Source organism: Frigidibacter sp. MR17.14 (assembly GCF_037095735.1).
Lineage (GTDB): Bacteria > Pseudomonadota > Alphaproteobacteria > Rhodobacterales > Rhodobacteraceae > Frigidibacter.
Genome location: NZ_JBAWKD010000006.1, coordinates 112,875 through 213,555 on the forward strand (window position 1 = coordinate 112,875; position 100,681 = coordinate 213,555).

The 100,681-nt window shown below is 69.6% G+C and carries 96 protein-coding genes, 1 tRNA gene and 1 pseudogene; 52 read left to right on the forward strand and 46 right to left on the reverse strand.

Features of this window, described 5'->3' with window-relative positions; translation table 11 throughout:
* Positions 1 to 39 precede the first annotated feature (39 nt).
* Genes V8J36_RS15880 through coxB form a run of 5 tightly spaced genes read right to left on the reverse strand, consistent with a single transcriptional unit; the run spans position 40 to position 3,584 of the window.
* Positions 40 to 840, reverse strand: coding sequence for a cytochrome c oxidase subunit 3 (locus tag V8J36_RS15880; RefSeq protein WP_336468293.1), 801 nt, complete (start codon positions 838 to 840; stop codon positions 40 to 42).
* A gap of 29 nt (positions 841 to 869) precedes the next feature.
* On the reverse strand, positions 870 to 1,454 hold the full coding sequence (locus tag V8J36_RS15885) for a cytochrome c oxidase assembly protein (RefSeq protein WP_336468294.1): 585 nt from the start codon (positions 1,452 to 1,454) through the stop codon (positions 870 to 872).
* On the reverse strand, positions 1,451 to 1,636 hold the full coding sequence (locus tag V8J36_RS15890; protein ID WP_336468295.1) for a hypothetical protein: 186 nt from the start codon (positions 1,634 to 1,636) through the stop codon (positions 1,451 to 1,453). The genes V8J36_RS15885 and V8J36_RS15890 overlap by 4 nt, the downstream gene beginning before the upstream one ends.
* A 4-nt stretch (positions 1,637 to 1,640) precedes the next feature.
* Positions 1,641 to 2,573 carry a heme o synthase gene (cyoE, locus tag V8J36_RS15895; protein WP_336468296.1) on the reverse strand — a complete coding sequence of 311 codons (933 nt, stop codon included), beginning with the start codon at positions 2,571 to 2,573 and terminating at the stop codon, positions 1,641 to 1,643.
* A gap of 60 nt (positions 2,574 to 2,633) precedes the next feature.
* Complete coding sequence (coxB, locus tag V8J36_RS15900; protein WP_336468297.1) at positions 2,634 to 3,584, reverse strand: cytochrome c oxidase subunit II; 951 nt, start codon at positions 3,582 to 3,584, stop codon at positions 2,634 to 2,636.
* A gap of 171 nt (positions 3,585 to 3,755) precedes the next feature.
* Between coxB and tldD the strand changes: the two genes are divergently transcribed.
* From tldD to V8J36_RS15940, 8 genes are all read left to right on the forward strand, one after another.
* Complete coding sequence (gene tldD / locus V8J36_RS15905; protein ID WP_336468298.1) at positions 3,756 to 5,177, forward strand: metalloprotease TldD; 1,422 nt, start codon at positions 3,756 to 3,758, stop codon at positions 5,175 to 5,177.
* A 121-nt stretch (positions 5,178 to 5,298) separates the two neighbouring features.
* The gene (gene dprA / locus V8J36_RS15910) at positions 5,299 to 6,525 is read left to right on the forward strand and encodes a DNA-processing protein DprA (protein ID WP_336468299.1); all 1,227 of its coding nucleotides are present in this window, start codon (positions 5,299 to 5,301) and stop codon (positions 6,523 to 6,525) included.
* A gap of 191 nt (positions 6,526 to 6,716) precedes the next feature.
* Positions 6,717 to 9,359 carry a type I DNA topoisomerase gene (gene topA, locus V8J36_RS15915; RefSeq protein WP_336468300.1) on the forward strand — a complete coding sequence of 881 codons (2,643 nt, stop codon included), beginning with the start codon at positions 6,717 to 6,719 and terminating at the stop codon, positions 9,357 to 9,359.
* 131 nt (positions 9,360 to 9,490) lie between these two features.
* The gene (locus tag V8J36_RS15920) at positions 9,491 to 10,186 is read left to right on the forward strand and encodes a CoA transferase subunit A (RefSeq protein ID WP_336468301.1); all 696 of its coding nucleotides are present in this window, start codon (positions 9,491 to 9,493) and stop codon (positions 10,184 to 10,186) included.
* A gap of 47 nt (positions 10,187 to 10,233) precedes the next feature.
* Positions 10,234 to 11,253, forward strand: a complete 1,020-nt coding sequence (locus tag V8J36_RS15925; protein ID WP_336468302.1) for a GSCFA domain-containing protein — start codon at positions 10,234 to 10,236, stop codon at positions 11,251 to 11,253.
* Positions 11,250 to 12,062: a hypothetical protein gene (locus tag V8J36_RS15930; protein ID WP_336468303.1), complete on the forward strand. Its 813-nt coding sequence runs from the start codon at positions 11,250 to 11,252 to the stop codon at positions 12,060 to 12,062. Before V8J36_RS15925 ends, V8J36_RS15930 begins: the two co-directional genes overlap by 4 nt.
* Before the next feature lie 44 nt (positions 12,063 to 12,106).
* A complete protein-coding gene (locus V8J36_RS15935) occupies positions 12,107 to 12,736 on the forward strand; it encodes a 3-oxoacid CoA-transferase subunit B (RefSeq protein WP_336468304.1) in 630 nt (209 codons plus the stop codon).
* On the forward strand, positions 12,729 to 13,022 hold the full coding sequence (locus V8J36_RS15940) for a GNAT family N-acetyltransferase (protein WP_336468305.1): 294 nt from the start codon (positions 12,729 to 12,731) through the stop codon (positions 13,020 to 13,022). The genes V8J36_RS15935 and V8J36_RS15940 overlap by 8 nt, the downstream gene beginning before the upstream one ends.
* A 92-nt stretch (positions 13,023 to 13,114) precedes the next feature.
* Here the strand turns inward: V8J36_RS15940 and V8J36_RS15945 are convergent, their stop codons facing one another.
* Positions 13,115 to 13,951: a lytic transglycosylase domain-containing protein gene (locus V8J36_RS15945; RefSeq protein WP_442902505.1), complete on the reverse strand. Its 837-nt coding sequence runs from the start codon at positions 13,949 to 13,951 to the stop codon at positions 13,115 to 13,117.
* A gap of 442 nt (positions 13,952 to 14,393) precedes the next feature.
* On the opposite strand from V8J36_RS15945, the gene V8J36_RS15950 reads away from it, so the two are divergent.
* The 15 genes from V8J36_RS15950 (at position 14,394) to pdeM (ending at position 30,013) form a co-directional block, all read left to right on the forward strand.
* Positions 14,394 to 14,591: a Flp family type IVb pilin gene (locus V8J36_RS15950; RefSeq protein WP_336468307.1), complete on the forward strand. Its 198-nt coding sequence runs from the start codon at positions 14,394 to 14,396 to the stop codon at positions 14,589 to 14,591.
* 214 nt (positions 14,592 to 14,805) lie between these two features.
* Positions 14,806 to 14,991 carry a Flp family type IVb pilin gene (locus V8J36_RS15955; RefSeq protein WP_336468308.1) on the forward strand — a complete coding sequence of 62 codons (186 nt, stop codon included), beginning with the start codon at positions 14,806 to 14,808 and terminating at the stop codon, positions 14,989 to 14,991.
* A gap of 190 nt (positions 14,992 to 15,181) precedes the next feature.
* The gene (cpaB, locus tag V8J36_RS15960) at positions 15,182 to 16,021 is read left to right on the forward strand and encodes a Flp pilus assembly protein CpaB (RefSeq protein WP_336468309.1); all 840 of its coding nucleotides are present in this window, start codon (positions 15,182 to 15,184) and stop codon (positions 16,019 to 16,021) included.
* 197 nt (positions 16,022 to 16,218) lie between these two features.
* Positions 16,219 to 17,598: a type II and III secretion system protein family protein gene (locus V8J36_RS15965; RefSeq protein WP_442902499.1), complete on the forward strand. Its 1,380-nt coding sequence runs from the start codon at positions 16,219 to 16,221 to the stop codon at positions 17,596 to 17,598.
* Between the two features lie 5 nt (positions 17,599 to 17,603).
* On the forward strand, positions 17,604 to 18,284 hold the full coding sequence (locus tag V8J36_RS15970; RefSeq protein WP_442902500.1) for an OmpA family protein: 681 nt from the start codon (positions 17,604 to 17,606) through the stop codon (positions 18,282 to 18,284).
* Between the two features lie 350 nt (positions 18,285 to 18,634).
* Entirely contained in the window at positions 18,635 to 19,909 is a 1,275-nt protein-coding gene (locus tag V8J36_RS15975; protein ID WP_336468310.1) for an AAA family ATPase, read from the forward strand.
* A 38-nt stretch (positions 19,910 to 19,947) separates the two neighbouring features.
* Positions 19,948 to 21,411, forward strand: coding sequence for a CpaF family protein (locus tag V8J36_RS15980; protein ID WP_336468311.1), 1,464 nt, complete (start codon positions 19,948 to 19,950; stop codon positions 21,409 to 21,411).
* Between the two features lie 24 nt (positions 21,412 to 21,435).
* Complete coding sequence (locus V8J36_RS15985) at positions 21,436 to 22,404, forward strand: type II secretion system F family protein (protein ID WP_336468312.1); 969 nt, start codon at positions 21,436 to 21,438, stop codon at positions 22,402 to 22,404.
* 7 nt (positions 22,405 to 22,411) lie between these two features.
* Entirely contained in the window at positions 22,412 to 23,383 is a 972-nt protein-coding gene (locus V8J36_RS15990) for a type II secretion system F family protein (RefSeq protein ID WP_336468313.1), read from the forward strand.
* Between the two features lie 56 nt (positions 23,384 to 23,439).
* Positions 23,440 to 23,985, forward strand: a complete 546-nt coding sequence (locus V8J36_RS15995) for a tetratricopeptide repeat protein (RefSeq protein ID WP_336468314.1) — start codon at positions 23,440 to 23,442, stop codon at positions 23,983 to 23,985.
* 8 nt (positions 23,986 to 23,993) lie between these two features.
* The gene (locus tag V8J36_RS16000; protein WP_336468315.1) at positions 23,994 to 24,860 is read left to right on the forward strand and encodes a tetratricopeptide repeat protein; all 867 of its coding nucleotides are present in this window, start codon (positions 23,994 to 23,996) and stop codon (positions 24,858 to 24,860) included.
* Positions 24,861 to 24,864: 4 nt separating this feature from the next.
* Positions 24,865 to 25,386 (forward strand): A24 family peptidase, encoded by a 522-nt coding sequence (locus V8J36_RS16005; protein WP_336468316.1) that lies wholly within the window; start codon positions 24,865 to 24,867, stop codon positions 25,384 to 25,386.
* 189 nt (positions 25,387 to 25,575) lie between these two features.
* Positions 25,576 to 26,838, forward strand: a complete 1,263-nt coding sequence (locus tag V8J36_RS16010) for an ATPase (RefSeq protein WP_442902506.1) — start codon at positions 25,576 to 25,578, stop codon at positions 26,836 to 26,838.
* Between the two features lie 42 nt (positions 26,839 to 26,880).
* A complete protein-coding gene (locus tag V8J36_RS16015; protein ID WP_336468318.1) occupies positions 26,881 to 29,301 on the forward strand; it encodes a ligase-associated DNA damage response DEXH box helicase in 2,421 nt (806 codons plus the stop codon).
* Positions 29,302 to 29,311: 10 nt separating this feature from the next.
* A complete protein-coding gene (gene pdeM / locus V8J36_RS16020; RefSeq protein WP_336468319.1) occupies positions 29,312 to 30,013 on the forward strand; it encodes a ligase-associated DNA damage response endonuclease PdeM in 702 nt (233 codons plus the stop codon).
* Here the strand turns inward: pdeM and V8J36_RS16025 are convergent.
* The gene (locus V8J36_RS16025) at positions 29,967 to 30,797 is read right to left on the reverse strand and encodes a LytTR family DNA-binding domain-containing protein (RefSeq protein ID WP_336468320.1); all 831 of its coding nucleotides are present in this window, start codon (positions 30,795 to 30,797) and stop codon (positions 29,967 to 29,969) included. The two genes, pdeM and V8J36_RS16025, sit on opposite strands and share 47 nt — an antisense overlap.
* 116 nt (positions 30,798 to 30,913) lie before the next feature.
* On the opposite strand from V8J36_RS16025, the gene V8J36_RS16030 reads away from it, so the two are divergent.
* Positions 30,914 to 31,366 carry a PaaI family thioesterase gene (locus V8J36_RS16030; RefSeq protein WP_336468321.1) on the forward strand — a complete coding sequence of 151 codons (453 nt, stop codon included), beginning with the start codon at positions 30,914 to 30,916 and terminating at the stop codon, positions 31,364 to 31,366.
* Here V8J36_RS16030 and folD read toward each other — a convergent pair.
* The 13 genes from folD to V8J36_RS16095 form a co-directional block, all read right to left on the reverse strand.
* The gene (gene folD / locus V8J36_RS16035; protein WP_336468322.1) at positions 31,363 to 32,274 is read right to left on the reverse strand and encodes a bifunctional methylenetetrahydrofolate dehydrogenase/methenyltetrahydrofolate cyclohydrolase FolD; all 912 of its coding nucleotides are present in this window, start codon (positions 32,272 to 32,274) and stop codon (positions 31,363 to 31,365) included. The genes V8J36_RS16030 and folD overlap by 4 nt on opposite strands.
* 32 nt (positions 32,275 to 32,306) lie before the next feature.
* Complete coding sequence (locus tag V8J36_RS16040) at positions 32,307 to 32,603, reverse strand: chorismate mutase (RefSeq protein WP_336468323.1); 297 nt, start codon at positions 32,601 to 32,603, stop codon at positions 32,307 to 32,309.
* Between the two features lie 367 nt (positions 32,604 to 32,970).
* Positions 32,971 to 33,771 carry a methyltransferase domain-containing protein gene (locus V8J36_RS16045; protein WP_336468324.1) on the reverse strand — a complete coding sequence of 267 codons (801 nt, stop codon included), beginning with the start codon at positions 33,769 to 33,771 and terminating at the stop codon, positions 32,971 to 32,973.
* Between the two features lie 8 nt (positions 33,772 to 33,779).
* Positions 33,780 to 35,690 carry an ATP-dependent zinc metalloprotease FtsH gene (ftsH, locus tag V8J36_RS16050; protein ID WP_336468325.1) on the reverse strand — a complete coding sequence of 637 codons (1,911 nt, stop codon included), beginning with the start codon at positions 35,688 to 35,690 and terminating at the stop codon, positions 33,780 to 33,782.
* 149 nt (positions 35,691 to 35,839) lie between these two features.
* A complete protein-coding gene (tilS, locus tag V8J36_RS16055; protein WP_336468326.1) occupies positions 35,840 to 37,066 on the reverse strand; it encodes a tRNA lysidine(34) synthetase TilS in 1,227 nt (408 codons plus the stop codon).
* A gap of 8 nt (positions 37,067 to 37,074) precedes the next feature.
* A complete protein-coding gene (ybgF, locus tag V8J36_RS16060; RefSeq protein WP_336468327.1) occupies positions 37,075 to 37,935 on the reverse strand; it encodes a tol-pal system protein YbgF in 861 nt (286 codons plus the stop codon).
* An 11-nt stretch (positions 37,936 to 37,946) separates the two neighbouring features.
* Positions 37,947 to 38,483, reverse strand: coding sequence for a peptidoglycan-associated lipoprotein Pal (pal, locus tag V8J36_RS16065; RefSeq protein ID WP_336468328.1), 537 nt, complete (start codon positions 38,481 to 38,483; stop codon positions 37,947 to 37,949).
* A 135-nt stretch (positions 38,484 to 38,618) separates the two neighbouring features.
* Positions 38,619 to 39,959: a Tol-Pal system beta propeller repeat protein TolB gene (tolB, locus tag V8J36_RS16070; RefSeq protein ID WP_336468329.1), complete on the reverse strand. Its 1,341-nt coding sequence runs from the start codon at positions 39,957 to 39,959 to the stop codon at positions 38,619 to 38,621.
* A 68-nt stretch (positions 39,960 to 40,027) separates the two neighbouring features.
* Positions 40,028 to 41,449, reverse strand: a complete 1,422-nt coding sequence (tolA, locus tag V8J36_RS16075; RefSeq protein WP_336468330.1) for a cell envelope integrity protein TolA — start codon at positions 41,447 to 41,449, stop codon at positions 40,028 to 40,030.
* 47 nt (positions 41,450 to 41,496) lie between these two features.
* The gene (gene tolR / locus V8J36_RS16080; RefSeq protein ID WP_336468331.1) at positions 41,497 to 41,991 is read right to left on the reverse strand and encodes a protein TolR; all 495 of its coding nucleotides are present in this window, start codon (positions 41,989 to 41,991) and stop codon (positions 41,497 to 41,499) included.
* Positions 41,992 to 41,994: 3 nt separating this feature from the next.
* Positions 41,995 to 42,690 (reverse strand): protein TolQ, encoded by a 696-nt coding sequence (gene tolQ, locus V8J36_RS16085; protein ID WP_336468332.1) that lies wholly within the window; start codon positions 42,688 to 42,690, stop codon positions 41,995 to 41,997.
* Between the two features lie 171 nt (positions 42,691 to 42,861).
* The gene (gene ybgC / locus V8J36_RS16090; RefSeq protein ID WP_336468333.1) at positions 42,862 to 43,266 is read right to left on the reverse strand and encodes a tol-pal system-associated acyl-CoA thioesterase; all 405 of its coding nucleotides are present in this window, start codon (positions 43,264 to 43,266) and stop codon (positions 42,862 to 42,864) included.
* Entirely contained in the window at positions 43,263 to 43,910 is a 648-nt protein-coding gene (locus tag V8J36_RS16095; protein WP_336468334.1) for a hypothetical protein, read from the reverse strand. The genes ybgC and V8J36_RS16095 overlap by 4 nt, the downstream gene beginning before the upstream one ends.
* Before the next feature lie 172 nt (positions 43,911 to 44,082).
* Between V8J36_RS16095 and V8J36_RS16100 the strand changes: the two genes are divergently transcribed.
* Entirely contained in the window at positions 44,083 to 45,432 is a 1,350-nt protein-coding gene (locus V8J36_RS16100) for an Nramp family divalent metal transporter (protein ID WP_336468335.1), read from the forward strand.
* Positions 45,433 to 45,434: 2 nt separating this feature from the next.
* Here V8J36_RS16100 and V8J36_RS16105 read toward each other — a convergent pair whose 3' ends face one another.
* Positions 45,435 to 45,731 carry an antibiotic biosynthesis monooxygenase family protein gene (locus tag V8J36_RS16105; RefSeq protein ID WP_336468336.1) on the reverse strand — a complete coding sequence of 99 codons (297 nt, stop codon included), beginning with the start codon at positions 45,729 to 45,731 and terminating at the stop codon, positions 45,435 to 45,437.
* Between the two features lie 7 nt (positions 45,732 to 45,738).
* Positions 45,739 to 46,389, reverse strand: a complete 651-nt coding sequence (locus V8J36_RS16110) for a glutathione S-transferase family protein (protein ID WP_336468337.1) — start codon at positions 46,387 to 46,389, stop codon at positions 45,739 to 45,741.
* Positions 46,390 to 46,494: 105 nt separating this feature from the next.
* On the opposite strand from V8J36_RS16110, the gene V8J36_RS16115 reads away from it, so the two are divergent.
* From V8J36_RS16115 to V8J36_RS16125, 3 genes are all read left to right on the forward strand, one after another.
* Positions 46,495 to 47,874, forward strand: coding sequence for an L-serine ammonia-lyase (locus tag V8J36_RS16115; RefSeq protein WP_336468338.1), 1,380 nt, complete (start codon positions 46,495 to 46,497; stop codon positions 47,872 to 47,874).
* On the forward strand, positions 47,874 to 48,374 hold the full coding sequence (locus tag V8J36_RS16120; RefSeq protein ID WP_336468339.1) for a GrpB family protein: 501 nt from the start codon (positions 47,874 to 47,876) through the stop codon (positions 48,372 to 48,374). The genes V8J36_RS16115 and V8J36_RS16120 overlap by 1 nt, the downstream gene beginning before the upstream one ends.
* Positions 48,375 to 48,457: 83 nt before the next feature.
* The gene (locus tag V8J36_RS16125; RefSeq protein WP_442902501.1) at positions 48,458 to 49,414 is read left to right on the forward strand and encodes a DMT family transporter; all 957 of its coding nucleotides are present in this window, start codon (positions 48,458 to 48,460) and stop codon (positions 49,412 to 49,414) included.
* Here V8J36_RS16125 and V8J36_RS16130 read toward each other — a convergent pair.
* Positions 49,389 to 50,048: a thiamine diphosphokinase gene (locus V8J36_RS16130; protein ID WP_336468340.1), complete on the reverse strand. Its 660-nt coding sequence runs from the start codon at positions 50,046 to 50,048 to the stop codon at positions 49,389 to 49,391. The genes V8J36_RS16125 and V8J36_RS16130 overlap by 26 nt on opposite strands.
* A 138-nt stretch (positions 50,049 to 50,186) precedes the next feature.
* On the opposite strand from V8J36_RS16130, the gene V8J36_RS16135 reads away from it, so the two are divergent.
* The gene (locus V8J36_RS16135) at positions 50,187 to 53,180 is read left to right on the forward strand and encodes a hypothetical protein (RefSeq protein WP_336468341.1); all 2,994 of its coding nucleotides are present in this window, start codon (positions 50,187 to 50,189) and stop codon (positions 53,178 to 53,180) included.
* A gap of 84 nt (positions 53,181 to 53,264) precedes the next feature.
* On the opposite strand, the gene V8J36_RS16140 is transcribed toward V8J36_RS16135, so the two are convergent.
* The 4 genes from V8J36_RS16140 to V8J36_RS16155 form a co-directional block, all read right to left on the reverse strand.
* Positions 53,265 to 53,504 carry a DUF2842 domain-containing protein gene (locus V8J36_RS16140; protein ID WP_336468342.1) on the reverse strand — a complete coding sequence of 80 codons (240 nt, stop codon included), beginning with the start codon at positions 53,502 to 53,504 and terminating at the stop codon, positions 53,265 to 53,267.
* Positions 53,505 to 53,508: 4 nt separating this feature from the next.
* Positions 53,509 to 54,801 (reverse strand): adenylosuccinate synthase, encoded by a 1,293-nt coding sequence (locus V8J36_RS16145; protein WP_336468343.1) that lies wholly within the window; start codon positions 54,799 to 54,801, stop codon positions 53,509 to 53,511.
* Positions 54,802 to 54,891: 90 nt separating this feature from the next.
* Complete coding sequence (locus V8J36_RS16150) at positions 54,892 to 55,314, reverse strand: YciI family protein (RefSeq protein WP_336468344.1); 423 nt, start codon at positions 55,312 to 55,314, stop codon at positions 54,892 to 54,894.
* Between the two features lie 126 nt (positions 55,315 to 55,440).
* Positions 55,441 to 55,668, reverse strand: a complete 228-nt coding sequence (locus V8J36_RS16155; protein WP_336468345.1) for a hypothetical protein — start codon at positions 55,666 to 55,668, stop codon at positions 55,441 to 55,443.
* A gap of 327 nt (positions 55,669 to 55,995) precedes the next feature.
* On the opposite strand from V8J36_RS16155, the gene V8J36_RS16160 reads away from it, so the two are divergent.
* Entirely contained in the window at positions 55,996 to 56,799 is an 804-nt protein-coding gene (locus V8J36_RS16160) for a c-type cytochrome (RefSeq protein WP_336468346.1), read from the forward strand.
* Positions 56,800 to 56,882: 83 nt separating this feature from the next.
* Here the strand turns inward: V8J36_RS16160 and V8J36_RS16165 are convergent, their stop codons facing one another.
* The 5 genes from V8J36_RS16165 to V8J36_RS16185 form a co-directional block, all read right to left on the reverse strand.
* A complete protein-coding gene (locus V8J36_RS16165; RefSeq protein ID WP_336468347.1) occupies positions 56,883 to 57,449 on the reverse strand; it encodes a YceI family protein in 567 nt (188 codons plus the stop codon).
* Positions 57,450 to 57,555: 106 nt separating this feature from the next.
* A complete protein-coding gene (locus V8J36_RS16170) occupies positions 57,556 to 59,649 on the reverse strand; it encodes a hypothetical protein (protein ID WP_336468348.1) in 2,094 nt (697 codons plus the stop codon).
* A 16-nt stretch (positions 59,650 to 59,665) separates the two neighbouring features.
* Positions 59,666 to 62,449: a DUF4159 domain-containing protein gene (locus tag V8J36_RS16175; RefSeq protein ID WP_336468349.1), complete on the reverse strand. Its 2,784-nt coding sequence runs from the start codon at positions 62,447 to 62,449 to the stop codon at positions 59,666 to 59,668.
* Positions 62,449 to 63,276 (reverse strand): DUF58 domain-containing protein, encoded by an 828-nt coding sequence (locus V8J36_RS16180; protein ID WP_336468387.1) that lies wholly within the window; start codon positions 63,274 to 63,276, stop codon positions 62,449 to 62,451. Before V8J36_RS16180 ends, V8J36_RS16175 begins: the two co-directional genes overlap by 1 nt.
* Positions 63,277 to 63,338: 62 nt before the next feature.
* The gene (locus tag V8J36_RS16185; protein ID WP_336468350.1) at positions 63,339 to 64,382 is read right to left on the reverse strand and encodes an AAA family ATPase; all 1,044 of its coding nucleotides are present in this window, start codon (positions 64,380 to 64,382) and stop codon (positions 63,339 to 63,341) included.
* A 142-nt stretch (positions 64,383 to 64,524) separates the two neighbouring features.
* Here V8J36_RS16185 and V8J36_RS16190 point away from each other — a divergent pair, with 142 nt between their 5' ends.
* On the forward strand, positions 64,525 to 65,076 hold the full coding sequence (locus V8J36_RS16190) for a DUF1285 domain-containing protein (RefSeq protein ID WP_336468388.1): 552 nt from the start codon (positions 64,525 to 64,527) through the stop codon (positions 65,074 to 65,076).
* 76 nt (positions 65,077 to 65,152) lie between these two features.
* Here the strand turns inward: V8J36_RS16190 and V8J36_RS16195 are convergent, their stop codons facing one another.
* The 3 genes from V8J36_RS16195 to V8J36_RS16205 form a co-directional block, all read right to left on the reverse strand.
* The gene (locus V8J36_RS16195) at positions 65,153 to 65,890 is read right to left on the reverse strand and encodes a metallophosphoesterase (protein ID WP_336468351.1); all 738 of its coding nucleotides are present in this window, start codon (positions 65,888 to 65,890) and stop codon (positions 65,153 to 65,155) included.
* 92 nt (positions 65,891 to 65,982) lie between these two features.
* A complete protein-coding gene (gene serA, locus V8J36_RS16200) occupies positions 65,983 to 67,578 on the reverse strand; it encodes a phosphoglycerate dehydrogenase (RefSeq protein WP_336468352.1) in 1,596 nt (531 codons plus the stop codon).
* A gap of 136 nt (positions 67,579 to 67,714) precedes the next feature.
* Positions 67,715 to 68,869, reverse strand: a complete 1,155-nt coding sequence (locus tag V8J36_RS16205) for a phosphoserine transaminase (protein ID WP_442902502.1) — start codon at positions 68,867 to 68,869, stop codon at positions 67,715 to 67,717.
* Between the two features lie 637 nt (positions 68,870 to 69,506).
* Here V8J36_RS16205 and V8J36_RS16210 point away from each other — a divergent pair.
* Together V8J36_RS16210 and V8J36_RS16215 are read left to right on the forward strand one after the other, a co-directional pair.
* Positions 69,507 to 70,106: a hypothetical protein gene (locus V8J36_RS16210; protein ID WP_336468353.1), complete on the forward strand. Its 600-nt coding sequence runs from the start codon at positions 69,507 to 69,509 to the stop codon at positions 70,104 to 70,106.
* A gap of 131 nt (positions 70,107 to 70,237) precedes the next feature.
* Complete coding sequence (locus tag V8J36_RS16215) at positions 70,238 to 70,834, forward strand: inorganic diphosphatase (protein ID WP_336468354.1); 597 nt, start codon at positions 70,238 to 70,240, stop codon at positions 70,832 to 70,834.
* Between the two features lie 85 nt (positions 70,835 to 70,919).
* On the opposite strand, the gene V8J36_RS16220 is transcribed toward V8J36_RS16215, so the two are convergent.
* Positions 70,920 to 71,492 carry a hypothetical protein gene (locus tag V8J36_RS16220; protein WP_336468355.1) on the reverse strand — a complete coding sequence of 191 codons (573 nt, stop codon included), beginning with the start codon at positions 71,490 to 71,492 and terminating at the stop codon, positions 70,920 to 70,922.
* Between the two features lie 207 nt (positions 71,493 to 71,699).
* Between V8J36_RS16220 and serB the strand changes: the two genes are divergently transcribed.
* The 3 genes from serB (at position 71,700) to V8J36_RS16235 (ending at position 73,896) form a co-directional block, all read left to right on the forward strand.
* Positions 71,700 to 72,584: a phosphoserine phosphatase SerB gene (serB, locus tag V8J36_RS16225; protein ID WP_336468356.1), complete on the forward strand. Its 885-nt coding sequence runs from the start codon at positions 71,700 to 71,702 to the stop codon at positions 72,582 to 72,584.
* A 3-nt stretch (positions 72,585 to 72,587) separates the two neighbouring features.
* Positions 72,588 to 73,094 carry an acyl-CoA thioesterase gene (locus tag V8J36_RS16230; protein WP_336468357.1) on the forward strand — a complete coding sequence of 169 codons (507 nt, stop codon included), beginning with the start codon at positions 72,588 to 72,590 and terminating at the stop codon, positions 73,092 to 73,094.
* A 79-nt stretch (positions 73,095 to 73,173) separates the two neighbouring features.
* A complete protein-coding gene (locus V8J36_RS16235) occupies positions 73,174 to 73,896 on the forward strand; it encodes an alpha/beta hydrolase (RefSeq protein ID WP_336468358.1) in 723 nt (240 codons plus the stop codon).
* Between the two features lie 22 nt (positions 73,897 to 73,918).
* Here the strand turns inward: V8J36_RS16235 and V8J36_RS16240 are convergent, their stop codons facing one another.
* Entirely contained in the window at positions 73,919 to 74,932 is a 1,014-nt protein-coding gene (locus V8J36_RS16240; RefSeq protein ID WP_442902503.1) for an asparaginase, read from the reverse strand.
* Between the two features lie 189 nt (positions 74,933 to 75,121).
* On the opposite strand from V8J36_RS16240, the gene V8J36_RS16245 reads away from it, so the two are divergent.
* From V8J36_RS16245 to V8J36_RS16270, 6 genes are all read left to right on the forward strand, one after another.
* The gene (locus V8J36_RS16245) at positions 75,122 to 75,664 is read left to right on the forward strand and encodes an invasion associated locus B family protein (RefSeq protein WP_336468360.1); all 543 of its coding nucleotides are present in this window, start codon (positions 75,122 to 75,124) and stop codon (positions 75,662 to 75,664) included.
* Between the two features lie 70 nt (positions 75,665 to 75,734).
* Entirely contained in the window at positions 75,735 to 76,358 is a 624-nt protein-coding gene (locus tag V8J36_RS16250) for a class I SAM-dependent methyltransferase (protein ID WP_336468361.1), read from the forward strand.
* An 86-nt stretch (positions 76,359 to 76,444) separates the two neighbouring features.
* Positions 76,445 to 77,662: a 23S rRNA (adenine(2503)-C(2))-methyltransferase RlmN gene (gene rlmN, locus V8J36_RS16255; protein ID WP_336468362.1), complete on the forward strand. Its 1,218-nt coding sequence runs from the start codon at positions 76,445 to 76,447 to the stop codon at positions 77,660 to 77,662.
* Positions 77,663 to 77,834: 172 nt separating this feature from the next.
* The gene (locus V8J36_RS16260; protein ID WP_336468363.1) at positions 77,835 to 78,188 is read left to right on the forward strand and encodes a hypothetical protein; all 354 of its coding nucleotides are present in this window, start codon (positions 77,835 to 77,837) and stop codon (positions 78,186 to 78,188) included.
* 575 nt (positions 78,189 to 78,763) lie between these two features.
* Positions 78,764 to 79,726 (forward strand): DUF1775 domain-containing protein, encoded by a 963-nt coding sequence (locus tag V8J36_RS16265; RefSeq protein ID WP_336468364.1) that lies wholly within the window; start codon positions 78,764 to 78,766, stop codon positions 79,724 to 79,726.
* A 3-nt stretch (positions 79,727 to 79,729) separates the two neighbouring features.
* The gene (locus V8J36_RS16270; RefSeq protein WP_336468365.1) at positions 79,730 to 80,332 is read left to right on the forward strand and encodes an SCO family protein; all 603 of its coding nucleotides are present in this window, start codon (positions 79,730 to 79,732) and stop codon (positions 80,330 to 80,332) included.
* 94 nt (positions 80,333 to 80,426) lie between these two features.
* Here the strand turns inward: V8J36_RS16270 and V8J36_RS16275 are convergent, their stop codons facing one another.
* Both V8J36_RS16275 and V8J36_RS16280 read right to left on the reverse strand, forming a co-directional pair.
* Positions 80,427 to 81,566 (reverse strand): lytic murein transglycosylase, encoded by a 1,140-nt coding sequence (locus V8J36_RS16275; protein ID WP_336468366.1) that lies wholly within the window; start codon positions 81,564 to 81,566, stop codon positions 80,427 to 80,429.
* A 266-nt stretch (positions 81,567 to 81,832) separates the two neighbouring features.
* The gene (locus V8J36_RS16280; RefSeq protein WP_336468367.1) at positions 81,833 to 83,074 is read right to left on the reverse strand and encodes an aminopeptidase P family protein; all 1,242 of its coding nucleotides are present in this window, start codon (positions 83,072 to 83,074) and stop codon (positions 81,833 to 81,835) included.
* Positions 83,075 to 83,259: 185 nt separating this feature from the next.
* Here V8J36_RS16280 and V8J36_RS16285 point away from each other — a divergent pair, with 185 nt between their 5' ends.
* The 4 genes from V8J36_RS16285 to V8J36_RS16300 all read left to right on the forward strand — a co-directional run bounded on the left by V8J36_RS16285 (position 83,260) and on the right by V8J36_RS16300 (position 87,000).
* Entirely contained in the window at positions 83,260 to 84,273 is a 1,014-nt protein-coding gene (locus V8J36_RS16285; RefSeq protein WP_336468368.1) for a P1 family peptidase, read from the forward strand.
* A gap of 73 nt (positions 84,274 to 84,346) precedes the next feature.
* Complete coding sequence (locus V8J36_RS16290) at positions 84,347 to 85,825, forward strand: NAD-dependent succinate-semialdehyde dehydrogenase (protein ID WP_336468369.1); 1,479 nt, start codon at positions 84,347 to 84,349, stop codon at positions 85,823 to 85,825.
* A gap of 101 nt (positions 85,826 to 85,926) precedes the next feature.
* Positions 85,927 to 86,238, forward strand: a complete 312-nt coding sequence (locus V8J36_RS16295) for a hypothetical protein (RefSeq protein ID WP_336468370.1) — start codon at positions 85,927 to 85,929, stop codon at positions 86,236 to 86,238.
* Positions 86,239 to 86,298: 60 nt separating this feature from the next.
* On the forward strand, positions 86,299 to 87,000 hold the full coding sequence (locus V8J36_RS16300; protein ID WP_336468371.1) for a L,D-transpeptidase: 702 nt from the start codon (positions 86,299 to 86,301) through the stop codon (positions 86,998 to 87,000).
* A 118-nt stretch (positions 87,001 to 87,118) separates the two neighbouring features.
* On the opposite strand, the gene V8J36_RS16305 is transcribed toward V8J36_RS16300, so the two are convergent.
* From V8J36_RS16305 to V8J36_RS16325, 5 genes are all read right to left on the reverse strand, one after another.
* Positions 87,119 to 87,583: an Hsp20 family protein gene (locus tag V8J36_RS16305; protein ID WP_336468372.1), complete on the reverse strand. Its 465-nt coding sequence runs from the start codon at positions 87,581 to 87,583 to the stop codon at positions 87,119 to 87,121.
* A gap of 237 nt (positions 87,584 to 87,820) precedes the next feature.
* Complete coding sequence (locus V8J36_RS16310; protein WP_336468373.1) at positions 87,821 to 88,687, reverse strand: trypsin-like serine peptidase; 867 nt, start codon at positions 88,685 to 88,687, stop codon at positions 87,821 to 87,823.
* A gap of 106 nt (positions 88,688 to 88,793) precedes the next feature.
* The gene (gene glcF, locus V8J36_RS16315) at positions 88,794 to 90,143 is read right to left on the reverse strand and encodes a glycolate oxidase subunit GlcF (protein WP_336468374.1); all 1,350 of its coding nucleotides are present in this window, start codon (positions 90,141 to 90,143) and stop codon (positions 88,794 to 88,796) included.
* A gap of 11 nt (positions 90,144 to 90,154) precedes the next feature.
* Positions 90,155 to 91,237 carry an FAD-binding protein gene (locus V8J36_RS16320; protein WP_336468375.1) on the reverse strand — a complete coding sequence of 361 codons (1,083 nt, stop codon included), beginning with the start codon at positions 91,235 to 91,237 and terminating at the stop codon, positions 90,155 to 90,157.
* Positions 91,227 to 92,675, reverse strand: a complete 1,449-nt coding sequence (locus tag V8J36_RS16325; protein ID WP_336468376.1) for an FAD-linked oxidase C-terminal domain-containing protein — start codon at positions 92,673 to 92,675, stop codon at positions 91,227 to 91,229. The genes V8J36_RS16320 and V8J36_RS16325 overlap by 11 nt, the downstream gene beginning before the upstream one ends.
* A 207-nt stretch (positions 92,676 to 92,882) precedes the next feature.
* Here V8J36_RS16325 and secG point away from each other — a divergent pair, with 207 nt between their 5' ends.
* Complete coding sequence (gene secG, locus V8J36_RS16330; protein WP_336468377.1) at positions 92,883 to 93,332, forward strand: preprotein translocase subunit SecG; 450 nt, start codon at positions 92,883 to 92,885, stop codon at positions 93,330 to 93,332.
* Positions 93,333 to 93,542: 210 nt separating this feature from the next.
* Positions 93,543 to 95,186 carry a CTP synthase gene (locus V8J36_RS16335; protein WP_336468378.1) on the forward strand — a complete coding sequence of 548 codons (1,644 nt, stop codon included), beginning with the start codon at positions 93,543 to 93,545 and terminating at the stop codon, positions 95,184 to 95,186.
* Positions 95,187 to 95,498: 312 nt separating this feature from the next.
* On the opposite strand, the gene V8J36_RS16340 is transcribed toward V8J36_RS16335, so the two are convergent.
* On the reverse strand, positions 95,499 to 96,167 hold the full coding sequence (locus V8J36_RS16340) for a TetR/AcrR family transcriptional regulator (RefSeq protein ID WP_336468379.1): 669 nt from the start codon (positions 96,165 to 96,167) through the stop codon (positions 95,499 to 95,501).
* Between the two features lie 176 nt (positions 96,168 to 96,343).
* Here V8J36_RS16340 and V8J36_RS16345 point away from each other — a divergent pair, with 176 nt between their 5' ends.
* The 4 genes from V8J36_RS16345 to V8J36_RS16360 all read left to right on the forward strand — a co-directional run bounded on the left by V8J36_RS16345 (position 96,344) and on the right by V8J36_RS16360 (position 99,899).
* A complete protein-coding gene (locus tag V8J36_RS16345) occupies positions 96,344 to 97,561 on the forward strand; it encodes an HlyD family secretion protein (protein ID WP_336468380.1) in 1,218 nt (405 codons plus the stop codon).
* A 4-nt stretch (positions 97,562 to 97,565) separates the two neighbouring features.
* Positions 97,566 to 99,191: a DHA2 family efflux MFS transporter permease subunit gene (locus tag V8J36_RS16350; RefSeq protein ID WP_336468381.1), complete on the forward strand. Its 1,626-nt coding sequence runs from the start codon at positions 97,566 to 97,568 to the stop codon at positions 99,189 to 99,191.
* Between the two features lie 155 nt (positions 99,192 to 99,346).
* Positions 99,347 to 99,676 (forward strand): TIGR02300 family protein, encoded by a 330-nt coding sequence (locus tag V8J36_RS16355; RefSeq protein WP_336468382.1) that lies wholly within the window; start codon positions 99,347 to 99,349, stop codon positions 99,674 to 99,676.
* A 147-nt stretch (positions 99,677 to 99,823) separates the two neighbouring features.
* Positions 99,824 to 99,899: transfer RNA gene (locus V8J36_RS16360), tRNA-Ala, on the forward strand.
* 556 nt (positions 99,900 to 100,455) lie between these two features.
* Here V8J36_RS16360 and V8J36_RS22880 read toward each other — a convergent pair.
* Positions 100,456 to 100,593, reverse strand: a pseudogene (locus V8J36_RS22880) (zinc ribbon domain-containing protein); the annotation flags it as partial.
* Between the last annotated feature and the right edge of the window lie 88 nt (positions 100,594 to 100,681).

Below are 100,681 nucleotides of genomic sequence, written 5' to 3' on the forward strand. Positions count from 1 at the left end.
GGGGGGGCTCGCGAGCCCCCCCCGACCTGTTTCAGAAGCTCAGCCGCCCCAGATGTAGACCGCGGCGAAGAGGAACAGCCAGACGACGTCCACGAAGTGCCAGTACCAGGCCGCCGCCTCGAAGCCGATGTGGTTGCGCTGGGTGAAATGCCCGCGGACCGCACGGGCCAGGCAGACGGCCAGGAAGATCGTGCCGATGATCACGTGGAAGCCGTGGAAGCCCGTCGCCATGAAGAAGTTGGCGCCGTAGATGTTCCCCGACAAGCCGAAGGCCGCGTGGCTGTATTCGTAGGCCTGGAAGAAGGTGAAGAGCAGCCCCAGCGCGATGGCCAGCGCGAGCCCGGTCTTCAGATCCTTGCGGTTGTTCTCATGCACCAGCGCATGGTGCGCCCAGGTCGCGGCCATGCCCGAGCAGAGCAGGATCAGCGTGTTGATCAGCGGCAGGTGCCAAGGATCGAAGGTCTGGATGCCCTCGGGCGGCCAGACGCCCATCTGCGCCGGGTAGCCTTCGGTCATCGGGTACATGGCGTGCTTGAAGAACGACCAGAACCAGGCGGCGAAGAACATCACCTCGGACATGATGAACAGGATGAAGCCGTAGCGCAGCCCGATCTCGACGACCGGGGTATGGTCGCCCGCCTGCCCTTCGCGAATCGTGTCGCCCCACCAGCCCCACATGACGTAGAGGACGAGGATCAGCCCGACCAGGAACATCCAGGGGCTCGAGGACTTCATGAAATGCACGCCGCCCGTCAGCATGACGAAGGCGCCGACCGCGGCCATGAACGGCCAGATCGACGGTGGCAGGATGTGGTAGTCGTGGTTCTTGCTGTGCGCCATCGGTCCTCCCTTGGCCCCCCTTGGCCGTCCTAGTTCGTGCTGCTTCCCCCGGCGGGAGCCTCGACCGAGGCCTGACGGTCCTCGGGCAGTTTCGCCGGGTAGAAGGTATAGCTCAGCGTGATATGGGTCACGGATTTCGCGTCGCGATCCGTCACGATCTCCGGGTCGACGTAGAAGCTGACCGGCATCGTGACGCGCTCTCCGGGTTCCAGCACCTGCTCGGTGAAGCAGAAGCACTGGATCTTCGAGAAATAGTAGCCTGCCGCATCCGGCGCGACGTTGTAGGCCGCGGTTCCCGCAGTGACGTGGTTCGTCGGGTTATAGGCCTCGTAGAAGGCCAGCCCGGTCTCGCCGACGCGGATCTTCATCGTACGCTGCAGCGGCTTGAACTCCCAGGGCATGCCCGGCCCGGTGTTCGCGTCGAAGCGCACCGTCACCTCGCGGTCAAGGATCGTGTCCGAGCCCTTGGTGGCCACCTGCGTGGTGCCGGCATAACCCGTCACCCGGCAGAACCAGCTGTAGAAGGGCACCGCGACGAAGGAGGCCGCGACCATCAGCGCGACCACCCCGACCAGCTTGACCGCCAGCGCACCGTTCCTCCCTCGTGCGCTCATCCGGTCACCCTTGCCGTCGTGTGCGTGACGCTGGGCGGCGCGCCCTCGGCATGATCGAGATTGGTGATCTTGACGATGGTCAGACCGAAGACCAGCGCCACGAAGGCCGCAAGCACCAGCCCGAGGCCGAGGTTGCGGCCGAAGCGGCGGCGGTGCAGTTCGTGTTCTGGTCTGAATGCCATCGCGTTACCAGCCTCCGAGGCCCCAGGGGCGCAGCGCGGCCTCGGCCAGAAGCGCCCCGAAATGCAGGAAGAGATAGAGCAGAGAGAAGCGGAAGACCTGCTTCTCGGCGCGGTAGCCATCCGCCTCGGCCGCCGACTCGGCACGCCGCCACAGCTTCCAGCCGCCTCGGATGAACAGCGCGTTCAGCACGATCGAGACCGCGAGGTAGATCGGCCCGCCGATCGAGGTGAAGGCGGTGCCCACCGCGAAGGGCGCGAGGATCAGCGTATAGGCCAGGATATGGGCGCGGGTGGTGCGGCGTCCGTGGGTCACGGTCAGCATCGGCACCTTGGCGGCGGTGTAGTCGTTGTTCATGAAGAGCGCGAGCGCCCAGAAATGCGGCGGCGTCCACAGGAAGATCAAGAGGAACATCAGCACGGATTCGACGCTGATGCCGCCGGTCGCCACCGCCCAGCCGATCATCGGGGGGAAGGCGCCGGCCGCGCCGCCGATGACGATGTTCTGCGGGGTCGAGCGCTTCAGCCACATCGTGTAGACGACGGCATAGAAGAAGATGGTGAAGGCCAGGAAAGCGGCCGCGAACCAGTTCGCCGCCAGCCCCAGCATCAGGACCGAGATCCCCGACAGCGCGAGGCCAAGGCCCAGCGCCTCGGAGGGCGCCACGCGCCCCGAGGGCACCGGGCGCGATTTCGTGCGCCGCATCACCGCGTCGATGTCGGCGTCATACCACATGTTCAGCGCGCCCGAGGCCCCGCCGCCCAGCGCGATGAACAGGATCGCGGTGAAGGCGACATAGGGGTGAACGCCCACGGGTGCGACCAAAAGCCCTACCGCCGCGGTGAAGACGACAAGGGACATGACGCGCGGCTTGAGCAGCGCGACATAGTCGCCGAATCCGGCTTCGCGGTTGTGATCGAGGGCGCTCAGATCGCTCATTCACCAGTCTCCAGGTGGGGAAGCCCTTGGAAAGCCGGGCTTTTCCCTGCCTTGGCCCAGTCAGTCGGCCGAGGCGAGTTTCAGGGTCTTCGGGGCCGGATTGGCCGCAAAGAGCTCCTTAGCGCGGGCGAGCCACTGATCATAGGCCTCCTGGCTGACCACCTTCACCACGATCGGCATGTAGGCATGGTCCTTGCCGCAAAGCTCCGAGCACTGGCCGAAGAACACGCCCTCGCGGTCGGCGTTGAACCACAGTTCGGCGATCCGGCCCGGAACGGCGTCCTGCTTCACGGCGAAGGCCGGCACGGTCCAGCTGTGGATCACGTCCGAGCCGGTGACCTGCACGACGATGGTCTTGCCGACCGGCACCACCATCGGGTTGTCGACGGCCAGCAGGAACTCGTCGGGCTGGTAGCCGGCGGCGGTCAGCTTGGCGGCCATCGCCGGGCCGTTGACGTAGGGAACCGCACCGGCGCTTTCGTCCTCGGCGGTCAGCGTGGCGGGATGGCCCAGCATGTAGCTGTCGAAAGCCACCTGCTCGTCGGGATATTCATAGCCCCAATACCACTGGTAGCCGGTCACCTTGATGGTGATGTCGGCCTCGGGGATCTCCTGCTGCTTGAACAGGATCGGCAGCGAGAACGAGCCGATGACCACCAGGATCAGCACCGGGATCAGCGTCCAGGCGATTTCCACCGGCGTGTTGTGGGTGAAACGCGCGGGCACCGGGTTGGCGCGGCGGTTGTAGCGCAGGATGCAGATCGCCAGCAGCGCCACGACGAAGATCGTGATCACGGTGATCACGTAAAGCAGCATGTGGTCGAGCCACTGCTGGTCATGCGCCAGCTCGGTCGCGGCAGGCTGGAAGCCCATGCCGCCCTGATACGCGCGGCCGACGGTTTCCAGACCGGTCAGACCGTCGCCCGCCGCCTCCTGTGCGCGGGCGATCCCGGCGGCCAGAAGCCCCGGAACCACGGTGACCAGAGCGGAAAGCTTTCCGGCAAGACGCATCGATCCTATCTCCCTCGTGTCGGGCGCGGCTCCTCAACCGCGCACGCCTCACGCACGCAAACGTGACGCGTTGTAACATGGCCCTCAAAAACCATATTGTGCCCGAACCGACAAGCGAAACCGTGCGACACGGCGCCGCGCCTGCGACAGATCTAAGACAGGGTTGACACCATGGCTGACGGGCCCTTCCGCCCCTTCGACACCCATCTCGACGAGGCTGCCGCGCTGGCGGTGCTGCGCGAGGCGACCGCGGGGGCCGAGGATGGCGAGCTGTTCCTCGAGCGCCGCCGCTCGGAATCGATAGTCTTCGACGACGGGCGCGTGCGGTCTGCAAGCTATGACGCCTCGGAAGGCTTCGGCCTGCGCGCGGTGAAGGGCGAGGTCGCGGGCTATGCGCATTCGACCGAGATCTCGGAACCCGCGCTGAAGCGCGCCGCCGCCACCGCGCGGCTCGCCGTGGGCGATGGCGGCGGGGTGATGGCCCCCCCGCCCCCCGGCACCAACCGCCGCCTCTACGCCGACAGCGATCCGATGGCCGACGCCACCTTCGGCGTGAAGCTGGAAACCCTGCGCGAGATCGACGCCTTCCTGCGCGACATCGACAGCCGCGTGGTGCAGGTCACCGCCTCGGTCTCGGCCTCGCACCAGGAGGTGGTGATCCTGCGTCCCGAGGGCGGGCTCGTGTCCGACATCCGGCCGATGGCGCGGCTCAATGTCTCGGTGATCGTCGAGAAGGGCGGCCGGCGCGAATCCGGCAGCGCGGGCGGCGGCGGGCGCTATGGGCTTTCGGGGCTGATCACCTCGGATCACTGGAAGGGCGTGGCGCGCGAGGCGCTGCGCGTGGCCTTGGTGAACCTCGAGGCAGAGGCAGCCCCCGCGGGCGTGATGGACGTGGCGCTCGGCCCGGGTTGGCCGGGGATCCTGCTGCACGAGGCGATCGGCCACGGGCTCGAGGGCGACTTCAACCGCAAGAAATCCTCGGTCTTCTCGGAGCTGATGGGCCAGCGCATTGCCGCGAAAGGCGTGACGGTGCTGGACGACGGCACGATCCCCGACCGGCGCGGCTCGATCAGCGTCGATGACGAGGGCACGCCCTCGGCGAAGAACGTGCTGATCGAGGACGGGGTGCTGGTCGGCTACATGCAGGACCGCCAGAACGCACGGCTGATGGGCGTCGCGCCCACCGGCAACGGCCGGCGCGAGAGCCACGCCCATATCCCGATGCCGCGGATGACCAACACCTACATGCTGGGCGGCGAGGCGACGCCGGAAGAGGTCCGGGCCGAGATGAAGGACGGGATCTGGGCGGTGGGCTTCGGCGGCGGGCAGGTCGACATCACCAGCGGAAAGTTCGTCTTCTCCTGCACCGAGGCCTATCGGGTGAAGAACGGCGTTGTCGGCGCACCTGTGAAGGGCGCGACGCTGATCGGCGACGGGGCGACGGCGCTGCAGCACATCCGCGCGATCGGCAACGACATGGCGCTGGACCCCGGCATGGGCAATTGCGGCAAGGCCGGGCAATGGGTGCCGGTGGGCGTCGGCCAGCCGACGCTGCTGATCGGCGGGCTGACCGTCGGCGGTTCGGCCGCTTGATGCCGCTACGGCGACGGTCCGCAACGACTGTCGCCGGACCTCGAACGAATCGCGCGGCGTCAATCACTCGTTAACCTTACGCCCGCTATACCGGTCCTCGGCGAATGAGGCGGAGGTCCGGATGAACAAGGACTTGTTCACTTTTCCCACCCCCTTCACCCCACCCACTGCGGAAGAGGATCAGATCCTCTGGCTCCGTCTCATTCGCTCCCGCAAGGTCGGCCCGGCCACGTTCTGGCGGCTGATCGGCGAACATGGCTCGGCAGAGGCGGCATTGGCCGCGCTGCCCGAGATCGCCCGGGCCGCCGGGATCACCGATTACCAACCCTGCCCGCTGCCCGTCGCCCGTGCCGAACTGTCCGAGGGGCGCCGCGCCGGCGCGCGGCTGCTCTGCCGGGGCGCACCGGGCTATCCGCCGCGGCTGGCCGAACTGGCAGAGGCCCCGCCGCTCCTCTGGGCGATCGGCGCGGAAGAGCTCGCACAGCGCCCCGCGGTCGCGCTCGTCGGCGCCCGCAATGCGTCATCCCTCGGCATGCGCATGGCGCGGCGGCTGGCCGTCGGGCTGACCGAGGCCGGCTATGCCGTGGTCTCGGGCCTCGCGCGCGGCATCGACACCGCCGCGCATGAGGCCGCCCTCGCCGGCGGCACCGTCGCGATCCATGCCGGCGGGGTCGACGTGACCTATCCGCGCGAGAATGCGGCGCTTTCCGCCGCGATTGCCGCGCAAGGCCTGCGCCTGTCCGAACAGCCGCCGGGGCTGGAGCCCATCGCACGCCATTTCCCGCAGCGAAACCGGCTGATCGCCGGCATGGCCGAGGCCGTCGTGGTGGTCGAGGCCGCCCCCCAGTCGGGCAGCCTGATCACCGCGCGCGATGCGCTCGACCTTGGCCGCGAGGTTCTGGCCGTGCCCGGCCACCCGGTCGATGCCCGGGCCGCGGGGTGCAATGCGCTGATCCGCGACGGCGCGACGCTCGTGCGCGGGATCGCCGATGTGCTCGAGGCCCTGGGCGGTTCGCACGCCACACAGCGAACCGCAGACGCGCTCGCGCCGCCGGCAGAGCCGCAGGCCGAACCACCGATGCCCCAGCAGGATGGGCAGGCTGCGGCGCCCGCGCCGAAACGGACCCGCCCGGCCCCCGGTGCGGCACCCTCCCCCCGCGGCCTGTCCGAAACCGCCGCCCTGCACCGCATCATCCTCGACCGTCTCGGCCCCGCGCCGATCGCCGAGGATGCGCTGATCCGCGACCTCGCGATGCCCGCGGCCCGCGTTGCGCCGGAACTGCTGACGCTCGAACTCGACGGACGGATCGAACGCATGCCCGGCGGCTTCGTCGCCCGCATCCAATAGACGGCACCGCGCCGCCCGGCAGGGCGGCGCCCGGCCCAACGCGGACAAGCGGCCCCCGGGCCGCGCCGGACGGCGGCGGGAGCCTTCGCTCAAAGCCGCGACATCGGCCGGGACCGCATGCATTGACAATCCCCATCCCCCCACCCCATGTTCCCCGACCGAAGTGAAGTACCCTCCCCGAAGGACCGAACATGGCCGTCGTCGTCGTCGAATCCCCTGCCAAGGCCAAGACAATCAACAAGTATCTCGGCTCCGACTACACGGTGCTCGCCTCCTTCGGCCATGTCCGCGACCTGCCCGCCAAGGACGGTTCGGTCGACACCGACAATGAATTCGGCATGACCTGGGAGGTCGCGGCCGACAGCAAGAAACACGTTCGCGCCATCGCCGAGGCGCTGAAGACCGACGACACGCTGATCCTCGCCACCGACCCTGACAGGGAGGGCGAGGCGATCTCGTGGCACCTACAGGAGGCCCTCGCCTCGTCGCTGAAGAAGGGCAAGACCGTCCGCCGGGTGACCTTCAACGCCATCACCAAATCCGCCGTCACCGAGGCGATGAGCAAACCCCGCGATGTCGACATGGAGCTGGTCGAGGCCTATCTGGCCCGCCGCGCGCTCGACTATCTCGTGGGCTTCAACCTCTCGCCGGTGCTCTGGCGCAAGCTGCCCGGCGCCAAGTCCGCCGGCCGCGTGCAATCCGTCTGCCTGCGCCTGATCGTCGAGCGCGAGATGGAGATCGAGGCCTTCCGGGCCCGTGAATACTGGTCGGTCAAGGCGATCCTGGAAACCCCGCGCGGTCAGAGCTTCGAGGCCCGGCTGACCGTGCTCGGCGGCAAGAAACTCGACCGCTTCGACATCGCCACCGAAGAGGCCGCGAGCCTCGCCGTCGAGGCGATCCGCTCGCGCGACCTGACCGTGAAATCGGTCGAGGCGAAGCCCGCCAGCCGCAACCCCTACCCGCCCTTCATGACCTCGACCCTGCAGCAGGAGGCCAGCCGCAAGTTCGGCATGGGCGCCAAGGCCTGCATGGCCGCCGCGCAGCGCCTCTACGAGGCCGGGCACATCACCTACATGCGGACCGACGGCATCGACATGGCGCCCGAGGCGGTCACCGCTGCCCGCGAGGCGATCCGGGCCCGCTTCGGCGCGTCCTACGTTCCTGACAGCCCGCGGATCTACAAGAACAAGGCCAAGAACGCGCAGGAAGCGCATGAATGCATCCGCCCGACCGAGATGTCGGCGGCCCCCGACGACCTGCGCCTGACCGAAAGCGATCAGAAGCGCCTCTACGACCTGATCTGGAAGCGCACCATCGCCAGCCAGATGGCCGCCGCGCGGCTGGAACGGACCACCGTCGACGTCGGCTCGCGCGACGGCGAGGTCGAGCTGCGCGCCACCGGCCAGGTGGTGATGTTCGACGGCTTCCTCAAGGTCTACGACGAAGGCCGCGACGACGAGGGCGAGGACGAGGGCCGCCTGCCGCAGATCATGCAGGGCGAAGCCGCGAAGAAGCAGGGGATCACGCCCGAACAGCATTTCACCCAGCCCCCCGCCCGCTATACTGAGGCGACGCTGGTCAAGCGCATGGAAGAGCTGGGCATCGGCCGCCCCTCGACCTACGCCTCGATCGTGACCACGATCCAGGACCGCGACTATGTCCGCAAGGACAAGAACCGCCTGATCCCCGAGGACAAGGGCCGGCTCGTCACCGCCTTCCTCGCGAACTTCTTCAAGCGTTACGTCGAATACGACTTCACCTCGGCGCTGGAAGCCGAGCTTGACGACATCTCGGCGGGCGAACGTGACTACAAGGAAGTGCTGGCGCGGTTCTGGCGCGACTTCTCGGCCGCGATCGCCGAGACATCCGAATTGCGCATCACCGAGGTGCTCGAAAAGCTTGACGATTTCCTTGCCCCGCATCTCTACCCGGCCCGCGCCGACGGCTCGGACCCGCGGATCTGCCCAGTCTGCGGCACTGGCAAGCTGAACCTGAAGACCGCGCGGTCGGGCGGGGCCTTCATCGGCTGCGCAAACTATCCCGAATGTCGCTACACCCGCCCGATCTCGACCGCGGGCGGCGAAGAGGGCATGGCGCTGACCGGTGACGGCAAGCTGCTGGGCAACGACCCGGCGGGCCTGCCGATCACGCTGCGCACCGGCCGCTTCGGGCCCTACGTCCAGCGCGGCGAGGCCAGCGAAGAGCAGCCGAAACCGCCGCGCTCGAGCCTGCCGAAGGGCTGGAGCCCCGAGTCGATCGACCTCGAACGCGCGCTGATGCTTCTGGATCTGCCGCGCGAGATCGGCCTGCACCCCGAGGACAAGGAAAAGGTCGAGGCCGGCATCGGCCGCTTTGGCCCCTACGTCAAGCACGGCTCGACCTATGCCAACCTTCCGGAGGTCGACGAGGTCTTCACCATCGGCATGAACCGCGCGATCGAGGTGCTGGCGCAGAAGGCCAGCCGCGGCGCCGGGCGCGGCGCGGCGGCCAAGCCGCTGAAGGAGCTGGGCGAGCATCCGGACGGCGGCGCGATCCAGGTCATGCCCGGCCGCTACGGGCCCTACGTCAAATGGGGCAAGGTCAACGCGACCCTGCCGAAAGAGATCGAGCCCGAGGCGATCACCGTCGATCAGGCGGTCGAGCTGGTGAACGCCAAGGCGTCGAAGGGCGGCAAGAAGCCCGCGAAGAAGGCCACAGCCAAGGCTGCACCGAAGGCAGCCGCGAAACCGGCGGCAAAGACCGCCGCCAAGAAGCCTGCCGCGAAGAAGGCCCCTGCCAAGAAGACGGCAAAGCCGAAGGCCGGCGAGGCCGATGCCTCGGATCTGGGCGAGTAACCCGCTGGCCGCGCGCCGTTTCCGACTGACGCTGCGGAGCGGCGATTGACTCCCGGTCCCCGGCGATGGAACGTGTCGCCGGAGGCCCCGTCCACGTGCGGGGCAAGGCGTGACGCAGCGGGAGGCGCGGAATGAAGAAGGTCTACGGCAGCGCGGGCGAGGCTCTGGACGGGCTTCTCTTCGACGGGATGCTGATCGCCGCCGGCGGCTTCGGCCTTTGCGGGATTCCCGAGCTTCTGATCCAGTCGATCAAGGAAGCGGGCACCAAGGACATCACCGTCGCCTCGAACAACTGCGGCGTCGACGATTTCGGCCTCGGCATCCTGCTGAAGACCCGCCAGATCAAGAAGATGATCTCGTCCTATGTCGGCGAGAACGCGGAATTCATGCGCCAGTACCTCTCGGGCGAGCTCGAGCTGGAGTTCAACCCACAGGGCACGCTGGCCGAGCGCATGCGCGCCGGCGGCGCCGGGATCCCGGGCTTCTACACCAAGACCGGCGTCGGCACCGTCATTGCCGAGGGCAAGCCGGTGATGAACTTCGACGGTCAGGACTACATCCTGGAGCGCGGCATCGTCGCCGACCTCGCCATCGTCAAGGCCTGGAAGGCGGATGAAAGCGGCAACCTCGTGTTCCGCAAGACCGCGCGCAACTTCAACCCGCCGGCCGCGATGTGCGGCAAGGTCTGCGTGGTCGAGGTCGAAGAGATCGTGCCGGTCGGCAGCCTCGACCCCGATCACATCCACCTGCCCGGCATCTACGTGCACCGCCTGATCCAGGGCGAGCACGAGAAGCGCATCGAGAACCGCACCACCCGCGCCGCATGACCTCTCCCTACCACGATCTTCCGCCCGAAGCGTTCTGGCGGTCGGGCGTGGCAAGGACCGTGGCGGGGTCCGGGCACGAGGCCGCCTTGGGGGGTGCCATGCCGCTGGCCGAGGCCCTCGCGCTCTCCCTGCCAATATCTGCCGGTGCGGGCATCTTCGTTCTGGGGGACGCCTTCGCCGGCGCGCTGCACCGGGGCCTCGCCGCCTGCGGGCGCTCCGTCGAGGCCGAACCGCCGCCCGACGGCTTCCCGCCCGCGGTGCTGAAGGACTTCGGCTGGGGTCAGGGCGCGGCCCGCACCGGGCCGCTGCGCTCTGCGCGCGAAGTGGCCCAGCTTCTGGCCGAACTCAGCGGCCGACGCGCGCCGCGCGCCGCGATCCGCGAGATCGCGCCCGGCCAGTTCATCGACAGCCTGCGCCCCGGGGTGGAGCCTGCGGGCTTCGACAGCCACGCGGCCGCGATCGAGGCCCGCGCGGCGCATCTGGCAGCGATCTCCAAGGCACTGACCAGCGCCGAGGTGGTGCTGCTGTGCCTGTCCTCCGCCACCTGCCACGAGGATCCGGCGCATCGCAGCGCCCATCCGCCCGAGGCGGCGGCGCGGATCGGCGGGCTGGTGCCGGCGCGTTCGACGCTTTCGCAAATCGAATCCGAGCTGTCGTCGATCTGGCGCGACCTGCGCCAACTGATGGACGAGCCGCGGCTGATCATGGCGCTCTCGCCCGCGGTCGAGGACGGCTGGCCGGACGGGGCCCGCGACCGGGCGAACCTCAGGATCGCGATGTCGCGCCTTGCAACGCGCGGCCGGCGGCTGGCCTACCTGCCGCTGCACGAGGTTCTGACCGCACCCGGCCGGCTGCAGGACTGCCTTGCGCCCGACGGGCGGCCGACGCGCGCGGGCCTTGCCGAGGCGCTGCACCTCGTCTGCGGCACCGCGCCCCTCGGCCTGCCGCAGGGGGGCACAGCTTCGGTGCCGGACAGCCGGACCGAGGGCGACGGGGCCGAGAGCGATGACCCGCTGGTCTGTGAAGAGCTGCTCTACGAGGCCTTCGCCCCCGGAGGGCGCGCATGACGCGGCTTCTGGTGCTGGGAACCTCGCAGGCAGCCACCCTGTCGCTCGCCCCCGATCTGGAAGGGGCGCTGCCGGGCGTGCAGACGCGCTTCTATGCCCTGCCCGGCGCCAGCTGGTCGCGCGCGCGCCTCGACGAAGCCGGGCGGCTTGGCCCGGCCCCCGACGACCGGATCGGCCGGGCGAAATCAGTCGAGTGGAACGGCTGCGCCGCGCTGGACATGGCCGGCACCGATCACATCGCAGTCTGCGCGCCCCGCTTCCGGCTGTTCTTCCTGGCCCGGTCCCTGCGCGAGCGCGACATCTTCGGCCTGCCACGGACCGGCGCGGATCATGCGATCTCCGCGGGTCTGCTGACCGCCGCGCTGGCGGACTGGGTGCGCGAGGAGATCGCCGCGCTCAGGCCGCGGCTGCCGGTCGGCGTGCCGGTCAGCCTGCTGGCCGTGCCCTATCCGCTGGCCTCCGACGCGCCCGGCGCGCCGCAGGAGGACGCGGCCCTCGTGCGCCTGCGCCTGCGCCCTGCCGCGGCAAGGATCGAGGCAATTTACGAAGCGGTGATCGCGGCAGAGGTCGCGGCGGCGGGCTGGCGCTGGCTCGCGCAGCCGGCCGCGACACGGGCCGGCCCCTTCGCCAGCGCAGACCGCTTCGCCCGCCCCGGCGCCTTCGACCCGGCCCGCCCGGACCTGCGCCACATGAACGCCGATTACGCGGCCCTGGCGATGGCCGAGCTTGGCCAGAGCCTGCCCCCCGCCCCGCCCGTTGCAGGGATGCCTGCCCGACACCCGCTTCCCGCCGCCGCGGGACTGGCCTAAACCATCATGGACGCCGCCAGAGCGCGCGGCGAAGGAGGACGACAATGCCCTGGGACCGCAACCAGATCGCCGCCCGCGCCGCCAAGGAGCTGAAGGACGGCATGTATGTGAACCTCGGGATCGGCATCCCGACGCTGGTGTCGAACTACATCCCCGAGGGGATGACCGTGACCCTGCAGTCGGAAAACGGCATGCTGGGCATGGGCCCCTTCCCCACGGATGACAAGGTCGATCCCGACCTGATCAACGCCGGCAAGCAGACGATCACCGAGCTGCCGCACTCGGCCTACTTCGACAGCGCCCAGAGCTTCGCGATGATCCGCGGCGGCAAGATCGCGATGGCGATCCTGGGGGCGATGGAAGTGTCCGAAAAGGGCGACCTCGCGAACTGGATGATCCCCGGCAAGCTGGTGAAGGGCATGGGCGGCGCCATGGACCTGGTGGCGGGCGTCGGCCGCGTGGTGGTGGTGATGGACCACACCAACAAGGCGGGCGAATCGAAGGTGCTGAAGGAATGCACCCTGCCGCTGACCGGTCTGTCGGTGGTCGACCGGATCATCACCAACCTGGGCGTGCTCGACGTGGTCGAGGGCGGTCTGAAGATCGTCGAGACCGCCGAGGGCGTCACCGAGGACGAACTGCGGGCCGCCACGCAGGCCACGCTCGTTGACTGAGCTTCCCGCCATCACTCGCGAGGTCGAGGGGTCGCGCGGGCGCTACGTGATCCGCCTCGACGGGGCCGAGGCCGAGCTGACCTATTCGATCAGCTCGCCCACGCTCGTCATCGCCGATCACACCGGCGTCCCCGATGCCTTCCGGGGCATGGGCGCGGGCAAGGCGCTGGTCGAGAGGCTGGTGGCAGACGCCGAGGCCGAGGGCTTCCGCATCGTCCCGCTATGCCCCTTCGTCAACGGCTGGCGCGCGAAGCATCCCGAGGCCGCCGCGTTCTTCGCCGTCTGACCGCCGGCGGACTGAGCCAGTCCTTCGACCTTGTGAGGCTCACCCGGGGAGACCTGGCCACGAGGCCCGAATGGGGCGGCGTCCCCGCCCCGTCAGCCGCGGAACACGCAGCCGTCCGAGACCAGCTCGGGCGGCGTCAGGCAAAGGCCGCGCGCCACCTGCCAAGCCGCCAGAACCTTGGGCACATAGTCCCGCGTCTCGACGTAGGGCGGCACGCCATTGGCCTTCTTCACGGCGTTCTCGCCCGCGTTGTAGGCCGCCAGCACCATCAGCGGATCGCCGTCGAACTCGCCCATCAGCCAGTCCAGATAGGCGACCCCGCCCTTGATGTTCTGCATCGGATCGGTCGAATCACTCACGTCGAACCGCGCGGCGGTGGCGGGGATCAGCTGCATCAGCCCCACCGCCCCGGCGGACGAGACCGCCGCGGGCCGGCCGCCGCTTTCAATTCCGATCACCGCGAGCACCAGCGCCGGCGACACCCGGGTCCCGATCGTGGCCTTCAGGATGTCGGCGCCATGCACCTCGGCGATCTCGCGCATGTGCTGCAGGCGCGGCGAAGCCACCATCGACCCGGCCGGACCCTGGTTCAGCGCGGCGAGCGCCAGCTGGAAGCGCCCCGCCGTGTCGCCCAGCCGCGGTGAGACCGCCTGCCAGTACCAATCATAGGCCCCGGGCTTCACCGGTGCGGGCGGTCCCTCGCCCTCGCCCTTCTGCGCCGACGGCTCGGGCCAGGGTTCGAGCGCGGCAAGGGCACGCGCCTGCTCTGCCGGGTCGATCTGGACGGTGATGCGCTTGCCGGTGAACCCCGACTTCGGCACGCCGATCCGCTTGGCGGTGAACTCGGCGAAGGGCGCGGGCACGGCGGAGGGCGCGGGCGCACTGGCCGCGGCAGGCGCCGCATCGGGCACGGGCGACGGTGCCTGCATCGGCAGGCCCTCTTCGGCGCGGGCCGCGGGCACCAGGGCGATGGCGACGAGCGTCGCAGCCATCACGTGCCGGGAGACGCGCCCCCGCTGTCCTGTCCCGTTCCTGCGCACTGTCCACCCGCCTGCCCCCCGCGGGGCGCCCTCGCCGGTTCGCCGGCTTTGCACGAGCATGGCAGAAACCGCAGCCTGCAGCCACTGTCACGCGCGGCCCAAGCGGGAATCACATGCCCGCCGTGCCCCGGGGATCACGGCCGATTCGGCGGCAAATCGCGCAGTTCGGCCGCCTGGGGCCGGCAAGACCCCGCCACAGCGCGAAAATGAACCCTTAACGCCCAAATCGCGCCACGATCCTCAATGAAAAGTAACCTCACACCGCAAGTGCATCGGGTTCTGGATGCCGGCTAGCGGCGTAGCGAGTAACGCGCAACCTGGAGAGAACGCCATGAAACTGACCAACCTGTTCAAGAAATTCCGCAAAGACGAAGACGGTGCCGTGACCGTTGACTGGGTCGTCCTGACCGCTGCCGTCGTCGGCCTTGGCGTTGCCGCCATGTCGCTGATCGACACCGGCGTGACCGACCTGTCGACCAGCATCCAGTCGTCGCTGAGCGCCGCGACCGTTTCGGCCGCCAGCAACTGAGCCTGATGGCCGGTTTCACGACCGGCTGCGACAGGGCCGCACCCCGCCCGGGTGCGGCCCGTTTCCTAGGATAGGAAGATTTTGCGAGAGTGTTCCGCGGTTCCGGCCGCGCCCTGCCCAGAACCGGCCACCTTTGGACCGGATCTAGGAAGCACGGGCCAGACGGAACAGCACGGCCCGGACGGACATCCATCCCCAAGGCCGGAGCATACAGATGAAAGTCTTCAACTACCTCAATACGTTCCGCAAGGAAGACGACGGCGCCGTGACGGTCGACTGGGTCGTCCTGACCGCCGCGATCGTCGGGCTCGGGATTGCCGCGACCTCGCTTCTGTCGGGCGGCGTCTCGGATCTTTCGGGCGACATCAAGACATCGCTCGAAGCCTCGAAGAACAACTGAGCCCCAAAGGCTCGACCCAGTTCCGGTGGCCCCGTCGTCCGGGGCCGCCACGACAGACGAAAGACCCGGCCCCGGCAGCGTAATCGGGGCAGCGACACCAGGGGATGCCACCTCGCGTCCCCGGCGGGCTCCGCCCCGCGAGGCAGAGACGCCCGCCAAGCAGACGGGCAAGACTGGTAGGAGAAGGAAGATGAGAGCTGTTTTCGGACTCGTGCTCGTGGTCGGTCTCGCGCTTGCGGGGGCAGCCGTCTACATGGCGCAGGGTTTCGTGGCCCGCACCCAGGCCGAGCGCAACGCGCTGATGGCGCAGATGGCCAAGCAGGTGCCGCTGGCCACCGTCCTCGTGGTCAAGGCCGACAAGGCCTATGGTGACACCATCACCGCCGAGGACGTGGTCGCGATCCGCTATCAGGCGGACCACCAGCCGGCCGGCGCCTTCGCCGACATCAAGGCCCTCTTCCCCGAAGGCAAGCCGCAGACCCGCACCGCGCTGCGCGCCATGGATGCCAACGAACCCGTTCTGGCCAGCAAGGTCACCGAGCCTGGCGAGGATGCCGGCCTGACCTCGCGCCTGACCAAGGGCATGCGCGCCTTCACCGTCACCGTGGACGTCAGTTCCGGCGTGTCGGGCTTCCTGCGCCCCGGTGACCGCGTCGACGTCTACTGGACCGGCGAACAGGAAGGCACCCAGGTTTCCAAGCTTATCGACACGGGCGTCAAGCTGATCGCCGTCGACCAGACCGCCGACCAGGACCGTTCAGTCCAGGCGCAGGTCGCCCGCACCGTCACTGTGGAGGCCACGTCCGAACAGGTCGCCGCCCTCGCCCTGGCGCAGTCGACCGGCCGCCTGACCCTGGCCCTGGTGGGCACCAACGACACCACCACGGTCGGCGCCGTCGAGATCGACAGGGCCCGCCTGCTGGGGATCGAGAAGCCGGTCGTGGCCGAGGTGGCCGCCCCGCGAGTGTGCACGATCCGAACCAACAAGGGCGGCGAGATCGTCCAGGTCGAGATCCCCTGCACGAATTGACCAAAAGGCAACACAGGAAAACCGCGCCACGACGGCGCGGTTTTTTTGTTGAGAACTGTCCTTAACGACACAACGCTTGGGAAACTGGGTGGTTTGGGGCTTGATTCTTGCTTGGTTTCGCATTTTCGCGCATGCTCACCTCAAATCTCGGGCGCAAAGACCCGGCTGAGGCGTGTTTCGAGAGGGCAGGACGTCGGATGATGAAGAAGTTTCTCTGGGTCAGTTCGCTGGCCCTCGCCGTTGCGTTCGTAGGCCCCGCCGGGACGCAGGCCGAAGTTCTGCGCGTGATGAGCGGATCGACCTCGACACCGCTGCAGGTTCCGATGAACCGCGCCGTCGTGGTCGAGGCGGACACGCCCTTCGCAGAACTCTCGATCGCGAACCCGGGCATCGCCGACATCTCGACCCTGTCCGACAAGTCGATCTACGTGCTGGGCAAGGCGCCGGGGCGCACCACGCTGACCCTGCTCGGGGCCGACGGCCAGCTGATGACCAACGTCGAGGTGCAGGTCACCCCCGACATCGCCGAATTCAAGGAGCGCCTGCGCCAGGTCCTGCCCGGTGAACCGATCGAGGTGCGGACCGCCAACGACGGCATCGTGATGTCGGGGACGGTGACCTCGACCGCCGCGCTCGACCGCGCGCTGGAACTGGCGAACCGCTATGCGCCCGACCGGGTGTCGAACCTGATGAACGTCGGCGGCACCCAGCAGGTCATGCTGCAGGTGCGATTCGCCGAAATGCAACGCAGCGTGTCGAAGAACCTGTCGGCGTCGCTGGGCGCGGCGGGGTCGCGCGGGACCTTCGGCGCGCGCGGCGCGTCCGGCAACATCGACGAGATCAACAACCTGACCTCCGGCAACACAGTCACCACCAGCGCGGCCGGTGCACTGGGCGCGGTGCTGACCCGCGGCAGCTTCGAGCTGGGCGTGCTGCTGGAGGCCCTCGAATCCAAGGGCATGGTCCGCACCCTGGCCGAGCCGAACCTCACCGCCCTGTCGGGGCAGGAGGCCAGCTTCCTTGCCGGCGGCGAATATCCGATCCCGGTCAGCGACGGCGACGGCGGGATCACGGTCGAGTACAAGCCCTTCGGCGTCGAGCTGGCCTTCGTCCCCCGCGTGGTCGATGGCGACATCATCAACCTTCAGATGAACGCCGCGGTCTCGGGCATCGACTCGAGCGTCGTGGTCGAGAACGGCAGCTTCTCGGTCAACGGTTTCCGCCGCCGCGAGAGCAAGACCACGGTCGAAATGCGCGACGGCGAAAGCTTCGCGATCGCAGGCCTGCTGCAGGACGACTTCCAGGATTCGAACAGCCAGGTGCCGTGGCTTGGCGACATCCCGGTGCTGGGCGCGCTGTTCCGCTCGACCAGCTACCAGCGCCAGCAGACCGAGCTCGTCATCATCGTGACCCCGCACCTCGTGACCCCGACGCGCGGCATGGCGCTGGCCCTGCCGACCGACCGGGTCAAGATCCCGACCGAGCGCGAACTGTTCCTGCGCGGCAAGATCACCGGGGCCGCGGCCGAGGTGGCCAAGCAGGACTACACCGGCTCCTATGGCTACGTGATGGAGTGACGACAGTGAAAACGCGCCTCTTCCTCGCTGCCGCCCCTCTTGCCGCCCTGCTGCTGTCGGCCTGTTCGAACGCGCCCGCGGGCGACGCCGTGGACCATACCCAGGCCGGGTTCGGCAATGCCACCATGCAGAACCGGATGATCCAGACCGGCGACATGAGCTATGTCATCGACCTGACCAAGCGTTTCGCCGCCGCGGTTCCGCCGCGCGTGCACTTCGCCTTCAACTCCTCGGCGCTGGACGGCGAGGCGCGCGCGATCCTCGACCGGCAGGCCGACTTCATCCGCCAGTTCCCCGAGTTGCGCTTCCGCGTCTATGGCCACACCGACCTCGTCGGGTCGGCCGGGTACAACCGCGCGCTCGGCCTGCGCCGGGCCCAGGCCGTGGTCGCCTATCTGTCGACCCGCGGGATCAGCCGCTCGCGGCTCGAGGCGGTCGTTTCCTATGGCGAAACGCAGCCCCTCGTGCTGACCGAGGCGCCCAACGCCCAGAACCGTCGCACCGTGACCGAGGTTTCGGGCTTCGTCGGACATCGCACGGGCACGCCGCTGAACGGTAAGTATGCGGCAGTGATTTTCCGCGACTATGTCGCGAGCGCCGTCGCGGACCATGGCATGCCGAGCTGGTCGGGCAGCGATGCCGCTGGCGTCGCAGGCTCGAACTCGGGCTCCGGCGGCACCAACTGATCGCCGCTCCGCCCCTGCCGGGCGGAGCGTTACCTGACTGGCTGATGCGGGGCGCGCCGAAGGTCGCCCCGCCGGTTGCCGTGTGAAGGGATGCCTTGCCGAAGCGATTCGCCCGGCACGGGGTCCCGCCCCGTCCGAAGGCGACGACGGCCATGCGGAGGCCCGGACAAGGCCGCGAGGCGACGGCTCCTCCGAATACAACCGGCGGGTCGCTACCGTGCACAAACTCCAAACAATTTCGGTTTTCCAGCCGCATTCTCGCCCGATTCTCAGGCCATCTTTTACCGGTGAGTAAGGACGCGGCCGCAAGAGCCGCAGGGGGCAGAACCGCTCCAGAAGGGAATGAGGCAATGTCCAAGGCAGCCCAGATGATCGAGCCCGAAACCGCGCAGATTGTTGCCTGCACGGTGTCCCGTGACGTGTCCAACTTCGATCTGCTGATCGAGGACATGGAGACCGAGCTGGGCGAAAGCTGGGGCGATCTCGGATTTGCCGAGGCCCTGCGCTTCCTGGACCAGCCCGAGGCCCAGGCCCTGCAGTTCGTGGCGGTGGCGCTGGACGAAGAGGACGAGGCCGACGTGCCCGAGGTCGCGGCGATCATCGCCCGCGCCAAGGAGAAGCGCATCCGCGTCCTGCTGATCGTCGAGACGTTGAGCCCGGCCGCCCTGCACCAGCTGATGAAGCTTGGTGCCGATGACTTCCTGCCCTACCCCCTGCCGCAGAACGCCCTGCACGAGGCGATCGAGCGGCTGAACGAGGCGCCGCAGGTGCCGGCCGGCCTGCCGGCCGACTGGGCGCAGGTGCCCGTTCCCCCTGCCCCGCGCGGCGGCGCCGGCAAGCATGACGGCGTGGTGCTGCCGGTCCACGGCCTTGCCGGCGGCGTCGGCTCGACCACCTTCGCGGTCAACCTCGCCTGGGAACTGGCGACGATGGCCAAGGAGAACGGTCCCCGCGTCTGCCTGCTGGACTTCGACTTCCAGATGGGCGCCACGGCGACCTATCTCGACCTGCCGCGCCGCGACGTGGTCTTCGACATGCTGTCGGACACCTCGAAGCTGGATGCCGAAACGCTGCAGCTGTCGATGGTGACCTTCAACGACAAGCTGCACGTGCTGACCGCCCCGGGCGAGATGCTGCCGCTGGACATCGTCAGCTCGGAAGACATCAACCGCATCATCGACACCGCGCGCAGCTGCTTCGACTTCGTGGTCGTCGACATGCCCTCGACCGTGGTGCAATGGACCGAGGCGGTGCTGACCCAGGCCCATGTCTACTTCGCCGAGATCGAGCTCGACATGCGCTCGGCCCAGAACACGCTGCGCATGATCCGGGCGCTGCGCGCCGAAGACCTGCCGCTGGAAAAGCTGCGCTACGTGCTGAACCGCGCCCCCGGGCTGACCGACCTCCCCGCCAAGGCCCGGGTCAAGCGTTTGGCCGAGAGCCTCGACATCAAGATCGAGCTGCAGATGCCCGACGGCGGTCGCCAGGTCACCCAGGCCAACGACCACGGCCTGCCGCTGGCCCTGCACGGGGCGACGAAGAAAAGCGCGCTGCGCAAGGAAATCGCCAAGCTCGCGAAATCGCTTTTCGAGCTGAACCGCGCTGCCGAGACCGCCAAGCTCTGACCCTCCCAGACTGCCAGACGTCAGGATAATCCGCCGCCATGTTCTCGCGCTACAAGAAGCCCCAGACGCCCGCGACCCCGCCGAACGCCGTGCCCACGGCCCCGGCCGCGCAGGCGCAGGCCGCGCCCGCGGGCGCCCCCGTCGCGCAGCCGCCCCGCCCCGCCGCCGTCCAGCGCCGGGTCGAACTGCCGCAGGCACCGGCGCAGGCGGTGGCCGCCGACAAGGAGCGCAAGCGCAAGGAACGGCTGTCCGAGCTGAAGGTGCAACTGCACAAGCGGCTGCTCGACGACCTCAACCTTGCGGCGCTGGAACAGGCGACCGAGGCGGAGCTGCGCAACGAGATCTCGGCCATCGCCTCGGAAGGGCTGACCGAGCTGTCAGTGGTTCTGAACAAGGAAGAGCGGCAGGTCCTGAACCAGGAGCTGTATGACGAGGTCATGGGCCTCGGGCCGCTCGAGCCGCTGCTGAAGGACGACACCGTCAACGATATCCTCGTGAACGGGCCGCAGCAGATCTTCGTGGAACGCGCCGGCAAGCTGCAGCTGACCGACATCACCTTCAAGGACGAAAAGCACCTTCTGCGGATCATCGACAAGATCGTGTCCGCCGTGGGCCGCCGCGTCGACGAATCGAATCCCTATGTCGACGCCCGCCTGTCCGATGGCTCGCGCTTCAACGCGATGGTGCCCCCGGTCGCGGTCGACGGCTCGCTGGTCTCGATCCGGAAGTTCAAGAAAGAGAAGCTGGCGATCGACGACCTCGTCCGCTTCGGCGCCTTCACCGAAGAGATGGCGGCCTATCTGCAGGCGGCGGTCGCGACGCGGCTGAACGTCATCGTCTCGGGCGGCACCGGCTCGGGCAAGACCACCACGCTGAACGCGCTGTCGTCGTTCATCGACAATGCCGAGCGGATCCTGACGATCGAGGACACGGCCGAACTCCAGCTGCAGCAGACGCATGTCGGCCGCATGGAAAGCCGCCCCGCCAACGTCGAGGGCAAGGGCGCCGTCACCCAGCGCGACTGCCTTCGCAACGCGCTGCGGATGCGCCCCGACCGGATCATCGTCGGCGAGACCCGCGGCGAGGAAGTCATCGACATGCTGCAGGCCATGAACACCGGCCACGACGGCTCGATGACCACGATCCACGCGAACTCGGCCCGCGACGGCATCAGCCGCCTTGAAAACATGGTCGCCATGGCCGGGATCGAGATGCCGATCAAGGCCGTGCGCAGCCAGATCGCCAGCGCCGTCAACCTGATCGTGCAGGCCTCGCGCCTGCAGGACGGCTCGCGCCGCATGGTTTCGATCACCGAGCTGACCGGCATGGAGGGCGAAGTGATCTCGATGCAGGAAATCTTCCGCTACGAGCGCCTGGGCCTTGCCGCCGACGGCAAGATCATCGGCCGCTTCACCGCCACCGGGATCCGGTCGCACTATGCCGACCGCTTCCGCCAGTGGGGCTACGACCTGCCGCACACGATCTACGAGCCCACCCTGTAACGTATCGTTCCGAGGATCCCGACCATGGTGCTGAGTGCCGCGCCCCTGATCTACATCGTCGTCTTCGTCGCGGTGCTGCTGCTGGTCGAAGGGATCTACCTTCTGGCCTTCGGCAAGTCGATCAGCCTCAACAGCCGCGTGAACCGCCGGCTCGAGATGCTCGACAAGGGTGCCAAGCGCGAGCAGGTGCTGGAACAGCTCCGCAAGGAGGCCAGCCAGCATCTCGCGGCGAACGGCATCCCGCTCTATTCGCTGCTGGCCGCCAAGGCGCAGAAGGCCAACATCGCCTTCAGCCCGCGGCAGCTGGTGATGATGATGGGCGTGCTCAGCGCCGTGGCCTATGTCGGTCTCGGCATCGGCACCGAGGCGAGCCCGGCGGTGCGCGCGCTTCTGTCCGTGCTGATGGGCGTCGGCGGCGTGTTCCTGTGGGTGAACGGCAAGGCCAACAAGCGCATCGCGCTGCTGGAAGAGCAGCTGCCCGACGCGATCGAGCTGATGGTGCGCAGCCTGCGCGTCGGCCACCCGTTCTCGGCCGCGATCCAAATCGTCGCCAAGGAGGTCGCCGATCCGCTGGGCAGCGAATTCGGGATGATCGCCGACGAGGCCGCCTATGGCCGCGACATCACCGAAAGCCTCAAATCGCTGGCGGAACGCACCGACATGCAGGACCTTCGCTTCCTTGCCGTCGCGGTGACGATCCAGCAGCAGTCCGGCGGCAACCTGGCAGAGATCCTCGACGGTCTGGCCAAGGTCGTGCGCGCCCGGTTCCGCCTGTTCCGCCGCGTGAAGGCGATCACCGCCGAGGCGAAATGGTCCGGCACCTTCCTGTCCGGCTTCCCGCTGGTGGCGCTGGTCGGCATCCAGGTGCTGAAGCCCGACTATTACGACGGGGTCAAGGACACCCCCGCCTTCATCCCCGCGGCGATCGCCGTCGGCGCGATGCTCGCCGTCAACGTCCTGTTCATGAAGATCATGACCACGATCAAGGTGTGAGGCCGCCATGCTGACCGAGATCAACGACCTTCTCGTCGCCCGATTCGGCCCGCTGGGCCCGCTCTATGCCGTCGGCGCGCTTGGCCTGCTGATGATTGCCGTCACCATCCCGCTGTTCCTGAACCGCGCGCCCGATCCGCTGAAGAAGCTGAAGGACGACGGCAAGGAGGGCCGCGGCAAGGATGGCGAGCGTCGGGCGCTGCGCACCGGCCGGTCAGACAAGCTCGACAAGTTCGCCACCTTCCTCGAACCGAAGACGGAAGAGGAGATGACGAGCGCGCGCCTGAAGATGATGCGCGCCGGCTATCGCGGCAAGAATTCCGTCCGGACCTTCCACGCCATCCAGTTCACCGTCGCCATCGGCGCGCTGATCCTTGGCACCGTCTATTCGCTGCTGAAATCCTCGATGGGCGATGTGCCGGCCTCGCAGATGGCCATGTACACGCTGCTGCCGGCGGCGGCGGGTTATTACCTGCCGCGCTACTGGCTCGACAAGCGGATCGAAGCCCGCCAGAAGCAGATGCAGAACGGCTTCCCCGACGCGCTCGACATGCTTCTGGTCTGCGTCGAGGCCGGTCAGTCGCTGGACCAGGCGATCATCCGCGTCGCGAAAGAGCTCGAGATGGGCTACCCCGCGCTGGCCGAGGAATTCGAGATCGTCGCCTACGAGGTCAAGGCCGGGAAAGAGAAATCCTCGGTTCTGCGCGCCTTCGCCGAGCGTTCGGGCGTCACCGACATCGCCAGCTTCGTGACGGTGATGATCCAGTCGGCGCAGTTCGGCACGTCCATCGCCGAAGCGCTGCGCGTCTACGCCGCCGACATGCGCGACAAGCGCGTGATGCGCGCGGAAGAGTTGGCGAACAAGCTGCCGACAAAGATCACGCTGGGCACGATGATGTTCACCGTGCCGCCGCTGCTGGTGATCCTTGTGGGGCCGTCCATTTACTCTATCATCCAGCTGTTCGGTAATTTTAAGTAAACGACGGCGAGACTTTCGTGAGATCCGGCGCGCAGGCCAGGTTCCTGCCCCTTCTGATGCTGTGCACGGCCTGCCTCGCGGCGGGCTGTTCGCGTGATGGCAGCAACCCCTATGCTCCCTCTGGCGTGGCCCGCGGGGCCGAGGCCATCGACGGGCTCACCGTCGGCCACCGGCTGATGGAGGCGGGCGAATTCGACCTCGCGCTCAAGGCCTATTACCGCGCCGCGGTCGAGCATGGCACCACGGTCGACGTGCTGTCGGCGATCGGTTCGGCCGATCTGCGGCTGGGTCGCCTGGGGCAGGCCGAACAGATGCTGCGCCGGGCCATCGACGCCGACGAGCGCTTCGTGCCCGCCTGGAACAATCTCGGCGTGGTGCTGATGGAAAAGAATGAGCTCTCCGAGGCCGCGCAAGTGTTCCGCACGGCCTATGCGCTAGACAGTGGCAACTCTGACGAGATCCGCGAAAATCTGCGCCTTGCCCTCGCGAAGATGGACGCCCCCCGCTATGATCCGCAGGAAGAACCGGCGGAGTACAAGCTGGTGCGGCGCGGTTACGGGGAATACCTTCTGCTCGGCGCCGCGAAAGGCAACGCGCAGTAGGAGAAGCCATGCGTCATCCTGTCATCGTCGCGCTCTGCCTGGGCGCGGCCACGCTCGCCGCCGGCTGCAACCGCACGACCTCGGATGCCGAGGTTAAGCGCGCGGTGAAAGAGGCGGGCGTCGTCGAGGAAAACAACATCAGCGACATCATGCTGACGGTCGCGGACCCGAACGAGGCGGTCTCCTACTTCACCCGCACGCTCGAGGAACGTCCAAACGACGTGACAGCCAAGCGCGGCCTCGCGGGCTCGCTGGTCAAGGCCAAGCGCCCGGCAGAGGCGATCAAGCTCTGGACCGAGATCGCCGAGGGCCCCGAGGGCACGCCCGACGACCGGGTGCAACTGGCCGACGCCCTGATCCGCGACAACCAGTGGAAACCGGCCGAGGCGCAGCTGAACCGCGTGCCCCCGACCCACGAGACCTACGAGCGCTACCGGCTCGAGGCGATGGTGGCCGACTACAACAAGAACTGGAAGAAGGCCGACAGTTTCTACGAAACCGCCGCCGGCCTGACGACGCGCCCGGCCAACGTGCTGAACAACTGGGGCTATTCCAAGCTGAACCGCCGCGACTTCGCCGGCGCGGAAAAGCTGTTCACCGACGCGCTGAAATACGACGGCACGATGTTCACCGCCAAGAACAACCTGGTCATGGCCCGCGCCGGGCAGCGCAAATACGATCTGCCGATCGTCGAGATGACCCAGACCGAACGGGCGATGCTGCTGTACACGGCGGCGCTGACCGCGATCAAGCAGGGCGACCTGCAGACCGGCAAGAGCCTGCTGCGCGACGCGGTCGAGACCCATCCCCAGCATTTCGACGAGGCCGCCCGCGCGCTGGCCGCGCTCGAGGGCAGCCCGGTGTCGCAGGGCTGATCGGATGCTGGGCACCACGCCGCAGACCGCCTCGCTGGTCTTCCTGCTGCTGCTGGCGCCGGTCGCCTTCTATGTCTGCTGGACCGACCTGCGCTGGATGAAGATCCGCAATCGCACAGGGCTTCTGGTGCTGGCAATCTTCGCCGTCGCCGGGGGTCTGGTCCTGCCGCCCGAGATCTGGGCCTGGCGCTGGCTGAACGCGGTCGTGGTGCTGGCGATCGGCTTCTTCCTAACGGTCGCGGCGGGCGTCGGCGCGGGCGATGCCAAATACGCGGCGGCGGTCGCGCCCTTCGTCGCCCCCGCGCATGCGGCACTGCTGCTGCCGATCTTCGCGGCCTTCCTGCTGGGCGCCTTCGCCGCGCATCGCGGCCTGCGCGCCCTGCCCGTCGTGCGCGCCGCCACGCCCGACTGGGTCAGCTGGACCCGCGCGGACTTCCCGATGGGCCTCGCCATCTCGGGCACGATCGTCACCTACCTGGCCCTGACCGCCTTCCCCGAACAGGCCGCCGCGCTGCTCAACCGCTGACAGGCATCGCGCCGGAAAATTTCGCGCGCCGCGCCCCTGCATCTGCCCGCTTCTGCCACGATGCTGCCCCGATGGCAGGCTTTACTCGCGCCATGTCCCCCGCGGGTGCTGCCGCCCCGCCCTTCGCGAGTGCGCTGCCCCGTGACCCTTCAGACCCTGCCCAGCTTCGCCCCACCGGCGCCCCGGACCATGGAAGAGACCGGCCTTGGCGCGGTGCTGATGCGCGACATCTTCCTGAAGACGATGTTCCGCATGAACCTGACGCTGGTCTCGGATCTCGCGCGGATCTGCTCGGTGCAGACCGCCATCGCGCAGGAGCTGATCGACCTTTGCCGCGGACAGCGACTGGTCGAGGCGATGGGCACGCTGCACGCCAATTCGGGCAACGAGATGGGCTACCAGCTGACCGATGCCGGCAAGGCGCGGGCGCTGGATGCCTTGGCCCAGTCGGAATATTTCGGCGCGATGCCGGTGCCTCTGGAGAGCTACCGCGCCCAGGTCCAGCGCCAGTCGATCCGCAACATCACGATCACCCGCGACCGTCTGATCGGTTCGATGGGCCACCTGATCCTGCCGCCGCACCTTCTGGACCAGCTGGGCCCCGCCGTCGGCTCGGGCCGATCGATCCTGATGTACGGCCCGCCCGGCAACGGCAAATCCTCGATCTCGAACGGGATCCGCGATGCGATCGGCGAGCGGATCTACGTTCCGCGCGCCATTGAATATTCCGGCCAGATCATCGCGGTCTATGACCCGATCGTGCATTCCGCGGCCGAATCGGCGGTGGACGACCCGGGCTCGCTGCGCCGCACCTCGAACCGGTTCGACAACCGCTATGTCTTCTGCGAGCGCCCGACGGTGGTGACGGGGGGCGAGCTGTCGCTGGACATGCTCGACCTCACCTTCAACCCGGTCGCCCGCACCTATACCGCGCCCCTGCAGCTGAAATCCTCGGGCGGCGTCTTCATCGTCGATGACCTCGGCCGTCAGGCCGAACCGCCGCAGAAGCTGGTTAACCGCTGGATCGTGCCGCTCGAGGAAAGCCGCGACATCCTTGCCCTGCAATCGGGCGAGAAGTTCGAGGTGCCCTTCGACACGCTGGTGATCTTCTCGACCAACTTCCATCCCAACCAGATCTTCGACAAGGCCGCGCTGCGCCGGATCTTCTACAAGATCAAGATCGACGGGCCGGATCAGGAGGGCTTCCTGAAGATCTTCGCGATGGTGGCGAAAAAGAAGGGCGTGCCGCTGGATCAGGCGGCCCTCGTGCACCTGCTGCGCAACAAGTATCCGACCATCGACAACGTCTATGCGAACTACCAGCCGGGCTTCCTGATCGACCAGATCCTGTCGATCTGCAAATACGAACGGATCGAGCCGCAGATGTCGCCCGACCTGATGGACCGCGCCTGGGCCAACATGTTCGTCGAAGACAGCGACATCGTGCACTGACCAACATGGTCGAACCGCTCCGGCGACCCTAGATTGCCGGGCATGGAAGCCCTGCCCGCCCCGATCCGAACCTGGTTCTCTGCCCGCGGCTGGGCCCTGCATCCGCATCAGCAAGAGATGGTGGCCCGTTCCCAGGACCCTGCCACGTTGTTGGTCGCGCCGACGGGCGGCGGCAAGACGCTTGCAGGATTCCTGCCAACGCTGGGTGAACTGGCCGTCGATCCGCGCCCCGGGTTGCACACGCTCTACATTTCGCCGTTGAAGGCGCTTGCCGCGGACATCCGCCGCAACCTGACCCGGCCGGTGGCCGAGATGGGTCTGCCGATCCGGGTCGAGGATCGCACCGGCGACACGTCATCCACCCGGCGCAAGGCGCAGCGGGCCGATCCGCCACAGATCCTGCTGACCACGCCGGAAAGCCTCGCCCTGCTTTTGTCCTACGAGGATGCACCGCGGGTCTTTGCCACGCTGCAGCGCGTGATCGTCGACGAGATCCATGCGCTGGCCGAATCGAAGCGTGGTGATCAGCTGATGCTGAACCTCGCGCGTCTCTCGACCCATGCGCCGGCCCTGCGCCGCGTCGGCCTGTCGGCCACGGTCGAGGATCCTCCGGCGCTGGCACGGTTTCTCAGCTGCGGCGATACGCCCTGCGAGGTGCTGATCGCCGACCTCGGCCCCAATCCGGACATCGCCATGCTAGAAACGCGCGAGCCACCGCCATGGGCAGGCGGCGGTGGGCGCTACGCGATCCCCGACATACTCGAAGAGGTGAAGGCCCATCGCATCACCTTGATCTTTCACAACACCAGGGCGCAGGCGGAACTGTTCTTCCACGCCCTCTGGCTGCAGAATTCCGACAACCTTCCGATCGGCATCCATCACGGCTCTCTCGCGCGCGAGGCCCGCGAGAAGGTCGAGGCGGCGATGGTCGAGGGGCGGCTGCGGGCCGTGGTCGCGACCGGCTCCCTCGACCTCGGGATCGACTGGGGCGACGTGGATCTGGTGATCCAGGTCGGCGCCCCGAAGAACGTGAAGCGGCTCGTGCAGCGTATCGGCCGTGCCAACCACCGCTACAACGCCCCCTCTAAGGCGCTGCTGGTGCCCGCAAACCGTTTCGAGGTCATCGAGTGTCGCGCCGCACTCGAGGCGGTGCGCGCCCATGACCTCGACGGCAGCGCGCGCGGGCCCGGGCCGCTCGACGTGCTCTGCCAGCACATCCTCGCCACGGCCTGTGCCGGGCCGTTCCGTGCCGCGGCGCTTCTGGCAGAAATCCGCACCGCCGGCCCCTACCGCACCCTCAGCCGCGCCGCCTTCGACGACTGCCTCGATTTCTGCGCCACCGGCGGCTACGCGCTGCGCGCCTACGACCGCTGGCAGCGGATCGTCGAGCGCGACGGGCTCTGGCAACTGCGCGACCCGCGCGCCGCGCGCGGCATCCGCATGAATCTTGGCACCATCGTCGACACCGAGAAGCTGAAGGTCCGCCTGCGCGGCCGCGGCGGCGCACCGCTGGGCGAGGTCGAAGAGGGCTTCGCCGCCAGCCTCACCGCCGGGGACAGCTTCCTGATCGGCGGCGAGATCGTCCGCTTCGACGGGCTGCGCGAGATGACGGTCGAGGTCAGCCGCGCCCCCGCGCGCGAACCGAAGATCGCGGTCTACGACGGCACCAAATTCGCCGCCTCGACCGAACTGATGGACCGAACGCTGGAGATCCTGAACGACCCCGACCGCCAGCGCGCCCTGCCCCTGCCGATCCGCCAATGGGTGGCCCTGCAGGCAGAGGTCAGCCAGATGCCGCAGCGCGACCGGCTTCTGGTCGAGAGCTTTCCCTTCGAGGGCCGCGAGCATCTGGCAATCTGGTCCTTCGCCGGACGCAATGCGCAGCAGACGCTGGGCCTGCTGGTCACCAAGCGGATGGAGGATGCGGGGCTCGCCCCCCTCGGCTTCGTCGCCACCGACTATGCGACGCTGGTCTGGGGGCTGGAGCGGGTCACCGATCTTGCCCCGCTGCTCGACGCCGGTGCCCTGCACGAAGGGCTCGAGACCTGGCTCGCCGCAAATGCGCTGATGAAGCGCGCCTTCCGTGACGTGGCCACCATCGGCGGCCTGATCGAGCGCAACCTGCCGGGGCAGCGACGCAGCGGCCGACAGGCAACTTTTTCAACCGACATCCTCTACGACACCCTGCGCCGGCACGATCCGGATCACCTTTTCCTGCGCATCACCCGCGACGCCGCCCTCAGCGGGCTGGTCGATTTCGGCCGCATCGACGAGATGCTGGACCGCACCCGCGGCCGGCGCGACCTGCTGCGTCTCGACCGCGTTCCGCCCCTCGCGGCGCCGATGTTCCTCGAACGCGGCCGGGTGCCGATCGCCGGGGCCGGCCGCGAGCGCCTGCTGGCCGATGCGGCAGAGCAGCTGCTGCAGGCGGCAGGGCTTGGCAGCGGCTGGACCGGGGGCTAAGGCAGGCGGGATGACGCATTTCGCCTTCACCCTCGCGGGCGCCGCGCTGCGCGCGCGTGCCAGTGGCGCGCTCTGGTGGCCCGAGCGGCGGCTTCTGGCCGTTTCCGACCTTCACCTTGGCAAATCGGGCCGCATCGCCCGTCGTGGCGGTGCCCTGCTGCCGCCCTACGAAACCCGCGACACCCTCGCGCGGCTCGACGCCGAGATCGAGGCGCTTGCCCCGGCCGAGGTCATCTGCCTGGGCGACTCCTTCGACGACCTCGCCGCCGCGGCGCTGCCCGAGCCCGAGGCCCTGTGGCTGGCACGACTGATGGCCGGGCGGCGCTGGATCTGGATCGAAGGCAACCACGACCCCGGCCCGGTCGATCTTGGCGGGCAGCACCTGGCCGACCTGCGCGCCGGCCCGCTGACCTTCCGCCACATCGCGCGGCCCGGGGCCGAGGGCGAGGTGTCGGGACATTATCACCCCAAGGCGCGCCTGCCCGGGGGCGGTGCCGCGCGCGCCTGCTTCCTGCTGGACGCGACCCGGGCGATCCTGCCGGCCTTCGGCACCTACACCGGCGGGCTCGATTGCGGGTCGCCGGTCCTGGCCGGACTGATGGCGGACACCGCGCTTGCGGTGCTGACCGGGCCGCGGGCCATCGCCCTGCCGGCCCGCCCCGGCCTCAGCCGATCCCGGCCGAAGCGACCGCCTCGCGGTAGTTTCGGCTGACCGGAACCTCGGCTCCGTCCAGCATCACCAGCACCGTCTTGCCCGACCGCGTGGCCACACCCTTCACCGAGGACAGGGCAACCCAGTGCGAGCGGTGTACCTCCAGCCCCTCGACCGGCGCGGTCTCGGCCACGGCGTCGGAAAAACGCAGCAGGATCCGCGAGGTGCCGCGTTCGGTATGGATCTCGACATGGTGGTTGCGGCCAGAGATCCGCAGCAGCGCGCCGCGTTCACGCTCTGGCAGCCGGGTGATCAGCCTCGGGGGCTGAGGCCGGTCCTCGGGCGTCGGCACGGCGTCGGGATCGCTGCCCGGCCCCACGACAGGCATCGGCGCCGCTGCCGGGACCGATGACAGGCCGGCCGTCGGGACCGCTTTGCGGGCGTCGATGCCCAGCGTCCAGCGCAGGGCCGAAATCCCGAGCGAGCCGGCAATGACAAAACCCGCGAACTCGATGGCCGAGGGCACGATGGCGCCTGTCGCCAGCGGCGAAAGCAGGACGAGCAACGGCACGAAGACCAGCACGTTCAGCACCATGACGGCCACGGCCCCGCGCCAGAACGACCGAAGGCCCAGCTTGCAGTGCACGAAGACGCGCACGCCGCTGCCCAGCAGGATCACAGCGGCAACCACCAGCGGCCAGTAGACCAGCCGGGTCGCAAGCGGCATGTGGGCGTAGCTGCCGAAGGGCCCGGTAAAGCCGGTCGCCGCGGCAAGGATCGCCCAGGTCATCACCGCCTTGCGGCTGCTGACCATCGCCTTCCATTCCTCGAGACAGCCGTGCACGCGAGCGATTCCGATTTGCGACAACATCACGAATTTATCCGTCCTGACGCAACGGAGCAATCGCACGATTGCAACACCTATGTAACGTTTTCAGAGTGTTGCAGGGAGGAATCGCAATGCAGGAACCGCAGGATTGGGCAATTCGCGCCACGCGGATCCGCGAGAGCTTCGCGCGTCAGGCGATGATGCGGACGCTGGGCGCGGAACTGGCAGAGCTTGCCCCCGGCCGCGCCGTGATCCGGCTGCCGCTGGCAGAGCATCTGGGCCAGCAGCACGGCTTCGCCCATGCGGCGGCGAGCTTCGCGATCGGGGACAGCGCCGCGGGCTACGCGGCCCTGGGACTGATGGAGCCCGGGCAAGAGGTGCTCACGGTCGAGATGAAGATCAACCTGATGGCGCCCGCAATCGGAAGCCTGCTGGTCGCCGAAGGGCGGGTGATCAGGCCGGGGCGCCGGATCACGGTCGTCGCGGCCGAGGTCTTCGCCGAGGACGGCAGTGGCAGCCGACGGCAGGTCGCGCTGCTGCAGGGGACGATGATCCCGGTCACCGACGAGCGCGTCCGGGATTAGGGCGTCAGGCCTTCGGGGTCCGGCAGGCCGTTCGCGCGGCAGCAGGCCGTCAGGGTATTGGCCAGCAGGCAGGCGATGGTCATCGGCCCGACCCCGCCCGGCACCGGCGTGATCGCGCCAGCAACCCGTGCAGCTGCGGCATAGTCGACGTCGCCCACCAGCCTGGCCTTGCCGTCGACCTCGATGCGATTGATGCCGACATCGATCACGGTGGCCCCGGGCTTCACCCAGTCGCCCTTGATCATCCCGGGGCGGCCGACCGCGGCCACGAGAATGTCGGCGCCGCGACAGACATCGGGCAGATCCCTGGTGCGGCTGTGCGCGACGGTGACCGTGCAGCTTTCGTTCAGCAGAAGCTGGGCCATCGGCTTGCCGACGATGTTCGATCGACCGACCACCACCGCGTTCAGCCCGGCCAGCGAGCCAAGGTGGTCGCGCAGCATCATCAGGCAGCCCAGCGGCGTGCAGGGCACCATCGCCTTCTGACCCGTCCCCAGCAGACCGACATTCAGGATATGGAACCCGTCGGCATCCTTGGCCGGCGCGATCGCGTTGATGACCTTGGTCGCATCCATGTGGCCCGGCAGCGGCAATTGCACGAGGATGCCATGCACCGCCGGATCGGCATTGAGCCGGTCGATCAGCGCCAGCAGATCGGCCTCGGGCGTCTCGGCCGGCAGCTTGTGCTCGAAGCTCGACATCCCGACCTCGCGGGTCTGGATGCCCTTGTTGCGCACATAGACGGCCGAAGCCGGATCCTCGCCGACCAGCACGACGGCCAGACCGGGCGTGATGCCCTGCGCGGCCTTCAGCTCTGCCACCTGCGTCGCGATCCGCGCGCGCAGGCCGGCCGCGAAGGCCTTGCCGTCGATGATCGCCGCCGTGGTCTCTGCCGTGGTCCCTGCCATCGTCCCGTCCCCTGTTGCGTCCGCCGGCCCGCTCACTCGGAGCCGAGCACCCGTTCCTCGCGGGCGATGAAGTCCTCCATCATCGTCCGCCACAGCTTTTCCGCCACATCTGCATCAAGCCCCGTTTCCGAAGCCTTGCTGCGCACCTTCGTCACCACGTCCTCGACACGGGTCTCTATCCGCGCCGGCAGGCCCTCGCCGGGCTTCAGTTCGATGGCGCGGTCGATCATCCGTTGCCGCCGCGCCAGGATCTCGACGAGGCTGCGGTCGATCGCGTCGATCTCGGCCCGAAGCTCGGCCATGCTCGCGATATCGCGCGGATCCTTCATGCGATCTCTCCCGGAAGTGCGTTTGCCGGTCTGATGCCCTGTTTGCGCCGCAGCCTCAAGTCCCGATCCCCGCGGCCCCTGCTGGCACAGCCCTAGCCGGGCCCGCCCGTGGCGGCAGGCCGCAAAACGGCATCCCGAAGCGCCGGACCGGCATCGCGGGCGGCGGCGGAACTTCGCCGGCCTCACCGCGTTGGAAAGGAAAGCCGCTTGCAACTTCGGAGAAGCCCATGCGCGCCGCAACGATCGCCATCAACCTCGGCTTCGGCCTGGGACTCGCCCTCGCCTCGACGCTGCTGGTTCTGGTCTGAGCCACGCCTTGGCGTGAGCCGGACAACAGGACGCCGCCCCACCGGGCGGCGTCTTGCTTTCAGGACTGAAGGGTCGACAGCACGAGGAACAGCCGTCGGAACGGGAAGAGGACGGCGCCGTCTGCCTCGACCGGATAGGCCGCGCGCAGCGCCTCGTCATAGCGGGAGACGAACCTTGCAGCCTCATCCTCCGACAGCTTCTCGAGAATCGGGCGCATCGCCGTCGATTCGGTGAACCGGCGCACCGGGTGCCCGGTCTCGACCGGGGCGAGGCGCTGCAGATATTCGCTCTCCCAGATATCCAGCAGCCCAAGCGGATTCAGGATCCGGTGATAGTCGATGGCCGCAGCGACCGGGGGCGTCCAGTCCGCGAAGTCGAACCGGTCGGGATAAAGGTCGGCAGCGAATTCACGCAGGAAACGGTGCGACGGGGCGGCATGCTGACGCGGCATCTGCACCGCCAGCACCCCGCCCGGCGCGAGTTGCAACGCAAGCGCGGGCAGCAGCGCCTCGTGGTCCGGCAGCCATTGCAGCGCGGCGTTGGAAAAGATCAGTGCCAGCGGTGCCGCGGCCTGCCATGTAGCGGCATCGGCCACCTCGCAGCGCGCATAGGCGCCGGTCGCCTGCGCCTCGGCCAGCATCGCCGCCGACGTGTCGAGCCCGATAAGCCGGTGCCCCGCAAACCGCTGCGCCAGGGCCGGACCGACCGCGCCGGAGCCGCAGCCAAGGTCGACGATGTCGCCGTCCGGCAAAGCATCGACCCGCGCCAGAAGATCCAGCGCGGGCCTGAGGCGCAGGTCCCGGAACCGGCCGTAGGCGGCGGGGTCCCAGTCCTGCGCGGGTCTGTCGATGACCGGCACCGGCGGCGTCAGGCCATCGGCTCGGGTTCGAGACCGCTGTCGCCCTTCGGCGCGCGCGGCTTCGTGACCTTGGGGATCGCCGGCATAACCGACGAGCCGGACGGCGGCGTCTGGTCGTCATCGCCACCCAGTGCCTCGCCACGCATGACCTTCTTGATCTCGTCGCCGGTCAGCGTCTCGTACTCCAGCAGACCCTGGGCCAGACGTTCGAAGGCCTCGGCATTGTCGACGAGCAGCTGGCGCGCATTGACATAGCCTTCCTCGATCAGGCCTTTCACCTCTTCCTCGATCAGCTCCTTGGTATGAGCCGAGACCGAGAAGCCGCCGGTGTTGCCCTGATAGCCCTCGTGGGCCTCGGCATAGTCGATGTTGCCGACCTTGTCGGACATGCCCCAGCGCATGACCATGGCACGCGCCAGCGCCGAGGCCTGCTGGATGTCGCCAGCCGGGCCGTTCGACACGCCCTCTTCGCCATATTTGATGATTTCCGCGGCCTTGCCGGCCATGGTCATCGCCAGCTTCTGGCGCGCCTCGTCCTTGTGGAAGTTCAGACGATCCATTTCGGGCAGGCTGACAACCATGCCCAGCGCGCCGCCGCGCGGGATGATCGTGGCCTTGTAGACCGGATCGCATTTCGGCAGCAGCAGGCCGACGAGGGCGTGCCCGGCCTCGTGATAGGCGGTCTTCTCCTTTTGATCGTCAGTCAACACGAGCGAGCGACGCTCGACCCCCATCATCACCTTGTCCTTGGCGTTCTCGAAATCTTCCATCGAGACGAAGCGGCGGCCGACGCGGGCGGCCATAAGGGCAGCCTCGTTCACCAGGTTCATCAGGTCGGCGCCCGAGAAGCCGGGCGTGCCGCGCGCGATCAGGCGCAGGTCGACGTTCGGGCCCAGCGGCACCTTGCGGGCGTGGACGTTGAGGATCTTTTCCCGGCCCTTGATGTCGGGGTTCGGGACATGGATCTGGCGGTCGAAGCGGCCCGGGCGCAGCAGCGCCGGGTCCAGCACGTCGCGGCGGTTGGTCGCGGCGACGATGATGATGCCCTCGTTCGCCTCGAACCCGTCCATCTCGACCAGCAGCTGGTTCAGCGTCTGCTCGCGCTCGTCGTTGCCACCGCCGAAGCCGACGCCGCGGCTGCGACCGACCGCGTCGATCTCGTCGATGAAAACGATGCAGGGGGCGTTCTTCTTGGCCTGCTCGAACATGTCGCGCACACGGCTTGCGCCGACGCCCACGAACATCTCGACGAAGTCCGACCCCGAAATGGTGAAGAACGGCACACCCGCCTCGCCCGCGATGGCGCGCGCGAGAAGGGTCTTACCGGTACCAGGCGGGCCCACGAGCAGCGCGCCCTTGGGAATCTTGCCGCCGAGGCGGCTGAATTTCTGGGGATTGCGCAGGAATTCGACGATCTCTTCCAGCTCTTCCTTCGCCTCGTCGATGCCGGCGACATCGTCGAAGGTGACCCGGCCCTGCTTTTCGGTCAGCAACTTGGCACGCGATTTGCCGAAGCCCATCGCGCCGCCGCGGCCGCCGCCCTGCATGCGGTTCATGAAGAAGATCCAGATGCCGATCAGCAGCAGGAACGGCAGCCAGAGCGAGAGCATCGACAGGAAGCCCGACTGCTCCTGCTTCTCGACCGTGACTTCGACGTTCTGCGCGATCAGCTTGTCGGCAAGCTGTTCGCCCTGCGGGCGTACCGTGGTGTAGGTCTGCCCGTCCTTGCCGCGCAGGATAACCTGTTCGCCATCCAGCCGGACGCTCGCAACCTCGCCGCTGTCGACCCGGTTGATGAACTCCGAATAGCTGAGCGTGCGCGCATTCATCGTGCTCTGCCCGCCCGAAAACAGGTTGAACAACGCCAGAATGAGCAGGAACAGCACGACCCAGAAGGCGATGTTACGCGCGTTTCCCAATGGGAATCCTCCAATGACCTTGCGCGCGCGGGGCCGCTTGCCGACGGACCGGGCGCACGTGCCACAAAATAGGGATTTGGTCGCCGGGTTCAATCCGTGAAGCTTCCGGTATCGGGTCAGTGATCCTGCTGCGACACTCAGGATACGGTTCAGGCCTTACCATAAAGCTGAGATTCCGGGGCAAGGAGCCGCGCCGCCCAGCCCTTGGCGAGCGCCGGACCCAGCGTGGGTGCGGCCAGAAGCCGCTGCCCCGACCAGACGCCGGGGTCGGCCAGCACCGCTGCCCGCGGGCGCCCGGCGCTGCGCCAGTCCTCGAGCTGGGCAAGGCCAGCCTCGCCCAGAGCCCGGATTTCGGCCTCGCCGGACCCCGAGAGCGCCCAGCGACGGTCCCAGACCGTGCCCGGCGTGGCGATTTCCCCTGCGACGGCAGCGAGTTCGCGGGCGAAGCGGATCTGCGGCCCGCCCAGCACCAGTGCCCCTGCCAGCACCCCGCGCCCGCCGCCAAGTGCCGTGGCCAGCGCCGCCTCTGCCTGCGCGCGCCGCGGGCGATAATCCGAGGGCGCGACGAACAGCAGCGCGCGCGAGAACAGGCGCAGCCGGGTCTCGGTGGGCGCGGCGGCTAGCATCGCCGCGTCGACGACGACATCGCCGGCCTCGATCCGCGCGGCATCGCGGGCCAGCCGGTCTGCCGCGGCCTCGAGCACTTCGCGCGCCTCGGCCAGCCGATCGGCGGTGGCGGCAAGGGTCCGCGCATCGAGACCCAGCGTTGCAAGATGCGGCAGGGCCTGACGCATTCGCACCCGGTCATAGGCCGGATCGTCGTTCGACGGGTCGTCGACCCAGGCCAGCCCCCGGGCTGCCAGCCAGTCACGCAGCTCGTCCCGGCCCACGGACAGAAGCGGCCGCCACCAGCGGATGCCCAGGGCCTCGCGCCGCCGCGCCATGCCCGACAGCCCGTCCGCACCCGAGCCGCGGGCAAGGCGCATCAGGAAGGTCTCGGCCTGATCGTCGCGGGTGTGGCCAAGCGCGACATCGCCCAGCCCCCTGCCCCGCGCCCAATCCGCGATCAGCTGCAGCCGCCCGCGGCGCGCGGCGTCCGGCAGGTTGCCCTTGCCGTCCCAGTGCCAGTGCAGCGTGTCATGCGGCAGGCCCAGCCCAGCCGCCTGCGCGGCGACATCGGTCGCCTCGCTCGCGGCCTCCGGGCGCAGTCCGTGATCGACGGTGACAACGGCCAGATCCGGCCCGCCCGCCCCGCGCCACTCGGCCAGCAGATGCAGAAGCGCGACGGAATCCCCGCCCCCCGAAACGGCAACGCCCAGCCCCTTCGGGGGGCCGGGCGCAAATCCATCCTGCAGGGCGCGGGCGGGGTCCACCACGCCGGCCCTCACTGGCAGCGCAGCTGCGCCATCGCGGTGCGCGCCTCGGACAGCTGCGGGCTCGACGGGAAGCGGCGGCCGACCTCGGACAGGGTCACGCAGGCTTCGTTCGACTGCCCAAGCTGGCCCAGCATCATGCCGAGCCGCGTCAGGTTCTCGGGCGCGCGCGTCCCCTCGGGGGCGTTCGAGAAGCCGTCCAGATAGGCGCGCGCGGCATTGGCGGTGTCGCCTGCCTTTTCCAGCGCCTGACCGCGCAGGAACTGCGCGTCGCCCATCAGCGGCGAGCCAGGATAGGATTGGGCAAAGGTCGCAAACTGCGCAGCGGCGCCTTGAAAGTCACCGGAATCGAGCACCCCCTTGGCCCGATCGAAGTCCGATTTCTCGTTCAGGGCCAATTCCGCACCGCCCGAAGAGGCGGGCTTCGACGACGGCGCCGCGCTGGGCGCCGGCGCGGTCATCGCCGCCCCGCCGCCCGAAGAGGACGCGCCGCCGCCAAGGCTCGCGGTGATCGGCAGGCTGCCGACATCGCAGCCGCTTTCCATCTCGCACAGCCGGAACTCGATGTCGCCGATCCGGTTCGTGCCATCGGCGACGACCCGGCTCACGCGGTTTTGCAGCTCTTCGGTGGCGGAGGTGAGCCGCGACAGCTCGGCCTCCATCGTGTTCATCCGGTCGAGCGCCGAGGCGCCGCCCGCGGCCTGCAGGTTGGCCCCGTTCGAGGTCAGCTCCTGCTTCAGGCCCTGGATCTGGGCGGCGAGCTGCGACAGCTCCTTGCGGATGTCGGCCACGGTCTCGGCCCCGGCCGGCGCGGCAAGGGCCGTGCCGGTCGCGAGGGCGAGAAGCGCCGCGCGGATCGGGAACCGGATCATGGCATTCATCCTCAGCTGCCGGCGCCGACCGAGATCACGGTGACGGCACGGCGGTTGCGGGCGTAGCAGCTTTCTTCCGAGCAGATCGCCAGCGGACGCTCCTTGCCGTAGCTGACAGTGCGCAGGCGGTTGGCGGCGACGCCGTTGGCGATCAGGAAGTCCTGCACGGCCGAAGCGCGGCGGGCGCCCAGCGCGATGTTGTACTCGCGGGTGCCCTGTTCGTCGGCATGGCCTTCGATGATGGCGGTGTAGTTCGGGTGCGAGTTCAGCCACTGCGCCTGACCGGTCAGGATCATGCGGGCCTCGTTCGACACGGTCGACTGGTCGACGGCGAAGTTCACCATGTCGCCGATGGTCTGCTGGAAGTAGGCCGGCGAGTTCGGGTTGTTCGGGTCATTGGCCCCGCCCGCGCCATAGGCGCCGTTCGCGCCGTAGCCGCCCGCACCGTTCATGCCACCGGCACCGCCGGCGCCGTAGCGGTTGGGGTTGTTGCAGGCCGCGAGCGCCAGCGCGCAAAGCAGCAGAATGGCCGAGGAATGCAGTTTCATGGGTGTTCCGCCTGTTATGAGCCGCCGGGGCATTCGCGCCCCGGCCTTGTCCGTCTTGGTCCGTCTTGGCCCCGCTTTACCAAAGCGATCACGCCTTGGAAACGATTGCCTTCATCCTTCGGGGGCCTCTGCCCGTTACTTCAGCAGCGGCGACCAGGCCGGGTCCGAAGCCGCGCCGGAGGTCGGCACCGCCTTCAGGTTCCGCCCCGAGACATCGACCGAGAACAGCCGCGGCTCGCCGCCGGCGCCGGCGGTTTCGCGCGTGAACATCACCACCCGGCCATTCGGCGCCCAGGTCGGACCCTCGTCAAGGAACGAGGCCGTGAGAAGCCGCTCTTCCGAACCGTCGGTGCGCATCACGCCGATGTGGAAGCGGCCGGCATTCTGCTTGGTGAAGGCGATCAGGTCGCCGCGCGGCGACCAGACCGGCGTGCCATAGCGACCCTCGCCGAACGAGATCCGCGTCGGTTCGCCCCCGTTCGCGCCCATGATGTAGATCTGCTGCCCGCCCGAGCGGTCGCTTTCGAAGACGATGCGCGAGCCGTCCGGCGAGAAGGACGGCGCGGTCTCGATCGCGGGGGTGTTGGTCAACCGCTGGGTCTGGCCCGAGCGCAGGTCCATCTTCCAGATGTCGGTGTTGCCGCCCTGCTCGACCGAATAGACGATCTGCGACCCGTCGGGCGAGAAGCGCGGGGCGAAGGTCATCGTGCCGGGCGTCTCGGGCAGCAGCTGCGACGAGACGTTCGACAGGTTCAGCATCTTGATGCGCGGGAAGCCGGTCTCGAAGGTGGTGTAAAGCACCCGGTCGCCCGAGGGCGAGAAGCGGGGCGACATCACGATGGTCGAGCTGTCGGTCAGATACTGCGGACCGGCGCCGTCGTAATCCATGATGCCAAGGCGCTTCTGGCGCTTGTCCTTCGGCCCGATCTCCTGGACGTAGACCACGCGGCTGTCGAAATAGCCGCCCTCGCCGGTGATGCGCGAATAGACCTGGTCGGCGACCTTGTGGGCCATCCGGCGCCACGAGGCGGCCGAGGCCACGTATTGCTGCCCCTCGCCCAGCTGCTGGCCGGCGAAGACGTCATAGAGGCGGAACTTGACGGTGATCTTGTCGCCCGAGACCGAGACCGAGCCGCCGACCAGCGCCTCGGCATTGATCGCGCGCCAGTCCTGATAGGACACCGGGGCGTCGAACGAGGTGATGCGCGCGATATGGGCCGAAGCCGGGATCTCGCGGAAGAGGCCCGTGCCGGTGAGGTCGGCGTTCAGCACCTGTGTCAGCTGCGCGGCATACTGCTGGGCGGCGGCGTTCTCGGCCACGAAGACCGGGGCGGCATAGGGCAAGGGCTCGATCACGCCCTGATCGATCTCAATCCGAAGCGGCCCGCGATCCTGCGCGAGCGCCGGCGAGACGGCGAAGGGCGCCGCGAGCGCGGCCGCCGAGAGAAGCGCCGCGAGGGCGGTCTTGCGAAGCATGGGAAGTCTCCCCCTGGTTCCGGGCCGCGCCGGGCCGCCGGGTTTCGTCGTGTCGTGCGGGCTGCGGGTCATTTCATGCGCATCCCGTTCGGGTTGAAGACCATTTCGATCTCCTGCCACTGGCCGTATTTCTCGGCCGGAAGATTGTAGCCGGTCGGGCCCGCGCAGCGCAGGATCGCGCGCCGCCCGGCCTCGTAGGCCTGCTGGGCCGCGGCTTCCGACCCGCCCGAGAACTCGGCCATCTTCATCGAGGAAGACACCGGCTTGCCATCGGGGCCCATCGAGACGCGGACCGTCACCGTCACCCGCTGCGCCTCGGACGAGAGCGAGCCGATGTTCCAGCAGGCCTGCACCGCGACGCGCAGCGCGTCCTTCTCGCCGCTGGTCATCGGCGGGCCGTCGGCGGCGAGGCCTGTGCCCTGCCGGCTTTCGCCCTGCTGGGTCGCCCCGCCCATCGCCTCTTTCAGCGCGGCATCGGTCGCGGCCTTCTCGGCAGCGGCGGCGGCGGCCTTGTCGGCGGCGGCCTTCTTGTCCGCGGCGGCCTTGGCATCCGCAGCCTTCTTCTCGGCCGCCTTCTTGTCTGCCGCAGCCTTGTCCGCCGCAGCCTTGGCGTCAGCGGCCTTCTTCTCGGCCGCCTTCTTCTCGTCGGCGGCTTTCTTCTCTGCCGCGGCCTTGGCATCGGCAGCCTTCTTGTCCGCAGCGGCCTTGGCGTCAGCGGCCTTCTTCTCGGCAGCCTTCTTGTCGGCGGCGGCCTTCTCGGCAGCCGCCTTGGCGTCGGCTTCGGCCTGCGCGGCGGCGGCGACCTTGGTCGGGTCGGGCGCGGCGGTCTCGTCTGCCTTGTTCTCTTCGGTCGCGATCTCGGTCGCGGCCTCTTCCGGCGCGGCGGGTTTCTTCTTCTCTTCGACCGGCACCGGCTCGGGCGTGGGCTCGGGGCGCTTCTCGGCCACAGTCTCGGGCGAGACCTCTGCATCGGGCGGCGGCGGGGCCGCGGGCGTGGGGGCCACGCGCGGGCTTGGGCGCTGCTTCGGACGCGGGCTCACCTTGGCGGCCAGCGCCGCGGCCTGTTCGGTCTTCGGCGCAGGCGGCGCCGAGGGCGCGGCGGCGCTGACCGTGGGCGTCGGCGGCGCAAGCTGCGAGACGTCGGGTGCAGCATCGGCCGTCGCGGCCGGCGGCGGGGCCGAGGTCGCGGGCGACGGCGCGGGTTCGGGCTCGGCCGCCTCGGCGGTGTCGGGCGCGGCTTCCGGCGGCGGCGACGAGGCCAGCGGCGTCGGCGTCGCGGCGGGCGGCGTCGGCGCGCGGCTCGCCGCGGCCTCGAGCGCCGCGAAATCGCTTTCCGACATGATCGAGACGGACGCGCTCTCGACCGGGGCCGAGGGCTTGGGCTGGAAGAGCCAGCCGCCAAGGATCGCCCAGAGGAACAGCGCCGCGTGTCCCCCTGCCGATACCGTGATGCCGATTCTGTCCGAACGTACCATGCTGCCTTCAGCCAAGCTGTGCTCCGCGCCCTACCGGGCCGGGCGCCTGTGTCGCTCTGTCGTCAGTTGCTCGGGGCCGTCCGACCGTTCATGGTCGGCCCGCCGCCGTCGGTCACCAGCGTGATCGCGCTGAAGCCCGCATTGTTCAGCGCGCCCATGACCTGCACGACCCGCTCGTAGGGGATGCTGCCATCGGCGCGCAGGAACAGCTTGTTGTCCTTGCGCTCGGCGGCCACCGCCTGCAGCCGCACCACAAGCTCGTCCTCGGGCGTCGGCGTGTTCATCACCGAAACCGTGCCATCGGCCTGCAGCGAGATCGTCAGCGGCTCTTCCTGCTCGGTCGGGACCGCCTGCGCGGCGGTCTTGGGCAGTTCCAGCGGCACGCCCACGGTCATCAGCGGTGCCGCGACCATGAAGATGATCAAAAGCACAAGCATCACGTCGACGAAGGGCGTGATGTTGATCTCGCTCATCGCGGCCGAACGGCCACCGCCGCGCCGCCGTCCGCCCCCGCGACGACCACCGCCGCCGCCCTTCTTCATGACCCCGGCCCCCATCGCTCAGGCGTCCAGCTGGCGCGAGAGGATGGTCGAGAATTCGTCCGCAAAGGCCTCGTAGCCCGAGATGATGCGGTCGCTGTCGCCCGAAAGCTTGTTGTAGAAGATCACGGCCGGGATCGCGGCGACCAGGCCGATGCCGGTGGCCAGCAGCGCCTCGGCGATGCCCGGGGCCACGACGGCCAGCGAGGTGTTCTGCGAGATCGCGATCTCCTCGAAAGCGGTCTTGATCCCCCAGACGGTGCCGAAGAGGCCGATGAACGGTGCGGTCGAGCCGGTGGTCGCCAGCACGCCCAGGCCCGAATTCAGCTTCTCGCTTTCCTTGGCGATCGCCACGTCCATCGAGCGGTCGATGCGCGCCTGCGCCCCGGCGATCAGCCCGCCGTCCTGACGGTGCGACCGGCGCCATTCCAGCATGCCGGCGGCGAAGACCTTTTCAGAGGCGCCATCGGGGGCCGAACCGATCTTTTCGAACAGCTCGTCCAGCGGCTCGCCCGACCAGAACGAGCGGTCGAAGATCGAGGCTTCGCGGCGCGCCAGCCGGTAGACGATGTATTTCTGGATGATGATCGCCCAGGACCAGATGCTGGCGCCGATCAGCGCGAGCATCACGAGCTTAACGGTCAGAGAGGCGCGCGCGAAAAGCGCAAGCAAAGAGAAATCAATCTCCTGCGCCGAGGCAAGGGCGTGGGTGTCCATACTGTCTGCTCGCCGGTGTTTTTACGGGGCCGCGTTCTTGCGGCCCTCATTGGCGCGGATTCTACAGTTTTGGAAGGGGAATGCCAACACATCTGCGTCAGTTGGGCGCAGGGCTGCCATGCATCTTGCGCCCTGCCTGGAGCAGAACACCGCAGGCTGTGCCAGCGTGGTTCAGTGCACCGCAGGCACGAGTTGCGCGCGCAAGGCTGCGGGCAACCGCGCAGGGGCCCCGGCCTCGGTCAGGCAGACCAGCGTGACCTGCGCGGTGAACAGACGCTCTTCGGCGCGCAGCACCGTCTGGTCCAGCACCAGCCGCGCCGCGGTGGCCCCCATCAGCCGGGTCTCGACCGTCAGCTCGTCGTCGAAACGCGCGGGGCGCAGGTAGTCGGCCTCGAGCCGGCGCACGGCGAAGACGAGATGGTCTTCTTCCTTCATCCGCCGCTGGTCCAGCCCCAGGTCGCGCACCCATTCGCTGCGCGCCCTTTCGATGAAGCGCAGGTAGTTCGCGTAATAGACGATGCCGGCGAGGTCCGTGTCCTCGTAATAGACGCGGCAGGTGAAGCGATGGTCGGTCATGCGGCGTCTCCCTTCAGCGCGCGGGCGAAAAGGCGCAGCCCATGCGCGGGCTCGGTCGCAGCGACGGGCAGGACAGGATCGTAGGCCGCGCGGATCACCGCGGCGACCGCGGGGCGCAGCACCGCCACGCCGCCGGCCTGGGCCAGGGGCGAGCGGTCGCGGAACGCGCCCTCGGACCAGGTCAGGATCATCTGCACCGCCTCTGCGAGCGCCAGATCCTCGGCCGGCATCTCGGCCAGCGGCCCCGCGATGCGCAGGAAGACGAAGCCCGCGCGGATCGCGCCCGAGGCCTCGAACCGGAAGCTGCGGTAGTGATGGGCGTCCGCCGCCTGCAGCCGGGATACGAGATCGGACGTCACGCCCGCGCCGCCCAGCAGCCTGTCCAGATCGGGCACGGCCTCGAGATCGGTCCAGTCGCGCAGGAAGAACAGGAAGAGGTTGGCCCCCTGCTCGGGGTCGGTTTCCGCCATCCGGTGCCCGGCCAGCATCACCACGCCTTCGATCGCGCCCTTGACCGTGGCCAGCGTCTCGTCCGTCACTCCGAAGACGACGGGCACGATCGGCCGGTCCCAGCGCGCGCACAGAAAGCTGCCGTCGTCGCGGGTGAAGAGACGGGCCAGCGTATCGGGGTCGAGATCCTGCATCGGGCACCTCCTTCCCCTCCCCTAGCCAGAGCGCGCGCGCCCCTCAACCCCCCTGCCGTGCCGTCACGCCGCGGCGACCGCGCATCGTGCCGCGATGCGGCGCTTGACATGCGCGCGCGGCGCATCATTATCCAGTTTTGAGAATGGTTCTCATTTACAGGAACAAAAGCAGATGGCGGATCAGTTCGGGATCGGGGCCTTCGCCGAGCAGGGGCGCGACTGGCGCCAGACGCGCGGCGAGGCGGCTCTGGTCGATGTGCATCGCACGGTGCGGGTGCCCAAGGCGGGTGCGCGGCGGATCCTCGCCTTCCTCGGGCCGGGCTACATGGTGGCCGTGGGCTACATGGACCCGGGCAACTGGGCGACCTCGCTCGCCGGGGGCTCGAAATTCGGCTACACGCTGCTGACCGTCGCGCTGATCTCGAACATCATGGCGATCGTGCTGCAGTCGCTCTGCGCGCGGCTGGCCATCGCCACCGGCCGTGACCTCGCGCAGGCCTGCCGCGACGCCTTCGCGCCCTGGCTGCGCATCCCGCTGTGGTTCCTGGCCGAGCTTGCGATCATCGCCACCGACATCGCCGAGGTGATCGGCACCGCGATCGGCCTGAACCTCTTGTTCGGGATCCCGCTGGAAATCGGGGTGATCCTGACCTCGCTCGATGTCTTCCTGATCCTTTGGCTGCAGAAGAAGGGGTTCCGCTGGCTCGAGGCCTTCGTGATCGCGCTGCTCGCCGTCATCACCGCCTGTTTCGCGGTGCAGGTCTTCCTGGCCGATCCCGACTGGCGCGGGGTGATCCTTGGCTTCGCGCCGACGGTCGAGATCGTGAAGAACCCCGAGATGCTCTACCTCGCGCTCGGAATCCTCGGGGCGACGGTGATGCCGCACAACCTCTACCTGCACTCGGCCATCGTGCAGACCCGCGCCTGGGGCGACAGCACGCCCGAGAAACGCCACGCGCTGAAATGGGCCACCATCGATTCGACCGTGGCGCTGATGTTCGCCCTGCTGATCAACGCCTCGATCCTGATCCTTGCCGCGGCCTCGTTCCATGCCAGCGGCCAGTTCGACGTGGCCGAGATCGACCAGGCCCATTCGCTGATCGGCCCGATGCTGGGCGCCAGCGCGGCACCGGCGCTGTTTGCAGTCGCTCTGCTGTGCTGCGGGCTGAACTCGACGGTGACGGCGACGCTGGCCGGGCAGGCGGTGATGGAGGGCTTCCTGCAGATGAAGATCGCCCCCTGGCTGCGTCGGATGGTGACGCGGGCAATCGCCATCGTTCCGGCGGCCGGCGTGACGATCCTCTACGGCAGCTCGGGCACAGGAGAGCTTCTGATCCTGACGCAGGTCGTGCTGTCGCTGCAGCTCTCCTTCGCAGTCGTGCCGCTGGTGATGTTCACCACCGACCGGCGCAAGATGGGCTCGATGGTCGCGCCGCTCTGGCTTGGGCTCTTTGCCACGCTGATCGCGGCGGTGATCGTGGTGCTGAACCTCAAGCTGATCTGGGACTTCTTCCTCGCCTGACCTCAGGCCGAGAGGCGCCGCGTATAGTGGCGCATCTCCTCGATCTGCGGCACCCAGCGGCGGATATGTGCGAAGAAGGCGCGGAACTCGGCGCTGCCGCGGAACTGCTGCAGGTGATCCTCGGCCGAAGTCCAGTCGATGCACAGCAGGAACCGCCCCGGTTCCTCGTCGCATTGGCACAGCTCGAAGGCGCGGGCATGGGGCGAGGCCATCAGCGGCACCATCGCCGCACGATAGTCGGCGATGAAGGCCTCGGCCTCGGCGGCGGGGATCGCGTAACGCAGGATCTCGACGGTCATGGCGGCCTCAGGCTCCGGGTACGGGGAAATGGATATCGAAGGGGGCTGCCGCGGCATCCACCCGCTGCACCGAGGGTCGCGCATCCAGCCGGTCACAATAGGCTGCAAACCGCGGCAGCGGCGCGAGCGGCGGCGCAACCCGGCGGGCGAAATGCAGCGCGGGCTGGGCGGCGCAATCGGCAAGGCTGAAATCGGCCCCCGCGATCCAGTCGCGCCCGTGTGCCAGCTGCCGCTCGATCAGCGCGTAGAAATCGCGCAGCTGCGTTTCGGCCTCGGCCAGACCATGCGGATCGCGCGCCTCGGCGGGGCGCAGCCAGTCGCCGACGATCTTCTGCATAGGCAACTCGCCCATCAGGTCCATCAGCCGGTCCCAGAGCCGGATCTCGACCCCGGCCGCGCCCTCGGGCAGCAGCGCCCGCATCGCCGGGCGGCCCAGCGCCAGATGCTCGGCAATGATGGTGGTCTCGGGGATCACCCGGCCCGCATCCTCCAGCACCGGGAACCGCATCGGCGGCCAGAGCGCGGCCAGCGCCGCCCTGTCGGCCGGATCGCCGAGGTCAACGGGGCGAAACTCGACCGCGATCTGCGCCTCGTCGAGCGCGATCAGGATCTTGCGGCAGAACGAAGCATAGGGGTGATACCAGAGCCTGAGTGTCATCGCCGGCGCCCTCCCCTGCGCCTTCGCCCCCGGGAATGTCGCTTTCGGCCTTCTGTCGCCCCGGCCGGGGTGCGAGAAGGGGCGAAACTGCCCGGAGGCCCGCCCATGTTCCTCTCCGTCTTCGATGTGTTCAAGATCGGTGTCGGCCCCTCGTCCTCGCACACGATGGGCCCGATGGTCGCGGGCGCCCGCTTCCTTGACCGGCTGCGCGCCTCGCCGTTCCAGCCCGCCGGGCTGAAGGCCTCGCTGCACGGCTCGCTGGCCTTCACCGGCAAGGGCCATGCCACCGACCGTGCGACGATCCTCGGCCTCGCCGGGTTCGAGCCCGCGAGCTACGACCATGAAAAGGCCGAGGCCGCGCTGGCCGCCATCGCGCAGACCAGGACCATCGCGCCCGAGGGCCTGCCGGTGATGCGCTTCGACCCGGCGGCGGACCTGCTGTTCGACTTCGGCCCCTCGCTGCCCGGCCATGCCAACGGCATGATCCTGAGCGCGACCGACGCGCAGGGCGACGTGATCCTGCAGGAAACGTACTATTCCATCGGCGGCGGCTTCGTGCTGACCGCGGACGAGCAGGCCGGGATCTCGGACGCCGACCTCAAGGCGCCCTCGCCCGTCCCCTACCCGTTCCGCACCGCGGCCGAGATGCTGGAAATGGCCGCGGCCTCGGGCAAGACCATCGCCCGGATGAAGCGCGAGAACGAACGCGTCTTCCGCTCTGACGCCGAGATCGACGAGGGTCTGAAGCGGATCTGGGCGGTGATGGAGGCCTGCATCGACCGCGGTCTCGTGACCGACGGCATCCTGCCGGGCGGGCTGAAGGTGAAGCGCCGCGCCAAGGGCATCCATGATGCGCTTCTGGCCGAGCGCGGCATGAACCTGACCGCGCCCCATGCGATCAACGACTGGATGTCGACCTATGCGATGGCGGTGAACGAAGAGAACGCCGCCGGCGGGCAGGTCGTCACCGCGCCGACGAACGGCGCGGCGGGGGTGATGCCCGCCGTGATCCGCTACTGGCTCGACCATGTGCCGGGCGCCACGCGTTCGCGCATCAGGGAATTCCTGCTGACCTCGGCGGCGATCGGCGGGCTGGTGAAGACCAACGCCTCGATCTCGGGCGCGGAATGCGGATGCCAGGCCGAGGTCGGATCGGCCGCCGCGATGGCCGCGGCCGGGCTGGCCGCGGTGCTGGGCGGCAGCCCTGAGCAGATCGAGAACGCGGCCGAGATCGCGCTCGAGCATCACCTTGGCATGACCTGCGACCCGGTGAAGGGGCTGGTGCAGGTGCCCTGCATCGAGCGCAACGGACTGGGCGCGATCAAGGCGGTCTCTGCGGCCTCGCTGGCGCTTCGGGGCGACGGCACGCATCTGGTGCCGCTTGACGCCGCGATCGAGACCATGCGCCAGACCGGCCGCGACATGCACGAGAAGTACAAGGAAACCTCACTCGGCGGGCTCGCGGTCAACGTCCCGAACTGCTGATGGCGGTCGAGGTCGTCGCCCACGATCCGCGATGGGCCGAGGCCTTCGCCGCCGAGGCCCGCGCGATCGCGCCTGCGGTCGGCGGCGTGCTGCATCACATCGGATCGACCGCGGTGCCCGGGCTGCCCGCGAAGCCGATCATCGACATGCTGGGCGAGGTCGCCAGCTTCTCGGCGATCGACACCGCCGCGCTGACCGCCCGCGGCTATCAGGCGATGGGGGCGTTCGGCATCCCCAGCCGCCGTTACTTCCGCCGCTGCGGCCCCGACGGCCGGCGCAGTCACCACCTTCACGTCTTCCTGACCGGCTCGACGCAGGTCGAGCGTCACCTCGCCTTCCGCGACTACCTGCGCGCCCATCCGGCACAGGCCGAGGCCTATGGCGCGCTGAAGCTGTCGCTGCTCGGGCCCGGCACCGCGTGGGAGGATTACATGGACGGCAAGGCCCCCTTCATCGCCGCGACCGAGGTGCTGGCCCTGGTCTGGCACCGCGCACGCTGAGTGGCGCCACGGCACTGCGCGCCCCGCGACGGAATGTCGCTTTCGGAATGGCGGCGGACCCGGCGCGGGCGTATCAGGCGGGCATGACCGCGACCCCTGTCACCCCGCTGAGCCCTGCCGCCGACCGCATCCTTGCCGGGATGGGGCTGATGGTCGCCTTCTGCCTGATCGCGCCGCTGATCGACGTGTCGTCGAAGGCCGCCGCACAGCAGGTGCCGGTCTCGACCGTCACCTTCGGGCGCTTCCTCGTGCAGGGCGCGCTGATGGCCCCGGTGGTGGCGCTGATCGGCCCGGGCTTCGGCCTGTCGCGCCGGGCCTTCTGGCTGACGCTGGCGCGCGGGGTCTGCGGCATCGTGTCGACCTTCTGCTTCGTCGCTGCGGTGCAGGTGATGCCGATCGCCGATGCGCTGGCCATCGCCTTCGTCGAGCCCTTCGTCATCCTGCTGATCGGCCGCTTCGCGATGGGCGAAGAGGTCGGGCCGCGCCGGCTCACCGCCTGCGCGGTGGGCTTCGCCGGGGCGCTGATGGTCATCCAGCCCTCGTTCGCGGCCTTCGGCGCGGTGGCGCTGTTCCCGCTGGGCACCGCCGTCACCTTCGCGCTCTACATGCTGGTCACCCGCCGCCTCTCGCGGGAATTGCACCCGATCCCGATGCAGTTCTGGACCGCGGTGCTGGCCGGCGCGGCCTGCCTGCCGCTGATGATGGCGGGCCATGCCTCGGGCATTCCCGCCTTCGACGTGGCCCTGCCGCAAAGCCCCGCGATCTGGGGCTGGTGCTTCGGCGTCGGGCTTGCCGCCACGATCAGCCACATGGCGATCACCTACGGGCTCAAGTTCGCCCCCTCGGCGACGCTCGCCCCGCTGCACTACCTCGAGATCGTGACGGCGACGCTCTTCGGCTACCTGTTCTTCGGCGATTTCCCCGGCGGCCTGACCTGGGCGGGGATCGGGGTGATCGTGGCCTCGGGCCTCTATGTCATCCACCGCGAACGGATCGTCGCCCGCCGCGCGCTGGTCAGCCTGCCACCCGCAGCGCATTGAGCGCGAGCGCGAGGCAGTCGCGCGGCACAAGCGCCAGCATCGGCCCCACCACGCGCAGGTGCACGCGCCCCAGCGCCTCGTTCGAGGTCCCGATCCTGCCGGCCGGTGCGAAGCCCAGCCTGTCGATCGGCCAGCGCAACCCGGTCGAGCTGCCGCTGACCGGCCCCATCGGAAACAGCGACACCCGCGTGCCGGGGGCAAGGTCCAGCTCCAGCCGTGGCGGCAGGCGGAAGATCACCTCGCGCTCGCCCAGAACCAGCACCGGGCCCGGGTGGCGCGCCACATCCGACAGCACCGCCAGCGCGTGGTCCATCCGCGCCCCGGTGAAACCGATGGCCACATGGAACGGGGCGCGGGTCAGACGCAGGCACTTGCCGAAATCGGTATCGTCCTGTTCGTCAACCTGATGCACAATACCCGGCGGCAGGATGGCCCGCGTCTCGGGGCTGAGCGAGTCGAGGTCCCCGATGACCGCCTGCGGCGTCACGCCCGCCCGGCGCGCGGCCTCTGCCCCGCCATCGGCCGCGACAAGGCAGGGCGCGATCCCCAGCGCCTCGTCCAGGTCCCGTTCGTAAAGGGTGCCGCCGCCAAGAAGCGTGATCCCGTCGCGTGATTGGACAATGGCTGCCGTCATGCCGATACTGATGACGATTAAGGCAGTCAGACACAATCGTGGCCGAAAGAATTCCTTGGATTTTCCCCAAAGCAATCATGCGAGCGATCGCATTGGCCGGGAAGGTCAGCGGAAAGAAGTTCAAAAAGGCATGAGCAGATGATCGGTGCGAGTAAGATCCTGACGGTGTCCTACGGGACGTTCTCGTGCACCCTCGAAGGGTTCGACGAGCCGTTCTCGACCATGAAGGCCATCGCCGAGTACTTCCGCGACCTCGCCGCCGAGGACCGGTACTTCGGGGCGGAACCCCCGACGCCCGACGCGGAGATGCTTCACAAGATCGCCGAGCGCGAGATCCAGCGCCGGGTCGAGGCCAAGATCCAGAAGAACGGCGTCATCCTGCGGCCCGAGGGCCATCAGGAGGCAGCCGAGGCCACACCGCAGCCGCCGCGCCCGGCGGCTGCACCAGTCGCTGCCCCGGTCGCTGCCGCCCCTGCCCCGCTTGCCGACATCGTCGCCGCGCCGACCGAGGACGCGGCCGAGGAAGGCGTCTGGGAAATCCCCGCGCCCCAGCCGCGCGCCGCCACCGCGACCGAAAGCGTCGCCGAGAAGTTGGCCCGCATCCGCGCCGCCGTCGCCGACGTGAAGGCGCGCCAGGACAGCACCGATCCATATGCGGCCCCGGTCCAGGGGGCTGTGGCCGGTGCCATGACCTTCGCCGCCACCGAGGACGAGGACGAGATCGAGGGCGGCGACTTCTTCGCCGAAGCCGTGCCGCCCGCCACCCTGCAGATCGCACCCGAGGCCGAGATCGTCGCTGAGGCGCCGATCGTCGAAGAGGCCGAGGCCGAAGCGCCTGTCGCATCGGTCGAGGCCGTCGCGGACGACATCGCCGCGGACCCGGCCGAACCGGAGGTCATCGAAGAGATCGCCGCGGAACCGCCGATGGCCGAGACGACGGTCGAGGACGAGGACGAAGAAGAGGCCGCATCCGCCCCGATGCCCGCAGCGGCCCGCGTCGAGGCTGCCGTCATCGACATGCCCGGCATCGCCGAAGCCGATTTCGGTGCCGTCATCGCCGAGGACGAACCTGCCGCACCGGCCGCCGATTGGACCGTCGAGGATCTGTCGGACGAAGACTGGACCGTTGCCTCGGAAGAGGTCGCGTCCCCCGAAGCGCAGCCTGCCGAGGCGCTGACCATCGAAACCTTCGGTGCCGAGGCCTTCGAAGAGGAAGCCTACGAACCCCAGCCGGTCGACGTCGTCGCGGAAGACGCGGGCGAAGTCGACGCCTGGACCGCGCCCGAGCTTGTCGAGGAAGCCTTCGCCGCCCCCGAGCCCGAGGCCGCCGCCGAGGAAGACGCCACCCCCGCGGTCGAGGCCGAGGCCCCGGTCGTGGCCGACGAACCCGAACTGGGCGCCGTCGAAGACGTGGCGGACGCCTCTGCCGACTATGCCGACGAGCGCGATGACCTCGACGAAATCCTCGCACGCATCGCCGAGGACGACGCCTACGAGCCCGCCGAGACCGAAGAGCCCGTCGCCGCCGAGATCGAGGCTGAGGCTGAGGCTGAGGCTGAGGCCGAGCAGGAGCACGGCGCAGAAGTCGAGGCCGCGGTCGAGGCCGACAGCGCCGCAGAGCCCGAGGCCGAGCCGGCAGTCGCGGAAGAGGACGGCTTCGAGGCCGAGCTCGCGGCGATCGCCGAAGAGATCGCCCAGTCGCGCGTCCCCGAGATCGACGCCGACGACAGCTTTATCTTCTCGGCGCCTCCCGCCGTCGAAGAGGCCGCGCAGGACGCTGTCGCCGAAGACGCGCCCCAGCCCGAAGCTGCGCCGGTCGACGCCGAATTGTCCGAGGACGAGGTCGCCGCGGTCGAGCCCGAGATGGCGCCTGAAGCAGAGCCCGAACTCGAACCGGCGCCCGAAACGGTCGCCGCCGAGGCGCCGCGCGCAGAGCCGGCCCCGGTCGATGCCGCCGCCGCGCTCAAGCCGGCCCGCGAAGGCACCAGCCTGCGCTCGGTCATCGATCGCGCCCGTGCCCGGGTGATCCGCATCCGCCGCTCGGAACTGGCCCCGGCCGCGCCGGTCGCGGCCGAACCGGTGGTCGAACCGCCGATGCCCGACGTGCTGCCGGCCCCCGCTGCCGCACGCGCCGACGAGCCCGCGCCGGTCGTCACGCCCGAGCCGGTCGTCCAGGCCGAGCCCGAGGTCGCTGCGCTGCCCGAGCCGGCCCCCTCGATCATGCCCGAACGTCCCGTCGCGCGCAGCCTGCGCCGCCAGGCACCGGCCGAGGAAGAGGACCTACTGGCCAAGATCGCGGCCGCCGAACATTCGGTGCAGCCGATCAGCCCGCGCCGCCCCGGCCTGCGCCCTGACACCCGTCTCGAGACCCCGGCCGAGCCGGAGCCCGGCGAACAGCTGCGCCGGATGCCCGCCGACGACGCCGCCGTCGCGCGGCTGATCGAGACTGCCAACAAGGAACTGAGCGGGCCCGAACACCGCCGTCGCTATTCGGCCATCGCCCATCTGAAGGCCGCGGTCGTCGCCACCGCCGCCGACCGGGTCTTCGCCGACCGTCCGGCCCGCGACAACGACGCGACCGAGGCCTATCGCGACGACCTGACCCAGATCGTCCGCCCGCGCCGGCCCGGCGCCGGCGGCGAGGCCCGCGTCGCGACCCCGCGCCCGGCACCGGCCCGTCCGGCGCCCCTGGTCCTGGTCAGCGAACAGCGCGTCGACGCCCCGCGCCCCGACATCGCCCCCGCCCCGGCGATGCCGATCCGCCCCCGCCGCGTCTCGGCGGATGCCGTGGTCGCGGCCCCGGTCGAGATCGACGAGGACGAGGACTTCACCCCGCCGACCGCGGAAGAGGCCCGCAGCTTCGCCGAATTCGCCGATCGGCTGGGCGCACAGGGCCTGTCGGAACTGCTGGAAGCGGCGGCGGTCTATACCTCGACCATCGAGGGCCGCCCGCATTTCTCGCGCCCGCAGATCATGAAGAAGATCTCGGTCGAGGACGGCTTCACCCGCGAGGCCGGCCTGCGCAGCTTCGGCATGCTGCTGCGTCAGGGCAAGATCCAGAAGGTGCGCCGCGGCCAGTTCGCGATCACCACCAACTCTCGCTTCATGGCCGAGGCCCGCCGCGCCCACTGATGGGCGCTGCTTCCGGCCCGCAGAGCCAGAACAGGAAAACGGCCCCCGGAAGGGGGCCGTTTCTCGTTGAGGCGGGCTCTTGGCTCAGTTCTTGCGCGGCGCGTCAGGGTCGGGCTGTCCGACCCCGCGGAACACCCGCCTAAACGGCAGGGCCCAAAGGAAGCCGAGCCCGACATAGACCGCGACTTCGGCCCAGATCGGCAGGCGCCCGAAGCGGGCGTCCAGCCAGTTCATCAGCGTCACGGCGACGATGATGTAGGCCGGCAACCCCACGAGCAGGATCACCAGCGACCAGCGCTTGCGGGCCCGGTATCCCAGCGCCACGGCCTCAGTCCGCGAAGGGGTCGGTGACGAGGATTGTGTCGTCACGCTCGGGCGAGGTCGACAGCAGCGCGACCGGGCACTGGATCAGCTCTTCGATCCGGCGCACGTACTTGATCGCCGCCGCGGGCAGGTCGGCCCAGCTGCGCGCGCCCTGCGTGCTTTCGGACCAGCCGTCCATCTCTTCGTAGATCGGCGTCGCGCGGTCCTGCAGCGCGGCGGCGGTCGGCAGGTAGTCGTATTTGACCCCGTCCACCTCGTAGCCCACGCAGATCTTCAGCTTCTCGAACCCGTCGAGCACGTCGAGCTTGGTCAGCGCGATGCCGGTCACGCCCGAGATCGCGCAGGTCTGGCGCACCAGCACCGCGTCGAACCAGCCGCAGCGGCGCTTGCGCCCGGTGACGGTGCCGAATTCATGGCCGCGCTCGCCCAGACGCTGGCCGACCTCGTCTTCGAGTTCGGTCGGGAACGGGCCCGAGCCCACGCGGGTGGTGTAGGCTTTCACGATCCCCAGCACGAAGCCGATGGCCGAGGGGCCGAGCCCGGTGCCCGAGGCGGCCATGCCCGACATCGTGGTCGAGGAGGTGACATAGGGATAGGTGCCGAAGTCGATGTCGAGAAGCGAGCCCTGCGCGCCCTCGAAGAGGATGCGCTTGCCGGCTTTGCGCATCTCGCCCAGCACCTTCCAGACCGGTTGGGCGAAGGCGAGCAGCTTCGGCGCGATCTCGGCCAGCTTGGCTTCCAGCTCGGCGCGGTCGATGGGCTCGGCCCCCAGACCCTTGCGCAGCGGGTCGTGGTGGGCGAGCAGCCGGTCGAGGCGCGCGCTCAGCGTTTCGGCATCGGCCAGATCGGCGACGCGGATCGCGCGGCGGCCGACCTTGTCCTCATAGGCCGGGCCGATGCCGCGACCGGTGGTCCCGATCTTCGAGGCGCCGGCAGCTTCTTCACGGAACTTGTCCAGATCCCCGTGCAGCGGCAGGATCAGCGGGGTGTTCTCCGCGATCATCAGGTTCGCTTCCGAGATCTCGACGCCCTGCTTCGTCAGCTTGTCGATTTCCGCGAACAGCGCCCAGGGGTCGAGCACGACCCCGTTGCCGATCACGGCCAGCTTGCCCTTGCGCACGATGCCCGAGGGCAGCAGCGACAGCTTGAAGACATCATTGCCGATCACGAGCGTATGGCCCGCGTTGTGGCCGCCCTGGAAGCGGGCGATCACGTCGGCACGCTCGCTCAGCCAGTCGACGATCTTGCCTTTGCCTTCGTCACCCCACTGGGCGCCAACCACCACGACGTTCGCCATCGGTCCTCTCCTCGGCCGTCAAACAGCCGCCCGTATAGCCCCCATGCGCGCCGGGGGAAACCCGCGAAAGTGCCTAAACGCCGCGGGGTCTCACTCCTTGGCGAGCTTGTGGCGCAGCGCCTCTTCCTGCGCGGCCAGTTCCGGGGTCAGGGCGGGGCCGAAATCCTCGGGCTCGTAGAAGGGACGGATCTCGATCTCGCTGCGCATCGGCATGGGATTCGGGGCCCGCAGGACCCAGGCCACCGCCTCTTCCATGTCCGCGACCTCCCAGATCCAGTAGCCTGCGAGCAGTTCGGACACCGCGGCGAACGGCCCCGGAACGATCTCGCGCCCGGGGCCGTCGAAAACCACGCGCACGCCCTTCGCGCTGGGCTTCAGCCCGTCGCCTTCGCGCAGGATGCCCGCCGCCGCGAGCGCCTCGTTGAAGGCGCCCATCGCCTCGAGATCGGCGGTGGTGGGCAGGACGCCCGCCTCGCTGGCCTCCGAGGCCTTCACCAGAACCATGACCCGCATCGCAGCCTCCCGCGCGAAAATGGGGCAACGCGCCCCCCGGCCGGGATCATAGCGCCAACCCCGCCCCCCGCGCAGGGGGTTGCGCGTCACACGTGTCCATAGGCGAAACCCTGCCCGGCGGCGGGGTCAAGGCGCCGGGCTGCCCTCGGCCGCGCTGCGCAAGCACGTGTGGAAGCTGGGGATGTGGCGCGAGGCGGTCCCGTCGAGGTTGCGCGTCAGCACCCCGAGGTCGCGGGTCACCGTCGGCGCCAGCAGCAGGCGCGGCGCGGGGCAGTACACCATCGGCAGGGCGCTGACCCCGAGCCCGGTCTTGATCATGCCCACCACCGCGATGAAATGGTTGAATTCCATCATCGTCGACGCCGCGGGATCCGGGCCGATGGTGCGAACCTCTAACCGACGATGCCCTATACCGCCTTCGCGAAGATCACCGACGAGGACATCCACGCCCTCCACGCGGATTTCCAGAAGGGCGTTCAGCCCGTCGACGCGCCCAGCGCCACGACGGCGCTGCCGTTTCCCTTCAACCTGCCAGCCTCGATGAGGGGCTGGTACCTGCTGTTTCCACGGCGCCCCCGGCTTCACCCCGGTCGCCGGCAAGTCCGACGCGTGGAACCGCGGCGCCTATCTGGCTGAGGGTCCGGGCCACCGCTCGACCTGCCCAGCCCGCGCGGGCTGCTGATGCAGGAAGAGGGCCTGCGCCACATGGCCGGCGCGCAGGTCGGCCCTTGGTATGCACCAAACATCACCTCCGACCCGGTCGCGGGCATCGGCAGCTGGTCGAAGGACGAGATCGTGGCCTATCTCGCCACCGGCCGGGCCGAGGGCAAGGCGCAGGCCGGCGGCAGCATGGCCGAGGCGGTGTCGCACAGCTTCGCAAAACTGGCGCCCGCGGACCTCGGCGCGATCGCGACCTATATCAAGGAAGTGCCGCCGGTCGGCGGCCCCGCCCGCTTCGGGCAGGGGGCGCCGGAGAACCTCTCGGCCGGCTTCCGCGGCCTTGACGCCCCCGCGGACCCGACCTCGACCACCGCTGGCGCGCAGATCTACTTGGCCAACTGCGCCTCGTGCCACGGATACAACGATCAGGGGACCAGGGATCAGTATTACCCGAGCCTGTTCAACAACTCGGTCACCGCCGGCAAGGCAACCGGCAACATGATCGCCGCGGTGCTGAACGGGGTCGATCGCAAGACCGAGGCCGGGCATGTCTTCATGCCGCCCTTCGGCACCCAGCCCAACGCCTACACCACGCTGAGCGATGACGAGATCGCCGCCCTCGCCACCTATGTCGTGGCCCAGTATGACGATGCAGGCCACAGGGTGACCGCGGCCGAGGTCGCGACGATCCGTGCCGGCGGACCGCGCTCGCGGATCGTCGGCGTCGTGCGCGGTCTGATGGCGGCGGGCACGGTGCTGGCGGTGATCGTTGCTGTGGCACTGGCGATGCTGCAGCGCAGGCGGGACGCCATGCGGGCTGCCTGACGCCGCCCCCGATTGATGCACCGGGCCCGGCCCAGGCCCGGCCACACGCCCGACGCGCCGGGTCCTAACCCGGCGCGTTGCCGTCACACCCGCTGCAACCGTGCGCGGACGGTGAAATCGACCTCGTCGCCGACCAGATCGGCATAGCCGGTCGATCCGAACTTCGCCCGGCTGATGCCGCCGTTCAACGTGATCACCAGATGCGAGGTGTCGCTGCTGCCTGCCGCGGTGTTCACGCGCCCCGCGAAGGTCACCGGCCGCGTGGTGCCGCGCAGCGTCAGCTGGCCGGCGACATCGGCGGCCGAGGGCGCGCCGCTGACCTTCGTCGACACGAAACGGATCGTCGGGTTGTGGGCCACGTCCAGCACCTCGGACCCCAGCATCGCCGTCTTGGCGAAGGGCATGCCCGGGTCGGCATTGGCCGCGTCCAGCACCACCTCGACCGAGCTGTGCGACAGCTGGTTCAGGTCGATCTCCAGATCCGCCGAAAGCGCCTGCATCCGCCCGGTGACCGGCGCCCCGTTCAGCTTGTAGGTGAATTTCACCTCGGTCTCGCCGGGGACCAGCAACCAGTTCGGCTGCCGCGCGCCGGCGCGGGCCGCCCAGAAGGCCAGCGGCGCCCCAAGGAAAAGACGACGATCGATCAGCATGGCCAAGCCCTCCCGTCCGGCGCGCCCATCGTGCGACGATGCGTCTATACGCACCGCGTAAACGCACGGTTCACCTTGCGGTTCCCGAGCGGCGCTCAGGCTTCGATCAGCGCCGGCCCTCGCGCAGCCAGGCCGCCAGGATCAGGGCAGAGGCGATCAGCAGGAAGGCCCAGGCCGGCAGCAGCGGCGAGACCGACAGGCCAACGGTCGCATGCGCGTCGCGCGGCGTGATCCCCACCCAGCCGCGGCCCACGGCGGGGCGGCCCGCACGCACCGCGCGCACATCCGGAAGCCCCTCCTCGATCCGCACCGTGCCGCCGTTGGTCGCCGCCATCGGCTCGGCCAGCGCCTCGTCCGAGGCGATGGTCTGCTCGAACTCCTTGGGCGCCGAGGGGCCGACGGCATAGACCCGCTCCATGTCGCCTTCCTTCAGGCGATAGAGGCCGATCTCGGGCGCGTCATAGACGGCGGTGAAGCGGCCGGGGTCGCTTTCCTCCATCGGCAGCACGGTCGGCGTGCCGTCGGGGGCGGTGATCGTCAGCTCGCGCGGGCCCTCGCCCAGCGTGCGGCGGGTCACGGTCATCCGCTGGCCCTGCGCGGTGGCGGTCAGCGCCTCTTCCTCGAGATCCGGCTCCTTCATCATCCAATGCGCCAGCCGGCGCAGCAGTTCGAGCTGCGGCCCGCCGCCCTCGAAGCCGCGCCCCCAGAGCCAGGCCTGGTCAGAGGCGAGAAGCGCGATCCGCCCCTGCCCCGCCCGGTCCAGCACCAGAAGCGGCTCGCCATCGGCACCGTCCATCACCGTCTGGCCACGGGTGTCGGCCAGTTCGATCTGGCGCATCCAGCGCCCCCAGCGCGGCTCGCCCTCGGCCCGCTGCGGCAGGTCGGATCCCTCGGGCTCCCAGGCCTCTTCCAGCCCTTCGGTCACCGGGTGGCGGTGGCCGATGTCCGAGACGCGCGGCAGGTAGCCGCGTTCCAGCACCCGTGCGGTCGGGCGGGCCGGCAGGATGTCGGCCAGCGCCGAGTGATAGACGCTTTCGACGCTGGCGAATTCCGGCCCGGCCGAGACCAGCACCGCGCCGCCGTCCTCGACATAGCGCTTGATGTTCTCGAAATAGCTTGGCGGCAGGATGCCGCGCTGCGAATAGCGGTCGAAGATGATCAGGTCGAATTCATCGATCTTCTCGACGAACAGTTCCTGCGTCGGGAAGGCGATCAGCGACAGTTCCGTTACCGGCACGCCGTCCTGCTTTTCCGGCGGGCGCAGAATGGTGAAATGCACGAGATCGACCGAGCTGTCGGATTTCAGCAGGTTGCGCCAGGTGCGTTCGCCGGCATGCGGCTCGCCCGAGACCAGCAGCACCCGCAGCCGGTCGCGCACGCCGTTGATCTGCACCACCGCCTCGTTGTTGCGGTCGGTGATTTCGCCCTCTGCGGCCGGGACCGCGAACTGCACGACGTTCTGCCCGCCGTGGGTCAGGGTCAGCGCCAGCTCGAGGTCGGTGTTCACCGGCATCCGGTAGGTCTGCGGTTCGGCCCCGTCGATCGACAGGCGGATCTCGACATCGCGGCCCGCTTCCGATCCAGGCATCCGCCCCATCTCGTCGACGCGGATGGTCACCGACAGCGGCTCGCCGATGATCCCGAAGGCGGGGGCGGTCTTCACCACCAGCCGCCGGTCCCAGTCGCGCTGGTGGCCGGTCATCACGAGGTTCAGCGGCGCCGGCATCGACGGCAGCGCCGCCAGATCATGCGCACGCCCATCGGACACGAGGATCGCCCCCGCGACTCGCGCCCGGGGCTCTTCGGCCAAAGCGCCCGCCAGGGCCGTCATCAGTTGGGTGCCTGCGTCCTCTTCCCCGTCGCCGACATCGATGCGGCGAAGCTCGGTGTTGGGCATCGAGGCGACCTCGGCCTCGATCCGCGCGGCGGCGGCCTCGGTCTGGGCGGCGCGGTCGGACAGCGACTGGCTCGACGAGCGGTCGACGACCATCAGCACGATGTCCGACAGCGGCTGACGTTCCTCGGTCTCGATCGAAGGGCCGGTCAGCGCGAGGATCAGCGCCGCAGCGGCCAGCCCGCGCAGCCACCAGCCCGGCAGACCCTGCCAGAGCGCGAGGGCGACCATCGCCACGGCCAGCGCCACCGCGACCCAGATCACGGGCCAGGGCAGCAGCGTGTCATAGACAAGGCGGCTGATCATGCGGGTCTACCTCCGGTCACTGGCCCAGCCGCTCGAGCAGCGCGGGGACATGGACCTGGTCGGATTTGTAGTTGCCCGTGAGCACATGCATCACGAGGTTGACGCCGAAGCGATAGGCGATCTCGCGCTGCCGCTCGCCGCCATAGCCGCGCCCCACCGGGAACATCGGCTGGCCGTTCGGCAGCACCGCCCAGGCCGCGGCCCAGTCGTTGCCGCCGACCACGATCGGGGTCACGCCGTCGTTGAGGTTGCGGAACGGCATCCCCTCGGCCTGCTCGGCCTGCGGGGGCGAGGCCTCGACCCAGATCCCGCGCCCGGCATAGCGGCCGGGGAAGTCCTGCAGCAGGTAGAAGGTGCGGGTCAGAACGTGATCGGCCGGGATCGGCTCGATCGGCGGGATGTCCAGCGGTGCCGCCAGCGCCTGCAGCCGCCGGCCCTCGGGCGTGGCCGAGCCGAAGTCGGCCACATCGGCATCGCGGGTGTCGAAAAGGATCATCCCCCCGGTGCGCAGGAAGCGGTTCAGCCGCAGGTAGGCCTCGGGCGAGGGCGCGGGCTCGTCCGGGGTCACCGGCCAGTAGAGGAAGGGGAAGACCGACAGGTCGTCGGTGTTCAGGTTCACCGCCATCGGCGGTCCCGGCTCGACCGAGGTGCGGGTGCGCAGGATCTGGCTGAGGCCGGTGAGCCCCGCCTCGGACACCTCGTCGATCTGGGGATCGCCGGTCTGGACATAGGCCAGCACCACCTCTGCGGTCGCGCGCAGCGCCTGCTGGTCGGCACCCGCCGTCTGCGCCCGCGCACCGCCCGCAGGCATCACCGCCAGCGCAAGGCCGAGGCCCGCGGCGACGGCGGCGACGCGGCGCATCCGCGAAAGGCGCCCGCCAAGGATCAGCGAGGCGAGGATGTCGATCATCAGAAGCCCCAGCGCGAGGGCCAGCAGCGGCCCCTCCAGCGGCGTCTCGCCACCGGCGCCATCCTCGGCCAGCACGAGCCCCGCGGGCCATGCGGCCGGGCTCAGCGCGCGGCCCGGGGCGATGGCGTTCACCGCAAGGCTGCGGTCGTCGCTGGCGTAGATCCCGGGCGGCAGGTCTGCGCCCGGCACCGGCTCGGCCAGACGCTCGCCGGGCACGCCGGCCATCTCGCCCGCATCTTCGAGCGCGCCGAAGCCGTCGAGCACCCGCTGCGGCACCCATGTCGTGCCGGCCAGATCGCCGGGCTCCGGCAGCGCCGCGCGGGTGGCAAGCGACAGGCGTTCCAGCATCTGCACGAAGAGGCCCGACAGCGGCAGGCTCGACCATTCGGCATTCGCGGTGACATGGAACAAGATCACTTGCCCCTGCCCCTCGCGGCGCTGGGTCACCAGGGACGTGCCGTCGGCCAGCGCGGCGATGGTGCGTTCCGACAGGTCGGGGTCGGGTTCGGCCATCACCTGCGCGCTGACCGTCACGTCCTCCGGGATCGCAAGGCCGTGGAAGGGCGAGCCTTCGCGGAACGGCGCCAGCGTCTTCGGCTCGCCCCAGCTCATCGCGCCACCGACCGACCGGCCGCCCGCGCGCAGCCGCACCGGCAGCAGCGGATCCTCGGCCCCGCGCCCCTCGTCCGAGGCGGCAAGCCGCTGGCCGGCGAAGCGGATCAGCAGACCGCCGCGATCGACCCAGCCCACCAGCTCTTCGGTTTCCTGCGGGGTGATGCGGGCGACATCGGCCATGACGATGGCGTCGGGGTCGGCCAGCACCAGATCCGACAGCGTGCCGCGGATCAGGTCGGCCGAGGGCGCCAGCGCCTGTTCGAGATAATGGGTGGGCGACAGCAGCTCGAGCCCCTCGGCAGACGAGGCGCTGCCATCGACCAGCGCGATCTTGCGCCGGCGCAGAGAATCTCCGGCCAGCGCCACCGCGCCCGCGGTCTGCTCGCCGACGATCTCGAAGCGCGTCACCCGATTGCGCAGCTCTGCCGGCAGGTCGAACTGCGCCTCGCCCTCGGCCGCACCTGCGGGCAGATCGACCGTGGCGCGGGCCAGTTCGCGCTGGATGCCCTGCGGATCAAGGCCCAGCGCCGCGACCTCTGCCGTGGCAGCCGATCCGGTGACCGCGCGCAGCACCGGCACTTTCAGAAGCTGATCCTCGAACCGCGCGGGACCTAGGCCGCGCAGCGCGCGCGGGCTTTCGGCCACGGAGACAGTGCCATGCGATTGCAGCGCCGACAGCAGGGCCGCGCGCCCGTCGCGCTGCAGCCCGTCCGAGATCCAGAGCGTGTCGAACGCCTGATCCGGCAGCGCCGCGGCCAGCGCCCGCATCGCCGCGGGCGAAGGCTCCCAGGCCGCAGGTTCCAGCCCCGGCAGATGGCTTGCGACATCGGCCGCGGGGGCGAAGACCGGCGCGGGCGGCTCGTCGGCGGTCAGCGAGACCAGCGCCGCGGGCTGGCCGGCCAGACGCGCCGATTCCAGCGCGCTGTCGATGCGGGCGCGCGCGCGCTGCCAGTCGCGGGCCGAGGCCCAGCTGCCATCCGACACGATCAGCAGCGGCCCCTGCCCCGGCTCTCGGGCCACGGGGTTCAGCACCGGCCCGGCAAAGCCCAGGATCGCCGCGGCCACCGCCAGCATCCGCAGCGCCAGCAGCCACCAGGGCGTGCGGTCGGTCACCTGTTCCTCGTCGCTGAGGCCCAGCAGCAGCGCCACGCCCGGGAAGCGGCGGCGGATCGGCGCCGGCGGCACCGCGCGCAGGATCAGGTACAGCAGCGGCAGCGCGATCAGCCCCAGGAGCAGCCAGGGCGAGACGAAACCGAGGGGGCCGAGCGTGAACATCAGGCCATGCGCTCCATCGCGTGGTAAAGCCACAGGAGCGCGCCGGGGGCCGGATCGCCGGTGTGGTGGCAGTGATACTGCCAGCCCGTCCGTTGCGCGAGCGTGAGCAGATGTGCCTTCCGTCCCGCCAGACGCTCCAGATAGCGGTCGCGCAGGTCACCGGCCTTGCGCGTCTCGTGCATCAGCCCGCCAGTCATCGATTCGAAGATCGTGCGGCCCTGATAGGGGAAGGCTTCCTCGACCGGGTCGAGCACCTGCAGCAGCGCCCCGGTCACGCCCCGGTCCGAAGCGCGGGTCAGCGCCTTCTCGACCCCGGCGGGATCGCCGAGGAAGTCCGAGATGAAGACCGCGCGCGATTGCGGCAACAGCGCGCGGCCTACGGGAGCGCCGTAATCCTCGTCGCCGGCATCGGCGGTGAAGCGGCTGGCAAGGCGCACCAGCTGCACCTCGCCGGCGCGGGGCGGGATCTCGGGATCGGCCATGCCGACACGCTCGCCCGCGCGGATCAGCAGCACGCCCAGCGCCAGCGCCAGCAGGCGGGCGCGGTCAGCCTTGGTGGGGCGGTTGTCGTCGCCGGTGAATTCCATCGAGCGCGCGTCATCGACCCAAAGGTGCACCGACTGCGCCGCCTGCCATTCGCGCTCGCGCACGAAATGGCTGTCGGCCCGGCCAGAGCGGCGCCAGTCGATCGCCCGCGCCTCGTCGCCCGCCGTCGCCGGGCGGTATTGCCAGAACTCGTCGCCCAACCCCGCCTGCCGCCGGCCATGCGCGCCAAGCTGCACGGTCGCGGCCAGCTGCCGCGCCGCCGCCAGCAGGGGCGGAAGCATGTGCGACAGCTCGTCCGCGCGGCGGCGCAGGCCGGCCGAGTTGTGGCTGATCGTGTGCGGGCTCAAGCCGCCGCCTCGATATGGGTGACCTGCGCGGCCACGCCGTCGATGATCTCGGACAGGCTCTCGCCGCGGGCCCGGGCCGCGAAGCTCAGCGCCATGCGGTGGGTCAGCACCGGCCGGGCCAGCGCCGCCACATCCTCGATCCCCGGCGCGAGACGGCCGTTCAGCAGCGCCCGCGCCCTCACGCCCAGCATCAGCGCCTGCGCGGCACGCGGTCCCGGCCCCCAGCTGACCGCCTGCTTCACCCGCGCCGCGGCCTCGGGCTCGCCGGGGCGGCAGGCGCGCACGAGGTCGAGGATCGCCTCGACCACCTGTTCGCCCACCGGCATCCGGCGCACGGTCTGCTGGGCGGCGAGGATCGCCTCGGGCGTGAAGACCTCGGTGACCGAGCCGGTCTCGATCCCGGTGGTCGCCAGAAGGATCGCGCGCTCGGTGTCGCGGTCGGGATAATCGACGTCGATCTGCACGATGAAACGGTCGAGCTGCGCTTCGGGCAGCGGATAGGTGCCCTCCTGCTCCAGCGGGTTCTGGGTGGCCAGAACGTGGAACGGGCGTCCGAGCTGGCGGTGCTGGCCCGCGACGGTCACCTGCTTTTCCTGCATCGCCTGCAGAAGCGCCGACTGGGTGCGGGGGCTGGCGCGGTTGATCTCGTCCGCCATCAAGAGCTCGCAGAACACCGGCCCCTCGATGAAGCGGAAGGCGCGGGACCCGTCGGCGGCGGTTTCCAGCACCTCGGAGCCGAGGATGTCGGCCGGCATCAGGTCGGGCGTGAACTGGATGCGCGAGGATTTCAGGCCCATCACCGTCGAAAGCGTGTCCACGAGCATCGTCTTGCCAAGTCCCGGCAGGCCCACGAGCAGGCCGTGACCGCCGCAGAGGATCGCGGTCAGCACCAGCTCGACGACCTTCTCCTGGCCGATGAAGCGCCCCTCGACGGAACTGCGGGCATGGCCCAGCCGTTCGGCCAGCGACTCGATCTCTGCGACCAGCGCCGCGCCATCGGTCGGGCCAAGGTTGGGGGAGGTCAGGGAAGGCCCGGCCATGACAACGTCTCCTCGCTAGGTCATATGGTCACAATAGAGGCAGATGTTTGGGACGCCACCAATGGGAAAAAAGCCTGACACATATGTGAAGGAGCCGGAGGTCGCGGAGGGCGGCACCGCCGGCACCACCACCGAGCGGCTGATGGAAGCGGCGAAGAGCGCGGGGGCCCGAGGGTTGCCGCCGGTGCACCTGTGGAATCCGCCGTTCTGCGGCGACATCGACATGGAGATCCGCCGCGACGGGACATGGTTCTATCTCGGCACGCCGATCGGTCGCGCGCCCCTCGTGCGGCTGTTCTCGACGATCCTGAAGCGTGAGGGCGATGCCTATTTTCTGGTCACGCCGGTCGAGAAGGTCGGGATCCGCGTCGAGGACGCGCCCTTCGTCGCCGTCGATGCCGAGATCTCGGGCGAGGGCGAGGCCGCCGCGATCCGGTTCGAGACCAACGTGGGCGACAGCGTCACCGCCGGCCCCGAGCATGCGATCCGCGTCACCCGCGATCCCGCGACGGATGAACCGTCGCCCTATGTCATGGTGCGCGCGGGGCTCGAGGCGCTGATCGACCGCAAGACCTTCTACCGCCTGGTCGAGGCGGGCGTGCATGCGCCGGTCGAGGGCGAGAGCTGGTTCGGGCTGTGGTCGGGGGGCGTGTTCTTCCCGATCCTGCCGTCGTCCGAACTGCCCGAGACCTGAGGGAGCGAAGGGGGCGCTGCCCCCTCGCGGGCGCTGCCCGCTCCCCCCGGGATATTTCTGCAGAGCCAAACGGGTGTCAGCGGGGTTGAAGCGGCGCGCGGCCCTCGGGCGTCAGGAGCCAGCACTCGCGGCCTTCGAAGACGGCACACATCAGCGGGCGGCCGTAGCCGGCGCCGCCGTCGAGGTTGACCCGGTTGCCATGGTGCTGCGCGTGGTCGAGCGCGGTGTGGCCATGCACCACAAGCGGGCCGTGGTCGCGCGGATCGTCGAGGAACTCGTGGCGGATCCAGAGAAGGTCGGTTTCGGTCTGCTCGGCCAGCGGCACGCCGGGGCGGAGGCCGGCGTGGACGAACAGCAGATCGCCGCGCAGGACATGCGTCGGCAGGGCCGCGAGCCAGTCGCGGTCGGCCTGGGGGACCGCGGCCAGCGCCTCGGCATGCACCGGCGCGACGGGGCGGTCGCCGGGGGCACGCAGCCCGTAGGAGGCCAGCGTCGCATCCCCGCCAAGGCGCGGGTGCAGCCAGCCGAGATCCGACCGCAGCCCCGGATCGCGCGCCCAGGGATCGGCGAGCCAGCCGAGGAACATCCGATCGTGGTTGCCCTTCACCACCTGCCAGGGCGCGCCCTCGGCGATGCCTTCGCGCAGCAGGCGGATGACGCCGGCGCTGTCGGGGCCGCGGTCCACGAGGTCGCCGAGGTGGATCACCGGCGCCGTCGCATCGCCGGTCAGGGCGCGGTCGGCGGCGATCTTCGCATGGGCGTCCTGCAGCAGGTCCAGCCGGCCGTGGATGTCACCGATCGCATAGGTCCGCATCGCGTCCTCCGGTCATGAAAGCGGCCCCCCGCCGGGTCTGGCGGGGGGCCGGGCATCTCTTGCCGGGGCACTGGCCTGCCCCGGGCAAGGGATCAGTTGACCTCGAATTCCAGCGGCTTGACCTGCTGGAACTTGCCGGTGGCCTCGAGCGCCTTCTGGGCGGCCTCGGGCAGCGGCGCGTCGAGGTAGAGGATCGCGATCGCGTCCTCGCCGACATGCGAGCGGCCCAGGGTGAAGTTCGCGATGTTCACGCCATGCTCGCCCAGCGTGCCGCCCAGCGTGCCGATGATGCCCGGCACGTCCTGGTTGGTGGTGTAGAGCATGTGGGCGCCGACCTCGGCATCGAGGTTGATGCCCTTCACTTGGATGAAGCGCGGCTTGCCGTCCGAGAAGACGGTGCCCGCGATCGAGCGTTCGCGCTTGTCGGTGACCATGGTGATCTTGACGTAGGCGTCGAACACGCCCGACTTGCCCTGGCTGGTGGTCGAGACCTGCACGCCGCGCTCTTTCGCGACGATCGGGGCCGAGACCAGGTTCACGTCGGGGTTGGTGGCCTTCAGGATGCCGGCGATGGCCGAGGCGTTCAGCGCGGCTAGGTTCATCTCGGCCACGGTGCCGTCGTAGAGGATGTTGATCGCCTTGATCGGCTCGTCCGTCATCTGGCCGATGAAGCTACCGAGGTGGCCGGCGAGCTTGATCCAGGGGCCCATGACCGCGGCTTCCTCGGCAGTGACCGAGGGCATGTTCAGCGCGTTCTGCACGGCGCCGGTCAGCAGGTAGTCCGACATCTGCTCGGCGACCTGCAGGGCCACGTTCTCCTGCGCCTCGGTGGTCGAGGCGCCGAGATGCGGGGTCACGACGACGTTCGGCAGGTTGAAGAGCGGGCTTTCGGTGGCCGGTTCGACCTCGAACACGTCGAAGGCGGCGGCGGCGACATGGCCGGACTTCAGTGCCTCGGCCAGGGCGGCCTCATCGACCAGACCGCCGCGGGCGCAGTTGACGATGCGCACGCCGGGCTTGGTTTTCGCAATGTTTTCAGCGTTGAGGATGCCCTTGGTCTTGTCGGTCAGCGGCACGTGCAGGGTGATGAAATCGGCCCGCGCCAGCAGCTCGTCCAGCTCGACCTTGGTCACGCCCATGGTCTTGGCGCGCTCTTCCGACAGGAAGGGGTCATAGGCCACGACCTTCATCTTCAGGCCCAGCGCCCGGTCGCAGACGATGCCGCCGATGTTGCCGGCGCCGATCACGCCGAGGGTCTTGTTGAAGACCTCGACGCCCATGAACTTTGACTTCTCCCACTTGCCGGCATGGGTCGAGGCCGAGGCCTCGGGCAGCTGGCGGGCGGCGGCGAACATCATCGCGATGGCATGCTCGGCGGTGGTGACCGAGTTGCCGAAGGGCGTGTTCATCACGATGACGCCCTTCTTGGACGCCGAGGGGATGTCGACGTTGTCGACGCCGATGCCGGCGCGGCCCACGACCTTGAGATTGGTGGCTTTTTCCAACAGCGCCGCGGTCACCTTGGTGGCCGAGCGGATGGCGAGGCCGTCATACTGGGCGATGATCTCGGCCAGCTTTTCCTTGTCCTTGCCGAGCTTCGGCATGTAGTCGACCTCGACCCCGCGGTCGCGGAAGATCTGGACGGCGGTTTCGGAGAGTTCGTCGGAAACGAGAACGCGGGGGGCCATGGCAAGCTCCTGATATCGGGTGGCGGAGGGGGGTGCCGGGCGTACACCGGCCGTACACCCCCCGTGCATACGAAGTGCGGTTTTTCGCAGCGCGCATCGGAAGATGCGCGCCCTCAGTCGCAAAGGGTCGGAAGGGTCAGGCGGCTTTCGCCTGGGCCTCGATCTCGGCCAGGAAGGCGTATTCGATCCAGGGCATCAGCGCCGCCACGTCGGCGGTTTCCACCGTCGCGCCGCACCAGATCCGCAGGCCCGGAGGCGCGTCGCGATAGGCGCCGGCATCCAGCGCCACGCCCTCTTTCTCGAGCCGCTTCGCGACGGCCTTGGCGAAGGCCTCGCCGTCGAGGATGCGCGCATCGGTGAACTTCAGGCAGACCGAGGTGCAGGAGGCGGTCGCCGCATCGACGGCGAGGTTCGCGATCCAGTCCTTGTCGGCGATGAAGTCTGCGATCGCCTTGGCGTTGGCTTCCGAGCGGGCGATCAGGCCCTTGAGGCCACCCAGCGACTGCGCCCATTTCAGCGCGACCAGGTAGTCCTCGACGCAGAGCATCGAGGGCGTGTTGATCGTCTCGCCCTTGAAGATGCCTTCCGAGATCTTGCCCTTCGAGGTCAGGCGGAAGATCTTCGGCAGCGGCCAGGCGGGGGTGTAGGTTTCCAGCCGCTCGACGGCGCGGGGCGACAGGATCAGGATGCCATGCGCGCCTTCGCCGCCCAGCACTTTCTGCCAGGAGAAGGTCACCACATCGAGCTTGTCGAAGGGCAGGTCCATCGCGAAGGCGGCCGAGGTCGCGTCGCAGATCGTGAGGCCGGCGCGGTCGGCGGGGATCGCGTCACCGTTCGGGATGCGGACGCCGCTCGTGGTGCCGTTCCAGGTGAAGACCACGTCCTTGTCGAAATCGACGGTCGCGAGGTCGACGATCTCGCCATAGGCCGCCTTCTTGACGGTGGCGTCGATCTTCAGCTGCTTGACCACGTCGGTGACCCAGCCTTCGCCGAAGGATTCCCAGGCCAGCATCTCGACCGGGCGGGCGCCCAGGAGCGACCACAGCGCCATTTCGACGGCGCCGGTGTCGGAGGCGGGAACGATGCCGATGCGGTAGTCCGCGGGCACGCCCAGAATGTCACGGGTGAGGTCGATCGCCTCTTTCAGCTTCGCCTTGCCGATGGCGGCGCGGTGCGACCGGCCCAAGGGCGCGTCGGCGAGCATGTCGAGGGTGAAACCGGGGAGTTTGGCGCAGGGGCCGGACGAAAAACGCGGATTCGCCGGGCGCTGTGCCGGAGCTTCAAAAGCCATGTCTGGTATCCTTCCAGATAACCGCCCTTCGTTGGGGAAGGGTGTCCCGCCGCCGCGTCTATCGCAGCGCCGCGTGTCTGGCAATACGCATGTTCGCCTTTCCGCCGGATTTCCGTCACGGCGTTCCGCCTTCCCCCCTGCCCGGCGCCGGTTTACAGCCCCGCTGAGGGCTGGCAGGGTGACCCCGACGCGCCGACACCGATCCCGCGGCCCATAGCTGTCCAACCTTTTCAGAAATCATCAAGATTTGCCCGTTTCCGGCACCCGTTTCCGGCCAGTGCGGCCGCCCCCGCCATCGACGCAGCGCCCCCGCGCTGCAGGACTGCCGTTCCGATCCCGGTCGCCCCCTCTGGCCAAGAACCGGCCGGTCGCGGCCACCGCGCCCCGCCGGCCGGGCGCCGCGACAGAGCCATCGCGACAGGCTCGCCTTGCCCGACGTCCGCCGTCCGGGCGGTCGCCCTGTTCCGGCCCGTCGGCGGCACCTCATTGGCCCGTCGGCGGCCCGTCGGCCGCCTGCCTCCTCCCGCGCGGACCGCGTGGGACACCCCCTTCCGCGCGGTGATGCGGCCGCACCGCGCAGAGGCCTCGAACGCCCCAAGCCGCACCCTGTTGATGTAAACCGTCTGGAGACGTCCCCATGAAGACCCCCACCCTTCTCCTTGCACTGGCCCTCGCCACCGCCGCGACCGGCGCCTCTGCCGCCACCACCGGCAACTGGCGTTTTGACCAGCGCATGGAGATCAACATCTGGATCGGCGACGAGGAATTCGGCGAGCGAGAGGTCTACAACACCTACCGCGCAACGGGCGGCACAGCCGATGTGCCGGCGCGCTTCCTGCTGAAGGCCCGCCCCGATTCCTATGGGATCGACCTGCGCTTCCCCGCCCCGCTGGACAAGCTGCTGTTCAGGGGCCTGCTGCAACGCGAGAGCGATAGCGAGTCGGCCAAGCGCCGCCAGAACATGCTCTCGGGCAGGCTGAGCGGCATGAACGAACGCGGCGCGATGTTCATGGACTTCTCGTATGACGGCACCTGGACCTGCAGCGGCGACTGCTTCACCTACCTCTTCCTCGAGGACGGGATGCACCAGTCGCGGACGCCGATCACCCACGGGACCTACGACACGAAACCGATCCCGCTGCCGGCCGCGGCGCCGCTGCTGACGGCTGCGCTGGGCGCGCTGGGTGTCGCCGCGCGGGCGCGCCGGCGGCGCGCGGCGGCGCAGAGCCGGGACTGATCCCTTCGGGCGGGGCGGCGCAACGCCGCCCCCCTTTTCGCCGGGGCGTCACGAAAGGATCATCCGCACGAGAGCAAAGCGTCACATCGGGCGCCTAGGCGGACCCCTCGCATAATTGAGAGGTCCTCCCCATGCTCCGCAGCCTCGCGCTCGCCTCCGCCCTCACCTTCGCCGCCGGCCTTGCCCAGGCCCAGTCGATGAGCCCGCTCGACTACCCGCAGCCCGCCGAGGGCACCGACTTCCTGACCGTCGTCGAGATCCCGCAGGGCAGCTTCACCAAATACGAGCTGAACACCGAGATCGGCTATGTCGTCGTCGACCGCTTCCAGTCGATGCCGGTGATCTACCCGGCCAACTACGGCTCGATCCCCTCGTCGCTGGGCGGCGACGGCGATCCGCTGGACGCGCTGATCTACACCCGCGAGCCGATCGTGCCGGGCGCGGTCATCCTGGGCCGTCCGATCGGGATCCTGCACATGATCGACGGCGGCGAGGAAGATGCCAAGATCGTCGCGGTCCCGGCCTCGGACATCGATCCGACCTATGACGACATCCAGGACATCTCGGACCTGCCGGCGATCGAGCGCCAGCGGCTGGAACAGTTCTTCGCCGTCTACAAGACCCTGCCGGAAGGCCGCAAGAAAGTGGAACTGTCGGGCTTCGGCAATGCCGAGGAAGCCAAGGCGATGATCAAGACCGCCTTCGACGCCTACAAGGCCAAGCACTGAGGTCGGTGTCCGGACCCCGGAACGACGCGACGGGCCGGATCCTCCGGCCCGTCTTCGTCTTGCGGCACCTTGGCCTGTGCCGCAGTCAGGGCGCGGTGATGATCTCGTAGGTGCAGGCGAAGGCGCGCCGCTCGACCCGGTAGATGTCGGCGGCATCGCCCGGCGTGCGCATCAGCGCGTCGCCGGGGGCCACGCGCATCGCCTCGCCCCAAGGCGCTTCGATCGCGTAGGGCGCGGTGCCCTCGGGAACGATGGTGTAGTCCATCGGCTTGCCGAGCGGCGTGAAGGCCTGCCAGCCTGCGGCATCGGCGGCCGAGGTCGGCGCGCCGTAGCGCGGCGCGAACTTGGCGGCGGCGACGAGATATTCCTCGTTCCCGGTCTCGGGGCAGCGGTTGCGCACGACCCAGTCGCCCTCGGCCGCGGGTTTCGAGGTGGTCTCGGTCCCCTCGCCGAGGATTTTGGTGACCACGACCTCGCCGGGTTTCGCCGGCCGGGCGTCGATCGCCTTCGTCTTCTTCGCCTGACCCACGGCATGGGCGGCCTCGGCCGCGGCGAAGACCGCGATGCGGTCCTGTCTGGGCAGGGCGGCGAGGTCGGTCTGGGCCGTGGCGGGCAGCGCCGCGGCGAGAAGCGGCAGGACGAGGAGACTGGCGCGCATGGGATCACCGTGCTGGGGGAGGTCGCGGCGACCATCCGCGGGCGCGCGGGGCCTGTCAACGGAAACGGTCACCGGAAACGGGCGAACGCAAAGGCCGACGGCCGTGGCGTGCCCCGCCTCGGGGCCCGACAGCGAAGGCTCTGGCCAGAAAGCCCGTTTTCGCATAACTCGGCGCGGCCCCAGCTCTCGGCCCGGATGGAGGACACCATGACCGCCCATGTCGCCACGCTTCTTGCCGCCCCCGCGCGCGCCGACCTGCAGGAGGCGACCGTCGCCGCGCTGCGCGACGCCTGGGGCGGTGGCGCGATCCGCTGGCTGGCCGAGGGCATCGCCGCCGAGTTCGACCTGGACGCGATCCCCGCCAGCCGCTGGGGCGACTGGGACGACCTGCAGGCGATGGGGCTCGACCTCGTGGTGCAGCCCGCCGCGGGCCGCAGGAAGCGCTTCCTGATCGCCGACATGGATTCGACGATGATCGGCCAGGAATGCATCGACGAGCTGGCCGACATGGCCGGCGTCGGCGCCCGCGTGGCCGCGATCACCGCCCGGGCGATGAACGGCGAGCTGGATTTCGAGGGCGCGCTGACCGAGCGCGTCGGCCTGCTGAAGGGCCTGCCCGAGGGCGTGATCGCGCAGGTTCTGGCCGAGCGCATCACCTATACCCCCGGCGGCGCGGCGCTGATCGCGACGATGAAGGCCGCGGGCGGCTATGCGGCGCTGGTCTCGGGCGGCTTCACCGCCTTCACCACGGCGGTGGGTGGCCACCTGGGCTTCGACGAGACGCGGGCGAACACGCTGCTGGTCGCCGACGGCCATCTGACCGGCGAGGTCGCGCGGCCGATCCTCGGGCGCGAGGCGAAGATGGCGGCGCTGACCGAGATCTCGGCGCGCCTCGGCATCGGGCATGACGAGGTGATCGCGGTGGGCGACGGGGCGAACGACCTTGGCATGCTGGGCATGGCCGGGACCGGGGTCGCGCTGCATGCCAAGCCCGCGGTCGCCGCGCAATGCGACGTGCGGATCAATCACGGCGACCTTTCGGCGCTGCTCTACATCCAGGGCTATGCGGCCCGCGACTTCATCGGAGGCTGAGCGATGGACGAGATCCTCGAGGACCGGCAGGACGACCGTCACCTGACGATGACGGTGCTGATGACGCCGGATATGGCGAACTTCTCGGGCAAGGTGCACGGCGGCGCGCTGCTGAACCTGCTGGACCGCGTCGCCTTCACCTGCGCCTCGCGCTATTCGAAGCGCTACGCGGTGACGCTGTCGGTGGACCAGGTGTTCTTCCTCGAGCCGATCCTGGTGGGCGAGCTGGTCACCTTCCGCGCCGCGATCAACCATGCGGGCCGCACCTCGATGGAGGTCGGCATCCGCGTCGAGGCCGAAGAGATCCGCACCGGCAGCCGCCGCCACACCAATTCGTGCTACTTCACGATGGTCGCGGTCGATGATGCCGGCCGCCCGGCCAAGGTGCCGGCCTTCGTGCCCGCGACCGAGATCGAGACCCGCCGCCACCGCGCGGCCGAGCTGCGCCGCGCGCTGCGCAAGGAGTTCAAGGAGCGGCTCGACGCGGTCTCGGGCGGCCCGTCGGCGTGAGCGCGGCCCCGCGCGCGCCTCGCGCGTGCCGTCCTTGCGTGTGCCTTACTTGTGCGGGCCTTACTTGTGCGGGCCGGCTTTGAGGGTTCTGGCCCTGCATGGCGCGGGACGGGACGAGACCGACCTTCGGGACTTCACCCGCCGCGCGCTGCCGGGGCTGGCGGCGCTGACCCCGCGCGGCGCTGTCGCGCAGGGCGCGGGCTTCACCTTCTTCGCACGGCGCGCCGATCGCAGCATAGACGCGCCGGCGGTGCTGGCGCTGGCCCGCGCGTGGCTGGCCCGCTATGGGCTGGACCATAATGCGCGCTCCGAGGGCGCAGCGGACCGGGACGGTTCGGCCGGAGACGTGTTGGCGGCAGACAGATTGCCCGGGGATGGGTCGACTGGGGTCGGTTTGCCCGGGGACGGGTCGCCCCCCTGCCCCGAGGACGGGCCTCTGCTGCTGGCCGGCTATTCGAGCGGCGCGATCTTTGCCGAGGCGCTGCTCGCCGTCGCCCCGGGCCGGTTCCGCGGCGCGGTGCTGATGCGCCCCGAGCCGCTGGCGGCGGAGATGGCCTTTCCCGACCTCTCCAGCCTGCCGGTGCTGCTGCTGGCCGGGCTGCGCGACGACCGCCGCCGCCCCGGGGATGCGCCGCGCCTTGCCGCGCAGCTGGCCGCGGCCGGGGCACGGGTCGAGGCGCCGCGGCTGGACTGCGGGCATGACTGGGCACCCGACGATGCGGATGTGCATCTGGCCCGCGACTGGGCCGGGCGGCACGGACTGCTGCCCCCCGCCCCGGCGCCCGACCCGTCGGCGGGCTGAGCGCGGCGGGCCGCCGGCGGGGTCAGGCGAAGCCGGGTGCGGTGCGGATCTCGCCGGTGACCAGCCCGCGCCAGTTGCGCTGCGCGCCCAGATAGGGCGCCACCGCCGGGTCGCGGGCGTCCAGCGCGCCGAGCCGGATCAGCAGCGCCACGATCGCCGCCTCTGACGCGCGGGTGCCGCCGTCGACGATCTTCAGCGCGATGCCGCGCTTCTGCTCGGGAAGAATCGCCACGAACACCGCCTCGGCCCCGGTCTTGATCGCCACGCGCCCGCCCATCGCACGCATCAGCGTGGTGCAGGCCCGCCCCTCGCCCGCCACCATCTCGGGGTGGGTGGCCATCGCCCGGGCGAGGCGTGCCATCGCGCGGTCGCGCGCCCCGCCCGTCGGGTTGGCGGCGGCGAAGGCGGCCATGGCGCGGGCAAGGCCGGCGACCGTGGTCGCGAAGTTCGGGGCCGAGCAGCCGTCGATGCCCCAGCCGGCGATGTCCGCGCCGGTCACCTCTTCTGTCGCCGCGCGGATCGCGCGCTGCAGCGGGTGATCGATCTCGGTGTAGTCGGGGCCGGCGCCGGCGTGCCGCGTCCAGGTCAGGAAGCCCGCGTGCTTGCCCGAGCAGTTGTTGTGGATCTGGCAGGGGCTGTCGCCCGAGGTCCGCAGCCGCAGATCCTCGGCCGGGTCCTTGGGCATGTGCGCGCCGCAGCGCAGGTCGGGCTCGGCCAGACCGAGGTCACCGAGCCAGCGCGAGACCGCGCTGACATGCAGGCCCGCCCCCTGATGGCTGGCGCAGGCCAGCGCGAGCTGCGCGGGGGTGAGCCCCGCGGCATCGGCGGCGCCGCTTTCCACAAGCGGCAGCGCCTGGATCATCTTGCAGGACGAGCGCGGGAAGATCACGGCATCGGGATCGCCCCAGGCGGCCTCGATCCCGCCCGGCCCCCAGATCACCGCATGGCCCAGATGCTGGCCTTCCAGAAGCCCGCCCCGCCAGATCTCGATCAAGGGACGAGCAGAAGTGGCGACGGAAGCGACCGGGTCTGTCAATTTCAGCCTCACACATGCGCGATTTTCTGCCTTCGGGTCTTTCGCCAACGAAGGGTTGTTTGCTAAGGACAGCGATATCGGGTTGGACTGGCCGCCGCCACGGGAAAAGGCGTGAAACAAGCGCGCCCCGGCGAGGTCCCGCGTCAAGCGGGGGACGGCCTGGGAGAGGCTTCGAAGACAGAGGGACACATGACGTCACTGAAATCGCTGGGCACCGGACTTGGGATGATCGCGGCTGCCGTGATGGCCATCGCATCGACCGGCGCGGCCGTCGCGCAGGAATCCACCAACCGGGTCGCCGCGAAGACGGACTGGAGTGTCTTCGTCGAGGAGAGCCCGAAGGAATGCTGGGGCGTCTCGGCCCCCAAGCAGACCGTGAACAGCCGCGACGGCGCCCCGGTGCAGGTGCAGCGCGGCGACATCCTGCTGTTCATCACCTACCGCCCCGGCGCCCAGGCGGGCGAGGTCAGCTTCACCGGCGGCTATCCCTTCGCCGGCGGCTCGACCGTCGAGCTGGAGATCGGCGGCACGAAATACAACCTGTTCACCGATGGCGAATGGGCCTGGTCGGGCTCGCGCGACGAGGATGCCAAGATCGTGGCCTCGCTGAAGGGCGGCTCGGAAGCCGTGCTGACCGCGAAATCGGCCCGCGGCACGCAGACCAAGGACACCTTCTCGCTGATGGGCTTCACCGCGGCGATGGACGAGGCCTCGAAGCGCTGCGCCGGCTGAGCCGCCTTCGGACCGACGATTTCGCAAGGGGCGCCCCCGCCGGGGCGCCCTTTTGCATGGCGGGGCGGCGATGACCGGCGCCGGTGACGATCCGACGCTGCAGTTCTACGAGACGCGGGCGGCCGAGCATGCCGCGCGGGCCGGCGGGGCGCCGGGCGAGGAGCTGCGGGACTTCATCGCGGCGCTGCCGCGGGGGGCGCGGGTGCTCGAGCTTGGCTGCGGCGCGGGGCATGACGCGCTGGCGATGCTGCGGGCGGGGCTCGATGTCTCGCCCACGGACGGGGCCGCGGCGATGGCCGGGCTGGCGGCCGCGCGGCTGGCGGACGCGGGGCACGCGCGCGATGTCGCTGTGCTGCGCTTCGGCGATCTGGCGGCCGAGGCGGCCTTCGACGGGATCTGGGCACGGGCCGCGCTGCTGCATGTGCCGCGCGAATGTCTTCGGGACGTTCTGGCGCGCGTCTTCCGGGCGCTGCGGCCGGGCGGGCTGCAGATGGCAAGCTTCAAGGCCGGCACGGCCGAGGGCCGCGATGCCCATGGCCGGCTTTACAGCTATCCGTCCGTAGCGGAGCTGGCGGCGCTCTACCGCGCCTCGGCCGGGTGGGAGATCGAGGCGGTCACCACCCGTGCGGGCGGCAGTTTCGACGGGCCGCAGGGCACCGACTGGATCTGGGTCCGCGCCCGCCGCCCGGCATGAGCGGGGACCGCTGCGCTGCGCGCTTCCGTTTCGCGCGAGAATCCCCTATATACCGGCCTTCACTCCCGCCGCCCCTTGGATTGACCATGACCGAACAGAGCCCCCCGACGGTGGCCGCTGCCGCCCCGATCACGCAGGCCCCGATCACGCAGGACGTGCTGACGATCCCGCGCAAGCTGCCCGAAGGCGGCAAGGTCAACCTCGTCGGGCTGACGCGTGAGCAGCTGCGCGCGGCGCTGGTCGAGGCCGGCACGCCCGAGTGGCAGGCGAAGATGCGCGAGGGGCAGGTCTGGCAGTGGATCTATCACTGGGGCGTGCGCGATTTCGCGGGGATGACCAACCTCGCCAAGGACTACCGCGCGCTGCTGGACACCCATTTCGAGATCGCCTTGCCCGAGGTGGTGACGCGGCAGGTCTCGGCCGACGGCACGCGGAAATACCTGCTGCGCATCGCTGGCGGGCACGAGGTCGAGGCGGTCTACATCCCCGAGGAAACCCGCGGGACGCTCTGCATCTCGAGCCAGGTCGGCTGCACGCTGACCTGTTCCTTCTGCCACACCGGCACCCAGAAGCTGGTGCGCAACCTGACGGCGGGCGAGATCGTGGGCCAGGTGCTGGTCGCGCGCGACGATCTTGGCGAATGGCCTGAACCCGGCGCGCCCAAGGACGAGACGCGGCTGGTGTCGAACGTCGTGCTGATGGGCATGGGCGAGCCGCTTTACAATTTCGAGAACGTGCGCGACGCGATGAAGGTGGTGATGGATGGCGAGGGGCTGAGCCTGTCGCGCCGGCGCATCACGCTGTCGACCTCCGGCATCGTGCCCGAGATCGCGCGCACCGCCGAAGAGATCGGCTGCCTGCTGGCCGTCAGCTTCCACGCGACCACCGACGAGGTCCGCGACCGGCTGGTGCCGGTGAACAAGAAGTGGAACATCCAGACGCTGCTGGGCGCGCTGCGCGAGTATCCGAAGCTGTCGAATTCCGAGCGGATCACCTTCGAATACGTGATGCTGAAGGGCGTGAACGACAGCGACGAGGATGCGAAGCGGCTGGTGAAGCTGATCCGCGGCATCCCCGCGAAGATCAACCTGATCCCCTTCAACGAATGGCCCGGCGCGCCCTACGAACGCTCGGACTGGGAGCGGATCGAGGCCTTTGCCGACATCGTCTACAAGGCGGGCTATGCCTCGCCGATCCGGACGCCGCGGGGCGAGGACATCATGGCCGCCTGCGGGCAGCTGAAATCGGCCACCGAACGGGCGCGGAAATCGAAGCGCGAGATCGAGGCCGAAACGCGCGCCTGAAGGGTAGAAGAGTCGGGGGGCCAGCGTGGCCCCCACTGCCATCGGGCCTCGGACCGATGGCGGACCGATGGCAGTCCCCCCGCGCCGGGTGACACTGTCGGACGTTCGGTCGCAGGTTCCGGGGGTGGTCTGACGCCTTCCCGCGTGGCATGTCACAGGCGTGGGAGCTGCCTTGAACCTCCGCGCGCTCGGCCTTGTGCTGGTGGCGCTTCTGACCCTCGCCTTCGGGGCGGCGGGTCATGCGCATCATGTGCCCGAGGCGGCGGACCTGCGGCTTCAGGCCTATGTGCTGGCCGGCGGGTCGGTCGCGGATCTTTGCGATGACAGCGCCACGACCCATGCCAAGGCCGCGGGTTGCCCGGTCTGCCACCTGATCGGCGCGGCCGTGGTGCCCCAGCCGCTCGGGACGCCGCAGGACATCGAGCTGCGCCATGTCGCGACCCTCGTCGCGCCGCGCGTCGCGCGGGCCGAGGGCCGGGCGCGCGATCCCGCGATCCCGCCGCGCGGCCCGCCGCCCAGCGCCTGATCCGCCCGCGCCTGCCCTGAAGGGCGGGACGCGAGCCCCCCGCCCCGGCGCCCCGCGGCCGGGCGGGACCGCCCTGCCCCCTCCCTTGCCGAAAGGCCGGTCATGGACCGCGCCCTGCATCCTTCCCGGGCCAGTCGCGCCGGGCCCCGCGACGAGCTGGGCCTGATCGCCGCGCTGTTCGCGCTGGCGGTGCTGCTGACGCTTGCGCCGCTGCACCAGGGCTCCGCCCTCTCGGCGCTGCGGGCACAGGCGCTGGCGCGGGCGCCGGCCTGGACGATCTGCACCGCCGCCGGGGCCGTGGCCGGCCCCATGCCGGCGGCACCGCGGCCCGCGGACAAGGGCGCGAGCGGCCTCGTCTGCCCGGTCCAGTCCGTGGCCGGGCACCTGCTGGCCGAGGGCGGGCCACGGCCCTGCCCCCGCCGCCCCGCAGCCGGCGCGCGGCGACTTCAGGCCGCACCCCATCGGGCGGCTCCGGCCCGGCCCGCCGCCCGGCTCCGCCCCTGGGCCCGGGGTCCTCCGCCGCGCGTCCGCCCGACGCCGTGCCGACCTGACCCCATGTTTTCAGGAGACCAGAGATGTCTTTTGCCCGCTTCGTTCCGCTCACCGCCCTGCTGGCCGCATGGACCGGCCCCGCGCTCGCCCATGTGACGCTGGAAACCCCGACCGCCGCCGCAGGCGCCAGTTGGAAGGCGGTGCTGCGCCTGCCGCACGGCTGCGACGGCGCCGCGACCACCGCGATCCGCGTCGAGATCCCCCAGGGGCTCTTCGCCGTGAAGCCGATGCCCCATGCCGGCTGGCAGCTGACGACCGAGACCGGCGCCTATGCCCGCAGCTACGACAATCACGGCACGCCGGTATCCGAGGGCGTGACCGCGATCACCTGGTCGGGGGGTGATCTGCCCGATGCCTGGTATGACGAGTTCGTCTTCCGCGGCAGCGTCGCGGGCGATCTCGCCCCCGGCACCAAGCTCGCGGTCCCGGTGATTCAGAGCTGCGGCGCGACGCAGGTCGCCTGGACCGCCACCGGCGAGGCGGCAGGCGAGCCCGCCCCGGTGCTGACCGTCACCGCCGCCGCCGCCGCGGGCGGGCATGACCACGGCGCGATGGCGGGGATGGGCCATGCCGCGCCTGACCAGCCGGTCACGCTGGGCGCGCTGACGCTGACCGGCGCCTTCGCCCGCGCCACCCCGCCCGGCGCGCCGGTGGCGGGCGGCTTTGTCACCATCGCCAATGCCGGGCCCGAGGCCGACCGGCTGGTCGCGGCCAGTGCCGCCTTCGCCGGGCGCGCCGAAATCCACGAGATGCGGACCGAGGGCGACCGGATGATCATGCGGGCGCTGCCCGAGGGTCTCGAGATCCCGGCGGGCGGCGAGGTCGCGCTCGCCCCCGGCGGGCTGCACCTGATGTTCATGGACCTGACCGGCCCGCTGACCGAGGGTGAGACCGCCGAGGTGACGCTGGAGTTCGCGCGCGCGGGCCGGGTGACGCTGCCGCTTGCGGTGCTGGGCCGCGGCGCCACTGGACCGATGGGGCACTGAACGATGGCGAACCTGACCTCTCTGGCGCGGCTGCGCCTGATCCTCTGGGCTCTCGTCGCGCTGGCCGCGGCGGGGGCGCTGTGGCTGTTCGTCTTGTCGCCGCGGCTCGAGCGCGACGCGACCGCGGGCTTCGGGCGCGGCGACTACCGGCTGGTGACGACCGACGGGCAGCCCTTCACCGAGGCCTCGCTGAAGGGCGGGCCGACGGCGGTGTTCTTCGGCTTCACCCATTGCCCGGACGTCTGCCCGACGACGCTGGGCGACATCGCGACCTGGAAAGAGGCGCTCGGCCCCCGCGCGGCGCCCCTGCGGGTGGTCTTCGTCACCGTCGATCCCGAACGCGACGGGCCCGAGGTGCTGGGCCCCTATGTCAGCTGGGTCGAGGGCGTGACCGGCGTCACCGGCCCGCGCCCCGAGATCGACAAGGCGATCCGCGCCTTCCGGATCTTCGCGCGGAAGGTGCCGCTCGACGGCGGCGGCTACACGATGGACCATTCCTCGAGCGTGCTGCTGTTCGACGCCGCGGGCCGGTTCGTGGCCCCGATCCCCTACCAGGCGCCCGAGAAGATCGCCCTCGCGGCCCTCGGCCGGGTTCTGCCCGACTGAGCCTGCCCGCTTTCGCATTGGCGCAAATATCCCGGGGGGCGGCCCCGAAAGGGGCCGGGGGGCAGCGCCCCCCGCCCCACGCCCGGGACATCGCTCAGAGCGATTGCAGCAGCGCGACCGAGGGCTCGCCCGTCGGCACCTGCCCGAGGCTCTGCTGATAGGCCGAGATCGCGGCCTTCGACTTGTTGCCGAGCACCCCGTCATGACCGCCGGTGTCGAAGCCGCGGGCGGTCAGGCGTTGCTGCAGGCGGATACGGTCGTCCTTGGTCAGCCCGTAGCGATCGGGCGGGAAGGCCCCGCGCAGCGGCCCCGCGCCGCCGATCCGGTCGGCAAGATGCCCGACCCCGATCGCGTAGAGATCCGAGTTGTTGTAGCGCTTGATCGCGTCGAAATTGCCGGTGACGGCGAATTGCGGCCCGCCCGCCTGCGGCTGCAGGATCCGGCCCTGCGGCGCGCCGTAGCCGACCTCGCCCCCCCACTTCAGGCCCCGCACCCAGCCCGACTTCTGCAGATAGGCCGCGGTCGAGGCCAGCGCGTCGGTCGGGTCATCCGACCAGATGTCGCGCCGCCCGTCGCCGGTGAAATCGACGGCATAGGCGAGGTACGAGGTCGGGATGAACTGGGTATGGCCCATCGCGCCCGCCCAGGAGCCGGTCATGTGTTCGGGGTCGATGTCGCCCGCCTGGATGATCTTCAGGGCGGCGACCAGCTGGCTTTCGAAGAAGCTCGCGCGGCGGCCCTCATAGGCCAGCGTCGAGACCGCCGAGAGCACGTTCACCTCGCCCCGCCGCTCGCCGTAGAAGCTTTCGAGCCCCCAGACCGCGCAGATCACCGTGGCATCGACGCCATAGCGGGACTCGAGCGCCGAGAGCGTGCCGCGATGCGCGACGAAGGCGGCACGGCCCTTGGCGACGCGCTCGTCCGAGACGGCGATCGAGAGGTAGTCCTCGAGCGTGCGGTTCGATTCGGGCTGGTTGCGGTCGCGGGTGATCGCGCCGGGGACGAAGCCGGCATGGGCGAAGGCGCGCTCGAAGGTGGCGGGTGAGATGCCCTGCGCCTGCGCGCGGGGGCGGAAGCCCGCGACCCAGGCGGACCATCCGGCATCGGGGACCGGGCGCAGGTCGTCGGCGATCTGCGCGGGGCCGGTCAGCCCCGGCATCCTGCCGGTGTTGGTGCAGGCCGCAAGCGTCAGCGCCCCCGCCCCCAGTCCGAACCCGCGTCGGGTGATGATCATGGCCTGTCCTCCGGTTCTCTGCCCTTTGCCGCTTATTGCCACGGGCGGGACCTGTGGACCAGCCGCGCGCGGGCGGGTCGGCGGGAAAGGGGGCGCTGCCCCCTCGGGCTGCGCCCTCACCCCCGGGATATTTGCGCCAATGCGAAAGGGGCAGAGGGGGCTCTGCCCCCGCCCCTGCGGGGCTCCCCCGGAGTATTTGGACCAACACGAAAACCCCGCTTCGACTTGGCCCAAGTACTCCTGCCGGAGGCGGCGGAGGCCGGAGCTCAGCCGATCACGTTGGTCTCGGGGCCGTAGGGATAGCCGGTGATGTTCTCGGCGCCGTCCTCGGTGATGACGAGGATGTCGTGCTCGCGGTAGCCGCCGGCGCCGGGCTGGCCCTCGGGCAGGGTCAGCATCGGCTCCATCGAGATCACCATGCCGGGTTCCAGCACCGTCTCGATATCCTCGCGCAGTTCGAGCCCGGCCTCGCGGCCGTAGTAATGCGACAGGATCCCGAAGCTGTGGCCATAGCCGAAGGTGCGGTAGCGCAGCAGGTCGCGCTCGGCCAGGAAGTCGTTGATCAGCCCCGTGATCTCGGCGCAGGAGGCGCCGGGTTTCAGCAGGCTCATACCATATTCATGCGTCGCGACATTGGCCTGCCAGAGCGCGAGCGAGGCCGCGTCGACCGAACCCGCGAACATCGTGCGTTCGAGCGCGGTATAGTAGCCCGAGATCATCGGGAAGCAGTTCAGCGACAGGATGTCGCCGTCGCGGATCTGGCGCGCGGTGACCGGGTTGTGGGCGCCGTCGGTGTTGAGGCCGGACTGGAACCAGACCCAGGTGTCGCGGTATTCGGCCTCGGGGAAGCGCTTCGCGATCTCGGCCTCCATCGCATCGCGGCCGGCCATGGCCACGTCGATCTCGCGCGCGCCGATCTTCACCGCCTCGCGGATCGCGTAGCCGCCGATGTCGGCCACCTGCGCGCCGTGGCGGATGAGCGCGATCTCGGCCTCGGACTTCAGCATCCGCTGCTGCATGGTCGCGGGGGCCACGTCCATGCCGCGCTTGACCTTCAGGAACTGGTTCACCTTCTCGGCCTGCACCATCGTCAGGTGATCGGCTTCGAAGCCCACGGCCTTGCCGGTGCCGACCAGCGAGGCGACCGCGCGCCAGAAGTTGTCGCGCGCCCAGTCGGTATAGGTCAGGCTTTCGCCGATCGAGCGCCGCCAGGGCTGGCCCGCGTCGATCCCCGCGCTGACCACCGTCACCTGTCCCGGCGTCACCACGCAGGCGTAGGGGCGCCCGAAGCTGCAGTAGAGGAAGCCCGAGTAATAGGCGACGTTGTGCATCGAGGTCAGCACCACGGCGTCGAGCGAATGCAGCTCCATCAGGTCGCGCAGGCCCTCGATCCGGGCCTCGTATTCCTCGGGGGCGAAGGGCAGCGCGGCCTTGTCGCCGTTGTGGAAGACATAGCTTTCAGGACGGGCGCTGTCGGGCTTGGCGCTGTCGGGGCGGGTGTTCGTCATCGTCAGACCTTTGGGATGGGGCCGGGCGAGACCGCGGGACCCCGAAGATCCCGGCGTGCAGGACGCAGGCCCCGGATGCGGGGCCGAGCTGGGACCGGCGGGTCCGACGGGGACGCCATCCCCGCGCGCTCGGGCACGATCATCGCAGCTTCCCCGCGGCGCGGCAAGCGGGCAGGATCGCGGCCATGAGCGACACGATGCTGCGGACAGGCCCGCTGAACCTGATCACCGACGTGGACGGCCTGCTGGTCGGCAATGCCGAGGACCATCGCCTGAAATCCGGCGCCACGGTGCTGACCGCGGCGCGGCCCTTCGTGGCGGCGGTCAGCGTGATGGGCGGGGCGCCCGGCACGCGCGAGACCGACCTGCTGGCCCCCGACCGGCTGGTGCAGGAGGTCGATGCGATCACCCTGTCGGGCGGGTCGGCCTTCGGGCTCGACGCGGCCTCGGGCGTGGCGGACGGCTTGCGCGCGGCGGGGCGCGGCTTCGCGGTGGGCGACCAGCGGGTGCCGATCGTGCCGGGGGCGATCCTGTTCGATCTGTTGAACGGCGGTGAGAAGGACTGGGGCGAGAATCCCTATCGTGCGCTTGGACGCGCCGCGCTGGCGGCGGCGGCGCCGGAGTTCGGCCTGGGCACGGCGGGCGCCGGGACCGGGGCCACCTGCCGCGGGGTGAAGGGCGGGCTCGGATCGGCCTCGGTCCGGGTGCCGGGCGGGTTCACCGTGGGGGCGCTGGTCGCGGTCAACGCGCTGGGATCACCGCTGGTGGGCGACGGGCCCGAGTTCTGGGCGGCGCCTTGGGAGATCGGGGCGGAATTCGGCGGCATGGGCCTGCCTGCACGCCTGCCCGCGCCGGACCTGCCCGGCCCGGGCAAGGGCGCGCGCGAGGCCACCACCATCGCGATCGTCGCCACGGATGCGCGGCTGACCCAGGCCGAGGCGCAGCGGATGGCCATCGCCGCGCAGGACGGGATGGCGCGGGCGCTGGTGCCCTCGCACACGCTGTTCGATGGCGATCTGGTCTTCGCCGTCTCGACCGGGGCGCGGGCGCTGGCGGAGCCGGGGCCGGACCTGTTCCGGCTGGGTCACGCCGCCGCGATCTGCCTGTCGCGCGCCATCGCCCGCGGGGTGCATCAGGCGCGGCCCGCCGCCGGCGATCCGCTGCCCTGCTGGCAGGAGCGGTTCGGCCGCCCTATCTGAGGGGCCGAAGGGCTGGACAGCCGGACCCGTCAGGATCAGCCTGCCGCCCGAGGAGACATCAGGGACAATCGTCATGCTCGACACCACCACCGATCTTTCGCGCCTGCTGAAGGACCCGACGCTGCTGGCAACGAAGGCCTATGTCGCGGGCGCCTGGACCGATGCCGACGACGGCGCGACCTTCGCGGTGCGCAACCCGGCGCGCGGCGACGTGATCGCCGACGTGGCCGATCTGGGCCGCGACGAGGTCGCGCGCGCCATCGCCGCCGCCGAGACCGCGCAGAAGGGCTGGGCCGCGAAGACCGCCAAGGAGCGCGCGGGCCTGATGCGCAAGTGGTTCGATCTGATGATGGCCAATCAGGACGACCTCGGCACCATCCTGACCGCCGAGATGGGCAAGCCGCTGGCCGAGGCGAAGGGCGAGATCGCCTATGGCGCGAGCTTCATCGAGTGGTTCGCCGAAGAGGCCAAGCGCGTCTATGGCGAGACGATCCCCGGCCACATGCCCGACAAGCGCATCACCGTGCTGAAGCAGCCGATCGGCGTCGTGGGCTCGATCACGCCCTGGAACTTCCCGAACGCGATGATCACCCGCAAGGCGGGCCCGGCGCTGGCCGCGGGCTGCGCCTTCGTCGCCCGCCCCGCCGCCGAGACGCCACTGTCGGCGCTGGCGATGGCGGTGCTGGCCGAGCGTGCGGGGATCCCGGCGGGCGTGTTCTCGGTCGTGCCCTCGAGCCGGTCCTCGGACATCGGCAAGGAGTTCTGCGAGAACCCGGCGGTGCGCAAGATCACCTTCACCGGCTCGACCGAGGTCGGGCGGATCCTGTTGCGGCAGGCGGCCGAGCAGGTGATGAAATGCTCGATGGAGCTGGGCGGCAACGCGCCCTTCATCGTCTTCGACGATGCCGATCTGGACGAGGCGGTGAAGGGGGCGATGGCCTCGAAATTCCGCAACAACGGGCAGACCTGCGTCTGCGCGAACCGGATCTATGTGCAGGCCGGAGTCTATGACGCCTTTGCCGAGAAGCTGCGCGTCGCGGTCGAGAAGATGCGCGTGGGCGACGGGCTGTCGGGCGAGGTCGAGGCCGGGCCGCTGATCAACGACGACGCGGTGCGCAAGGTCGAGGACCACATCGCCGACGCGCTGGCCGGGGGCGCGAAGCTTCTGACCGGGGGCAGCCGTCACGCGCTGGGCGGCAGCTTCTTCGAGCCGACGATCGTCACCGGCGTGCGGCAGGACATGAAGATCGCGACCGAAGAGACCTTCGGGCCGCTGGCGCCGCTCTTCCGCTTCGAGACCGAGGACGAGGCCGTGGGCTTTGCCAACGACACGATCTTCGGGCTGGCCTGCTATTTCTACGCCCGCGACATCGGCCGCATCACCCGCGTGCAGGAGGCGCTGGAATACGGGATCGTCGGCGTGAACACCGGCCTGATCTCGACCGCCGAGGCGCCGTTCGGCGGCGTCAAGCAATCGGGCCTCGGGCGCGAGGGCTCGCGCCACGGGATCGAGGACTATCTCGAGATGAAATACATCTGCCTCAGCGTCTGAGTCTCGGGTCCGGCCCCGCCGGCCGGGGCACGCGCAGATGTGATCCGGGCGGCGGTCCCCGCCGCTCGACAGCCCCGGCGCGGGGGCTTAGGCCTGAGCCCATGCGACGGCTGACGCTTGCCCTGCATCTGGTGATGATGCTCCTGATCCTGCCCTGGGGCGCCTACGGGCAGCACCATGCGGGGGTGACGGCGCGTCCTGCCGCCAGTGCGGCCGTCGTCGAAGCCGCCCCGCAGGCGCGCCGCTGCCACGGGCCGGCCCTGCCCGGCCTGCCCTGCGGGCTGTTCCTGCCGCCCGAGACCACCGAGCTTCCGGCGCCGCGCGTCAGGGGCACCCGTGCCTTCGCCGCCGCCGCGCCGCTGCCCAGCGGCACAGCGGTGACGCCGCCGCGGCGCCCGCCCCGGACCGCCTGACCCCCTCGCCGCGGCGCTTTGGGGCGTCGCACGGTCAGACCCCAGATCCGGACTTTTCAGATGCTTGCACGACGCGCCTTCCTGGCCGCGCTGCCCGCGGCCGGCCTTGCCGCCTGCGCCCCGCGCCTTCCCGAAACCGCCACCCGCAGCGCGCCGCCGCCGCCGCCCGACTGGCCGCCGCTGCCCGCCCGCTACGGCGCGATCACCGACGAGCCCTACCCGGTGCCGGCGATCCCCGAGGGCGTGGTGAACCCCTATCTCTGGCGGCAGGAGGTCGAAAACCCCTATCCCGACGAGGTTCCCGGCACGATCATCGTCGACCCCGAGGCGGCGCTGCTGCACCTGATCGAGCCCGAGGGCCGCGCGTTGCGCTATGGCGTCAGCGTCGGCGCGGCGGGCTTCGCCTGGCAGGGTCGCGCGGTGCTGCAATACGGGCAGAAATGGCCGCGCTGGAAGGTGCCGGACGAGATGGCGGCGCGCTGGCCGAAATACGAGCCCTACACGGTGGCGAACGGCGGCATGGACCCGGGGCCCGGCAACCCGCTGGGGGCACGGGCGCTGTATCTGTGGAAGGACGGCAAGGACACGCTCTACCGCATCCATGGCGGCTGCGCGCCCGAGCATCTGGGGAAGGCGGTGTCCTCGGGCTGCATCCGTATGCTCGATCAGGACGTGATCGACCTCTACGGCCGCGTCGGCCACCGGGTCGCGGTCTCGGTGCTGCCGGCGAAACTGCCGACCCTGCTCCCGATCCTCTACTAAGCGACGCCCGGGCAGGGTCGCACAAGCCGGGGGGATTGCCATCGGGACGCCATCGGTCCGAGGACCGATGGCAATGGGGGGGATCGCATCCCCCCCGACCCTGTTTACTGTTGCAGGCTCAGGCCTCGATCGCCTTCGCGTCCACCGTCTCGCGCGCGCCGCGGGCGTCGATGGCGATCCGCCGGGGCTTCAGCGCCTCGGGCACCTCGCGCACCAGGTCGATGTGCAGCATCCCGTCGGCATGGGTCGCGCCCGAGACCCGCACGTGGTCGGCCAGGGCGAAGCGGCGCTCGAAGGCGCGGGTCGCGATGCCGCGGTGCAGGTAGGTGCGCTTCTCTTCCTCGGTGGCCTTCTTGGCCGCGACGATCAGCGCGCCGTCACGCACCTCGACGGTCAGCTCGTCGGCGGTGAAGCCCGCGACGGCGATCGAGATGCGATAGGCGTTCTCGTCGGTCTTCTCGATGTTGTAGGGGGGATAGGTCGGCTGCGCGACATCCGTGGCCACCACGCGGTCCAGAAGGTCGGCGATCCGGTCGAAGCCGACGGTGGCGCGGTAGAGCGGGGACATGTCGAAATTACGCATGGGTCATCCTCGTTGAGCGATGCAATCTGCCCTCCCGGTGGGGACGGGCCGGTGAACCGGGCCCCGTCATGGCGACCCGGTGAACCAGATGTGGGAAAGCCCGCGCCGGGATTCAAGATGATCCCGAGATCCCGTGGCGCAGGCCGTTTTCAGAAGAGTTGTCAGATAAATAGCGGCGGAGCGAAGCCGTCCCCAAGGGGGATGTCCGGTGGCAGCCGGACCCGCGGATCCCTGAAGTCAGGGCCGCAGGAACTTCGCTCCGCCGGACGCGACGCCCTCCCCGGCGCCACGTCGGAACACCATGCCCGAAACCGGCTGGAAGCCCTGCGCGAGGGCGGCCCGCAGCTCGGCCAAAGGTCCGGCCAGCTCGGTCCCCAGCGCGACCGGCTTGCCCTCCATCTCGGCCTTGGCCGAGACGACAGAGACGATGCGCGGCGTGCCGTCGCGCATCGAGAAGATCGGCGCGCCGGACGATCCGAAATCGACCGAGCAGCTGGTGACCACCACCCCCGCCTGATGGTCCAGCACCTCGCAGCGGTCCTGCAGCGAGGGCGCCTCGGAGCGGTCGAGCGCGTAGGAGACCACGCTGACCTCGTCGCCCGGCTGCGGGTTCAGGTCGGTCTCGAACGGGGTGATCGAGGGCAGGCGGATCGCCTGGTTCAGCTCGAGCAGCGCGAGGTCGTGGCCGACCTTGTCGATCGCCCCCTCGCCGGTGAAGACGTAATCGGGATGCCCGATCGCCCGGCGGACCGAGCGGTAGGCCAGCGCCCGCCCCTGCCGCCAGCCGGCGAGGAAGGTCAGGTCGCCCGCCTCGAACCGCTTGCCGGTGGTCTTGTCATACAGGCAATGGGCCGCGGTCAGCACGAGGTCGGGCGCGATCAGCGCGCCGGTGCAGAAGCCGCGGCCGCCAAGATCGATGCGCCCCACAGCCTCCCAGCCGCGGGTGTCGTCGGCGGTGTCCAGCTCGCGCAGCGGCGTCGTCTCGGGCAGGCCGGATGCGACCCCGGCCAGCGCGGTTCCGGCCGTCTCGGCATGCAGTCCCGGCGCGGTGGCAAGGGCCAGCGCGCAGGCAAGGACGGCAGGGATCAGGGGTCTGGCGGGCATCGGGACCGGTGACGGTTTCGTGACCACGCCATCTAGCCCGCTTGCCACGGCGAGATTAAGGCGGGGGGTCGGCGAATTGCGGCGATGGTGGCCGCGAAGACGCACCTCAGCGCGCCAGTTTCGCCGGCCGTGGCCCGCCCGAAGCCCAGTCCAGCAGCTCGACCGTGTGCACCACCGGCACCCCGGCGGCCGATCCGATCTGCATCATGCAGCCGATATTTCCGGCGGCGATCAGATCGGGCTTGCGCGCCATCAGCGTTTCGACCTTGCGCGCCTTCAGCTGGCCCGAGATCTCGGGCTGCATCAGGTTGTAGGTCCCGGCAGAGCCGCAGCACAGGTGGCTGTCCACCGGCTCGACCACCTCGAAGCCGGCGGCCTTCAAGAGCCGCTTCGGGTGGTCCTTGATCTGCTGGCCATGCTGCAGCGAACAGGCGGCGTGATAGGCGACGCGGATGCCGCGCCCCTCGGCCGCCGGGGCGCTGAGGCCCGCGCCGGCGATCAGGTCCTTCGCGGGGGCCCAGGTCTCGACCGGCGCCTCGGCCATCAGATCCGCCAGCAGCTCGCTGATGTCCTTGGCCAGCTTCGACACCTCGGCCGCCTCGGCGGCCATGGGATCGTTGCGGAACATGTGGCCGTAATCCTTCACCGTCGTGCCGCAGCCCGAGGTGTTGATCACGATCGCATCAAGCCCCCCTGCCCGCTTCTCGGCCATCCAGGCGCGGATGTTGGCGGCGGCCTTGGCGTGGCTGTCGTCTTCCTTGCCCATGTGATGGGTCAGCGCGCCGCAGCAGCCCATGCCCTTCGCGATCACCACCTCGCAGCCCAGCCGCGTCAGCAGCCGGATCGTCGCGTCGTTGATGTCGGTGTCGAGCGCCTTCTGCGCGCAGCCGGTCATCAGCGCCACCCGGCGGCGGCGCGGGGCCACGGGCGCGAAGCTTTGCGGATCGTCGTTGCGCGAGCGCGGCGGGATCCGCTTCGGCGCCATCGCCAGCATCGCCTTCAGCCGCGGATCGGGCAGCAAGCCTGCGAAGGGCCGCGCGATCTTCGCGCCCAGCAGCGCCAGCCGGAAGCGGTTCGGATAGGGCAGCACCGCGGCCAGCACCCGGCGCAGGGCCCGGTCCATGAAGGGGCGGCGGTAGGTCTTCTCGATATAGGCGCGGGCATGGTCGACGAGATGCATGTAATGCACGCCCGAGGGGCAGGTCGTCATGCAGGCGAGGCAGGACAGACAGCGGTCGACATGCTTGACCGTCTGCGCATCGGCGGGCCGGCCGCTTTCGAGCATGTCCTTGATCAGGTAGATGCGGCCGCGCGGGCTGTCGAGCTCGTCGCCCAGCACCTGATAGGTCGGGCAGGTCGCCGTGCAGAAGCCGCAGTGCACGCAGGCGCGCAGGATCTCGTTGGCGCGCGCGGTGCCGGGGTCCTTGAGCTGGTCGGGGGTGAAGGTCGTCTGCATGGGAAGCCTCCTCAGGCCGCGAAGAGGCCGCGGGGGTCGAACTGCGCCTTGAGCGCGCGGGTCAGCCGCGCGACCGGTTCCGGCTCTGGCGGCAGGGGCGCCGCGCCGATGCCGCGCACCAGTGTCGCGTGGCCGGGCAGGCCCGCAAGCCGGGGACGCAGGTCCTCGCCCTCGGGGAACAGCGCCCAGACGAGGCCGCCGCCCCAGTCCATCACCACGTCGCCCCCGGCGCGTTTCGCGACCTCGGGCCCGTCCGAGGGCTTGCAGGAGATGCGCCAGACCGCGCCGGGGCGGGCGTGGAAGGGCTGCACGTCGCGCACCGCCGCCCAGAGCGCCGCGATCCGGGCAGGCTCGCGCTCGACGACCGCCTTGCCAAGGGGCGCGAGCTCGACCGCGAGCCTTTGCGCGCGGTAGGCCACGCTGTCTTCAAGCCCCTCGATACGGATCAGCGTGCCCGTGCCCGGCAGATGCGCGGCCCCGGTCACGTCGAAGGGCGAGCCCAGCGCCGCGGTCATCGCCCGGACCGCCGCGCCGAAGCCGGCATCGGGCAGGATCAGCGTCGCGGCCGCGGGCGGGATCGGCTGAAGCTTGAAGGACACCTCGGTCAGCACGCCCAGCGCGCCACGGCTGCCCGCCATCAGCTTCACGAGGTCATAGCCGGTGACATTCTTCATCACCCGCCCGCCGTTCTTCACCACCTGCCCGCGCCCGTCGACGAAGCGCACGCCCAGACAGGCATCGCGGCAGGCCCCCACCTGAATGCGCCGCGGGCCCGAGGCATTGGCCGCGACCACGCCGCCCAAGGTCGAGGGACCCGAGCGGCCCATCAGCCCCTCCATCCGCGGCGGCTCGAAGGCCAGACGCTGACGCTCGGCAGCCAGGATCGCCTCGACGGTATCAAGCCGGGTGCCGGCCTTCGCAACCAGCGTCAGCGAGGCGGGTTCGTAGAGCACCACGCCCGAGAGGCCGCCGGTTTCCAGCACCTCGCCGGGTCCGCCCTGCCCCAGCGCGCGCGTGCCGCCGCCGGTGACGCGCAGCGCCCCCGTGGCCTCGCGGATCGCGCCGGCGAGCTGGTCTTCGGTCTCAGGCCGCATCACGCCCCCTTTCGCGCCGCCCGGCGCTGACCGCCAGCGGGAAGACCTTGGCCGGGTTCAGAAGCCAGGCCGGGTCGAACACATCCTTGACGCGCATCTGCGCCTCGAGATCCGCGGGCGCGAACTGCACGGTCATCAGGTCGCGCTTCTCGATGCCCACGCCATGCTCGCCGGTCAGGCAGCCGCCCGCCTCGACGCACAGCTTCAGGATCTCGGCGCCGAGGTTCTCGCAGATCTCGAGCTGCCCGGGCTGGTTCGCATTGTAGAGGATCAGCGGGTGCATGTTGCCGTCGCCCGCATGGAAGACGTTGGCGACCTTCAGCCCGAAGGCCGCCGACAGCTCGCCGATCCGCCCCAGCACCATCGGCAAAGCCGAAACCGGGATCGTCCCGTCCAGGCACATGTAGTCGCCCATCACCCCCATCGCCCCGAAGGCCGACTTGCGGCCCAGCCAGATGCGCTTGGCCTCGTCCTCGCTGCGGCTTTCGCGGAACTCGACGGGGTCGAAGCCCTGTGCCAGCTGGCGGATCAGGCCGATCTGCTCGGCGATCTCGGCCTCGGAGCCTTCGACCTCGATGATCAGCAGCGCCTCGCAATCGGGATAGCCCGCCCCGCAGAAGGATTCGGTGGCCTCGATGCAGGGACGGTCCATGAATTCGATCGCCACCGGCAGGATGCCCGCGCGGATGATCGCCGCGACGCAGGCGCCGGCGATCTCGGCGGAATTGAAACCGACCAGCACCGGCCGTGCGCCCTCGGGCTTTCTCAGGATGCGCAGCGTGGCCTCGGTCACCACGCCAAGCTGCCCTTCCGAGCCGCAGATCACCCCCATCAGGTCAAGCCCGGGCGCATCGAGGAAGGCGCCCCCCAGCTCGATTATCTCGCCCTGCATGGTCACCAGCGTCAGGCCCATGAGGTTGTTGGTGGTGACGCCATACTTCAGGCAATGCGCCCCGCCCGAGTTCATGCCGATGTTGCCGGCGATCGCGCAGGCCAGCTGGCTGGACGGGTCGGGGGCATAGAACCACCCCTCGCCCTCGATCGCGCCGGTGACGGAGAGGTTGGTGCGCCCCGCCTCGACCCGGATGAAGCGGTCGTCGAAATCGACCTCGAGCACGCGGGTCATCCGCGCAAGGCCAAGGATCACCGCGTCTTCCGAGGGCATCGAGCCGCCGGCGAGGCTGGTGCCCGCGCCCCGCGGCACGACCTTCACCCCCTCGCGCGCGCAGACCTTCAGCGCGGCGGCGACCTCTTGGGTCGTGCGCGGCAGCACCGCGGCCAGCGGCAGGCAGCGATAGGCCGACAGCGCATCGCACTCATAGGCCTTCAGCTCGCGCGGGTGGTCGATGACCGCATCGGCGGGCAGCACCGCGCGCAGGGCGGCGACGATCTCGGCCTTGCGGGACAGGACGCGGTGGTCGGGCTGGGGCATCTGCATGGCGGGCTCCTCCTCCGGACTTCGCCTATGCGGTCAGGTAATATTACCAATATCGACGGTTGGCAAGCGATCCCGCAGCTGCCGCGCCGCGGCTTGCGGCGGTCACGATCCGCGACGGCATGCAGCCGGGGGCCGATTACCGCCTTGCGCCCCCTCCCCCATCCGCCTAGATAGGCGCGTCAGTTTCTCAAGACCGATCCAGGGCCCATGGAAAACGTCATTCTCACCGTCCACCTGATCCTCGCGCTGCTGCTCATCGGCGTCGTGCTGCTGCAGCGTTCCGAAGGCGGTGGCCTCGGGATGGGCGGCGGTGGCGGCGGCGGCGTGATGACCGGCCGGCAGGCGGCGAACGCGCTGACCCGCCTGACCTGGATCTTCGCGGCGGCCTTCATCGCCACCTCGATCGCGCTCACGCTGCTGGCGGCCCGCGAAGCCTCGACCGGCTCGGTCATCGACCAGATCGGCGCCTCGCGCCCGGCCCCGGCACAGGGCGGCACCGCCCCGGCCCCGGCCTTCGACCTGGCACCGCCGTCCTCGGACGCGCCGGCGACCCCGCCTGCGGCCGATGCCCCGGCGACGCCGCCCGCGGCCGAGACGACCACTCCGGCCCCGGCGGGCACCGCCCCGGCGCCCGCGACCCCGCCCGCCTCGAACTGAGGCGGCCCCGAACCCGACGCAGGTCGCGGCCCCTAGCCGCGACCTTTGCGTTACCGTCACTACAGTTGGGATTTCACTCAGCCCGGATCACATGATCTGGTGGCAAGGCTTGCGACTTTCGTCCGAATCTGCCATTGTGAAATCCCGTGATGCCCGGCCGTCCACCGACCGGGCGCTTGTCTTTTGGAAGATCACGGGAGAGCCTCCGACATGGCCAGATATGTGTTCATCACCGGCGGCGTGGTGTCTTCGCTTGGCAAGGGTCTGGCCTCGGCCGCCCTCGGCGCGCTTCTTCAGGCCCGCGGCTTCTCGGTCCGCCTGCGCAAGCTCGACCCCTATCTGAACGTCGATCCGGGCACGATGTCGCCCTTCGAACATGGCGAGGTCTTCGTGACCGATGACGGGGCGGAAACCGACCTCGACCTCGGCCATTACGAGCGCTTCACCGGCGTCTCGGCGCGCAAGACGGATTCGGTGTCCTCGGGCCGGATCTACTCGAACGTGCTGGAAAAGGAGCGCCGCGGTGAATACTTGGGCAAGACCATCCAGGTGATCCCGCACGTCACCAACGAGATCAAAGACTTCCTCGCCGTGGGCGAGGACGAGGTCGATTTCATGCTCTGCGAGATCGGCGGCACCGTCGGCGACATCGAGGGCCTGCCGTTCTTCGAGGCGATCCGCCAGTTTGCCCAGGACAAGCCGCGCGGCCAGTGCATCTTCATGCACCTGACGCTGCTGCCCTATGTGACGGCCAGCGGAGAGCTGAAGACCAAGCCCACCCAGCACTCGGTGAAGGAACTGCGCTCGATCGGCATCGCGCCCGACGTGCTGGTCTGCCGCTCGGAACACCCGATCCCGGTGAAGGAACGCGAGAAGATCGCGCTATTCTGTAACGTGCGGAAAGAGGCGGTGATCGCCGCCCCGGATCTAAAGACGATCTACGAGGCGCCGCTGGCCTATCACCGCGAAGGCCTCGACCAGGCCGTGCTCGACGCCTTCGGGATCTCGCCCGCGCCGCGCCCGAACCTCGAGCGCTGGGAAGACGTGATGGACCGGCTGGTGAATGCCGAGGGCGAGGTGAAGGTCGCGATCGTCGGCAAGTACACGCAGCTGGAAGACGCCTACAAGTCGATCGCCGAGGCGCTGACCCACGGCGGCATGGCGAACCGGGTGCGCGTGAAGTCGGAATGGATCGACAGCGAGATCTTCGAGCGCGAGGACCCCGCTCCCTATCTCGAGAACTACCACGCGATCCTGGTCCCCGGCGGCTTCGGCGAGCGCGGGACCGAAGGCAAGATCCGCGCCGTGCAATTCGCGCGCGAGAACAGGATCCCCTATCTCGGGATCTGCCTCGGCATGCAGATGGCGGTGATCGAGGCTGCGCGCAACCTCGTGGGCCTCGAGAACGCGGGCTCGGAGGAGTTCGACCACGAGGCCGGCAAGAAGCGGTTCACCCCGGTCGTCTATCACCTGAAGGAATGGGTGCAGGGCAACCACAAGGTCGAACGCAAGGTCGGTGACGACAAGGGCGGCACCATGCGGCTTGGCGCCTACACCGCCCATCTGGCCGACAGCTCGACCGTCGCGCGCATCTACGGCGCCACCCAGATCGAGGAACGCCACCGCCACCGCTACGAGGTCGACATCAAGTATCGCGAGAAGCTCGAGGCCTGCGGCCTGTGGTTCTCGGGCATGTCGCCCGACGGCAAGCTGCCCGAGATCGTCGAGGTGAAGGACCATCCCTGGTTCGTCGGCGTCCAGTTCCACCCCGAACTGAAGTCGAAGCCCTTCGCGCCGCATCCGCTCTTCGCGGATTTCGTGCGCGCCGCCGTCGACACCTCGCGTCTCGTCTGAGAGGCCAAGGGCCGGACCGCCCCTTCGGCTTGGCCCAAATACTCCGGGGGAGCGCGGCACGCGCGGGGGCGGAGCCCCCCCCCCTTGCCTGCTTTCGCATTGGCCCAAATATCCCGGGGGTGAGGGCCGCCAGGCCCGAGGGGGCAGCGCCCCCTCCCTGCGCCCCCTCCCCCTGCGCCCAACCGACCGCGGCTCAGCGCCCGGTGCCGTAGGCCGCCAGGAACATCCGCACCGCCGAGGTCACCACCGCCTCGACCTCGTCCGGGTCGGCCAGCCCGCGCTCTTTCCCGAACAGCCGCCGCNGACCGCGGCTCAGCGCCCGGTGCCGTAGGCCGCCAGGAACATCCGCACCGCCGAGGTCACCACCGCCTCGACCTCGTCCGGGTCGGCCAGCCCGCGCTCTTTCCCGAACAGCCGCCGCCGCCAGATCCCCGCGGTGCAGAGTTCCGCGAATTGCGAGGCCGCCAGCGGCAGGTCCGCGATCTCCAGCCGCCCTGCCGCGACCTCGCCCGCCAGCCAGTCCGCCAGCGCCCCCTTCGAGCGTTCGGCGCCCTTGGCATAGAAGCGCTCGCCCAGTTCCGGCATCCGCTCGAGCGCGCCCAGCACGATCCGCTGCGCCCGCAGCACCTCGTCCGAGCACAGGATCGCCGCGATCCGCCGCCCGAAGTTCAACAGCTTGCCCTCGAGCGTCGCCTCTTCGGCCAGCGCCTGTTCCAGCCCCTGGAACATCCGGTCGCGCTTGGTCTCGATCAGCGATTCGAAGAGGTCTTCCTTGTTCTGGAAGTAGACATAAAGCGTGCCCTTCGACACGCCGGCCGCGCGGGCGATGTCGCCCATGCTCGCCGCCTCGAAGCCGCGGTCCAGGAACAGCTGCATCGCGCCCGCGACGATCTGCGCCCGCTTTGCCGGGTCCTCGCCCGCCGCGTGGCGCCTGCGCGCCACGAAAGCGCAGCCCTCCTCCGCCGGCTCCGGCCTGTCCATCCCGCATCTCCTGCTCTTGTCCGCACAGATCACCCTGCGCCTGTGCTCCATTTAATCGAACCATGCAGTTCGATGAAGCCTTGATCGAAACTTTTTGATCCCCTAAATGGTTTCGAACCGAACGGTTCGGTCAGAACGACTCGTCCAGCGGGACGGGTCAACCCCAGAGGCCCCAGATGGCAGACGACGCGAAGCAGACATCCGGCGTGGGCGCCGGAGCCCCCGAAGGCACGACCGCCGACACGACCGCGGGGAAACCCGCGGGTGGCGGGCGCAAGAAGAAGATCCTCGGCACCGTGGCGCTGGTCGCGCTGCTGGGCGCCGCCTGGTGGGGCGAGGGCTACTGGACCGAAGGCCGCTTCATGGTCGAGACCGACGACGCCTATGTGCAGTCCGACATCACCCTGATCGCGAGCCGGGTCGAGGGCTATGTCGCCCAAGCCCCGGTGAAGTCCAACACCCATGTGAAGGCCGGCGACGTGATCGTGGCGCTGGACGACCGCGACACCCGCATCGCGCTCGACACCGCGAAGACCAATTTCGAGACCGCCGGCGACACGCTGGCCCGGATCGACGCGCAGATCGCCGCCGCCCGCGCCTCGGTGCAGCAGGCCGTCGCCAGCCAGGACGCGTCCGAGGCCACGCTGAAGAACGCCCAGCTGAATGCCGACCGGATCCGCAGCCTTGCCGCGACCAAGGTCGTCTCGCAGTCGCAGCTCGACAGCGCGACCGAGACGCTGGACACCGCCACCGCCGGCCTCGCGCAGGCCAAGGCCGCGGTCAGCTCGGCCGAGGCGCAGGTGAAGGTGCTGGAAGCGCAGCGCAAGGAAAGCGAGGGCAGCCGCCGGCAGCTCGAACTGGCGGTGGCGCAGGCCCAGCTCGACCTCGAGAAGACCGTGCTGCGCGCCCCGGCCGACGGCGTGGTGTCGAACATCGACCTCGAACCCGGCGACCTCGTCAGCCCGGGCACCCGGCTTGCGGCGCTGGTCCCCGATGGCGGCCTTTACGTCGAGGCGAACTTCAAGGAGACGCAGCTGCACGGCGTGAAGGTCGGGGCCGAGGTCGAGCTGACCTTCGACGCCCTGCCCGACCACAGTTTCACCGGCCATGTCACCTCGCTGGCCCCGGCCACGGGCGCGGTCTTCTCGCTGCTGCCGGCCGAGAACGCGACGGGCAACTTCACCAAGGTCGTGCAGCGGGTGCCGGTGCGGATCTCGGTCCCGGACGAGGCGGTCGCGACTGGCGCGCTGCGCGCGGGCCTGTCGACCGTCGCCACCGTCGACAGCCGCACCGGCACCGGCCAGCCGGTCGAGAACCGCCCGTCCGAGGATGCCGTTGCCCTGGCCCCGGCGGCGTCGATCGGCGCCGCGCACGCCGCGCCCGCACAGGACTGACCCCATGACCTCCGCCGCCGCTTCCCCTTCGAACGCGGCCCGCGGTCAGACCGCCTCCCCCGCCCCGGCCGCCCGGCCGCAGGGCGGGGCCGACGGCTTCACCGCCCGCCGCGCCATCGCCTTCCTGATCATGGTCTTCGGGATGTTCATGGCGATTCTCGACATCCAGATCGTGTCGGCCTCGCTGGCCGAGATCCAGGCCGGCCTCGGCGCCGGCCCGGACGAGATCAGCTGGGTGCAGACCTCGTACCTGATCGCCGAGGTGGTGATGATCCCGCTGTCAGGCTTCCTTGCCCGGATGATGTCGACGCGGCTTCTGTTCACGCTGGCCGCGGCGGGCTTCACCCTGTCGTCGCTGGCCTGCGCGACCTCCAGCTCGATCGGCGAGATGATCCTGTGGCGCGGGCTGCAGGGCTTCCTGGGCGGAGGCATGATCCCTGCCGTCTTCGCCGCCGCCTTCACCATCATCCCGCCCTCGCGCCGCGCCGTCGTCTCGCCGATGATCGGTCTCGTGGCGACGCTCGCGCCGACCGTCGGCCCAACGGTCGGCGGCTACCTGAGCCACGCCTTCTCGTGGCACTGGCTCTTCCTCGTCAACGTGCTGCCGGGCATCGGCGTCACCATCGGCGCCTTCTTCCTGATCGACTTCGACAAGCCGAACTGGAAGCTCTTCCAGCGCTTCGACTGGTGGGGCCTCGTGGCGCTCGCGGCCTTCCTCGGCGGCATGGAATACGTGCTGGAAGAGGGGCCCTCGAACGACTGGTTCCAGGACGAGGCGGTGGCGATCCTGGCCGTGGTCATGCTGGTCGGCGGCATCACCAGCTTCTGGCGCGCCCTGACCCGGGACGAGCCGCTGGTGGACCTGTCGGCCTATCGCGACACCAACTTCACCATGGGCTCGATCTTCAGCTTCGTGATGGGTATCGGCCTCTACGGGCTGACCTATCTCTACCCGCTCTTCCTGGGCCGGGTGCGCGGCTACGACAGCCTGATGATCGGCGAGACGGTCTTCGTCTCGGGGATGGCGATGTTCCTCATGGCGCCAGTGGCGGGGTTCCTGTCCTCGAAGCTCGACCTGCGGGTGATGCTGATGGGGGGATTCCTCCTGTTCGCCGTCTCGACCTGGATGCTGACCGGGCTGACCGCCGACTGGGACTTCCGCGAGCTTCTGCTGCCGCAGGTCCTGCGCGGCATGGCGCTGATGACCTGCATGGTGCCGATCAACAACCTCGCGCTGGGCACGCTCGCGCCGGATAAGATGAAGGGCGCCTCGGGCCTCTACAACCTGACGCGCAACCTTGGCGGCGCGGTGGGGCTGGCGATCATCAACCAACTGCTGTCGGACCGTCAGGCGCTGCACTACGACCGGCTGGCCGAGGCGGTGAGCTGGACCAACCCCGAGGCGGTGCGCCAGCTGTCGATGATGACCGCGAATCTCGCCGCCCACGGCATCACCGACGACCGCGCGGCGCTGCAGCAGCTTGCGGGCAGGGTCACCGGCCAGGCGATGGTCATGTCGTTCATCGACGTGTTCTTCCTGATCGCGGTGCTCTTCGCCTGCCTCTCGGTCACCGCGCTGCTGATGCGCAAGCCGCGGGCCGCGGCCGGCGGCGGTGGCGGCGGGCACTGAACCCTGCCGGACGGACGGGGGCGGCGGGCGCTTGACAGGGGCCGCCGCCTTTGCAAGACGGGGCGCTCGCGCCAGACGCGAAAGACTTTGACACCCCTGTGCCGTTGTGGCACTGGGCACCGACTCTGAATTCAAGACAGACTGAGAGGACGAGCATGCCCAAGGAAGAATGGGGCACGAAGCGCCTTTGCCCGCATTGCGGCAGCCGCTTCTACGACCTGCAACGCGATCCGATGACCTGCCCCGAATGCGGTCACGGCTTCACCGCCGACAGCCTGGTGGCCACCCGTGGCCGCTCGATGATCGCCGAGAAGACCGCCGTGCGCGACCGTGACGCCGATATCGACGATCTCGGCAGCGAAGAATCGATCGACGACGATGCCGGCGACGTGGATCTGGACGACGACCTGCTCGAGGAAGACGACGACGAGAACGTCTCGCTGGACGAGCTTGCCGACGTGTCCGGCGACGAGGACGAAGGTTGACGTAAGGACGTCGAAAATATCTCCGGGCAGGCCGAAATTCTCACTTGCACCTGCCCGGCGATGACAATAGACAGCGCTCCACGGACGGCGCGGCGGCAACGCCAGACAGTCCGGACCCGGAACCGGAAACGGTTCACACCAGATAGTGGGGCCATAGCTCAGCTGGGAGAGCGCTTGCATGGCATGCAAGAGGTCAGGAGTTCGATCCTCCTTGGCTCCACCAAATCAAACTCGCTGCGCGAAGCAGCATCCAACGCCTTATAAACGATGGATATTTGCGGTGTTCGAAACCCTCGAGTCCGTGAATAGCTGAGCGGTTGAGCGAAACACGCCCTCAAGATCAGGCGCTTCGCCTCTACGTCGTTGGAAAGCCAAATGATATGTGGCTGGCTCAAGAACGTTTTGACGTGTTCGAACGTTTGCTTTGAGCCGCTCGCTTTCTTACGAAGCTGAGCCACCCTTGCGTCGCTGATCTGCACCTCCTTACGGAGCTGCTGGTAGCGAGCCTTGAGAGCATCGTAGACCTCGTCGTCGCTCTCTAATGCCATGCGGTTTGCAATCCCCTCCATGTCTCTGCCAATTTTCTTCCTCCCGGCCTCAAGGTCATCCAGCTCGACATGAAGGGACTGGCGCGCTCGATCCTGCGCCTGCGTGAGAAACGATTCGAAAACTTCCAACCCGACTGACGTAGGTGCTAGGCATCTGAGAAGATCACAGATGCCGTCATGGATGACTTTCAGACCGATGGATTTTCCGTAACTGAAACACGCCTTCGTTTTGCACAGATAGTATGCGTAGCGCTTGAACTTGCCCTGCGAGTAGCAGGCTGTCATGGGCTTCCCGCAGTCGGCGCATAGGAGAAAGCCTCGAGCCGGGAAGTCATCCGAGAACACCCCCCTGGACAGGCGTTGTTGCACTAATCAGCTGAAGGCCGATCTACCCCTGTCCCGCTCTGTGTTCAGCCCACGGCGATGATCTCGGCGGTGCCGAGGGTGTTGTATCTGT

What these genes read in the sequence shown, in the direction of transcription:
- V8J36_RS15985 (WP_336468312.1), top strand. Translation starts at nt 21,436, where the DNA reads ATGGTGCTGAGTGCCGCGCCCCTGATCTACATCGTCGTCTTCGTCGCG.
- V8J36_RS15935 (WP_336468304.1), top strand. Translation starts at nt 12,107, where the DNA reads ATGCCCTGGGACCGCAACCAGATCGCCGCCCGCGCCGCCAAGGAGCTG.
- V8J36_RS16110 (WP_336468337.1), bottom strand. Translation starts at nt 46,389, where the DNA reads ATGACACTCAGGCTCTGGTATCACCCCTATGCTTCGTTCTGCCGCAAG.
- V8J36_RS16210 (WP_336468353.1), top strand. Translation starts at nt 69,507, where the DNA reads ATGAAGACCCCCACCCTTCTCCTTGCACTGGCCCTCGCCACCGCCGCG.
- V8J36_RS16030 (WP_336468321.1), top strand. Translation starts at nt 30,914, where the DNA reads ATGCAGGAACCGCAGGATTGGGCAATTCGCGCCACGCGGATCCGCGAG.
- ybgF (WP_336468327.1), bottom strand. Translation starts at nt 37,935, where the DNA reads ATGATCCGGTTCCCGATCCGCGCGGCGCTTCTCGCCCTCGCGACCGGC.
- serA (WP_336468352.1), bottom strand. Translation starts at nt 67,578, where the DNA reads ATGGCCCCCCGCGTTCTCGTTTCCGACGAACTCTCCGAAACCGCCGTC.
- pdeM (WP_336468319.1), top strand. Translation starts at nt 29,312, where the DNA reads ATGACGCATTTCGCCTTCACCCTCGCGGGCGCCGCGCTGCGCGCGCGT.
- folD (WP_336468322.1), bottom strand. Translation starts at nt 32,274, where the DNA reads ATGGCAGGGACCACGGCAGAGACCACGGCGGCGATCATCGACGGCAAG.
- V8J36_RS16340 (WP_336468379.1), bottom strand. Translation starts at nt 96,167, where the DNA reads ATGGACAGGCCGGAGCCGGCGGAGGAGGGCTGCGCTTTCGTGGCGCGC.
- V8J36_RS16180 (WP_336468387.1), bottom strand. Translation starts at nt 63,276, where the DNA reads ATGCTTCCGCCCCTGCTGGCGGCGGCGCGGCAGCTGGCCGCGACCGTG.
- V8J36_RS16215 (WP_336468354.1), top strand. Translation starts at nt 70,238, where the DNA reads ATGCTCCGCAGCCTCGCGCTCGCCTCCGCCCTCACCTTCGCCGCCGGC.
- V8J36_RS16185 (WP_336468350.1), bottom strand. Translation starts at nt 64,382, where the DNA reads ATGGCCGGGCCTTCCCTGACCTCCCCCAACCTTGGCCCGACCGATGGC.
- V8J36_RS16355 (WP_336468382.1), top strand. Translation starts at nt 99,347, where the DNA reads ATGCCCAAGGAAGAATGGGGCACGAAGCGCCTTTGCCCGCATTGCGGC.
- V8J36_RS16305 (WP_336468372.1), bottom strand. Translation starts at nt 87,583, where the DNA reads ATGCGTAATTTCGACATGTCCCCGCTCTACCGCGCCACCGTCGGCTTC.
- V8J36_RS15990 (WP_336468313.1), top strand. Translation starts at nt 22,412, where the DNA reads ATGCTGACCGAGATCAACGACCTTCTCGTCGCCCGATTCGGCCCGCTG.
- tolB (WP_336468329.1), bottom strand. Translation starts at nt 39,959, where the DNA reads ATGCTTCGCAAGACCGCCCTCGCGGCGCTTCTCTCGGCGGCCGCGCTC.
- V8J36_RS15955 (WP_336468308.1), top strand. Translation starts at nt 14,806, where the DNA reads ATGAAAGTCTTCAACTACCTCAATACGTTCCGCAAGGAAGACGACGGC.
- V8J36_RS16220 (WP_336468355.1), bottom strand. Translation starts at nt 71,492, where the DNA reads ATGCGCGCCAGTCTCCTCGTCCTGCCGCTTCTCGCCGCGGCGCTGCCC.
- V8J36_RS16175 (WP_336468349.1), bottom strand. Translation starts at nt 62,449, where the DNA reads ATGTTCACGCTCGGCCCCCTCGGTTTCGTCTCGCCCTGGCTGCTCCTG.
- V8J36_RS16145 (WP_336468343.1), bottom strand. Translation starts at nt 54,801, where the DNA reads ATGGCGAACGTCGTGGTGGTTGGCGCCCAGTGGGGTGACGAAGGCAAA.
- V8J36_RS16350 (WP_336468381.1), top strand. Translation starts at nt 97,566, where the DNA reads ATGACCTCCGCCGCCGCTTCCCCTTCGAACGCGGCCCGCGGTCAGACC.
- V8J36_RS16125 (WP_442902501.1), top strand. Translation starts at nt 48,458, where the DNA reads ATGACCGCGACCCCTGTCACCCCGCTGAGCCCTGCCGCCGACCGCATC.
- V8J36_RS16280 (WP_336468367.1), bottom strand. Translation starts at nt 83,074, where the DNA reads ATGACGAACACCCGCCCCGACAGCGCCAAGCCCGACAGCGCCCGTCCT.
- V8J36_RS16205 (WP_442902502.1), bottom strand. Translation starts at nt 68,869, where the DNA reads ATGGCTTTTGAAGCTCCGGCACAGCGCCCGGCGAATCCGCGTTTTTCG.
- V8J36_RS16015 (WP_336468318.1), top strand. Translation starts at nt 26,881, where the DNA reads ATGGAAGCCCTGCCCGCCCCGATCCGAACCTGGTTCTCTGCCCGCGGC.
- rlmN (WP_336468362.1), top strand. Translation starts at nt 76,445, where the DNA reads ATGACCGAACAGAGCCCCCCGACGGTGGCCGCTGCCGCCCCGATCACG.
- V8J36_RS16320 (WP_336468375.1), bottom strand. Translation starts at nt 91,237, where the DNA reads ATGCGGCCTGAGACCGAAGACCAGCTCGCCGGCGCGATCCGCGAGGCC.
- V8J36_RS15965 (WP_442902499.1), top strand. Translation starts at nt 16,219, where the DNA reads ATGATGAAGAAGTTTCTCTGGGTCAGTTCGCTGGCCCTCGCCGTTGCG.
- V8J36_RS16270 (WP_336468365.1), top strand. Translation starts at nt 79,730, where the DNA reads ATGGCGAACCTGACCTCTCTGGCGCGGCTGCGCCTGATCCTCTGGGCT.
- V8J36_RS16195 (WP_336468351.1), bottom strand. Translation starts at nt 65,890, where the DNA reads ATGCGGACCTATGCGATCGGTGACATCCACGGCCGGCTGGACCTGCTG.
- V8J36_RS15930 (WP_336468303.1), top strand. Translation starts at nt 11,250, where the DNA reads ATGACGCGGCTTCTGGTGCTGGGAACCTCGCAGGCAGCCACCCTGTCG.
- pal (WP_336468328.1), bottom strand. Translation starts at nt 38,483, where the DNA reads ATGAAACTGCATTCCTCGGCCATTCTGCTGCTTTGCGCGCTGGCGCTC.
- cpaB (WP_336468309.1), top strand. Translation starts at nt 15,182, where the DNA reads ATGAGAGCTGTTTTCGGACTCGTGCTCGTGGTCGGTCTCGCGCTTGCG.
- secG (WP_336468377.1), top strand. Translation starts at nt 92,883, where the DNA reads ATGGAAAACGTCATTCTCACCGTCCACCTGATCCTCGCGCTGCTGCTC.
- V8J36_RS15945 (WP_442902505.1), bottom strand. Translation starts at nt 13,951, where the DNA reads ATGCAGGCACCGTCGCCCGTGCCCGATGCGGCGCCTGCCGCGGCCAGT.
- V8J36_RS15950 (WP_336468307.1), top strand. Translation starts at nt 14,394, where the DNA reads ATGAAACTGACCAACCTGTTCAAGAAATTCCGCAAAGACGAAGACGGT.
- V8J36_RS16130 (WP_336468340.1), bottom strand. Translation starts at nt 50,048, where the DNA reads ATGACGGCAGCCATTGTCCAATCACGCGACGGGATCACGCTTCTTGGC.
- tolR (WP_336468331.1), bottom strand. Translation starts at nt 41,991, where the DNA reads ATGGGGGCCGGGGTCATGAAGAAGGGCGGCGGCGGTGGTCGTCGCGGG.
- V8J36_RS15980 (WP_336468311.1), top strand. Translation starts at nt 19,948, where the DNA reads ATGTTCTCGCGCTACAAGAAGCCCCAGACGCCCGCGACCCCGCCGAAC.
- V8J36_RS16290 (WP_336468369.1), top strand. Translation starts at nt 84,347, where the DNA reads ATGCTCGACACCACCACCGATCTTTCGCGCCTGCTGAAGGACCCGACG.
- V8J36_RS16010 (WP_442902506.1), top strand. Translation starts at nt 25,576, where the DNA reads ATGGAAGAGACCGGCCTTGGCGCGGTGCTGATGCGCGACATCTTCCTG.
- V8J36_RS16155 (WP_336468345.1), bottom strand. Translation starts at nt 55,668, where the DNA reads ATGATGGAATTCAACCATTTCATCGCGGTGGTGGGCATGATCAAGACC.
- V8J36_RS16265 (WP_336468364.1), top strand. Translation starts at nt 78,764, where the DNA reads ATGTCTTTTGCCCGCTTCGTTCCGCTCACCGCCCTGCTGGCCGCATGG.
- V8J36_RS16325 (WP_336468376.1), bottom strand. Translation starts at nt 92,675, where the DNA reads ATGCAGATGCCCCAGCCCGACCACCGCGTCCTGTCCCGCAAGGCCGAG.
- tolQ (WP_336468332.1), bottom strand. Translation starts at nt 42,690, where the DNA reads ATGGACACCCACGCCCTTGCCTCGGCGCAGGAGATTGATTTCTCTTTG.
- dprA (WP_336468299.1), top strand. Translation starts at nt 5,299, where the DNA reads ATGAACAAGGACTTGTTCACTTTTCCCACCCCCTTCACCCCACCCACT.
- V8J36_RS16310 (WP_336468373.1), bottom strand. Translation starts at nt 88,687, where the DNA reads ATGCCCGCCAGACCCCTGATCCCTGCCGTCCTTGCCTGCGCGCTGGCC.
- V8J36_RS16285 (WP_336468368.1), top strand. Translation starts at nt 83,260, where the DNA reads ATGAGCGACACGATGCTGCGGACAGGCCCGCTGAACCTGATCACCGAC.
- serB (WP_336468356.1), top strand. Translation starts at nt 71,700, where the DNA reads ATGACCGCCCATGTCGCCACGCTTCTTGCCGCCCCCGCGCGCGCCGAC.
- V8J36_RS16345 (WP_336468380.1), top strand. Translation starts at nt 96,344, where the DNA reads ATGGCAGACGACGCGAAGCAGACATCCGGCGTGGGCGCCGGAGCCCCC.
- ybgC (WP_336468333.1), bottom strand. Translation starts at nt 43,266, where the DNA reads ATGACCGACCATCGCTTCACCTGCCGCGTCTATTACGAGGACACGGAC.
- V8J36_RS16275 (WP_336468366.1), bottom strand. Translation starts at nt 81,566, where the DNA reads ATGATCATCACCCGACGCGGGTTCGGACTGGGGGCGGGGGCGCTGACG.
- V8J36_RS16100 (WP_336468335.1), top strand. Translation starts at nt 44,083, where the DNA reads ATGGCGGATCAGTTCGGGATCGGGGCCTTCGCCGAGCAGGGGCGCGAC.
- V8J36_RS16105 (WP_336468336.1), bottom strand. Translation starts at nt 45,731, where the DNA reads ATGACCGTCGAGATCCTGCGTTACGCGATCCCCGCCGCCGAGGCCGAG.
- V8J36_RS16295 (WP_336468370.1), top strand. Translation starts at nt 85,927, where the DNA reads ATGCGACGGCTGACGCTTGCCCTGCATCTGGTGATGATGCTCCTGATC.
- V8J36_RS16245 (WP_336468360.1), top strand. Translation starts at nt 75,122, where the DNA reads ATGACGTCACTGAAATCGCTGGGCACCGGACTTGGGATGATCGCGGCT.
- V8J36_RS16000 (WP_336468315.1), top strand. Translation starts at nt 23,994, where the DNA reads ATGCGTCATCCTGTCATCGTCGCGCTCTGCCTGGGCGCGGCCACGCTC.
- V8J36_RS16230 (WP_336468357.1), top strand. Translation starts at nt 72,588, where the DNA reads ATGGACGAGATCCTCGAGGACCGGCAGGACGACCGTCACCTGACGATG.
- V8J36_RS16160 (WP_336468346.1), top strand. Translation starts at nt 55,996, where the DNA reads ATGCAGGAAGAGGGCCTGCGCCACATGGCCGGCGCGCAGGTCGGCCCT.
- V8J36_RS15885 (WP_336468294.1), bottom strand. Translation starts at nt 1,454, where the DNA reads ATGAGCGCACGAGGGAGGAACGGTGCGCTGGCGGTCAAGCTGGTCGGG.
- V8J36_RS16150 (WP_336468344.1), bottom strand. Translation starts at nt 55,314, where the DNA reads ATGCGGGTCATGGTTCTGGTGAAGGCCTCGGAGGCCAGCGAGGCGGGC.
- V8J36_RS15890 (WP_336468295.1), bottom strand. Translation starts at nt 1,636, where the DNA reads ATGGCATTCAGACCAGAACACGAACTGCACCGCCGCCGCTTCGGCCGC.
- V8J36_RS16250 (WP_336468361.1), top strand. Translation starts at nt 75,735, where the DNA reads ATGACCGGCGCCGGTGACGATCCGACGCTGCAGTTCTACGAGACGCGG.
- V8J36_RS16005 (WP_336468316.1), top strand. Translation starts at nt 24,865, where the DNA reads ATGCTGGGCACCACGCCGCAGACCGCCTCGCTGGTCTTCCTGCTGCTG.
- V8J36_RS16165 (WP_336468347.1), bottom strand. Translation starts at nt 57,449, where the DNA reads ATGCTGATCGATCGTCGTCTTTTCCTTGGGGCGCCGCTGGCCTTCTGG.
- V8J36_RS16040 (WP_336468323.1), bottom strand. Translation starts at nt 32,603, where the DNA reads ATGAAGGATCCGCGCGATATCGCGAGCATGGCCGAGCTTCGGGCCGAG.
- V8J36_RS15995 (WP_336468314.1), top strand. Translation starts at nt 23,440, where the DNA reads ATGCTGTGCACGGCCTGCCTCGCGGCGGGCTGTTCGCGTGATGGCAGC.
- coxB (WP_336468297.1), bottom strand. Translation starts at nt 3,584, where the DNA reads ATGCGTCTTGCCGGAAAGCTTTCCGCTCTGGTCACCGTGGTTCCGGGG.
- V8J36_RS16335 (WP_336468378.1), top strand. Translation starts at nt 93,543, where the DNA reads ATGGCCAGATATGTGTTCATCACCGGCGGCGTGGTGTCTTCGCTTGGC.
- V8J36_RS16120 (WP_336468339.1), top strand. Translation starts at nt 47,874, where the DNA reads ATGGCGGTCGAGGTCGTCGCCCACGATCCGCGATGGGCCGAGGCCTTC.
- V8J36_RS16190 (WP_336468388.1), top strand. Translation starts at nt 64,525, where the DNA reads ATGGAAGCGGCGAAGAGCGCGGGGGCCCGAGGGTTGCCGCCGGTGCAC.
- glcF (WP_336468374.1), bottom strand. Translation starts at nt 90,143, where the DNA reads ATGCAGACGACCTTCACCCCCGACCAGCTCAAGGACCCCGGCACCGCG.
- V8J36_RS16300 (WP_336468371.1), top strand. Translation starts at nt 86,299, where the DNA reads ATGCTTGCACGACGCGCCTTCCTGGCCGCGCTGCCCGCGGCCGGCCTT.
- V8J36_RS15920 (WP_336468301.1), top strand. Translation starts at nt 9,491, where the DNA reads ATGAAGAAGGTCTACGGCAGCGCGGGCGAGGCTCTGGACGGGCTTCTC.
- cyoE (WP_336468296.1), bottom strand. Translation starts at nt 2,573, where the DNA reads ATGAGCGATCTGAGCGCCCTCGATCACAACCGCGAAGCCGGATTCGGC.
- V8J36_RS16115 (WP_336468338.1), top strand. Translation starts at nt 46,495, where the DNA reads ATGTTCCTCTCCGTCTTCGATGTGTTCAAGATCGGTGTCGGCCCCTCG.
- V8J36_RS15975 (WP_336468310.1), top strand. Translation starts at nt 18,635, where the DNA reads ATGTCCAAGGCAGCCCAGATGATCGAGCCCGAAACCGCGCAGATTGTT.
- topA (WP_336468300.1), top strand. Translation starts at nt 6,717, where the DNA reads ATGGCCGTCGTCGTCGTCGAATCCCCTGCCAAGGCCAAGACAATCAAC.
- V8J36_RS16095 (WP_336468334.1), bottom strand. Translation starts at nt 43,910, where the DNA reads ATGCAGGATCTCGACCCCGATACGCTGGCCCGTCTCTTCACCCGCGAC.
- V8J36_RS16135 (WP_336468341.1), top strand. Translation starts at nt 50,187, where the DNA reads ATGATCGGTGCGAGTAAGATCCTGACGGTGTCCTACGGGACGTTCTCG.
- V8J36_RS15880 (WP_336468293.1), bottom strand. Translation starts at nt 840, where the DNA reads ATGGCGCACAGCAAGAACCACGACTACCACATCCTGCCACCGTCGATC.
- tldD (WP_336468298.1), top strand. Translation starts at nt 3,756, where the DNA reads ATGGCTGACGGGCCCTTCCGCCCCTTCGACACCCATCTCGACGAGGCT.
- V8J36_RS16170 (WP_336468348.1), bottom strand. Translation starts at nt 59,649, where the DNA reads ATGATCAGCCGCCTTGTCTATGACACGCTGCTGCCCTGGCCCGTGATC.